This is a genomic window from Enterococcus sp. AZ167 (assembly GCF_051714025.1).
Taxonomy (GTDB): Bacteria; Bacillota; Bacilli; order Lactobacillales; family Enterococcaceae; genus Enterococcus_D; species Enterococcus_D casseliflavus.
In genome coordinates this window covers 2093428-2208770 of record NZ_JBIORB010000001.1, presented here as the reverse complement: position 1 = coordinate 2208770, position 115343 = coordinate 2093428, and the positions used below count along the sequence as shown (strand labels likewise).

At 41.8% G+C, this 115343-nt stretch carries 122 protein-coding genes and 3 pseudogenes (2 of these 125 only partly in view); 111 read left to right on the top strand and 14 right to left on the bottom strand.

The genetic code is table 11. From position 1 onward, the window contains the following. The 8 genes from IGJ05_RS10385 to IGJ05_RS10350 form a co-directional block, all read left to right on the top strand. Window positions 1–251, top strand: partial view of a tyrosine-protein phosphatase gene (locus IGJ05_RS10385; protein ID WP_015508766.1) — the 3' portion only. It extends 466 nt beyond the left edge of the window; the window shows 251 of its 717 coding nt (coding positions 467–717); its start codon lies off the left edge, out of view; its stop codon occupies window positions 249–251. Between the two features lie 189 nt (window positions 252–440). After that, window positions 441–809: a YxeA family protein gene (locus tag IGJ05_RS10380; RefSeq protein ID WP_017144459.1), complete on the top strand. Its 369-nt coding sequence runs from the start codon at window positions 441–443 to the stop codon at window positions 807–809. A gap of 294 nt (window positions 810–1103) precedes the next feature. Then, window positions 1104–2450, top strand: coding sequence for an amino acid permease (locus tag IGJ05_RS10375; RefSeq protein ID WP_266166249.1), 1347 nt, complete (start codon window positions 1104–1106; stop codon window positions 2448–2450). 107 nt (window positions 2451–2557) lie between these two features. Further along, on the top strand, window positions 2558–2986 hold the full coding sequence (locus tag IGJ05_RS10370; protein WP_016609078.1) for a DUF1761 domain-containing protein: 429 nt from the start codon (window positions 2558–2560) through the stop codon (window positions 2984–2986). 241 nt (window positions 2987–3227) lie between these two features. Next, window positions 3228–3728, top strand: coding sequence for a hypothetical protein (locus IGJ05_RS10365; RefSeq protein WP_266166248.1), 501 nt, complete (start codon window positions 3228–3230; stop codon window positions 3726–3728). A gap of 444 nt (window positions 3729–4172) precedes the next feature. Beyond that, window positions 4173–5489 carry a hypothetical protein gene (locus tag IGJ05_RS10360; RefSeq protein WP_266166247.1) on the top strand — a complete coding sequence of 439 codons (1317 nt, stop codon included), beginning with the start codon at window positions 4173–4175 and terminating at the stop codon, window positions 5487–5489. Window positions 5490–5534: 45 nt separating this feature from the next. Then, entirely contained in the window at window positions 5535–6920 is a 1386-nt protein-coding gene (locus IGJ05_RS10355; RefSeq protein ID WP_266166246.1) for a hypothetical protein, read from the top strand. A 4-nt stretch (window positions 6921–6924) separates the two neighbouring features. Beyond that, window positions 6925–7698 carry a hypothetical protein gene (locus IGJ05_RS10350; RefSeq protein ID WP_266166245.1) on the top strand — a complete coding sequence of 258 codons (774 nt, stop codon included), beginning with the start codon at window positions 6925–6927 and terminating at the stop codon, window positions 7696–7698. 100 nt (window positions 7699–7798) lie between these two features. Here IGJ05_RS10350 and IGJ05_RS10345 read toward each other — a convergent pair whose 3' ends face one another. Then, a complete protein-coding gene (locus IGJ05_RS10345; RefSeq protein WP_266166244.1) occupies window positions 7799–8725 on the bottom strand; it encodes a methyl-accepting chemotaxis protein in 927 nt (308 codons plus the stop codon). Between the two features lie 218 nt (window positions 8726–8943). Between IGJ05_RS10345 and IGJ05_RS10340 the strand changes: the two genes are divergently transcribed. From IGJ05_RS10340 to budA, 3 genes are all read left to right on the top strand, one after another. Beyond that, window positions 8944–9903: an alpha/beta hydrolase gene (locus tag IGJ05_RS10340; protein WP_266166243.1), complete on the top strand. Its 960-nt coding sequence runs from the start codon at window positions 8944–8946 to the stop codon at window positions 9901–9903. 254 nt (window positions 9904–10157) lie between these two features. Continuing rightward, a complete protein-coding gene (gene alsS / locus IGJ05_RS10335; protein ID WP_010748583.1) occupies window positions 10158–11810 on the top strand; it encodes an acetolactate synthase AlsS in 1653 nt (550 codons plus the stop codon). Window positions 11811–11828: 18 nt separating this feature from the next. Then, window positions 11829–12545, top strand: a complete 717-nt coding sequence (budA, locus tag IGJ05_RS10330; protein ID WP_266166242.1) for an acetolactate decarboxylase — start codon at window positions 11829–11831, stop codon at window positions 12543–12545. A gap of 127 nt (window positions 12546–12672) precedes the next feature. On the opposite strand, the pseudogene IGJ05_RS10325 reads toward budA, so the two are convergent. After that, a pseudogene (locus IGJ05_RS10325) lies at window positions 12673–14166 on the bottom strand (helix-turn-helix domain-containing protein). 558 nt (window positions 14167–14724) lie between these two features. Between IGJ05_RS10325 and IGJ05_RS10320 the strand changes: the two are divergent. The 3 genes from IGJ05_RS10320 (at window position 14725) to IGJ05_RS10310 (ending at window position 18909) form a co-directional block, all read left to right on the top strand. After that, entirely contained in the window at window positions 14725–16239 is a 1515-nt protein-coding gene (locus tag IGJ05_RS10320) for a peptidoglycan DD-metalloendopeptidase family protein (protein ID WP_438725182.1), read from the top strand. A gap of 496 nt (window positions 16240–16735) precedes the next feature. Further along, entirely contained in the window at window positions 16736–17137 is a 402-nt protein-coding gene (locus IGJ05_RS10315; protein WP_266166237.1) for a hypothetical protein, read from the top strand. Window positions 17138–17415: 278 nt separating this feature from the next. Beyond that, on the top strand, window positions 17416–18909 hold the full coding sequence (locus IGJ05_RS10310; protein ID WP_266166236.1) for a helix-turn-helix domain-containing protein: 1494 nt from the start codon (window positions 17416–17418) through the stop codon (window positions 18907–18909). 232 nt (window positions 18910–19141) lie between these two features. Here the strand turns inward: IGJ05_RS10310 and IGJ05_RS10305 are convergent, their stop codons facing one another. Beyond that, window positions 19142–19519, bottom strand: a complete 378-nt coding sequence (locus tag IGJ05_RS10305) for a DUF7006 family protein (protein ID WP_015508783.1) — start codon at window positions 19517–19519, stop codon at window positions 19142–19144. A 555-nt stretch (window positions 19520–20074) separates the two neighbouring features. Between IGJ05_RS10305 and IGJ05_RS10300 the strand changes: the two genes are divergently transcribed. From IGJ05_RS10300 to IGJ05_RS10200, 21 genes are all read left to right on the top strand, one after another. After that, window positions 20075–21562: a phytoene desaturase family protein gene (locus IGJ05_RS10300; protein ID WP_266166235.1), complete on the top strand. Its 1488-nt coding sequence runs from the start codon at window positions 20075–20077 to the stop codon at window positions 21560–21562. Between the two features lie 11 nt (window positions 21563–21573). Next, window positions 21574–22680 (top strand): glycosyltransferase, encoded by a 1107-nt coding sequence (locus IGJ05_RS10295; protein WP_317755745.1) that lies wholly within the window; start codon window positions 21574–21576, stop codon window positions 22678–22680. Window positions 22681–22692: 12 nt separating this feature from the next. After that, on the top strand, window positions 22693–23205 hold the full coding sequence (locus IGJ05_RS10290; RefSeq protein WP_266166233.1) for a glycosyl-4,4'-diaponeurosporenoate acyltransferase: 513 nt from the start codon (window positions 22693–22695) through the stop codon (window positions 23203–23205). Window positions 23206–23500: 295 nt separating this feature from the next. Further along, complete coding sequence (locus IGJ05_RS10285; protein ID WP_266166232.1) at window positions 23501–24565, top strand: bifunctional transcriptional activator/DNA repair enzyme AdaA; 1065 nt, start codon at window positions 23501–23503, stop codon at window positions 24563–24565. Between the two features lie 300 nt (window positions 24566–24865). Continuing rightward, a complete protein-coding gene (locus tag IGJ05_RS10280; protein ID WP_010748593.1) occupies window positions 24866–25294 on the top strand; it encodes a MarR family winged helix-turn-helix transcriptional regulator in 429 nt (142 codons plus the stop codon). Window positions 25295–25304: 10 nt separating this feature from the next. Further along, window positions 25305–26267: a ring-cleaving dioxygenase gene (locus IGJ05_RS10275; protein ID WP_266166230.1), complete on the top strand. Its 963-nt coding sequence runs from the start codon at window positions 25305–25307 to the stop codon at window positions 26265–26267. 13 nt (window positions 26268–26280) lie between these two features. Continuing rightward, window positions 26281–27174 (top strand): VOC family protein, encoded by an 894-nt coding sequence (locus IGJ05_RS10270; RefSeq protein ID WP_266166229.1) that lies wholly within the window; start codon window positions 26281–26283, stop codon window positions 27172–27174. A 15-nt stretch (window positions 27175–27189) separates the two neighbouring features. Then, window positions 27190–27798 carry a flavin reductase family protein gene (locus IGJ05_RS10265; RefSeq protein WP_266166228.1) on the top strand — a complete coding sequence of 203 codons (609 nt, stop codon included), beginning with the start codon at window positions 27190–27192 and terminating at the stop codon, window positions 27796–27798. A gap of 13 nt (window positions 27799–27811) precedes the next feature. Continuing rightward, a complete protein-coding gene (locus IGJ05_RS10260) occupies window positions 27812–28408 on the top strand; it encodes an alpha/beta hydrolase (RefSeq protein WP_266166227.1) in 597 nt (198 codons plus the stop codon). Between the two features lie 645 nt (window positions 28409–29053). Beyond that, window positions 29054–29485 carry a PTS sugar transporter subunit IIA gene (locus tag IGJ05_RS10255; protein ID WP_266166226.1) on the top strand — a complete coding sequence of 144 codons (432 nt, stop codon included), beginning with the start codon at window positions 29054–29056 and terminating at the stop codon, window positions 29483–29485. Window positions 29486–29487: 2 nt separating this feature from the next. Next, window positions 29488–29763 (top strand): preprotein translocase subunit YajC, encoded by a 276-nt coding sequence (yajC, locus tag IGJ05_RS10250; protein WP_266166225.1) that lies wholly within the window; start codon window positions 29488–29490, stop codon window positions 29761–29763. A 19-nt stretch (window positions 29764–29782) separates the two neighbouring features. Next, complete coding sequence (gene agaV, locus IGJ05_RS10245; RefSeq protein ID WP_005226769.1) at window positions 29783–30265, top strand: PTS N-acetylgalactosamine transporter subunit IIB; 483 nt, start codon at window positions 29783–29785, stop codon at window positions 30263–30265. Window positions 30266–30291: 26 nt separating this feature from the next. Continuing rightward, entirely contained in the window at window positions 30292–31098 is an 807-nt protein-coding gene (locus tag IGJ05_RS10240; RefSeq protein ID WP_005226770.1) for a PTS mannose/fructose/sorbose/N-acetylgalactosamine transporter subunit IIC, read from the top strand. Next, window positions 31088–32116: a PTS system mannose/fructose/sorbose family transporter subunit IID gene (locus IGJ05_RS10235; RefSeq protein WP_005226771.1), complete on the top strand. Its 1029-nt coding sequence runs from the start codon at window positions 31088–31090 to the stop codon at window positions 32114–32116. Before IGJ05_RS10240 ends, IGJ05_RS10235 begins: the two co-directional genes overlap by 11 nt. Window positions 32117–32330: 214 nt before the next feature. Further along, window positions 32331–33065, top strand: coding sequence for a GntR family transcriptional regulator (locus IGJ05_RS10230; RefSeq protein ID WP_005226773.1), 735 nt, complete (start codon window positions 32331–32333; stop codon window positions 33063–33065). 179 nt (window positions 33066–33244) lie between these two features. After that, the gene (locus tag IGJ05_RS10225) at window positions 33245–34414 is read left to right on the top strand and encodes an SIS domain-containing protein (protein ID WP_266166224.1); all 1170 of its coding nucleotides are present in this window, start codon (window positions 33245–33247) and stop codon (window positions 34412–34414) included. Window positions 34415–34599: 185 nt separating this feature from the next. Next, window positions 34600–35595 (top strand): tagatose-bisphosphate aldolase, encoded by a 996-nt coding sequence (gene lacD / locus IGJ05_RS10220; protein WP_306569445.1) that lies wholly within the window; start codon window positions 34600–34602, stop codon window positions 35593–35595. Window positions 35596–36013: 418 nt separating this feature from the next. After that, window positions 36014–37780: a DUF2264 domain-containing protein gene (locus tag IGJ05_RS10215; protein ID WP_266166221.1), complete on the top strand. Its 1767-nt coding sequence runs from the start codon at window positions 36014–36016 to the stop codon at window positions 37778–37780. Further along, window positions 37755–38582 (top strand): DUF7402 domain-containing protein, encoded by an 828-nt coding sequence (locus tag IGJ05_RS10210; protein WP_266166220.1) that lies wholly within the window; start codon window positions 37755–37757, stop codon window positions 38580–38582. Before IGJ05_RS10215 ends, IGJ05_RS10210 begins: the two co-directional genes overlap by 26 nt. Window positions 38583–38733: 151 nt before the next feature. Further along, entirely contained in the window at window positions 38734–39897 is a 1164-nt protein-coding gene (locus IGJ05_RS10205; RefSeq protein ID WP_266166219.1) for a glycoside hydrolase family 88 protein, read from the top strand. A 13-nt stretch (window positions 39898–39910) separates the two neighbouring features. After that, window positions 39911–41686 carry a glycoside hydrolase family 35 protein gene (locus tag IGJ05_RS10200; protein ID WP_266166218.1) on the top strand — a complete coding sequence of 592 codons (1776 nt, stop codon included), beginning with the start codon at window positions 39911–39913 and terminating at the stop codon, window positions 41684–41686. 24 nt (window positions 41687–41710) lie between these two features. Here IGJ05_RS10200 and IGJ05_RS10195 read toward each other — a convergent pair whose 3' ends face one another. Beyond that, window positions 41711–42418: a GntR family transcriptional regulator gene (locus IGJ05_RS10195; RefSeq protein WP_060791605.1), complete on the bottom strand. Its 708-nt coding sequence runs from the start codon at window positions 42416–42418 to the stop codon at window positions 41711–41713. 190 nt (window positions 42419–42608) lie between these two features. On the opposite strand from IGJ05_RS10195, the gene IGJ05_RS10190 reads away from it, so the two are divergent. The 5 genes and pseudogenes from IGJ05_RS10190 to IGJ05_RS10170 form a co-directional block, all read left to right on the top strand. Further along, on the top strand, window positions 42609–43571 hold the full coding sequence (locus IGJ05_RS10190) for a PTS mannose/fructose/sorbose transporter subunit IIAB (protein WP_266166217.1): 963 nt from the start codon (window positions 42609–42611) through the stop codon (window positions 43569–43571). A 140-nt stretch (window positions 43572–43711) separates the two neighbouring features. Then, on the top strand, window positions 43712–44500 hold the full coding sequence (locus tag IGJ05_RS10185) for a PTS mannose/fructose/sorbose/N-acetylgalactosamine transporter subunit IIC (RefSeq protein ID WP_266166216.1): 789 nt from the start codon (window positions 43712–43714) through the stop codon (window positions 44498–44500). Continuing rightward, the gene (locus tag IGJ05_RS10180; protein WP_266166215.1) at window positions 44484–45293 is read left to right on the top strand and encodes a PTS system mannose/fructose/sorbose family transporter subunit IID; all 810 of its coding nucleotides are present in this window, start codon (window positions 44484–44486) and stop codon (window positions 45291–45293) included. Before IGJ05_RS10185 ends, IGJ05_RS10180 begins: the two co-directional genes overlap by 17 nt. A gap of 353 nt (window positions 45294–45646) precedes the next feature. Next, window positions 45647–46252, top strand: a complete 606-nt coding sequence (locus IGJ05_RS10175) for a class I SAM-dependent methyltransferase (protein ID WP_266166214.1) — start codon at window positions 45647–45649, stop codon at window positions 46250–46252. 278 nt (window positions 46253–46530) lie between these two features. Beyond that, a pseudogene (locus IGJ05_RS10170) lies at window positions 46531–46656 on the top strand (helix-turn-helix domain-containing protein); the annotation flags it as partial. A gap of 65 nt (window positions 46657–46721) precedes the next feature. Here IGJ05_RS10170 and IGJ05_RS10165 read toward each other — a convergent pair. Continuing rightward, on the bottom strand, window positions 46722–47591 hold the full coding sequence (locus tag IGJ05_RS10165) for a bacteriophage abortive infection AbiH family protein (RefSeq protein WP_266166213.1): 870 nt from the start codon (window positions 47589–47591) through the stop codon (window positions 46722–46724). Window positions 47592–47837: 246 nt separating this feature from the next. Between IGJ05_RS10165 and IGJ05_RS10160 the strand changes: the two genes are divergently transcribed. The 22 genes and pseudogenes from IGJ05_RS10160 to IGJ05_RS10055 all read left to right on the top strand — a co-directional run bounded on the left by IGJ05_RS10160 (window position 47838) and on the right by IGJ05_RS10055 (window position 71504). After that, entirely contained in the window at window positions 47838–49199 is a 1362-nt protein-coding gene (locus tag IGJ05_RS10160) for an SIR2 family protein (RefSeq protein WP_266166212.1), read from the top strand. A 459-nt stretch (window positions 49200–49658) separates the two neighbouring features. Continuing rightward, window positions 49659–50849 carry an IS256-like element ISLgar5 family transposase gene (locus IGJ05_RS10155; protein ID WP_000997694.1) on the top strand — a complete coding sequence of 397 codons (1191 nt, stop codon included), beginning with the start codon at window positions 49659–49661 and terminating at the stop codon, window positions 50847–50849. Window positions 50850–50982: 133 nt separating this feature from the next. Continuing rightward, window positions 50983–53172 (top strand): ATP-dependent nuclease, encoded by a 2190-nt coding sequence (locus IGJ05_RS10150; protein ID WP_000470931.1) that lies wholly within the window; start codon window positions 50983–50985, stop codon window positions 53170–53172. Further along, window positions 53169–54962, top strand: a complete 1794-nt coding sequence (locus IGJ05_RS10145; protein WP_000181735.1) for an ATP-dependent helicase — start codon at window positions 53169–53171, stop codon at window positions 54960–54962. Before IGJ05_RS10150 ends, IGJ05_RS10145 begins: the two co-directional genes overlap by 4 nt. Window positions 54963–55161: 199 nt before the next feature. After that, window positions 55162–55476 carry a YdcP family protein gene (locus tag IGJ05_RS10140; RefSeq protein ID WP_000421279.1) on the top strand — a complete coding sequence of 105 codons (315 nt, stop codon included), beginning with the start codon at window positions 55162–55164 and terminating at the stop codon, window positions 55474–55476. Between the two features lie 20 nt (window positions 55477–55496). Next, window positions 55497–55874, top strand: coding sequence for a YdcP family protein (locus IGJ05_RS10135; RefSeq protein WP_001234191.1), 378 nt, complete (start codon window positions 55497–55499; stop codon window positions 55872–55874). Between the two features lie 9 nt (window positions 55875–55883). Next, entirely contained in the window at window positions 55884–56657 is a 774-nt protein-coding gene (locus IGJ05_RS10130; protein WP_000185761.1) for a hypothetical protein, read from the top strand. A gap of 21 nt (window positions 56658–56678) precedes the next feature. Beyond that, window positions 56679–58082 carry an FtsK/SpoIIIE domain-containing protein gene (locus IGJ05_RS10125; RefSeq protein ID WP_001130244.1) on the top strand — a complete coding sequence of 468 codons (1404 nt, stop codon included), beginning with the start codon at window positions 56679–56681 and terminating at the stop codon, window positions 58080–58082. Between the two features lie 181 nt (window positions 58083–58263). Then, the gene (gene mobT / locus IGJ05_RS10120; protein WP_000426689.1) at window positions 58264–59448 is read left to right on the top strand and encodes a MobT family relaxase; all 1185 of its coding nucleotides are present in this window, start codon (window positions 58264–58266) and stop codon (window positions 59446–59448) included. After that, window positions 59445–59735: a hypothetical protein gene (locus IGJ05_RS10115; protein ID WP_000055376.1), complete on the top strand. Its 291-nt coding sequence runs from the start codon at window positions 59445–59447 to the stop codon at window positions 59733–59735. The genes mobT and IGJ05_RS10115 overlap by 4 nt, the downstream gene beginning before the upstream one ends. Beyond that, on the top strand, window positions 59732–59953 hold the full coding sequence (locus IGJ05_RS10110; RefSeq protein WP_001009054.1) for a hypothetical protein: 222 nt from the start codon (window positions 59732–59734) through the stop codon (window positions 59951–59953). Before IGJ05_RS10115 ends, IGJ05_RS10110 begins: the two co-directional genes overlap by 4 nt. Before the next feature lie 59 nt (window positions 59954–60012). Then, window positions 60013–60774 carry an abortive infection family protein gene (locus IGJ05_RS10105; RefSeq protein ID WP_001565981.1) on the top strand — a complete coding sequence of 254 codons (762 nt, stop codon included), beginning with the start codon at window positions 60013–60015 and terminating at the stop codon, window positions 60772–60774. Window positions 60775–60834: 60 nt separating this feature from the next. After that, entirely contained in the window at window positions 60835–61335 is a 501-nt protein-coding gene (locus IGJ05_RS10100; RefSeq protein WP_000425404.1) for an antirestriction protein ArdA, read from the top strand. 55 nt (window positions 61336–61390) lie between these two features. Continuing rightward, window positions 61391–62029, top strand: coding sequence for a DUF6037 family protein (locus IGJ05_RS10095; protein WP_438725177.1), 639 nt, complete (start codon window positions 61391–61393; stop codon window positions 62027–62029). A 71-nt stretch (window positions 62030–62100) separates the two neighbouring features. Beyond that, complete coding sequence (locus IGJ05_RS10090; RefSeq protein WP_000723887.1) at window positions 62101–62496, top strand: conjugal transfer protein; 396 nt, start codon at window positions 62101–62103, stop codon at window positions 62494–62496. Beyond that, window positions 62480–64933, top strand: a complete 2454-nt coding sequence (locus tag IGJ05_RS10085; protein ID WP_000331165.1) for an ATP-binding protein — start codon at window positions 62480–62482, stop codon at window positions 64931–64933. Before IGJ05_RS10090 ends, IGJ05_RS10085 begins: the two co-directional genes overlap by 17 nt. Next, window positions 64930–66957 carry a CD3337/EF1877 family mobilome membrane protein gene (locus tag IGJ05_RS10080; RefSeq protein ID WP_000192393.1) on the top strand — a complete coding sequence of 676 codons (2028 nt, stop codon included), beginning with the start codon at window positions 64930–64932 and terminating at the stop codon, window positions 66955–66957. The genes IGJ05_RS10085 and IGJ05_RS10080 overlap by 4 nt, the downstream gene beginning before the upstream one ends. Next, entirely contained in the window at window positions 66954–67976 is a 1023-nt protein-coding gene (locus IGJ05_RS10075; RefSeq protein WP_000768373.1) for a bifunctional lytic transglycosylase/C40 family peptidase, read from the top strand. Before IGJ05_RS10080 ends, IGJ05_RS10075 begins: the two co-directional genes overlap by 4 nt. Before the next feature lie 16 nt (window positions 67977–67992). Continuing rightward, window positions 67993–68922: a conjugal transfer protein gene (locus IGJ05_RS10070; RefSeq protein ID WP_000584387.1), complete on the top strand. Its 930-nt coding sequence runs from the start codon at window positions 67993–67995 to the stop codon at window positions 68920–68922. 313 nt (window positions 68923–69235) lie between these two features. Then, window positions 69236–69283: pseudogene (locus IGJ05_RS10065) on the top strand (hypothetical protein); the annotation flags it as partial. Window positions 69284–69298: 15 nt separating this feature from the next. Then, on the top strand, window positions 69299–71218 hold the full coding sequence (gene tet(M) / locus IGJ05_RS10060; RefSeq protein WP_000691737.1) for a tetracycline resistance ribosomal protection protein Tet(M): 1920 nt from the start codon (window positions 69299–69301) through the stop codon (window positions 71216–71218). 100 nt (window positions 71219–71318) lie between these two features. Beyond that, the gene (locus IGJ05_RS10055) at window positions 71319–71504 is read left to right on the top strand and encodes a cysteine-rich KTR domain-containing protein (protein WP_413926387.1); all 186 of its coding nucleotides are present in this window, start codon (window positions 71319–71321) and stop codon (window positions 71502–71504) included. A gap of 57 nt (window positions 71505–71561) precedes the next feature. Here IGJ05_RS10055 and IGJ05_RS10050 read toward each other — a convergent pair whose 3' ends face one another. Next, window positions 71562–71915 carry a helix-turn-helix domain-containing protein gene (locus tag IGJ05_RS10050; RefSeq protein ID WP_001227350.1) on the bottom strand — a complete coding sequence of 118 codons (354 nt, stop codon included), beginning with the start codon at window positions 71913–71915 and terminating at the stop codon, window positions 71562–71564. 530 nt (window positions 71916–72445) lie between these two features. Between IGJ05_RS10050 and IGJ05_RS10045 the strand changes: the two genes are divergently transcribed. The 4 genes from IGJ05_RS10045 to IGJ05_RS10030 all read left to right on the top strand — a co-directional run bounded on the left by IGJ05_RS10045 (window position 72446) and on the right by IGJ05_RS10030 (window position 75013). Beyond that, window positions 72446–72868: an RNA polymerase sigma factor gene (locus tag IGJ05_RS10045; RefSeq protein WP_000804879.1), complete on the top strand. Its 423-nt coding sequence runs from the start codon at window positions 72446–72448 to the stop codon at window positions 72866–72868. After that, window positions 72865–73095: a helix-turn-helix domain-containing protein gene (locus IGJ05_RS10040; RefSeq protein ID WP_000845143.1), complete on the top strand. Its 231-nt coding sequence runs from the start codon at window positions 72865–72867 to the stop codon at window positions 73093–73095. The genes IGJ05_RS10045 and IGJ05_RS10040 overlap by 4 nt, the downstream gene beginning before the upstream one ends. Before the next feature lie 497 nt (window positions 73096–73592). Further along, window positions 73593–73793: a DUF3173 family protein gene (locus tag IGJ05_RS10035; protein ID WP_000633907.1), complete on the top strand. Its 201-nt coding sequence runs from the start codon at window positions 73593–73595 to the stop codon at window positions 73791–73793. A gap of 26 nt (window positions 73794–73819) precedes the next feature. After that, window positions 73820–75013 (top strand): site-specific integrase, encoded by a 1194-nt coding sequence (locus IGJ05_RS10030; protein WP_000237797.1) that lies wholly within the window; start codon window positions 73820–73822, stop codon window positions 75011–75013. 67 nt (window positions 75014–75080) lie between these two features. Here IGJ05_RS10030 and guaA read toward each other — a convergent pair whose 3' ends face one another. Continuing rightward, a complete protein-coding gene (guaA, locus tag IGJ05_RS10025) occupies window positions 75081–76646 on the bottom strand; it encodes a glutamine-hydrolyzing GMP synthase (protein WP_008376418.1) in 1566 nt (521 codons plus the stop codon). An 80-nt stretch (window positions 76647–76726) separates the two neighbouring features. After that, entirely contained in the window at window positions 76727–77650 is a 924-nt protein-coding gene (gene coaA / locus IGJ05_RS10020) for a type I pantothenate kinase (protein ID WP_005226828.1), read from the bottom strand. 336 nt (window positions 77651–77986) lie between these two features. Here coaA and IGJ05_RS10015 point away from each other — a divergent pair, with 336 nt between their 5' ends. The 13 genes from IGJ05_RS10015 to IGJ05_RS09955 all read left to right on the top strand — a co-directional run bounded on the left by IGJ05_RS10015 (window position 77987) and on the right by IGJ05_RS09955 (window position 91740). Then, window positions 77987–78592, top strand: a complete 606-nt coding sequence (locus IGJ05_RS10015; protein WP_167822275.1) for a class I SAM-dependent methyltransferase — start codon at window positions 77987–77989, stop codon at window positions 78590–78592. A 249-nt stretch (window positions 78593–78841) separates the two neighbouring features. Continuing rightward, window positions 78842–79861 (top strand): LacI family DNA-binding transcriptional regulator, encoded by a 1020-nt coding sequence (locus IGJ05_RS10010; protein ID WP_005226832.1) that lies wholly within the window; start codon window positions 78842–78844, stop codon window positions 79859–79861. A gap of 123 nt (window positions 79862–79984) precedes the next feature. After that, window positions 79985–81286 carry a pyrimidine-nucleoside phosphorylase gene (locus IGJ05_RS10005; protein ID WP_005226834.1) on the top strand — a complete coding sequence of 434 codons (1302 nt, stop codon included), beginning with the start codon at window positions 79985–79987 and terminating at the stop codon, window positions 81284–81286. Window positions 81287–81299: 13 nt separating this feature from the next. After that, on the top strand, window positions 81300–81962 hold the full coding sequence (gene deoC / locus IGJ05_RS10000) for a deoxyribose-phosphate aldolase (protein ID WP_266166209.1): 663 nt from the start codon (window positions 81300–81302) through the stop codon (window positions 81960–81962). Between the two features lie 46 nt (window positions 81963–82008). Further along, complete coding sequence (locus tag IGJ05_RS09995) at window positions 82009–82407, top strand: cytidine deaminase (RefSeq protein WP_005226837.1); 399 nt, start codon at window positions 82009–82011, stop codon at window positions 82405–82407. Window positions 82408–82470: 63 nt separating this feature from the next. Next, on the top strand, window positions 82471–83589 hold the full coding sequence (locus IGJ05_RS09990; RefSeq protein WP_015508805.1) for a BMP family lipoprotein: 1119 nt from the start codon (window positions 82471–82473) through the stop codon (window positions 83587–83589). A 206-nt stretch (window positions 83590–83795) separates the two neighbouring features. Continuing rightward, window positions 83796–85337 carry an ABC transporter ATP-binding protein gene (locus IGJ05_RS09985; protein ID WP_404851321.1) on the top strand — a complete coding sequence of 514 codons (1542 nt, stop codon included), beginning with the start codon at window positions 83796–83798 and terminating at the stop codon, window positions 85335–85337. Next, window positions 85330–86481 (top strand): ABC transporter permease, encoded by a 1152-nt coding sequence (locus tag IGJ05_RS09980; RefSeq protein WP_005226844.1) that lies wholly within the window; start codon window positions 85330–85332, stop codon window positions 86479–86481. The genes IGJ05_RS09985 and IGJ05_RS09980 overlap by 8 nt, the downstream gene beginning before the upstream one ends. Next, window positions 86481–87434: an ABC transporter permease gene (locus tag IGJ05_RS09975; RefSeq protein ID WP_005232556.1), complete on the top strand. Its 954-nt coding sequence runs from the start codon at window positions 86481–86483 to the stop codon at window positions 87432–87434. Before IGJ05_RS09980 ends, IGJ05_RS09975 begins: the two co-directional genes overlap by 1 nt. A gap of 194 nt (window positions 87435–87628) precedes the next feature. Continuing rightward, window positions 87629–88795 (top strand): phosphopentomutase, encoded by a 1167-nt coding sequence (gene deoB / locus IGJ05_RS09970; protein WP_266166207.1) that lies wholly within the window; start codon window positions 87629–87631, stop codon window positions 88793–88795. Window positions 88796–88805: 10 nt separating this feature from the next. After that, entirely contained in the window at window positions 88806–89624 is an 819-nt protein-coding gene (locus IGJ05_RS09965) for a purine-nucleoside phosphorylase (RefSeq protein ID WP_005226849.1), read from the top strand. A 25-nt stretch (window positions 89625–89649) separates the two neighbouring features. Then, window positions 89650–90354 (top strand): purine-nucleoside phosphorylase, encoded by a 705-nt coding sequence (gene deoD, locus IGJ05_RS09960; protein ID WP_005226852.1) that lies wholly within the window; start codon window positions 89650–89652, stop codon window positions 90352–90354. A 198-nt stretch (window positions 90355–90552) separates the two neighbouring features. Continuing rightward, window positions 90553–91740 (top strand): iron-containing alcohol dehydrogenase, encoded by a 1188-nt coding sequence (locus tag IGJ05_RS09955; protein WP_015508808.1) that lies wholly within the window; start codon window positions 90553–90555, stop codon window positions 91738–91740. A gap of 52 nt (window positions 91741–91792) precedes the next feature. Here the strand turns inward: IGJ05_RS09955 and IGJ05_RS09950 are convergent, their stop codons facing one another. From IGJ05_RS09950 to rpiA, 4 genes are all read right to left on the bottom strand, one after another. Continuing rightward, entirely contained in the window at window positions 91793–92440 is a 648-nt protein-coding gene (locus IGJ05_RS09950; protein WP_266166205.1) for an SGNH/GDSL hydrolase family protein, read from the bottom strand. A 101-nt stretch (window positions 92441–92541) separates the two neighbouring features. Then, window positions 92542–93228, bottom strand: coding sequence for a 2,3-diphosphoglycerate-dependent phosphoglycerate mutase (gene gpmA, locus IGJ05_RS09945; RefSeq protein WP_005226871.1), 687 nt, complete (start codon window positions 93226–93228; stop codon window positions 92542–92544). Window positions 93229–93422: 194 nt separating this feature from the next. Then, window positions 93423–94004: a recombinase family protein gene (locus IGJ05_RS09940; protein WP_005226873.1), complete on the bottom strand. Its 582-nt coding sequence runs from the start codon at window positions 94002–94004 to the stop codon at window positions 93423–93425. A 150-nt stretch (window positions 94005–94154) separates the two neighbouring features. Then, a complete protein-coding gene (gene rpiA / locus IGJ05_RS09935; RefSeq protein WP_266166203.1) occupies window positions 94155–94829 on the bottom strand; it encodes a ribose-5-phosphate isomerase RpiA in 675 nt (224 codons plus the stop codon). 304 nt (window positions 94830–95133) lie between these two features. Here rpiA and rpsL point away from each other — a divergent pair, with 304 nt between their 5' ends. From rpsL to tuf, 4 genes are all read left to right on the top strand, one after another. Next, complete coding sequence (gene rpsL, locus IGJ05_RS09930) at window positions 95134–95547, top strand: 30S ribosomal protein S12 (RefSeq protein WP_003127956.1); 414 nt, start codon at window positions 95134–95136, stop codon at window positions 95545–95547. Window positions 95548–95617: 70 nt separating this feature from the next. Then, window positions 95618–96088 (top strand): 30S ribosomal protein S7, encoded by a 471-nt coding sequence (rpsG, locus tag IGJ05_RS09925; RefSeq protein ID WP_003127957.1) that lies wholly within the window; start codon window positions 95618–95620, stop codon window positions 96086–96088. An 80-nt stretch (window positions 96089–96168) separates the two neighbouring features. Next, window positions 96169–98253, top strand: a complete 2085-nt coding sequence (fusA, locus tag IGJ05_RS09920; protein ID WP_005226900.1) for an elongation factor G — start codon at window positions 96169–96171, stop codon at window positions 98251–98253. Between the two features lie 148 nt (window positions 98254–98401). Further along, a complete protein-coding gene (gene tuf / locus IGJ05_RS09915) occupies window positions 98402–99589 on the top strand; it encodes an elongation factor Tu (protein WP_213356137.1) in 1188 nt (395 codons plus the stop codon). A gap of 128 nt (window positions 99590–99717) precedes the next feature. On the opposite strand, the gene IGJ05_RS09910 is transcribed toward tuf, so the two are convergent. Beyond that, window positions 99718–100443, bottom strand: a complete 726-nt coding sequence (locus tag IGJ05_RS09910) for a nitroreductase family protein (protein ID WP_266166201.1) — start codon at window positions 100441–100443, stop codon at window positions 99718–99720. Further along, window positions 100427–101872, bottom strand: coding sequence for a PLP-dependent aminotransferase family protein (locus IGJ05_RS09905; protein WP_266166200.1), 1446 nt, complete (start codon window positions 101870–101872; stop codon window positions 100427–100429). The genes IGJ05_RS09910 and IGJ05_RS09905 overlap by 17 nt, the downstream gene beginning before the upstream one ends. 107 nt (window positions 101873–101979) lie before the next feature. On the opposite strand from IGJ05_RS09905, the gene thiD reads away from it, so the two are divergent. The 28 genes from thiD to rpsK form a co-directional block, all read left to right on the top strand. Further along, a complete protein-coding gene (thiD, locus tag IGJ05_RS09900; protein ID WP_266166199.1) occupies window positions 101980–102810 on the top strand; it encodes a bifunctional hydroxymethylpyrimidine kinase/phosphomethylpyrimidine kinase in 831 nt (276 codons plus the stop codon). A gap of 341 nt (window positions 102811–103151) precedes the next feature. After that, the gene (gene rpsJ, locus IGJ05_RS09895; RefSeq protein WP_003127966.1) at window positions 103152–103460 is read left to right on the top strand and encodes a 30S ribosomal protein S10; all 309 of its coding nucleotides are present in this window, start codon (window positions 103152–103154) and stop codon (window positions 103458–103460) included. A gap of 22 nt (window positions 103461–103482) precedes the next feature. After that, the gene (gene rplC, locus IGJ05_RS09890; RefSeq protein WP_003127967.1) at window positions 103483–104112 is read left to right on the top strand and encodes a 50S ribosomal protein L3; all 630 of its coding nucleotides are present in this window, start codon (window positions 103483–103485) and stop codon (window positions 104110–104112) included. A 29-nt stretch (window positions 104113–104141) separates the two neighbouring features. Continuing rightward, window positions 104142–104765, top strand: a complete 624-nt coding sequence (gene rplD, locus IGJ05_RS09885) for a 50S ribosomal protein L4 (RefSeq protein WP_005226910.1) — start codon at window positions 104142–104144, stop codon at window positions 104763–104765. Beyond that, window positions 104765–105058, top strand: a complete 294-nt coding sequence (locus tag IGJ05_RS09880; RefSeq protein ID WP_005226911.1) for a 50S ribosomal protein L23 — start codon at window positions 104765–104767, stop codon at window positions 105056–105058. Before rplD ends, IGJ05_RS09880 begins: the two co-directional genes overlap by 1 nt. A 39-nt stretch (window positions 105059–105097) precedes the next feature. After that, window positions 105098–105931 carry a 50S ribosomal protein L2 gene (rplB, locus tag IGJ05_RS09875; protein WP_005226912.1) on the top strand — a complete coding sequence of 278 codons (834 nt, stop codon included), beginning with the start codon at window positions 105098–105100 and terminating at the stop codon, window positions 105929–105931. A 42-nt stretch (window positions 105932–105973) separates the two neighbouring features. After that, window positions 105974–106252 (top strand): 30S ribosomal protein S19, encoded by a 279-nt coding sequence (rpsS, locus tag IGJ05_RS09870; RefSeq protein ID WP_005226914.1) that lies wholly within the window; start codon window positions 105974–105976, stop codon window positions 106250–106252. A 23-nt stretch (window positions 106253–106275) separates the two neighbouring features. Next, the gene (gene rplV, locus IGJ05_RS09865) at window positions 106276–106623 is read left to right on the top strand and encodes a 50S ribosomal protein L22 (RefSeq protein ID WP_003127973.1); all 348 of its coding nucleotides are present in this window, start codon (window positions 106276–106278) and stop codon (window positions 106621–106623) included. A 13-nt stretch (window positions 106624–106636) separates the two neighbouring features. Continuing rightward, window positions 106637–107293: a 30S ribosomal protein S3 gene (gene rpsC / locus IGJ05_RS09860; RefSeq protein WP_005226916.1), complete on the top strand. Its 657-nt coding sequence runs from the start codon at window positions 106637–106639 to the stop codon at window positions 107291–107293. Between the two features lie 2 nt (window positions 107294–107295). Continuing rightward, window positions 107296–107730 (top strand): 50S ribosomal protein L16, encoded by a 435-nt coding sequence (rplP, locus tag IGJ05_RS09855; RefSeq protein WP_005226918.1) that lies wholly within the window; start codon window positions 107296–107298, stop codon window positions 107728–107730. Next, window positions 107720–107908, top strand: a complete 189-nt coding sequence (rpmC, locus tag IGJ05_RS09850) for a 50S ribosomal protein L29 (protein ID WP_002288664.1) — start codon at window positions 107720–107722, stop codon at window positions 107906–107908. The genes rplP and rpmC overlap by 11 nt, the downstream gene beginning before the upstream one ends. Before the next feature lie 24 nt (window positions 107909–107932). Next, complete coding sequence (gene rpsQ, locus IGJ05_RS09845) at window positions 107933–108199, top strand: 30S ribosomal protein S17 (protein ID WP_003128005.1); 267 nt, start codon at window positions 107933–107935, stop codon at window positions 108197–108199. Window positions 108200–108259: 60 nt separating this feature from the next. Beyond that, a complete protein-coding gene (gene rplN / locus IGJ05_RS09840; RefSeq protein WP_003128006.1) occupies window positions 108260–108628 on the top strand; it encodes a 50S ribosomal protein L14 in 369 nt (122 codons plus the stop codon). A gap of 35 nt (window positions 108629–108663) precedes the next feature. Then, complete coding sequence (gene rplX, locus IGJ05_RS09835) at window positions 108664–108975, top strand: 50S ribosomal protein L24 (protein ID WP_003128007.1); 312 nt, start codon at window positions 108664–108666, stop codon at window positions 108973–108975. Window positions 108976–109002: 27 nt separating this feature from the next. Further along, window positions 109003–109542, top strand: a complete 540-nt coding sequence (gene rplE, locus IGJ05_RS09830; protein ID WP_005227088.1) for a 50S ribosomal protein L5 — start codon at window positions 109003–109005, stop codon at window positions 109540–109542. Between the two features lie 18 nt (window positions 109543–109560). After that, entirely contained in the window at window positions 109561–109746 is a 186-nt protein-coding gene (locus tag IGJ05_RS09825; protein ID WP_003128010.1) for a type Z 30S ribosomal protein S14, read from the top strand. 32 nt (window positions 109747–109778) lie between these two features. Beyond that, window positions 109779–110177: a 30S ribosomal protein S8 gene (gene rpsH / locus IGJ05_RS09820; protein WP_005227093.1), complete on the top strand. Its 399-nt coding sequence runs from the start codon at window positions 109779–109781 to the stop codon at window positions 110175–110177. Window positions 110178–110208: 31 nt separating this feature from the next. After that, a complete protein-coding gene (gene rplF, locus IGJ05_RS09815; RefSeq protein ID WP_005227095.1) occupies window positions 110209–110745 on the top strand; it encodes a 50S ribosomal protein L6 in 537 nt (178 codons plus the stop codon). Between the two features lie 57 nt (window positions 110746–110802). Beyond that, the gene (gene rplR / locus IGJ05_RS09810) at window positions 110803–111159 is read left to right on the top strand and encodes a 50S ribosomal protein L18 (RefSeq protein ID WP_005227097.1); all 357 of its coding nucleotides are present in this window, start codon (window positions 110803–110805) and stop codon (window positions 111157–111159) included. A 20-nt stretch (window positions 111160–111179) separates the two neighbouring features. Continuing rightward, window positions 111180–111680 carry a 30S ribosomal protein S5 gene (gene rpsE / locus IGJ05_RS09805; protein ID WP_003128014.1) on the top strand — a complete coding sequence of 167 codons (501 nt, stop codon included), beginning with the start codon at window positions 111180–111182 and terminating at the stop codon, window positions 111678–111680. Between the two features lie 13 nt (window positions 111681–111693). After that, complete coding sequence (gene rpmD, locus IGJ05_RS09800) at window positions 111694–111873, top strand: 50S ribosomal protein L30 (RefSeq protein ID WP_003128015.1); 180 nt, start codon at window positions 111694–111696, stop codon at window positions 111871–111873. Window positions 111874–111913: 40 nt separating this feature from the next. Continuing rightward, window positions 111914–112354, top strand: a complete 441-nt coding sequence (gene rplO / locus IGJ05_RS09795; protein WP_003128016.1) for a 50S ribosomal protein L15 — start codon at window positions 111914–111916, stop codon at window positions 112352–112354. After that, window positions 112354–113649 carry a preprotein translocase subunit SecY gene (secY, locus tag IGJ05_RS09790; protein WP_087626778.1) on the top strand — a complete coding sequence of 432 codons (1296 nt, stop codon included), beginning with the start codon at window positions 112354–112356 and terminating at the stop codon, window positions 113647–113649. The genes rplO and secY overlap by 1 nt, the downstream gene beginning before the upstream one ends. Window positions 113650–113709: 60 nt before the next feature. After that, a complete protein-coding gene (locus IGJ05_RS09785; RefSeq protein WP_005227100.1) occupies window positions 113710–114354 on the top strand; it encodes an adenylate kinase in 645 nt (214 codons plus the stop codon). Window positions 114355–114542: 188 nt separating this feature from the next. Further along, window positions 114543–114761 carry a translation initiation factor IF-1 gene (infA, locus tag IGJ05_RS09780; protein WP_002288695.1) on the top strand — a complete coding sequence of 73 codons (219 nt, stop codon included), beginning with the start codon at window positions 114543–114545 and terminating at the stop codon, window positions 114759–114761. Window positions 114762–114793: 32 nt separating this feature from the next. Next, window positions 114794–114910 carry a 50S ribosomal protein L36 gene (rpmJ, locus tag IGJ05_RS09775; protein WP_002288710.1) on the top strand — a complete coding sequence of 39 codons (117 nt, stop codon included), beginning with the start codon at window positions 114794–114796 and terminating at the stop codon, window positions 114908–114910. A 17-nt stretch (window positions 114911–114927) separates the two neighbouring features. Further along, complete coding sequence (gene rpsM / locus IGJ05_RS09770; protein WP_005227102.1) at window positions 114928–115293, top strand: 30S ribosomal protein S13; 366 nt, start codon at window positions 114928–114930, stop codon at window positions 115291–115293. A 27-nt stretch (window positions 115294–115320) separates the two neighbouring features. Continuing rightward, window positions 115321–115343 carry the 5' portion of a 30S ribosomal protein S11 gene (gene rpsK / locus IGJ05_RS09765; protein WP_005227104.1) on the top strand. The gene runs 367 nt beyond the window's last position, so the window shows 23 of its 390 coding nt (coding positions 1–23); its start codon is at window positions 115321–115323; the stop codon falls past the right edge of the window.

Genomic DNA, 115343 nt, shown 5'->3' with positions numbered 1-115343 from the left:
CAAAAGCCGATATCATTGCCAACTATCAAACGACGCACACCTATTTAGCTGCTAACCCGCTGGTAGCTCAGCAAGTCCAAACGATCACGAATGAGATGTGGCTGTCAGCACCTGAGTACCTGTTGCCCGTCTTAACGCATCTGGAAGAAACCTATACCGATGCGTATCATTATTTGCGGACGATTGGTGTCGCGCAAGAGACCCTCGTTCATTTGCAAAGCAAGCTGATCGATGTGGCAGTGACGGTTTAAGGGTCACGAACAAACGGAACATCTAAGTGAGGGACTACTGCTTCTTTTGAAAAAGTGGTCCCTTTTTGTCTTAGTCACAATGACCGACAGAAAAATACGCCTTAAGTTTGATTATATTTATCGCTTGTTTTTTTATACTGAAGGTAGATAGAAAAAACGGAGGACAATCACTTGAAGAAAGCAATTAGTATGATCCTGCTCGTGTTAACGATCGGGACCGTCACATTGGTTACATGGTCTTATTTTACGAAAGATGATTCCAGCGAACTGGTTCAGCTGGTGGATCGTTTCAATCCGTTCGTACCGGAGAAAAAGGTCTATATCAAAACATCCGACGAGTATGGCGTGTTGCAAGAACACGATTCCTACGAATATACACAAGAAGGGGTCAATGAAGATGGGCAAAAGATAAAAATCACTTTTTGGGCACCACAAAAGCTAAAAGAAAATGCCTACCTAGAGCTTGATGCAAAGGGCAAACATGTGGAGTCGTATCAAGAGGTGACCGAACAAGATCTCCCTGACGCCGTCAAAGACGAGTTGGTTACGACTCATTGATCATCATGCCTGCTTGAAAAAAGGACAGGAAGTCATTTCCCGCAAGTTGGGAGATGGCTTTTTTCGTGCATTCACTTAGAGAAAAGCTCGCCAAGATTTGATTTAGGTGAAAAAGATTAGAGGATGATAGAATTTTCAGAAAAAATAGATAATTTTTTCAATTCTTAGTTGCAATAGCAGAAGCGTCTGGTATTCTCTATGAGGTAGTTAAAAAAAATTATTCATATAATTAAAAATAGTAACAGTGAGAGAATCACCTTTTATGGAGGATCAACGGTTTTCAAGGAGGAACCTATGACAGAAAAAAATCAATTAAAAAAGCAGATGAAAACCAGACATATCACTATGTTGGCACTAGGTGGCGCCATCGGTGCTGGCCTATTCAAAGGCAGCGGTGAAGCGATCCAGTTAGCGGGGCCTGCGGTCTTGCTGGCGTTTATTTTTTGCGGGCTGATCTTATTTGTCGTCATGACAGGACTGGGACAGTTGGTCTTATCTGACCAAAAACAACATGGCCTTTCGGGCTTAGTCCAGCCATATCTTGGCGTGCATCCAGCCGATTTCATCGACTGGATCTACTGGTCGATGTGGATGATCAACATCATCGCCGAAGCAGTTGCTGCCGCAAGCTTTTTGCAGTTGTGGTTTCCCAATATTCCAGCTTGGATCTTTGTGTTGATTTTGGCACTACTCACGACCATCATCAATTTGTTTTCGGTTCGCTTGTTTGCGGAAACGGAATATTGGCTTTCCTGGGCCAAGATCAGTGTGGTGATCGCGTTGATCTTGGTGGGTCTCTATCTGGTTGCCACGCAAGTCTTTGATTTGGGCTTTTTCCCGACGATGAGACAAATGACAGACTATGGTGGTTTTGCCCCTCATGGTCTCAAAGGATTTATCAATTCGTTATTGGTCGTAATCTATTCGTACGGCGGTTCTGAATTAGTAGCCATTACGATCAGTGAAGCGGAAAATCCCAAAAAAGCGATCCCGCAAGCAATCAAAGGAGTGATGACTCGGATTGCCGCTTTTTACATCATTCCCTTGTTTCTTTTACTGATCATTTATCCGTGGAATCAATTAGCCGATCCAAATGTCAGTCCTTTTGTGATGGTGTTTCAAAAAATCCATGTCCCATTTGCCTCCGACATCGTCAATTTAGTGATTATTTTGGCTTTGTTTTCGTCAATCAATTCTGGAGTCTATGCTTCTTCAAGAACGTTGTTTTTCCGATTAAGCAACAATGGCCAGAAAAAAAGCCGCTTTACGATGCTGAATAAAAACAGCGTGCCCCAACGAGCGATCATGTTTTGCAGCGGTACTTTATATCTTGGGGTCGTTCTTTCTTACTTTTTAGGCGACAAACTCTTCAATTATCTAGCAGGCTCCCTGTCTTATACTGTACTGCTGATCTGGTTGCTGATCAGTGCGGCGGCGTTTGTTTTGGTACGCAAGCAGAAGAAAATGGGCTATACGATTTTCTTGAGTGGGGCGATCCTTGCACTGATTTTGCTGTTTGTCGGTATTTTGATCACTAACCCATTGGCGGTCACTGGCTTCACCGCATTATTGTATACGATCATTTTTCTTAGTTTTTATTGGAACCATCGAAAAATTGAGAAAACCAGTGAAAAAAGTTGAAGAAACGTCCCTTAAGACATAAACTGATGGGGAAGGAACCCCGCGTTCGGTTGTTTCTTCGGTTCTCAGGAATGTGACGATAAAATAAAGTGTAGGAGAAAACGAAAATGGTTAATTTTTGGACATTGATTTTCGGCACCCTCAGCTGGGTCGTGGTGGAAAGTCTGCTTTACAATCCGATGCATAAGTGGGGCAAGTTTTGGGCGAAAGAATCAGGAATGGCAGAGAAGATGGCTGATCAGCAGATGACGACCGGTGACATGCTCTTTACCTTTGGCGGCACGATCGTTGGTGGAATCCTCTTATCAGCAGCGACCTATCAAGTCGTTTATTGGTTTGCAAAATTCGATCATGATGGTTGGCTGATGACCTCCTTGCAAGTCGCTTGTTTATTGTGGCTAGGGGTTTATGGGGTCGCCACCTTCGTGATGGCTGTTTACTCAGGACAGTCCCGCAAATTAGTCGGGCTGCATCTTGTGAATGGGTTTCTAGGAGTGATCGTTTTAGGACTTGTTGTCGGATTGATTGGACAGTAGGCAACGATCATACCCCAGCGAGAGCGTTCAAAGGTCTCAACGAATCAATCCTAAAGAAAGCCGATCTTGTTTCAACAAGGTTGGTTTTTTTTGTGTGCAAAATTATCCTTACTATAAAAAAAGGCTATAAAAGCAAATAATTTGTGCTATACTAAAAGCACTTTAATCTGTAGAAAACCAAATCCGCGGATTGCGGAAAAATCATCAAAGAAGCAAAATTAGGGGCAACGAGGAGGAAAAAATGAAAACGAAAAGCATGTTAGGTAGAGGAATATTTGCTGCCGTTTGTTTAGCGACACTATTTTTTTTGACAAGCTGCAGCAGCTCAAGCGTTGACTCTGCAGCTGCGAATCAAGTATTGACCAATAGCAACAGTCATCAACAATATGCTTTGTATCTATTTGAAGATGGAAGGATCACTGTCAATAAAACGCTGACTTTTTTTACCAATCCGAATCAGGAACCTGCGGACTTGGTAGAAGAACAAGAGACACAATTAGCACAGATCAACGAAACACTACAAGCAGAGTTTCCCAAAAGCAAAGCACTGACTGCGGCAGACATCGGTCCTATGCACACCTTTGAAGTGACAAATGCCCAAGTGATCATTGATCAAGAGAAAAGGGAAGTGCGCATGACTGGCGATGATTTTGAGAAAGTATTCAAAATGGCGGACAACAATGACAAGCGTCTGATCGATGACGAACAAAACGAGTACGAATTTTCGTATGAGGAAAACTAGCAAGTGACAAAAAACGGCTGCCTCCGACGAGACAACCGCTTCAGACTGTAGACAAACCTTAGACAAAAATGAGGTTTGTCTTTTTTTCGTTGCAAAATTTAGTGGCTATTACGGAAAATATTTTACGCAACTAGCAAATCATCAGATATTTTTATCAATAATAAATAGATTTAAGGTATTTTTTATTATAAAATGATATAGAAAAGAGTTGTTTTTCGTTTGCGGTTGTTTTTTGGTTAAACAGCTCTTGGTACAAATACACTTGTTTGCTTCATCACTGGAAAAAATGTTTCGAACAAACGGATGAGAGCGAGCAACTACCTGCAAACAAGCAGCTTTCCTTCGCTGCTTCCCCCAACTAACACCATAAAAAAGATATTCCCCCTCACTTGCAACCAAGCCACTTCATTGATAAGAAAATCAGTATGTGCAAAAGGAGAAGCAATGAAAATCACACAAATCCAATGTCCCAGCTGCTTGGGTCAGTTAACCGTTGACTGGGAGACAGGAAAAGCAGTCTGCCAGTATTGCTTAACGAAGTCAGTCTTACATTCGCCGCCAAAACAAACGCAAGAAGCTTCGAATGAACAGGTTCCCGTAGTTTTTCAAGAAGTCAAAGAAGGGTTTTATTCGTTTACCTTTAATGAAGACGAGGTAGCAAATGCCTTGAAAAAATGGCTGATCCAACAGGAATCAGTTCCTGAGGACATTGTCGTTCATCTTGAAGTCAGCGAGATAAAACGATATTTTATTCCGATTTATGAATTTCAGGTGACCTATACGATGCACTGGGAGGGGGCCTTTGGCTACGATACCCATTCCATTGCTTGGGACGGCTCGCATACGACCACGTGGGAAAAGAAGCGAGGCGACCATCCAGATGAGACGGTCATACTCTATCAATGCGGCAGTTCGGAGGTGATCGAGCAAGAAATTCCTCAGAGCTTCGAGGTCAATAATGAAATGAAAAGAAAACCGCACTTTAGTACCGATCAAAAGGAATTTCAACAGCTAATCTCAGCACATGCTATTCATGCTTTTCCCTTTGATATTGAGCAAGAGCAGGCGCTCTTTGGTTCTGAAAAACAAGCGGAACTGAGAGCCCAAGCGAATGCCGTGATCCAGAAGAAAGAATCTGCCGATCATCTAAAAGAGCTACACCTAGATCTTTCCCTGATCAGCTGTGCTACAGAAAAGCTCTACTTTCCCCTGTATATGGGCACCTTCAAGTACCAAGAGCGATCCTTTGAATTTGCGATCGACGGCAAAGATCCTGACCGAATGAAGCTGCCGATTATCCCACAATGCCAAGAAACCTTACAAACGGTTGCGAATTTTTCAAAAGCTCGCAAGGTTTTTGGCTGGTCCTCTGTACTCTTTTTTACGTTAGGTGTGCTCCTGCTGTTCCTTGCACTATTCATTTCTGAATGGATCACTCTAGGAAGAGTGTTCAGAGCTGTCATAGGGGGGATTGTCATGAGTTCCCTGCCAACTGCCGTCTATTGGGTAGTATCGGGGATAGTGTTGCACTTTCTAAAAGAACAGTATCTCAAAACAGTCCAAAAATTTAGAGATGAGCTTAAAAGAGAATTATTAGGTAAGAAGACGGCCGGGGCAGCTTTGTTAGCAAACTATGAGAAGCGTGGGAAGCACCTTGCAAGAATCAGGAAATTTTATGAATGGCTCGATACGCTCGCTTATGTGGTCGTGATCGCTACCCTTATTTGGAATATTATTTGGAACATTCGTCGGTTTTTTTGATAAGCCATCTTGTTGAAAAAAATGATTCATAAAAAAGGAGAAAAAATGAAAATCACACAAATCCAATGCCCCAGTTGCTTAGGGCGTCTAGAAGTTGATTGGGACTCAGGAAAAGCAGTCTGTCAGTATTGCTTGAATGAGCTGTTGATCAAACCGGAACAAAAAAAACAGGAACAAACAAACCAAGCCGTCTCGCTGAAAGAGTTGCCACGCATTCAAGGGACCGTCAAAGAAGGATTTTATCCGTTTGCCTATGATGAAAAGGCATGTGAAGCTGCGTTGAAAAATAAACTAGCCTGGCAAGAGACCATCTCGGAAAGTATCTTTTTTGAACTAGAGATGGTTCATCTAAAACGTGTATTCATCCCGATATATTATTTTCAAATTGCTTATGATGCGCAAGTGAGAGGGAGCTATGTCCACGAGGAACAGCAGAGGGAGAGTGGGCGCATTACTGCCGACATTTCTTTACATAACAGCGGGAACACAACGGTTTTCAATGAATATTTTCCTACGGATACCCAAAAAGAAGCGGATTACAGTATCAATGGCAAGCTGCCGTTGCATCTTCAAAAAGGTGCCGCCTATTGCACGGATATGCAGCAGTTTTCGGCACTTAGCCAAGACGTTCAGGTGCTGCCCTTTGATATTTCCAGAGAAGCAGCACTTGCTGATACCCATCTATTGGAAGTCTTTGAAGCAAAAGCGAAAGACCATTTGGTGGGAGCTGAGGTTGCCAATGAGGTTCAACTGACTCTTTTTCCGAAACAATGTGATACGGAAAAACTGTATTTTCCTTATTACATTGGTGAATTCAAGTACGGAAACCAAACCTATTCTTTCGTGGCTGATGGCACCGATGCTGAACGTCTTTTTCCAACCCAGCTTCCTGAATGTGAACAGCTCGTGCAAGTGAAAAAAAGTTTTTCCAAAACCAGCAGGATCCTTGGAAATTCTTTCTGTATATTTTTATTGTTAGGTATGCTTTCAGGAACGTTCTTGAATCTTTTTTTTGGTGGATTTTTAATGCCTGCCGTTGTCTTTAGTCTGACTGTTTCAGCGATCATCTTGCTGATTGCTTGTGTCGTGACTTGGTATTTCTTGCTCGTACCAGAGGTCAAGTTTTTCTCAGAGTACGGCAAATTCAAAGCAGAACTTTCTCAGGCATTGAGTCAATCGGATGCATCAGCAACTGCAGTGAAGAAAGCTTTTGAAACGCGTAGGAAGAAACTCGTCCGACAGACAGTATTTTACAGCAGTCTGGAAAACATGGCGTATGAATTTGCCTTGATCCTTTTTTTAACATTCCTTATTTGGTATTTCGGTTTTTATGGCTTATCGCTTCTAGTGCTGCTGGCGTTTTTCAGCTGGAATACGATCCGTATCTTTACTACGGATAGCTCCGATACCTGTATCGAAACGAAAAGATGATTCAATGGATATTATTCCGATTCAATGCCCCCACTGCTTAGGAGAACTAGAAGTCAATTGGGACGCTGGCACGGCGATTTGTCTGTATTGTCGTGGGAAAATGGTGATCAAACGGTCATTCGATCCTACCAAAAGCCCGCATGCCAATCCTATGACAGCAAAACAGCTTTCGTTGACGCACCTTGCTGTGTTGCTGAAAAAAATCAGTCAGTCAGCTGCTGCCAACCAAACGATGGATCCTCTTCCCCTGGGAAACTCCTCAGCGGCAGGGGGTTCAAGTGATCACAAGCAGTCAAAGCAATCGGCAATGAATCAGAAGTCTTTGATTCAGCAGGCGCCACGCGATCCAGTCAAGGAGCGGCAAACTCGTTTGAATGCTTTTTTGCAAGAGCAAGATTTTTTGTTCTATTTTTCTGGAGAAAGACAAGTGCTGCCACGGCAATGGCAAAGACAAGTCCTTACCAGTTTTCAAGTGCCTGAAACGGAGACGCCTCTGGCACTGCTAACGGCACAGATGACTGGCAAGAAAGCGAATGCGGGGCTGCTTTTTGGTATCGAGCGAGTGTATTTGTGCACGTATGAAAAGAAAGAAAAACGAATAGCCAGTTTTTCCTGGAGTATTTGGAAAACTCTTTCCTTTTCGTTCCAACATAAAATCTTTGGCAGTTTTTTGGTGGTTCAACAGGAATATCGTGTTCCTCTTCAAGCATTGGGCCTTGCGACCCAATCATTTTTGCAAGAATTACAGCAGTTGTTGCAAGAGGTGGAGGCTGGCTAGTGCTGAGTATCGATGAAATCAAATAGGGAATCAATTTATTGGTCAAAAAAACAAAGAGAGCGTCGCAAACAGCGGCGCTCTTTTTTTATTCATTTGGTTTCTAGGTTTCCAACTCAGCGTCGTTGGTTTCTGATAAATACTCGGCTTCATCGTTTAAAAGACTGGCCGTCGTTCGCAGCGTGTCGTAAGAATGCAAAACGGCAGCGAGGCTTTTTTGCGAATCACTGATTTTCATGGTCGTCGAATCGGCACTATCTAACAAGACTAAGGCTTGTTGGTTGATGGCTTGCATGGTTGCGGCAATGGTTTGGGTCAACTGCTTGGTCTGTTCAGCTAATTTTTGCATTTCATCCGCAACTACCCGAAAGCCAGCTGCCTGTTCGCCGATCCGTGCCGTTTCGATGGAAGCATTGAAGGACAGCAGTTTGGTTTGTTGCGCAATGCGGTCGATGTCATGCAGCACTGCTGTCACCTGTTGGCTGTCCATTTCTAAGGCATGGGTCGTTGCTTGATTTTGATCAGACAGCTGTTTGACTTGCGCCAAGTTCTCTGACAAATGATCGACTTGCCGGTGTCCGTTGGCAGAAAGTCGTGTCAGGGAAGCCGCACTTTCTTGCACTTTTTTGATAGTGACCGCTAAGGCTTGTTCTCTTTGGGTAATGTCAAAAGCGATTTTGACGACGTTGACGACTTCTTGCTGCTCATCGAGGACAGGGAAGTAGATCCCTTCTAAAATCAGTTTGTCTCCTTGTTTGTTTTTCCGAATGATTTTGTCTTGAAACCGTTGCTTTGAGTAAAGCAGTTGATTCCAGAAAGCTTGGTAATCCGTACTGGCAGCATAATGGTCAAAACAAAAGGTCCGATGCGGCAAGCCAATGATTTCTTCTTGGCTATAACCTAGGATATCCGTCATGTTGGTATTGGCGAAAACAACTTCTTTTTGCGGATCAAAGACTATGACAGCGAGTTCTTGAAAAATAGCAGCGAGCAGACGGTTATTTTGTGTTTCATCTAATGTGAATTTCATACGTACTTACCTACGCCTTTCAGTTTTTTGGGAAGTTTACACAGCGAGTGTCTTACAGTTATCGGTGATGAAGGCAAGGCAGTTAAGAGTGCAAAAACCACCTTTTTTGTCGAACAAAATGCCTGGAAGCAGAAGGAAGCAAGATTCTTTGCATCAGAATGACTTGGTGGTACCCTTAAGGTCAACACGAACGATTTCAAACAAAAGAAGAGAATCGTATGACAGATAGAATTTTGTTGGAAAAAGCAGCCGTTGAATTTAGTGAGGCAAATGCACCGCACCCACGGATCTATGAATTACCGCCAGAAGAAGGGCGCGCACTATTGGAACAAGTCCAAGAGTCACCCGTCAATAAATTGGCGGTTGAGATAGAAGATCAGACCGTAGATACAGGCGAATGGGGGGCCATCAATGTTCGTTTTGTTCGTCCTGAAGGAAATCATGCGATTCTCCCTGTCATTTATTATCTCCATGGCGCGGGCTGGGTCTTCGGCAGTGCCGCGACTCATGATAAATTGATCCGTGAATTGGCGGTACGAACCAACTCGATCGTCATTTTTCCTGAATATAGTCGTTCACCAGAAGCAAAATACCCAACGGCGATCGAACAAAATTATGCGGTCTTGCAGCAATTACCAGGATTTGTCGATGTCAAAGGCTTAGACCTTAGCCGTTTGACCGTGGCTGGCGATTCCGTAGGTGGGAACATGGCGACCGTTATGACCTTGTTGACGAAAGCCCGTGGCGGCATTCCGATCGCACAGCAATTATTGTTTTATCCTGTGACAGATGCCCGCTTTGATACGCCTTCGTATGAAGCATTCGGCGAAAATTATTTTCTGACCAAAGAAGGGATGCAATGGTTCTGGGATCAATACACGACGGATGAAACACAGCGGGATCAAATGACCGCTTCTCCACTACGCGCGACCAAAGAGGAGTTAGCCGATCTGCCGCCAGCGTTGATCATTACAGGCGAAGCAGATGTCTTGCGGGATGAAGGGGAAGCCTATGCGCAGCATTTACGAGCAGCTGGCGTGGAAGTCACCCAAGCACGGATGCAAGGGATCATCCATGATTTTGTGATGGTCAATGCGATGGATCAGACCCAAGCCGCACGAGCGGCCATGACACTGGCTGTCGGTTGGCTGACGGAAAAAAATGTCCCCGCAGAATAAGAAACCGACGAAAGCAGCTTCTTTTTATGCGGTGTTCTGATACAGAAAAGGATGTATGGAGTGGAGCGATCCACTCCTTTTTTTGTCGGAAAAATTGAAAGACGTACACCTGCAGTCTGAAGCAGATGCAAACGCTCTCTAAAAAAACTCGCTTTTATAATACAGATTTTAATAAGTGTTTTTCGTTGATAAATAAATAAAAAGTGCTATTATATGTATTGTGATTAATACAGTTTTTGAAAAGAGGTAATACAGTGAGTGCAAAAGGATCAGAAATCATTGTTGAAAGTTTAGAGAATCATCGGGTGCCTTATATCTTTGGGATTCCCGGTGCAAAAATCGATGGCGTGTTTGACGTGTTGAGTGATCGGGGACCAGAGTTGATCTTGGCACGACATGAACAAAACGCGGCCTTTATGGCACAAGCAATCGGTCGCCTGACAGGAGAGCCAGGAGTCGTCATTGCAACAAGTGGACCAGGAGCCAGTAATTTAGCGACTGGGTTGGTCACGGCAACTGCCGAAGGTGATCCCGTCTTGGCACTAGCAGGCCAAGTGAAGCGTTCTGACCTTTCAAAATTGACCCACCAAAGCATGAATAATGCGGCGTTGTTTGCGCCGATCACGAAATTCAGCAGTGAAGTCCAAGATCCTGAAACCCTTTCTGAAAGTATTGCCAACGCCTTTCGCATCGCAAAAACAGCGAAAAAAGGGGCGAGCTTTTTATCCATTCCTCAAGATGTGACAGACGGAACCGTTCAAGGGGCAGCGATCAAACCTCTATCTTCGCCTAAATTAGGCAGTGCCGATGCAGAAGATATCCAGGCACTCGTCGATCGGATCAAAGAAGCCAAACTGCCTGTCTTACTCTTAGGGATGCGGGCTTCAGGCGTGAAAGAAACACAAGCGATTCGTCAGTTAGTTGCAAAAACTGGGTTGCCTGTCGTAGAGACCTTCCAAGGTGCTGGGATCATTTCTCGTGAATTAGAAGAGCATTTCTTTGGCCGCGTCGGCTTATTCCGCAATCAGCCTGGTGATATGCTGTTGAAACGCAGCGACTTAGTGATCGCTGTGGGGTACGACCCGATCGAATACGAAGCCCGCAACTGGAATGCGGAAAAAGATGCCCGCGTGATCGTTATCGATGAAGTACCGATGGAGATCGATCCATTTATGCAGCCAGAAGTTGAACTGATGGGCAGTATCGCGAAAATTATTGAACAACTATCAAAAGCCATCGATCAGTATCACTTGAGCGAAGACGCCCAAAACTATTTAACGACGCTGCAAACCAAACTCAATGAAAAACCAGCGGATGTCGAAGGCAGCAACAATACCTTGCATCCTTTGGAAATCATCGATGCTTTGCAACAAGAAGTGACCGACGACATGACGGTAACGGTGGATGTCGGCAGCCACTACATTTGGATGGCCCGTCATTTCCGTAGTTATGAGCCACGGCATCTGCTCTTTAGTAATGGCATGCAGACCTTAGGGGTCGCTTTGCCATGGGCGATCGCTGCAGCGCTCGTGCGACCAAATACTCAAGTGATCTCTGTATCTGGCGATGGCGGCTTCTTGTTTTCTGCCCAAGAGTTAGAAACAGCCGTCCGTTTGAAACAAAACATCATTCACTTGATTTGGAATGACGGTACCTACAATATGGTGAAATTCCAAGAAGAAATGAAATATGATCGTGCTTCTGGGGTTGATTTTGGACCCGTTGATTTCGTGAAATATGCCGAAGCATTTGGTGCCAAAGGCCTACGGGCAACCACTAAACAAGAATTGATGGCAGCCATCGAAGAAGGTTTTGCAACGGATGGTCCAGTGATCATTGATATCCCTGTGGATTATTCAGATAATGCCGATCTTGGCAAAACGATCCTACCTGATCAATTTTATTAAGACCAAAGGAGCAGCAAGATGAAAGTGAAAAACAAAAGTTATTTATATCAGCATGGCACCCTAGGTGGGTTGATGCAGGATTTAATGGATGGCACGGAGCAAATCGGCAAAATGCTTGAATATGGCAATTTTGGGATCGGTACGCTGGCTGGTTCCAATGGTGAAGTGATTATTTTAGATGGTGAAATCTACCATGTAGACGAATCGGGCAAGGTGCAAGTGCTCCAAGGAAATGAAGGAACCCCCTATGCGGCAGTTGTTGATTTTTCTGCAGCGAAGCACCTGCAGGTCAGCCAAGAAATGACCGATGAAGAAGTGAAAAACCACGTCCTGACAGAAGTCAGCCCGAATTTGTTTTCCGCTGTCAAAATCCATGGGGTATTTAACAAGATGCACGTCCGCGTTGCCCCAAAGCAAGAAAAACCATATCCAAAATTCATTGAGATCATCCAGCATCAGCCAGAATTTCAGGCAGAAAATATCAGCGGAACGATCGTCGGATTCTTTACCCCGCTGTTGTTCCACGGTGCTGCGGCTGCTGGTTTCCACCTGCATTTTATTAGTGATGATCGGACATTTGCTGGCCATGTCTTAGACTTTGAAGTGGCAGCTGGTGAAGTCGAATTGATGGAACTAGCCGAATTTCGTCAGCATTTTCCTATCGACAACCAAGACTACTTGCAGCGGGAGATCGATGTCGCAAAAATCGCCAAAGATATTGAAGCTGCCGAATAAGCAGCAGGCAGCAAAAATAATTGATCGCCAGTAGAGTGGTCTTGCATCGAATGGAACGCAAAAAAGCAGTGAAGCCAACGCTTCGCTGCTTTTTTTGTGCTTCTTTCTATTCGGATGGTTGGTATCGTCATGTATTATCAAGTACAACTAATCGCAAAATCCTTGGATTGATCCGATTCAAGAGATGATTCCAATCGGCAGCATCAGGTATCGATTTTAATAAGACGCTTTCGACCTCCAGCAAATACTCCGTCGCATATTCAGGGTAGTTGGTGATCAGCAAGTTGATATTTTTTTCCTTTAAGTACTCATGGGAAAGTTCGTTTGAATCAGGGTAGTACATTTCATGATAAAACCCTAGATATTTTCGGATAATGCTTTCGGCATGCTCGCAAACATATTCATTGCCTTCAAAAATAACGGCAATGATTCGCGGCTTGCCCCAATTCTCTTCAATAATTGCTTCCATATGGAACGTGAGGCTTGTACAAAAATCATCCAAATGATCGAGAGAATAGAGATTTTTTACAAGCGGGTGGGAAAGGAGAAACTGGCGATTTTTCGCAAATTCTGCGGCAAACTTTTCTTGGACAAAGTCATTGAGGTCGTCAATATTGATATTCATCGTTGGCGATAACAATTCACGGAGTTTGACAACGATGAAAAAAGATTCTAGCCAAAGCAAGTCTTTTTGTTCATCCAAACTATGCCCGCGACTTTGTGCGTAAAAATCTGCAGTGATCTGTTTGATCTCTGGCTATTGGTTGTAATTGCGGCAAAACGCTTCGCTGGCTGCGAGGTCGGTGTTGATTTTGCGGCGACAAATGATACACGTCAAAAGGTAGACGGCTTCTTCTTGAGGGAATTCATAATGAAAATAACGCCGAATGATTGTTTTTAGCGCCTCATAATCAAACAGCAGATCATTTTTTTTGATCAGCTCCTTGAGTTGAGGGGAGGGGGCAGCAAGTAAACCACGTTTGCTGCGCTCCACGCTAATATAAAGGATATAAGCAAAATAAGAAAACGAAGAGCTCTGTAAGGCCTTCGTTTCCAAAAGATCAGTGATTTCCATCACCGCATCTTGGACATGAATCGAAGGGAATAGCGTGTGGACATTAATGTCAGACTCGTAGTAAAAAAGACAGAAAAATTTCCGAATATCGATCTCCGAACCTGCCAAAGAGACGGGGTCCGTTTTGATTTTTAAACCGAAAGGGGATAAAAAAGGCTGTATTTTTCGGAAATAGCTGATCAGTGCTTGTTCAGAAATATTAAGCGTTAAGCTCCAATCAAGGAGTGACTGCTGCTCATTATAAAAAGTACTTTCTAAAATTTGGAAAATCGGTTCATCTTTTACCAACTCTTGCTTTTGCTTTCGATACCTCTCCTGATCGATTACTTCAAAAAGGTACCCGATTTTTGCTGTATGGATCGCAATCGTCCCGTTAAAGTGCTCTCGCAGGCTAGCGATGTCAGTAATCAACGTACGGGTACTGCTTTCGGTCACTTCAGCAAGTTCTCCCAATGTACGGGTGGGACTTTTCTCAAATTCATTTAACAATTGCAGCCAGCGAATCAACGTGCGGTTTCGCATGAATTTTAATTGAAATGTTTTCATGTCAGCCTCCAACAAAATAAGTTTAAATAATTATAGCATAATCATTTGCACAGAGAATGAAACCCTCAGCTGATCGGAGTTTTTGGTCATAGTCCCTTGAAGACTCTGACTGCCAGCAGAAAACTTCTAAGAATATCAATTCTTCAGAGTAATTATAGCAAGGACCTGAGAAACCAATTGCCAAAAATCATACATAAACTTGAGAAAAATGAAGCACGAATAGAAAGGCTCCCAACGCTCGATGGAAGGTCAAAGGAGCAAGAAGAGACAATTGAAACACTGTTTTTTTCTGATGACGCCAGAGGATCTTAGGCAACAGAAAAAAACTGCTGAAGCCGAGGATCGACAATGCGTTGGATGCAAAACGTGATCTTTTACCAGTAGACCCATTCTCCAAAAGCTCGTTCTCTTTCGCTAGGGCGGGAGTCATTTGCTTGAGTCGAAAAAACGAAGCGTAGTATAATAAAAGAGAATTGATATTTATTTACTAATTGGATGGCAAGATGTTTTTTCAATAGAGGTTGTTAAGAGGAAAAAGGAAGAGAAAGGATTTCGCCTATGAAGCATTCGCAAAAAGGGGAAGCGCTTCTTTTGGTTTGCGGACAACTTTTAGCTGGTGTGCCAGTTTCAGCTGCGGTTGTTGCATCGGAAAGTACGACCGTTACCCAAACATCAGAAACAGCTGCACAAGCAAGTGACAGCAGCACAGCAGGGACGATTGAAGAAACCGCTCCAGCAGTGGAAGGACAAGTGCCCGATTCTGAGCAAGGATCGGTACCTGTAGAAAGTGTACCAGAAGGATCTGAGACAGCGCCGGAGGGAACAGAGCAAACCGAAGAACCAACCCCAGTTCCCCAACCGACACCAGAGCCAGCACCGACGCCAGAGCCAGAACCAGAGCTACCGAGTAAGCCAGAGCCTTCTCAGCCAGAAGAACCAACGCCAGCACCGAAACCAGAAAAACCAACACAGCCTGAAGCGCCCAAACCTGAGACGCAGCCAGAGAAGCCCCAACCGTCAAAACCAGTAGAAACAAAACCGACACCAGAAGCAAACAGTGAAGCAAGTCAAGAAACACCGGCGGCTGTGTCACCGGTCATGCCACCAAGTACCCAAGCACCAAGCGCGCCAAGTCAATCCGATCCGACACCGCAGCAAGGCAGCGAAACGACCTTGACGGTCACACCAGTAAAAGAAGTGTGGGATTTTGTCCAAGAGATTGGTGAAGATGCCCGAGAAATCGGCTTGAAAAATGATTTGTACGCTTCTGTCATGATTGCACAGGCTATTTTAGAGTCAGGTGGTGGGCAAAGCAGACTGAGTCAGGCGCCGTACTTCAATCTCTTTGGTATCAAAGGAACCTATCAAGGACAGGGTGTCGCTTTTCGGACACAAGAAGATGATGGTTCGGGAAATCACTATACGATCACGGCAACGTTCCGCCAATATACTGGCTACAAAGAGTCATTGATGGACTATGCTCGCTTGTTGAAAGAGGTGGGCGGGCAGCAGTCTGATTTTTATAAAGGCGTATGGAAATCAGAAGCGGCTTCTTATCAAGAGGCTGTCCGTTATTTGACTGGTCGGTATGCCACAGATACGACGTATGATCAAAAACTGACAGCTTTGATCGAAGCCTATGCGTTGACCCGTTATGATCAGAAAAAATCTGATGTGACCGCAAGTGAGACGTATCTTTTTCCTGTTGAAAAAGCCGTTGTCACTTCTACTTTTGGCCCACGTTGGGGAAGCTTTCATCGGGGCGTTGACTTTGCCGCAGCGTTTGGGACCCCAATCCTGGCGAGTCAATCTGGAACGGTCATTCGTTCAGAGGTTCATCCTTCTTGGGGGAATTATGTAGCGATTCTCCATGAGGACGGGATGACGACACTCTATGCCCACAATCAACAGAACCTTGTGAAGGTTGGTCAACAAGTGAAACAAGGAGAAACGATTGCCCTCATGGGTAGTACGGGCAATAGCACAGGCGCACACTTGCACTTTGAAGTCAGTGCATCGCCTAGCTTGAGCCAAGCGCAATTGGTCGATCCAATCGCTTTTTTAACAAAATAAGAACAGACAAAAAAGAGAGTATCAGAGATGCTTTCTTTTTTTTGTTTTTTTCTAGTCATTTTTTCGAGAGCAACGATTTTAATTTTTTTTTCATGAAAACCGAAAAAATGTTTAAAAAAATCGTGCATAGATTCTTTATAATTTTCACATAACCGTAACCGTTGCTAATCCATAAACTGGCGTGAGCAGATCGGTCAGCAAGCAGCACAAATGGTCGATTCGCATGCTCTTGATGACGAGCGGAGAAGCAAAAGCGTTACAGTTGTTACCCCTACGAATAAAAACTTGCTAACGAACTAGGGGAGCAAATAATCAGGAAGCGCATCAATTATAAGTCTAATCCTTTTTTCTATCAGTATTGATCGTTGAAAAGAACTAACAAGAAATGATTAACCATAAAAAAGTAGAAGAGATAAATGAGCTGCTCTTTTTTCTGACAAACGAAAAGAACGTCGTAAACAGTGATGCATAAAATAGAAAAAGAGGGGAACATTTTATGAGAATAAATAAAACGGATTTTGAGACAGTGATGGCTAATAGTGAATTTTTAGACTATTACTGTCAATTATTTGAACGAAATGATGAACGATCCGTCACGGATACGCAATTAGAAAAATTGCACTATTTGATTCAAAAACAGGTGGCAGCAACGATTCAAAAGACTGCAAGCTATTCTTTTTTTACTCAAACATACAAGCTGCCGCAAACACTCGCAAAGGATTACCAACTGCTAGCGGAGTGTACCGAACGGCTTTCAAAAATAGAAATGGATCAGTTGATACCCAAACAATTTATTGAACAGGACTTTAACGTGCAGGTGAAAACAAGTCAAGAATCTCAATATGAGCAGCTTTTAAACATCATGTCAGACACATTTAGACAAATAAAGAAAACATAGTCGATTTTTCACGCAGCAGCTTTTTCAAGCATGAAGCAAAATGCGTATCCGCCCTAGGTGGTCTCTGAGGAAAGCAAAAGCGAAATCCTTGCACTATTTCCAATAGCCGATAAAATAATTGTTATACAACAGTAGTCTGGAATCCACGCTTTTTTTCATCAAGCTATGAAAAAACCGATTTTTTATGTAGGATGAAAACCGATATAATGAGACTGCTTAGGCGCCTTTCATGCGTAATTTAGCCGCAAAAAAGAAATTTTTTAGTAAGGAGCTTATGTTTGAAAAATTTTCAATTGAGTTTTGTCACAAGCAAATCGACCGTCCGATGGCTGCAGATTCTAAGTGAATTTGAAAAAAATGAAGTTTGCAGTGCCAGTCAATTGGCTGAAGTAACAACTAGTACCACCAGGACGATTGGCAAAGACATCAGTCAGATCAACGAGTATTTCTGTGGGCTGATCCTGATCACTTCCACCAATCAAGGCTATTCGTTTGAACTATTTGATTATTCACAGTATGAAAAGAAAAAAGCCTCGCTTTTAGCGAATGAACCGCTCTTTATTTTATTGGAAAATATTTTTATTGGAGAGTTAAAGACGATCGATGAGTGGGCGGACTGCTTGTTTTTATCCAAGAGTACCTTATCGAAGTACTTGCAGCGCATTCAGGAACAACTGGCACGTTTTGATCTCCAGCTAGCATTAGATCCTGTGAATATCGTTGGGGAAGAAGCAGATATCCGCAATTTCTTCTGTACCTTTTTTTATGAAACGGACAGCACCCCCCACACTGTATTTCCGCCAGCTGCGGTCCAGCAGGCAGTAACGGAAATCGGCAGGATGTTTGACAAAAATAGTTACCACACCGTTTCATTTTCACAATACACGTATCTGCTCTATATTTCGCTTGAGCGATTTATGCAAGGTAAGACTGTGCAAATCAACGCCGAATTGTACCACGCCTTGCGACACAGTATTCAGCTGATGCATTTTCAACGAATCAATGAGGTCATTGAAAAGTACTTTCAATGTCGATTGACGAACGATGAACTTATCTTCTTATTTGTTAGTATTATCACAAAGAAAAAACTGCAAAATGTGATCGTCGAACAAAAGTTTTGTCTTTCTTATAATCATTGGACAGAGATCCGCACGTTGACCAACGATTTTTATCAGATGTTGAAGGTATCGTCGAAAAAGCCCAAAGAGGATCAGATTCTGATTGAATCCTTTTTTACCTCTGCTAAATTGAAGGAGTGCTTATCCACGTCTGCCAATCGCAATATCTATGATGTGAATGCGTTTATTAAGAAAACCTTTCCTAAGGAGTTTGCTGCTTACCGAGAGTTTTTAGAAAATAGTCGCGAGTACCACAACCTATATTCTGAGGAGTATCTGACGGATTTTTGTGCAAACTTAGTGATTTATATCGAGTCTGTTCGAGAACGTCATTGGTTTCCCCGAAAAAATATCGCCTTTATCTTCGAAGGAAATAACAATATCGTTCAGTACATTGAAGGCTGGTCTAACCGCTATTTTAGCCGATCCCATCAAGTCTTTTATCCTGACTCAGGGGAAGTCAATGCTCAGTATTTAGAACAAAACACCATCGATTTGCTAGTGACGAACTATGCCGAGCATGCGACCGAATTTCGAGATATCGTAGAATGCATCGTCTTCAAAACGATTCCTTCTTCTTCTGACTGGAATCGACTGCTTGAACGGATCAATCCTAACGTCACCCGCCAATTTGCCTTAAAAGACCTCTTCTAGTTTCCCATTATGTTTTGACCTAAAGAGCTGCTAGAAAGGGCCTTTTACATGAAAAGAAAGCATTTTTCCTTCACTGCTTAAATAGTGAAAAGGAAAGATGCTTTCTTTTTTAATGGCTTGACTCTCCGCAGCTGTGCAGGAGTGTGGGGAGGGGAAGTGGGGAGTGCATCAGGTACGGATGCAAGCCTTTGGAACCAGCGGTTTTCAATTCAATCGATTGATGTGGGCGAACTCATTGGGCTTCACTTAAGTAAATCAAACTCCAAGGCGCCTTTTGGTTTAGCTGAAGACCGGTCAATTCCCGATAGAAACAGGTTTTGTCTTTGACCGTCAGCTGAATGATCTCTTCTTCCGCATACTCGTTTAAAGAAGAAATTTTTAAAACATAAAGTTCTTTTAGTATTTGCAGCTGTGCGTCGATATCTAGTAGCAACGACATTTTTTCGAAAAAAGTACCTTCTTCTTGTTCATAGATCGCCAAAAATCGTTGGCGCAAAGAGAGATAAAAATTAAAGATTTTCGGATGAGTATAAGAACAGGGCGAGTGGATAAATTCTTCGTCAAAAAAGTTTAAATATTCTTCGGCTGATTGGATCGTTTTTAAGTTCATATCAATACTCCTTATAAGTGTTAGGAAAAAGCGACAATACGTGTCATTATCAAAAACAGTCACTGTTAAGCAATGTCTTACTGAGAAGGTCCGTTTGTTTTTTTAAAATGATTGGGGGAAGGACTTTCGCTACATTCAATGTACAGGATATTCCAAATTGGCTCAAACGCGTTTTTTCGTAACCATACGAAGATTTGTTTTTCGCTGGTATTAACGTCAAAAATGTTCAAATATTCTGATAATTGTTGTTATAAAAAGAATATTTCCGAATTGGGCGAAATTGCTGGGTTTCCATTTTTTGCCAGCGAGTTGTTTTTTCATTTGCTGAAATCATGGTCGCAGACAAAGCAGCATCAATTGACCGATAGGCTCATCCCCGTCATTTTTTCAAAGGTGTGATACTATAGAATTATCTAGAAAAACGATCCTTTGATTCAAGTGGTCAATGCCAAAACAGTGCCAAGACACGCAGTTGCAGTGAGACGCAACCATCTGTTTTGACGAGAAGGTTTGGCTAAATAGGGACGTTCATTAAAGCAAACGAGGAGCAATTCAATGAAAGAGAAAAAAACAGTTGTAGTGATCGGCGGCGGACTTGGTGGTCTATCAGCGGCGGTCTCATTAGCCCAAAATGGCTTTGATGTATCATTATATGAAAAAAATCACCACTTAGGCGGCAAGTTGAACCGACTGGAAACAAACGGCTTCGGCTTTGACTTAGGTCCTTCGATTTTGACGATGCCGCAGATTTTCGAAAAGTTATTTACTGGCAGCAATCGCGATATGGCGGATTATGTTGCGATTCGCCGATTGCCATTGGAATGGCGCTCCTTTTTTCCTGACGGCACCAAAATCGATCTCTATGGCGATCTTGCACGTATGGCAAAGGAAAACCCGCACTTGTCGGAAAAAGACATGGCAGAGTACCAAGACTTTTTGGACTATGCGCAAAAGATTTATGCTATCACAGAAAAAGGCTATTTTGAGAAAGGCTTAGATACCACGAAAGAAATCTTGAAGTATCATGGCGTGATCAAAGCGCTGAAAGGCTTTGATTATTTCTCTTCGATGCATGATGCCATTCAAAAACGTGTCAGCAATCCGCAGCTGCAAGACATGCTGAGCTATTTTATCAAGTATGTCGGCTCATCTCCTTATGACGCTCCAGCCGTCTTGAACATGATGATTTATATGCAGCATGCCCAAGGTGTCTGGTACGTGCCAGGCGGGATGCACCGTTTAGCCGAAGGCATCGTTCGCTTAGCAAAAGAGATCGGTGTGACCTTCCACACGGGACACAAAGTGGAAAAATTGATCGTTGAACAGGAACAGATCCGTGCCGCTCGTTTGGATGATGGTACGCTGATCGAAGCCGACTATTTTGTTTCCAACATGGAAGTGATCCCGGCCTATGAAGAGCTGTTAGAAGAAGCGCCGACCTTTACTCAAAAACTGGAAGAAAAATTTGAACCAGCAAGTTCTGGTTTTGTCTTGCACTTAGGGGTCAAAACCTCCTATCCGCAATTGGCGCATCACAACTTTTTCTTTTCAAATGCCTCAAAAGAAAACTTTGATCAAAATTTCCATCGGCATCAGCTGCCAGAAGATCCAACAATCTATTTGGTCAATGCCAACAAAACCGATCCTTCGCAAACAGTGGCAGGGCATGAGAACATCAAAATCTTGCCTCATATCCCTTATTTGCAGGATAAACCCTTTACGGAAGCGGAATACGATGCCTTTCGTGAACGGATCTTGATCAAGCTGGAAAACATGGGCTTAACGGATCTACGTAAGCACATCGTGTATGAAGACCGCTGGACACCCGAAGACATCCAAAAGAATTATTTGTCACATCGTGGCGCCATCTACGGCACGGTCTCTAACCGCAAGAAAAATCATGGCTTTAAACACCCGAAACACAGCGAACGCTACGACAATCTATACTTCGTTGGCGGTACGGTCAATCCAGGGGCCGGCATGCCGATGGTGACCCTCAGTGGCCAGCAAGTCAGTGAGATGATCACCAAAAGAGAACACTAAGACAAGAAAGGATGATGACTGTGTACCTGCTGCTCGCTGGTATTTGCGCTGTTTGGTTGGCAGGCTGGCTGATTTTTTTCCGCCTGCCGACGATACCCATCCGCAAGGAGACAGCCGCATCCAAAGACATGACGGAGAGGGGAGAACTGTCGATCATCATCCCCGCCCGCAATGAAGCAGAAAATTTGCCGCAATTGTTGGCGTCCTTGCAGCAGCAAACCCTTCATCCTGTGGAGATTTTGGTGGTTGATGACGGATCGGAAGACGAGACGATCGCCTGTGCCAAGGGCTTCGGTGCGACGGTCTTGCAAACCACTGCTGATTCTGCTGGGAAAGCGGCGGCTTGTTGGTTAGGCGCCTCACAAGCGGTGGGCAAGTATCTATTATTTTTGGATGCCGATACCTTCTTTCTAGCAGAAGATGGCTTAGAGCGTCTTTTCGCTGCGTATGAGGAGCGATCGGGACAAGGACTGCTCTCGGTGCAGCCCTATCATCAAACGAAGCGCCTGTATGAACAACTGTCTGTCGTCTTTAATGTCATCTTACCTGTCGGGTTGAACCGTTTCTCTATCGTAGGCGAAAAACTCTCAGCTGGCGGCGCCTTTGGTCCGTGTATTTTGTGCAGCAAAACAGCGTACCTTCAAGCCAATGGACATCAGGACATGCCACAAGGAATCTTAGATGATCTAGCATTAGCGAGACGCTTTAAGAAAAAACGCTTGCCGATCGCCTTGTATGGTGGAAAAGACTTGGTGGCCTTTCGGATGTATCCAGCTGGTGTTCGTCAACTTGTTCAAGGCTGGACGAAGGACTTTGCCACTGCTTCGCAATCCACTCACCCTTTGATTATGGCGGGCGTCATCTTGTGGATCAGCGGCGGCATTGGGGTACTGGCGGCACCATTTCTGATGGAACCGCTTTGGCTAGGACTGCTTTTTTATGCTGCTTATTTTGGACAAACTCTGTGCTTTGCCCGCCGTGTCGGCAACTTCAACCGAATCCTGCTGCTTTTTTTCCCATGGTACTTTCTTTTTTTCCTAGGCTTATTTGGTTGGTCGTGGATCCAAACCCATTTGTTGAAATCCGTGACCTGGAAAGGACGCAAAATCAATTTATAGGAGGCGATGCACATGCCGCTGATCACCTTATCTCCACTGCTCTTGCTCATTACAGACAGCTTGGCTTGGCTGCTGTTTCATCTAGGCATCTCCTTTGGCTTGCGCAATGTCAGCGATGCTTTTTTTGAACGTCATGCCAACTGGTTCCGTTCTTTTGCCTTTGAAAAAGGCGGTAGGATCTGGTCGGAGGTGTTTCGTATTCGTCAGTGGAAAGACAAATTGCCCGACGGCACTGTGATTGCCAAAAAAGGCTTTGACAAATCCCGCTTGGCTCAACAGCAAAAGGACTATCTGGAAAAATTCGTCATTGAGACACGCCGAGCAGAGCTGACCCATTGGCTGCTGATGGTTCCAGCACCGTTCTTTTTCCTCTGGAATCCTGCGTGGGCGGGCTGGGTGATGATCGTCTATGCGTTATTGGCTAATTGCCCATTCATCATGATCCAACGCTACAATCGCCCCCGTTTGGAGCGAGTCTTGCGGAAAAAAAGTGCCCTGCAAGTCAAGCAGAAGGCGACGGTCTAGGTTCCTGTAGGTGCCGCTTTAAGATTCGCCGAAAAATAGGCAAACTGGAAATCAAAAGGATCGGAGGGCAACTGCCTTCGATCCTTTTTAAAAAATTGGTGTTAATTTTTATGGGATGTGCCAAGACCGTTTTTTGTACACTAAGGTCATTCAGAGGAAAGGGTGATCGTATGTCATCAGAAGGATGTGGGCAAATTTTCGAACTGCCATTGCAGACTGCTGCATTGGTTGATTGTGTGTTTGGACAGGCACGAAGTATTTTTGTAAGTGTAGAAAAGAGGGAGGGATGCGCAAGATGATTGAAGATAGCCGACAACGGGACCACTATTACGACATGCTGATTGAAAAAAATTCCCAATATGAAGGGATTTTTTACGTTGGGGTAAAAACCACCGGCGTCTTTTGCCGTCCCACCTGCCCAGCGAAAAAACCGCTCAAAAAAAATTGCGAGTTTTTTCAGACGGCACAAGAAGCGCTGCTGGCGGCGTATCGTCCCTGCAAACGATGTCGCCCGCTCAGCTCGCCTAGCCACTTATCCCCTGACGTGAAAAGCCTGGTGGAAGCCGTGGAGAGTAACCCAGAGAAAAAGTGGACCGACAAAGATTTTGAAGCACTAGCGATCCATCCCAATACCGCACGTCGACAATTCAAAAAATATTTTGGCATGACCTTTATCGAATACTCCCGTGCACGCCGCTTAGGATTAGCGTTTAAGCAGATTCGTGAAGGAGAATCGCTGATCCAAGCGCAATTAGAAGCCGGTTTCGATTCTGGCAACGGCTTTCGAGATGCGTTTTCTCGGATTATGGGGGAGTTGCCTTCCAACAGCCGCGAAAAAACGATTCTTTCTTCTGCTTGGCTTGAGACCAAGCTGGGGTCGATGTTGGCGATCAGCGACCAGCAACAGCTTTACTTGTTAGAATTCGTGGATCGCAGAGGGCTAGAAACGGAGATTGCTGTTTTGAGAAGCCGTTTGAATGCAGTAATCATTCCCCAGCAAACAGCAATCATTCAGCAACTCAAGCAAGAACTGACGGAATATTTTGAAGGGAATCGAACTGCCTTCACGGTACCCATCGCATTGATCGGCTCTGATTTTCAAAAAGCCGTCTGGCAGCAGCTGTTGGCGATGAAGATCGGAGAAACATACTCTTACAAACAATTGGCACAGCGAATCGGCAATGAAAAAGCTACCCGAGCTGTTGCCAATGCCAACGGAAAAAATCAATTGGCGTTGATCGTTCCATGCCACCGTGTCATCAATAGCGATGGCAGTATCGGCGGCTATGGTGGCGGGATCGAACGCAAAAAGTGGCTGCTGGCTTTGGAAAAGCAGGTGCAGCCGACCACAATGATCTAAAAAGGACAAGTATGCGTCGGAATCAGCGCTTCATTGATCGGTACATGGAATGGATCGAATCCTTTTCATTGAAATATATATTTAGCGGAACTTATGGAACCTTTCATAAGTTCCGCTTTTTTTCTTAGATTTGGCGGGTTCATAGAGAAAAGGCGAGGACCGTCGTTAGTGTCTAAGTGTTCTTTATCTCTACAAAAATAAGCATTGAATGATTTTCTTAAATAACCAAAGCATATCCTTTTACAACTTACAAAAAGTAAGTTATGATTATCTCGAATTCGAAATAAAGAGGTGAGGAAAATGGCGCATCAAGAAGAAGCGCTCAAAGCATACATCGGTTTGCTGCGTACGGCGAGTCGTTTGGAACAAGTGGCAAAAAAGGATGTCCGTTGTTATGGCTTAAATATCACAGAGTTTTCCGTACTGGAGTTGCTTTACCATAAAGGCACCCATACGACGCAAGCCATCAAGGAAAAAATCTTGATCGCCAGTAGCTCCACAACCTACGTGGTCGATCAATTAGTCAAAAAAGGCTGCGTGCAACGGGAACCTAGCCAAGAAGATCAACGGGTAACATACGTCAGTATTACGGAAGCAGGCAGGGCATTGATGGAGAAAATTTTTCCCAGTCATGCACAAAAGATTGCGGCGAGTTTTTCCGAACTCAGCAGTGAAGAATTGCAACAATTAAAAACAATTTTACGAAAAATAACTTACGATCAGAAATGAGGAAAAGAAAATGAGAAAACAAGACCAATTATTAGGGGTACACCATGTGACGGCTATGACAAGTGATGTGGAACGGAATTACCATTTCTTTACAGATGTGTTAGGGATGCGTTTAGTGAAAAAAACCGTCAATCAAGATGACATCTATACGTACCATACTTACTTTGCGGATGATTTAGGGACACCGGGAACGACCATGACGTTCTTTGATTTTCCCAATACCGCTCGTGGTAGCAAAGGAACCAATTCGATCACCCGCACCAGTTTTCGAGTACCCAGTGATGCAGCCCTTGATTATTATGTCGCACGCTTTGATGAATTTGAGGTAAAACACGAGGCAATCACCACCGAATTTGGGAAAAAAGTGTTGCGCTTTTGGGATTTTGATACGCAAGCCTATCAACTGATCTCTGATGAACACAATACTGGCGTGAAAGCTGGTATCCCTTGGAAAAAAGGACCCGTTCCTACTGAGTTTGCGATTTATGGCTTAGGTCCTGTTGAAATATCTGTTTCTTATTTGGCAGATTTCAAAGGGCTGCTGGAATCCGTCTTTGATTTCAAAACCATTGATCAAGTAGACAATCGCTATTTGCTAGAAGTCGGTGAAGGCGGCAATGGCGCCCAAATCGTTTTAGTGGAAGACACCACGAGCCCAAAAGCACAACAAGGGGACGGCGAAGTGCATCATGTGGCTTTTCGCTTAGCCCATCACGATTCGTTAGCAGTCTGGCAGGAAGTCTTTGATAACTTGGGATTGGCCAACTCTGGCTATGTCGATCGTTACTATTTTGAATCGTTGTATGTGCGCATCGGCCATATTCTTTTTGAACTAGCGACAGATGAACCAGGGTTTATGGGGGATGAGCCATATGAAACATTGGGTGAATCCTTATCATTGGCACCATTTTTAGAAAATCGCCGTGAATACATCGAAGGAGTCATCAAACCCTTCAATACAAAACGCGCCTAAGGAGGCACATAGTATGCAACCCATTCAACAGATCCACCATATTTCAGCCATCGTAGGCGATCCCCAAACGAACGTTGCCTTTTACCGTGACGTGTTGGGGTTGCGCCTCGTCAAACAAACCGTCAATTTTGATGATCCCTACACGTATCATCTTTATTACAGCAATCAAGCGTTAGAAAATGGGACCATCATCACTTTCTTCCCTTGGGCAAATGCCCATCCTGGACGAGTAGGAAGCGGACAAGTCGGCACGATCGCCTTTCGTATTCCTAAAGGCAGCAGTGCCTATTGGCAAGAACATTTGGCGAAACATCAAGTAACTGTCCAAGAAAGTACATTGTTTGACCGGCCAACTTTAGAACTTCATGATCAGCATGACCTGTCTTTGGCGTTAGTCGAAGCCGAAGAATCGGCGGAAACACCAGCGATTGTAGGCTTTCATGGGGCAGTCTTGCTTTCGGCACAACCAGAAGCGACCATTCAAACGTTGGCAGATGATCTAGGGCTAAACATTTTTAACAAAACAGAGAAAAGCACCCATCTTCATACCGTAGGCACCCGCGCTCATGAGATCGTCGTGCCCCATGAAGCAATGCCAGCAGGGCGCTGGGGTGTCGGCACCGTCCATCACATCGCGTGGTCTGTGCCAACGGAAGCAGTGCAAAAAGAGTGGCAAGAGTACTTGTACGATCAAAGATACGGAGTCACTGAAATCAAAGACCGCAACTATTTCAAAGCCGTCTATTTCCAAGAGCGGGGCAACATCGTCTTTGAGATCGCAACAGAAACCCCAGGCTTTTTAGTTGATGAACCATTAGAAACGCTGGGACAGCAGTTGATGCTGCCAGCCCAATTTGAAAGCCGCCGTGCAGAGATCGAGGATCGCTTGCCAGACTTATCGGTTTAGAAAAGGAGACGCTGTATGCACTATTTAGATCCCAAGGATTTGACCCAACGAGAAAATTATAAGCTACTGATTGGCTCCATCATTCCACGGCCAGTGGCAGTGGTCAGTACGCAATCAGCCGATGGTATCGTCAACATCGCCCCATTCAGTTTTTTTAACATCGTCAGCTCAGAACCTGTGATCCTCTCGTTGGCTATCCAGCGCAAAGAGGGGGAACTGAAAGACACCGCCCGCAATCTGTTGGCGACGAAAGAATCCGTCGTGCATATTTTAGATCAAACAAATGTCCAAGAGGCCAATAAAACCGCGGCATTATTGCCCGCAGATCAAAGCGAGTTGACGGTTTCTGGGTTTACCACAACGACATCGAAAACGATTGCCGTTCCTGGCTTGAACGAAGCCAGTGTCCGCTTAGAAACGATTCTGCATCAGCACGTACCCATCAAAAAAGACCAGCAGACCACTGCCGATCTCTTATTGTTGGAAGTCGTCGGCTACCAGATTGCAGAGGATGTCTATCAAGACGGCAAGATCGATCCCCGTGCCTTACAAGCAGTCAGCCGGCTAGCGGGAAATTCTTACGCAACGATTGGGGAGATTTTCGATATCAAACGACCAAGTTAAAGGAGGAACTTCGATGAAAGCAATCTACCAACAAGGAGCAGCCGACGCACCAGTTTTGGTGCTGCTCCACGGCACTGGTGGCGACGAACAGTCGTTGCTGGAAGTAGGCAAAGCCCTTGATCCCCAAGCATCACTATTAGGTATTCGCGGGAACGTTTTAGAAAACGGCATGCCTCGTTACTTCAAACGTCTAGCTGAAGGGGTGTATGATGAAACCGACTTAGCACTTCGCGGCGACGAATTAGCCGATTTCATTCGGCAAGCCGCCAAAGAACACCACTTTTCGTTAGCGCAAGTGGTACTGGTGGGTTATTCCAATGGCGCCAACATTGTCATTCGCTTATTACTAAATGATAGTGACCACTTTAAAAAAGCGATCCTCTACCACGCCATGTATCCAGTCGAGAATTTACCGACGAATTCCTTGCCTGATACTCATGTGTTTCTGAGTTTTGGCAGAAACGACCCAATCGTTTCCCTAGCCGACAGTACTTACGTCCAAGAGATCTTCACCTCCCGGGGCGCAGCCCTTTCAACCGTTTGGACCCCAAGTCATCAGTTAACATATGAAGAAGTTGAACACTCGCGCACGTGGTTGAACGAACAATAAAGCAGTGCCTCTTTCCTAATCAAACAGCGATCCTGCTGGTTGGTTAGGCTTTTTTGTTTCACGTGAAAACAGTGAATTTAGAGTAAATCGGCTCCACTAAGATACGCTTTACAAGAGTTCTGTTAGTATGGGGGGATCATATTCTCAAAGTTTCAGGGTTGTAAGGTAGCATGTTACTTCTATCCTGTTTAAGTTAATAACATGAATTATTCTTTAAAAAAATGGCAATACAATTTAATAAAACGCATAATGGAAAATGAGTTTGGCGATGATCAAAACCAGTTAGGGATTATACCTAACTGGTTTTTTTATTAAGGTAGCAAATTTGCTGATAGTTCCTTTATTTAACAACGTTGATTGTTGTATCGGTGAATAGTGAGTGACTTGTGGTTCTTTAGATACCAGAAATCGAAAACGAATATGTTTATTTATTTAAAATAACGTTATGAACATTCTGTTGATGGATTTCAATACTTTTTTCAGTTAGTTTTTTGTTTGATAATCATTGTTTTGGCGCTTTTTTTCGTATTTAAAGATAACAAAGACATTTTTATATAAAAACAAAAATTTTGTTGACAGACAAAATGAAAGCGTTTATATTGGATATGTGGTTACTACCAGTTGAGAATAAGGGGAGGACATAAGATGCTTGGTTTGGTTTTAACAGGTCATGGAGGATTTGCGCAAGGGATGGAAAATGCGCTTGCGATGATTGCAGGGCCGCAAGAACAGTTTCTAGCAGTGCCGTTTTTAGAGGAAAATCCGTTAGCTGGCTTTGAAAAAGAGTTGCAAGGAGCAATCGATCAATTAAAGGAAACCTGTGATGGGGTCGTGATTTGTGCAGACCTTGTGGGCGGAACCCCTTTTAATGTTGCGATGACCGCTGCCAATGAGGACCCGCAAGTCGAGGTCATCGGCGGTAGCAATCTGCTGATGCTAGTGGAAGGTTCGTTGACTAGATATACAGCAGCTGATCCAGAGTGTTTTTGCCAAGAACTGGCAGAGATTGGCAAGAGCGGTATTTTTCACGGAAAGATCAAAGGCCATGAGGAAATCAATGAGGAAGAAGGAATTTAAACATGTGGGAAATGATCTTAGCAGCCTCAATCGTGGTGCTTGTTTTTCTCTTTCTCTTTTTGGCGGTCTCATCTTTCTTGAATGGGAAACATCTGAAAAAGCAAAAAGGCTATTTCGCTAAATTGCAGCAGTCCTTGAAAAAGGGGCAGAAAATCAAATTATACGGCGGCATTATTGGGGAGATTCAAGCACTTGGGAAAGAGACAGTGGATCTAAGGGTGAAATCGGGAACGGTGATCGAAGTAGAACGTAGTGCGGTTGCAGAAATCATGCAGTAAATAGAAGGAGGACATATTTATGGGAGAACCAAATATTTTATTGACGCGAATCGACAATCGGTTGATTCATGGGCAAGTTGCCACACAATGGAACGGTACGTTGGGGGCAAATCTAATTTTAGTGGCAAATGATAAGGTCGCCAAAGACAAAGTCAGACAAGGGTTGATGGATATGGCGGCGCCAGCTGGCGTCCAAACGAGGTATTTCTCGCTTCAAAAAACCATCGAGATCATTCATAAAGCATCACCAAAACAAAAAATTTTCATGGTGGTTGAAAATCCGCAAGATGCGTTGAAATTAGCTGAAGGTGGGGTGCCGATCAAGAAACTGAACATTGGGAATATGCATATGTCAGAAGGGAAAAGACAGGTTGCTACGACAGTTGCCGTCGATGAAGCAGATGTCGATGCCTTTAAAAAACTGAAGGAAATGGGGGTGCAATTAGTGATCCAGCGGGTTCCAACGACACCTGTTGAAGATGAAAAGAAATTGTTTCAGTAATGCAGAGGTAAGGAAGGAGAAAGAAAATGGATTACACGATTTTTCAAATCATTTTAGTCTTCATAGTCACATTCATTGCCGCGATCGATCAATTTAGTTTTTTAGAATCATTGTACCAACCCATTGTTACTGGGATGGTTATCGGACTTATTCTTGGAGATCTTCAAACCGGCTTGATCGTTGGCGGAACGTATCAGTTAATGACGATCGGCAATATGCCGGTGGGCGGCGCGCAACCGCCAAATGCGGTGATTGGCGGAATTATGGCAGCAATCTTAGCAATCACGCTGCAACTAGAACCAACAGTAGCGGTTGCTACGGCGATTCCGTTTTCTTTGCTGGGGCAATATGGGGTGACGATTATCTTCTCACTAATGTCGCCAGTGATGTCAAAAGCTGACAGCTACGCCCATGATGCCAATACGAAGGGTATTGATCGAATCAATTATTTAGCGATGGCGGGTCTTGGAACGATCTTCGGCTTGATCGTGGTCTTATTCTTTATCGGCGGTGCTGCCTTCGGGAATCAGGCGGTCGCAGCGATCCCTCAATGGTTGATGGGTGGGCTCGGCGCAGCTGGGGGCATGATGCGGTATGTCGGTTTTGCTATTTTACTAAAAGTGATGGTTTCCAAAGAAATGTGGGGCTTCTTCTTTATGGGGTTTGGTTTAGCCACGATCGTGATGGCGGCACCTTCCTTGCAAGGACCCGCCTTGATCATTCTAGCCTTTATCGGCTTCGCATTAGCCTTTTGGGATTATCAAATCCAGTCCAAATTTAAAGTAGCAGCAGCCAATACCTATGATTTCGGAGGCGATGAAGATGGCATATAATATTCCCGATTCTTATAGCGAACAAGCGCCCGCAGAACAACTGGATAAAAAGACCTTGAACAATATGGTCTGGCGTTCCTTATTTCTACAAGCCTCTTTCAACTATGAGCGAATGCAAGCAGGAGGCTGGTTATTCAGTATTTTACCGGGATTGAAAAAGATCCATAAAAATGAAAAGGACTTGGCTGCTTCAATGAGCCATAACTTAGAGTTTTTCAATACTCATCCATTCTTGGTGAACTTTGTGATGGGGATCATTTTATCGATGGAACAAAACAAAGCCGATATTCCCATGATTCGGGCAGTGCGAGTCGCCGCGATGGGACCGTTAGGCGGGATCGGTGATGCGTTGTTCTGGTTTACCTTGGTACCAATCACGGCGGGTATCACAGCCAATATGGCGATCAGCGGCAATATCGCTGCACCGTTTATATTCTTACTGGTATTCAATGCGGCCCAATTTGGTTTGCGGTACTTCTTGATGCACTGGTCCTATCGTTTAGGGACAGATGCAATTGGCATCTTAACGGAAAATGCCAAAGAGTTTACCCGAGCAGCGAGTATTTTAGGGATTTTTGTTGTCGGTTCCTTGACCTGCGTGTATGGAGCGACGTCTTTGGATATTCAGATCCCTAACGGCACTACCAATGAAGTGACGCAAGCGACGACGATCGTGGATGATCAAGCAGCCATTGCCGCTTACGAAGACATGCTGTATACCACGGATGAGAATGGTCAATTGACCGACACATTGCAAGAAAATGCTGCGGTCAATGAACTGGCTAACGGCAAATATGAATTGACGTTTAACAAAGTCAACGAAGTGCCTGTGACGATCGATATTCAAAAAATCCTCGATGGGATCTTGCCGCAAGTGATTCCATTGACCATCACATTGATGCTGTATTTCTTCTTATCAAAACGCGGCTGGACGCCGTTGAAATGTATCGCTTTGCTGCTAGTGATCGGCTTGATCGGTTCTGGCTTTGGTCTGTATCCATCCATTTGGCCGCAATAAGCAAGCTAGCAGAAGAAACGGCGCAACACGTAGGAGGAGTTTTGCTAAGCAAGCAACAGCTGACTTTTCAGCTTAGCTCGTGCTGGCAATTGGTTCATTTTCCTGCGTGAAAAGACACAAATTCAGGAAACAGAGCCCCTGTAGACGATTGTTTGACACGCCTATCGGGAAATAGTACACTCGTTATGTGGTAGTAACCAGTTTGGAGGGGCTTATGAATATCAATAAAAATCGACAACCATTATACGATCAATTGTTAAATTTACTGATTGAAAAAATCGAAAATGAAATGGAAGCAGACACAATGCTTCCCTCAGAAAGAGAGCTGTCAAAGCGCTACGGATTAAGTCGGACCACCGTTCGCTTGGCTCTACAGGAGTTAGAAAAATTAGGCTATATTTATCGCCAACATGGCAAAGGCACCTTTGTCTCGGATATCCGCAAGCAGGCAACCAATTTATCAGGTTCGTATAGTTTTACCGAACAGATGAAAGCACTAGGGAAACAACCAGAAACTAGAGTATTGGCATTCAAAAAAATGGAAGCGACAAAATATTTTGCCACTCAGTTGCAAGTTTCCATCGGCGAGCCGATCTACAAGTTAAAACGATTGCGTCTTGCTGATGGGCAACCGATGATGATCGAGCGTTCTTATCTGCCGGTCAAACGCTTCATGCATTTAACGAGTGAGATGATCGAGCAAAAACCATTGTACGATATATTTCATGAAGACTTTCATCAAGTGATCCGCCTCGCGGACGAAGAATTTTTTGCCAGCATTGCCAGTGCGAAAGATGCGGCATTGCTGAAAATCCACGAAGGTGCGCCAGTGTTGAACCTGGTACGTAGCACGTTCAATATTGAAAATGAAGTGATCGAATACACCTTGAGTGTTGCTCGAGCAGACCAATTTAGATACAAAGTCCGCCACTTGCGTAACGACGAGTAGCGCATTTCCTAGACAGTCTGAAATGATCCACTCGAGCAAAGAAAAGGCGTGTATTCAAAACCAGTGAGGTCGGGGAAGTTTGCCCTTTGGGTGATCGCTAAGCATTCATCCAAGACAAGCGCTCCTCGCACCGTCACTGGGAATACATACTGGAAAAACAGTAGCTAGGAGGAAGAAAGATGTTTCAACTGTCAACAAAGGAATTAGCAGAATTAGGTGCGGAGATTACAACAAGAGAAATCAAACAACAGCCAGAACTTTGGCAAGAAACCTTGACGATCTATCAAGAAAAGCAAGAGGCGATCGCGGCTTTCTTACGTACCATCAAGCAAAAGACGGACAAACGCATTCGGGTGGTCTTCACGGGAGCGGGGACGTCGCAATATGTCGGAGATACGATCGTTCCTTACTTGAATAAGACCGGCGCAACTGCGGATTATCTTTTTGAAAGTATTGCTACGACGGATATCGTCGCTGCTCCAGAACAAGTTTTATTTGCGGATGAACCAACACTGCTCGTTTCTTTTGCTAGAAGCGGCAATTCACCAGAAAGTTTAGCAGCGGTCAAAATCGTCGATCAATTCGTTGCCGACAGTTATCATTTGACGATCACTTGTGCAGCCGACGGATCTTTGGCACAACAAGCTGCCGCTGGTGAAACGAGCTATCTGTTATTGATGCCTGAGAGGTCAAATGATGCTGGCTTTGCAATGACGGGAAGTTTTTCTTGCATGGCTCTTTCCGCACTGCTGATTTTTGACCAGACGCCTCTGACAGAAAAGGGGCATTATGTTGAAACCCTTAGCCGATTGGGGCAAGAAGTGATCGACAGAGAAACAGAACTCCAAGTACTGACGGACCGTTCCTTTAAGCGGATCGTTTACCTTGGGTCAGGCACGTTGTCGGGGTTGACCAGGGAAGCACAGCTAAAAGTATTGGAACTGACTGCGGGAAAAATCGCCACCGTGTTCGATTCTTCGATGGGCTTCCGTCATGGACCGAAATCATTCGTAGATGATCAAACCCTCGTCTTTGTCTTTGTCAGCAATACGTCCTACACGCGGCAGTATGATCTTGATATGTTGGAAGAATTAAAGAGTGATGGCATCGCCGCCGCAGTGACTGCTATCGGACAGCCGACAGCTGTGAATTTCTCAGGAACAAACTTTTTCTTTCCAGATGACACTTCATTGCCAGACGGTTATCTTGCCTTAGCAGACATTGTCTTTGCACAAACGATCGCACTGCTGGCATCGATCAAAGTCGGGAATACACCCGACACACCTTCGCCAACGCGTACCGTCAATCGGGTGGTCAAAGGCGTGACGATTCATCCGTATAACAACTAACGATGACTGAGGAAGCCCACCACGAGCACGTATCTTTTCGTGTACGAAGTCGATACGTGCGGTGGTCAATCAGTCGAACGGCTTCATCAATAGACATTTTTATACGTGCTGACAACCGTTTCGCCAACGCTGAAAAAAGTGAAAGCGGTTGATTCTTTGACATGGACAAAAAAGGAGGAATTTTAATGAAAGCAACCGTAACGAAAGCCAAAAAAGCAGCGATGGATCGCCTGTCAACGAAAGAAGGAGTGATCGCAGCTTTAGCGATCGACCAACGAGGTGCCTTGAAAAAAATGATGGCAGCACTTGGCGTGGAGGCTGACGCAGAGAAAATCAGCCAGTTTAAAACGCTAGTCTCACAAGAATTGACCCCTTACGCGTCTTCTATTTTATTAGATCCAGAATATGGGTTGGCAGCTGCGCAAAGCCGTGATCCGGAGGCGGGGCTTTTGCTGGCGTATGAAAAAACCGGCTATGATGCGACTACGCCGGGACGTTTGCCTGATTTATTAGGGGAATGGTCGGTTGAGCGATTAAAAGCAGCTGGCGCAGATGCTATCAAATTTTTGCTTTACTATGATGTAGATGAAGATGCCCAGATCAATCAGTTGAAACATGTCTTTGTGGAACGACTCGGCAGTGAATGCCAAGCGGCTGATCTGCCCTTCTTTTTAGAAGTCCTTTCCTATGATGCTAAGCTGCCTGAAGTCGACTCAAAAGCATATGCGCAACGCAAACCAGAAAAAGTCATTGGATTGATGAAGGAATTTTCAAAACCGCAGTACAAAGTCGATGTGTTAAAAGTGGAAGTACCAGTCAACATGAATTATGTGGCAGGTTTTGCCAAGGGAGAAGCCGTGCATACCAAGGAAGAAGCTGCCGCGTATTTCAAAGCGCAAAGCGACGCGACGCATCTGCCGTTTATTTTTCTCAGTGCAGGCGTATCAGCCAGCTTATTCCAAGAAACACTGGTTTTTGCCAAAGAAGCTGGCTCCACCTTCAATGGCGTCTTGTGCGGCCGGGCAACGTGGAAAGATGGTGTTGAACCCTTTGTAAAACAAGGGACAGAAGCAGCCCAAGAATGGCTAGCAAGTACTGGAAAACAGCACATCGAAGACTTGAATGAAGTGATCCAAAAGACCGCCACTTCTTGGTGGGACAAAGTCGCAGTCAAGGAATAGTTTTTTCACTGTTTGACAAGAGAAATGGCCAATAATCAGACATCTTAAGGGCTTTTGAGAAGAAGTGGCAGGCTTCTGACTTAAGGCTTTAGGGTGTCTTTTTCTAGTGAAAAATGGTTGATAGTATAACGGACGCTGACCTCATCTAGACAAAAAAGGGTTAACGAAAAAATTATGAAAAAAAGTCAGAGCACTATGGATGATTTATCATAATTTTTTCATATAGACTAAGTTAACTTTGCTAGTTAAAAGAAAAAGAAGGGAAGAAAATCAATCCTAAAAGATTTGTTAACAGATTAAGTAAAAAATCCCTCGAAATCTTTTCTCATTTTTCAGCAGTATTGCCAGTAGAAGATCGCTTGATAAAAAAGCCGTTGCTTGCTATTCTGTTCTGTAAATTGACAGAAGGAGATGGCGTATGAAGCAAATGGCAATCAAAGAGAATCCATTTTTGACGCGTCTGGATTATCAGCGGGCATTGGAAGACATGATCGCTCCTTTGCGAGAAGCGATCTTGGCAGATGACTATCCAGGATTGAATCTAGGTAGCAGTGGGGCCGTGTATGACCGAACACGGGCTGAGATGGAAGCGCTTGTGCGTCCTTTGTGGGGGCTGGCGCCTTATTGGAGGGTTTGCCCAGATGATCCGTTACGAGCAGCTTATGTGGAAAAAGTGATAGCAGGGACAGATCCTGAACACGCGTTTTACTGGGGAAGGATCACGGATTATGATCAATACATCGTGGAAGCAGCCGCATTGTCATTGACCCTATTGTTGCAAAAGGACGCTTTTTGGACAGCGTTGCCGCAGAAGAACCAGCGAAAGCTAGTGGCTTGGCTTTCCCAAGCACTTGAGTGCAAGATTCCTAAGAACAACTGGACATTCTTCAAAGTGTTGATACGCGTTGCCTTGTTTCACTGTGGGGAACCGTTGACAAAAGAAGCATTGTCCCAAGAGTTGGCATTGATCGATTCCATGTACATGGGCGATGGTTGGTATGTAGATGGGAAAACCACGCAACGAGACTACTACATTCCTTTTGCGTTTCATTATTATGGCTTGATTTACGCTACATTTATGCAAGACGAAGACCTAGAATGGGCGCAGCGTTTTAAAGAACGAGCCACGCTATTTGCGCAAGACTTCGTCTATTATTTTGATGAAGACGGTGAAGCCTTGCCCTATGGCCGCAGCCTGACTTATCGGTTTGCGCAAGGGGCGTTTTTCTCGGCACTGGTTTTCGCAGACGTCGAAGCGATCCCATGGGGACAGGTGCGAGGACTACTGGCGAAGCACTTGCGCAATTGGATGGCACAGGAGATTTTCACTTTCGATGGTCGCTTGTCCATCGGCTACCACTATGAAAATCATGTGATGGCAGAAGGGTATAATGCCCCAGGCTCGCCTTATTGGGGGCTGAAAACCTTTTTGCTTTTAGCGGTCGCAGAAACGCATCCTTTTTGGCGGGCTGAACCTGAGCCAATCAAAAGAGAGCCGCAAAAACGGATTGAAAAAGGCAATATGTTGCTGGTGCACAATGAAAAAAGCCATCATCTGTTGGGGTATCCTGCAGGCTTGATGCTTGAACAGCAAGCCCATGCTCAAGCAAAATACAGCAAATTCGTCTATTCGAGCAAACTTGGTTTCAGTGTGCCGAAAGCTGGCGTCACGTATGCCGAAGGCGCCTTCGATAGCACATTAGCTATTGCTCGAGATGGCAGCTATTTTCGCACGAAGAGCGCAGTCAGGGATTATCGAGTGACGGAAAAAGGCGTCTTTTACCAATGGGCGCCCTTTGAGGAGGTAGTGATTGAAACTGAGATTTATCCCTTTGGTCAGTGGCATGTGCGCGTGCACGAGTTGACGACGACGATTTCGTTGGACCTTCGTGAGGGCGGGTTTAGTGTACCGCTGACTGGACGGTTGCCTCAGGCCCAAACAGGACCGACCTGGAGTCGAGTCAGTGAAGGAGGCTTTTGTTCTCAAATCATCAACATCGAAGGCTATCAACAAGCCAGTATTGTTCAGCCAGAAGCCAATACCTCCGTCTTTTTTCCAAGAACTAGTTTTCCATACTTAGCACAACATATTCCGCCCGGGAAGCACCGTTTGATTTGTTTAGTCGGTGGTATCGTAGAAAAAGAAAGGAGCGATCCAAATGATTACGCTAGCAATAAAAAATAAGCAGGACCAGATGATCGTCGGTCGCATCGACCATGAAAAAGAACCCGCGCCGTTTCAAGTTTCTGGTGATGATTTGGCCGTATTAGCCATTAAAAACTATCCCTATGAGGAAGGAGATAAGATCGTCGTTGAGGTGACAGGGGAAAATCCGTATTATGTCCTTCAGCTTGATGAAACCTTAACACCGTCACTGATCTATCTTTCCCAATCCACTTGGGAATATCAGATCCCTTGGACGGAATCTCATCGAAAGTCCTCGGTGGAAACGGCCTTTGCCTCGCAGCGCCATCACCTGATGGTGCGTAAAGCCCATGCGTTTGAGATCACGAATTATCAAAATTTATCTTTCAATGCCCATGATCAAAAGTCAGCGACAGGGGCGTATCCTCATGCTTCAGCGAATGTGGAGACGCGAGATGATTCCGTCTTTTTTGCCAAGAATGCAATCGATGGAAAATATGGCAACCGATCCCACGGTTCGTATCCGTTTGCTTCTTGGGGCATCAATCAGCAAGCCGATGCTGCATTGACCATTGAGTTTGGTCGTCCCGTCTTGATCGATCGGGTTCGCTTCCTGTTACGGGCAGATTATCCCCATGATAGCTATTGGACCAAAGGGACCTTGGTCTTTGCTGATGGAGAAGAGCTGGTGGTGGAAACGACAAATACGGCGTCTTTTCAAGAAGTTCGTTTTCCGAAAAAAGAAACGACTAAGCTGACCTATAAAGAGCTGCAAAAAGCAGAGGATGATTCCCCGTTTCCAGCTCTTACACAAATCGAAGTATTTGGTTGGAACTGTTAAAAAAAAAGAGGACAAGAGCATGACAGGTCTGCATTTGTGGGCAGCTGTCATGCTCTTTTTTTAGGAATCAATGAAGGAAGGTCGCTTTTTTTGTTCGTTTACGTTATAATGATTTCAGTTAATATGTTAACAAGTTAAGGAGAGGGTAAACATGCGTCTGCAAGAGAACAAACAACGCTTGATCCTGTTAGGAGAAAAAGTGACCGATGTGTGGCTAGCGGATAAAATCACCGCGTGCATCCAACAGATCGAAAAAAATAGCCGGCGCTTTGGCACACAGTTTCCTTCAGCCTGTGCCACCAATGGCAAATACCGGCTGAAAGGCAACGATGATTGGACCAATGGCTTTTGGACGGGGATGTTGTGGCTCGCCTATGAGTGGACCAAAGAGAAGAACTTTTTGACTCGAGCAATGGAGAATATCGACAGTTTTCAAACGCGCTTAGACGATCATTTTGTATTGGATCATCATGATATCGGATTTTTATATAGCTTATCCGCCGGTGCTGGCTACAAGATCACTGGCGATGAACACTGCAAGCAAGAAGTCATTCAAGCAGCAGATGTTTTGTTGGCACGGTTTCAAGAAAAGGGGGAATTTATTCAAGCTTGGGGCACTTATGGCGACCCACAAGAATACCGCTTGATTATTGATTCGCTACTGAACTTGCCGCTTTTATTTGCAGCAACCCAATTGTCGGGAGAGCCTCGTTACGCAGAGGCCGCGAGTAAGCATTATCAGACAGTGCGAAAGACTGTCATCAAAAATGACGCCACCACCTTTCATACGTACTATTTCGATCCTGAAACGGGGCAGCCAAGTCACGGTGCGACGCATCAAGGAAATAGCGACCAATCGATTTGGGCACGAGGGCAAAGCTGGGCGATTTTAGGGCTTCCTTTAAATGAAAGCTACTTGCATAGCCAGCCTTTTCCAGAAAATTATCCGCAGATCGTGGAGGTGTTCTTAGCACATTTACCCGCAGATCTCGTGCCGTATTGGGACTTTGATTTTAACGACCAACATCCTGCTGAAAAAGACAGCTCAGCTTTAGCGATCGCGGCTTGTGGCTTGTTGGAAGCAGAGAAAATGGGTGCGTATCCTGATGCCAAAAAAATCGCTAAAGGGATGCTTTACCAATTAGGCGAGCAGTATGCAGCGAGCCAAGTGCCAGAAAATGAAGGCTTATTGCTGCATGGTGTGTATGCTCATGCGGAAGGCAAAGGCATCGATGAACCCAATCTTTGGGGTGATTATTTCTATTTAGAAGGATTGATCCGATTGGCATTGCCTAATTGGCGAAGATACTGGTGAAGGGGAAGACGACATGCGAACGTTTGAGATAAAAGAAGATTTTTTGTTAGATGGAAAACCAATCAAATTGATCAGCGGAGCGATCCATTATTTCCGCATGACACCGGCGCAATGGGCAGATAGCCTCTACAATCTAAAAGCACTGGGAGCCAACACAGTTGAGACCTACATTCCTTGGAATCTCCACGAACCTCGTGAAGGAGTCTACGACTTTGAAGGAATGAAAGACATTTGTGCTTTTGTAAAGCAAGCCCAAGCGCTAGACTTGATGGTCATTTTACGCCCGTCCGTCTACATCTGTGCTGAATGGGAATTTGGCGGGCTGCCAGCTTGGCTGTTAAACGAACCGATGCGGTTGCGCTCAACCGACCCACGCTTCATGGCAAAGGTGCGTAACTATTTCCAGGTCTTGCTGCCAAAGCTTGTGCCGTTGCAGATCACCCATGGGGGACCAGTGATCATGATGCAGGTGGAAAATGAGTACGGCTCTTATGGAATGGAAAAAGCGTATTTGCGCCAGACCAAGGAGTTGATGGAAGAATACGGCATCGATGTACCCTTGTTTACCTCAGATGGGGCATGGGAAGAAGTCTTAGACGCTGGGACATTGATTGAAGACGACGTCTTTGTCACAGGCAATTTCGGCAGTCGTTCCAAGGAAAATGCGGCTGTGATGAAAGAGTTTATGGCAAAACATGGCAAAAACTGGCCCATCATGTGCATGGAATATTGGGATGGCTGGTTCAACCGCTGGGGCGAGCCGATCATCAAGCGAGACGGTCAAGACTTAGCCAATGAAGTCAAAGAGATGTTAGCAGTCGGCTCCTTGAATCTTTACATGTTCCATGGAGGCACGAACTTTGGCTTTTACAACGGCTGTTCCGCTCGGGGATCGCTGGATCTACCACAAGTGTCCAGCTATGATTACGATGCTTTACTGACAGAAGCAGGAGAACCTACCGACAAATACTATCAGGTACAAAAAGCCATAAAAGAAGCCTGTCCCGAAGTGTGGCAAGCCAACCCACGGACCAAGCAATTAGCGGCATTAGGAACCTTTCCCATCGAAAACAGTGTCTCGTTATTGGCCATCAAAGACCAGCTGATGGCACCGCAAGAAAGCATGTATCCACTAACAATGGAAGCTGCCAGTACAGGCTACGGCTATTTGCTCTATTCGGTTCAGTTAAACAACTATCATCGAGAAAACAAATTAAAAGTGGTAGAAGCTAGCGATCGGCTGCATATTTTTACCGACGGCCAATTACAAGCGATCCAATACCAAGAGACGCTAGGCGAGGAGCTGCTGATCCAAGGGGCACCAGATAAAGAAACCATCGAGCTAGATGTCTTAGTAGAAAACTTAGGGCGCGTGAACTACGGGTTTAAATTGAATGGGCCTACACAAGCCAAAGGCATCCGTGGAGGTATCATGCAAGACATTCATTTTCATCAAGGCTATCGTCATTACCCATTGACGCTTTCCGCAGAGCAGCTACAAGCCATCGATTATCAAGCAGGAAAAAATCCGACACACCCCTCCTTTTATCAAACGACCTTCACGCTGACAGAGGTAGGAGATACGTTCATCGATTGCCGTGGGTATGGCAAAGGCGTCGTTATCGTCAACGGCATCAATCTTGGTCGCTATTGGCAACGTGGCCCCGTGCATTCCTTATACTGTCCGAAAGAATTTTTGAAAAAAGGCAGCAACAAAGTCGTGGTATTTGAAACCGATGGCGTGGAGATCAAGGAACTCGTTTTCTGTGATCAACCTGTCGTGGAATAAAAAAATAGAAGTAGAGACCCAAATTTACGCGGGCTCTACTTCTATTTTTGTTTTGAAATATTTCCAATGCTTGTAGCTGACGATGTATTCAGCGACACTTCCATCTGCTAAATAGGAGTGCTTGACTTGTTTGACCGCAGGCTCTCGGAAGCTCAGTTGCAATAAGTTCAACAATTCAGCGTCATCAGGAAAGACGATTTCGTTGGTTTCAACAGAAGCCAATGAGAAAAGGTCGATCGCAAAGTCTTTTCGGACCCGCTCATAAACACTGGCATATCGGTTGAGGTTTTTGGCGATCGGTTCTTTCATCAGCTTCTTCGGCAGATGAGTGATGTGAACCAAGAAAGGAACATCGCCAAAATAGCGGACCCGTTTGATTCGGTAGTAGGAAGCACTGGCAGCCAAGCCTAATTCTTTCAAAATCTCGGGGTCATTTCCTTCTTCCACCGCAAGAACCTTGACCTTTTCTTGGTCCAGTGAATGCAGCTCAATGTCGGAAAACTTCACACTCTGAGATACTTTTGCTTTTGAAACAAAGGTCCCTTTGCCTTGGATGCGATACAGATAGCCAGCACTCGTCAATTCATTCAATGCTTTGACTGCCGTGATCGAACTAACAGAATACATTCGCTTGATATCCGCCTCTGAATAAAACTTATCACCGGGAATGAATTTATGGTCTTTGATTTCTTGTAAAAGATCTTGCTTGATCTGCTCATACTTTGGCAACACAGTGGTTTCCCTCCATTCCATATGAATACATCAAGCATAACATGTTAAATCCTTTCCTGCCACTTAATTATTGTAGAAAATTCGTTGTTTTCCAGTCTGTACAGGCCTAAAAAATAAAATTCAATATGTTAAGATATTAGGTTTGCGTATGGCTTGCCATGTGGTATAGTATGCTTACAAGGAACATAACATGTTAAGTTGGGCGACCTACGGAGTAGGAGGGAAATTAGTGGAAAACATTGTATTGATCAGTCATGGCGGCATGGCAGAAGGGGTCAAAAGCAGTCTGGAGATGATCGTAGGCCAGCAAGCAAACGTTCACACCGTTTCATTACGACCAGATAGTGACAATCTGCAGTTTGAAAAAGAATTGAACGAGAAAATGAAAGCCCTTAACGGTTCGACATTGATTATTGCGGATCTATTAGGAGGAACCCCGTGCAACGTTGCAGTCAAGAATTATTTAGAGGATGACGAAGTGGCGATTTTCGCTGGAATGACATTGTCCGTAGTGATCGAGGCAGTCGTCAATCAACGAGCGACGATCAACGAGCTGCTTTGCTTAGCCAAAGAAAACATCGTTGATGTCAAAGCAGGGATGAACCAGGCAGAACAAGAAATTTTAGAAGAAAAGCAAGAGGAATTAGGGGATTACAGTGCGTATGCTGGGCAAGAAAATATCGTCAATAGTCGGATCGATGAGCGCTTGATCCACGGACAAGTCGCCGGTATCTGGTCCACCAGTTTAAACACGCAACGGATCATCGTGGCCAATGATGAAGCCGCCGCAGACCCATTACAAAAATCTTCTTTACGAATGGCAGCGCCAACTTCGATGCGACTTTCCGTCCTTCCAGTGGCAACTGCAGCCAAAAATATTCGCGCTGGTCGTTATGGCAAGCAACGGTTGTTTTTACTTTTCAAAAATCCCCAAGATGTTTTGCGTTATATTGAAGCAGATGGACCGATCAAAGCGATCAACGTCGGCAACATGAGCTACAAAGAAGGCGCACGGGAAGTGACCAAAAGCATTCAAGTGCTGCCAGAAGAAGAGCCGATCTTTGAAGCGATCGCCGCAAAAGGAATCACCGTCACGGCACAGCTTGTACCCAATGAACCATCGATCGACTTTATGAAGAAATTACGAGGATAAATCAGGCAGCGCTTCGATCGAGGAGAATATGTAGCGAAGGATTTGTCAAAAAACGAGTGTTTTTCACGATTTATCTGAGGCGACACAACGATCGATAACCAGCCAGTTAAGACTCGTTCATACAATTAGGAGGAAAATTCATGCATTTAGCAGCGTATCAAATCATTCTTATTACTGTTTATGCTTTTATTGCTATTAATGATTCACTTATTTCCAATACGTTGACCCAACCAGCGATCGCCGGAATGATTTCTGGAATGATCATGGGGGACTTGAAGACCGGTTTGATGGTCGGCGGTACCTTGCAGTTGATGCGTTTAGGGATCGCCGCATTTGGTGGTGCATCCGTCCCAGATTATTTTACCGGCGCAGTACTGGGGACAGCGTTTGCCGTGATCTCAGGAAACGGCGCGGAATACGGCATCGGCTTAGCAGTTCCAGTGTCCTTACTGATGCTGCAACTGGACGTCGTGGCTCGTTTTTGTAACGTATTTCTACTACACCGGATCGATAGAGCCATCGACAACATGCAAGTCAAACGAATCCCACGGTTAGTTTTATCGGGTTCTTTCTTATGGGGATTGTCACGGGCGATTCCGATTTTATTGATGCTTTTAGCTGGAGATGCAGTCGTTACGACGATTACCGATAACACGCCAGAATGGCTGATGACTGGACTAAAAACCGCTGGTGGCGTCTTGCCAGTCGTCGGGGTAGCGATCTTATTGCGCTACTTGCCAACAAAGCACTACATTCCTTATTTGTTATTAGGCTTCTTTTTAGCTGCGTATCTGCAAGTGCCAATGCTCGGAGTTTCCATCATTGGGCTCGTAGCAGCAATGTTAGTCTTTAAACGAGATAGCGAAAAAGGCACCGTTGCAACGGTAGCTGCTGGAGATTTTGAAGGAGGATATGATGGCGATGAGTGATCAAAAACTGACAAAAAAAGAGTTGAATACCATTAGCTGGCGCTATATTTTGGCAAGCCAATTAAACTGGAACTATGAGCGAATGATGAGTTCAGGCTACCTTTACGGTATCCTGCCCGTCTTGAAAAAATTCTATGGCCACGATGAAGCTCAGCTACAAGATATGCTGCGGACCCACAATCAATTTTTCAATACCAATGCGATCTTTGGGAACTTGATCATGGGGATCGATGTCGCGATTGAAGAACAAGACGGACACAAAGCCAAAGAAACGATCATCGCCTTGAAAACGGCCTTGATGGGTTCCTTAGCAGGTGTCGGTGACTCCTTGTTCCACGTGATTTGGGGAACGATCTTTGGCTCTGTTGCCGGCACATTGGCGCAAAATGGTTCCGTCGTTGGCTGTGTCATCTGGATCATCGCCAACATCGCGTTACTTTTCGGTCGGGCAGCGTTGCTTCCCCTAGGTTACAAACAAGGGATCAAATTAGTGACGACCTTGAAAGACAAATTATCGGCCTTCACCAATGCCGCAACCGTTTTAGGGGTCACAGTGATTGGAGCCTTGATTCCCTCTGTGGTCAAAGCAACTGTTCCCTTTGTCTATAAAAAAGATGGCGTCGAATTAGTGATCCAAGACACGTTGGATGCCATCTTGCCATCCCTTGTACCTATCTTGCTCGTCTTGCTGACCTACTGGATGTTAGGCCAAAAGAAACTAAATTCCACTCGAGTGATTTGGATCATCTTGATTTTGTCGATCGTTTTGAGTGCGTTTGGTATTTTGGGTTAGGATTAGCAGTAATAACTGATAGATAAGAATATGTAAATAGAAAAAGAGTGTGGAATATTTTTCCGCACTCTTTTTTATAAAATAATTTTCTTATTTATAATCATAAATAATTTGATTTTAACGAAAAACCGTTATATTTAATCCTATAAATCAAATATTTTAATTATTTTTATTATATAATGATTTAAAAGCTGCTTTTTGTTTGGGCAGTGGACTAGAAAAATGAGGATCTTTGGCTTGATAATTAATTGACCAATTCACAAGGGTCTTACGGTGATTATGGTGATAATCTACTATTAGTGATAAAGCTGCCACCAAGCAATTCATAAAACAGCTAAAGGAGTGGGTAGGATTTGCTTGCAGTCAGATATGATGAACTATCATTAGAGTTTGAAACAAATGAAAGCGTATTTTTCCCAAAAGGGTTAGATGCAGGAACGAAAGCAATGTTAAAAGAAGCAGTTATCAATGAGCAGGATAGAATTTTGGATCTGGGATGCGGTTATGGATTTGTAGGAATTTATCTGGCAAAAAGGTATCCTGAAGCAGCAGTTACAATGACAGACATTTCAGCAAATGCCATCGGCTTGACTACAAAAAATGCGCAACGAAATGAAGTAGCACCAGAGATCGTCTTAAGTGAAGGCTTTAAAGAAATCAGCGACAAAACGTTTGATGTTATTCTGTCTAATCCTCCGTACCATGTAGATTTTTCTGTGCCAAAGGAATTTATCGAGCAAGCCTATCGTCAACTGGCACTCAACGGAAAGCTATACATGGTGACCAAACGCCGAAAATGGTATGAGAACAAGATTCGCTCCGTTTTCGGTTACGTGAAAGTCACAGAAGTTGAGGGCTATTACGTATTTTACGCAGAAAAACGGGCGAAAAAGCCGTTAGTAAAAAAGAAAGAAAAAAAGATGTCAAAGAAGCTGCAACGGAAATATGGGAAGAGATAAAGGTGCCTTCTGCTGAAGGGCACCTAATATCGGGTATTTCACTAAAGTGTTAAATCCTCTCGTTTATTTTCTCCCATACAGCTGAATCAGCGTAATAACAATACTAGCTACGATCGTAATGATAATAATATTTTGGATGCCACTATTGGCAATAATGATTGAAGCCAGGCTACCACCAACAGATCTACCAAATTGATTGGCAGAACTATTCAGGCTGATTATCACATTTGATTTGTTCTGAGTTGCTTGAGTAATACCGGTATTTAACTGCAGCTCGAGAAGGAAATATCACGAATGCCGCTAATTTTTTACATGTGACCCAAATGATGAGTTCAAGACAATTGAAAAATTTAGAAGAGTTGGAGAAAAAAACTATCGGTACAAAAAAGAGGATTGATAATTGAGAGCGCCGATAAAATCGGTTGGAGTTGAATCTTAATTCATCATTATAAATATCTTTTCCGAAACATTAGAGAGTATCCCAACTTATATACTCTATCTTTTTTATACCTAATTGACTAGCAGCTTCAGCAAAATAATCAATATCATTAGTATTGTAGTAGGTAATATGCCAAAATACATTTTCGCTCGTTAGCTCAAAAATTTTTTGGAAATATGGTCTGTCTATTCCATTCATTGAGTGTCCTAATACATAAATATCTGTAACTTCTTCTAAGTTTTGCCTTTCAAAGAAGTTGTGATTTCTATTAATAATACTAAAATTTTTTTTTGCAGTTCTCTTAAAATATTTTTTCACATATTTTTCATTCACTAAGTTAACGCCAAAATCGTTTCCTTGCACGTTATATTCTTCATCATGACCCATAATCAATTTTTTCGGGGGTGAGCCGTGTATATGGAGAACATTGGGTATATCGTAAAGCGTTTCCAAAGTTGACGTGTAATTGAAAGATAGAAATTTATCTGTTTTACAAATAAGCTTGTCTATCTTCTCTATTTTTTCCATACTTTTAAGATTATGGCTAACTTCTTTTATCCACGAAGACAGATAGATGCTCGTTTTCATGCCAAATTCTAACATTGCTTCAATTTCTTTATTGGGACCTCCAGTATAATCATCTGGTGAGTTCCAATCCCTGTGTTCCTCAACAAGCTCTAAAGGTTCTAGGCTACCTATTATATTTTCCAATTCTGCCCAGTTATAATCTTCATTTGTTACATCTATCGTAAAATAAGTGACAGAATAATTTCTTATAACTTTGATTAGACCATCATACACTTCTCTATAGTTTTGTTTTAAAAATAAAACAAATTGACTATAATTCGTAGGGAGACCATGATGTAGATCAAAACCATTTCCAATTATAAATAGCTTCACTAATTACACACCTTCTCATCATCTTTTTCATTAAATGGATTAGATATAATATTTTATCCAATCTTTCGAAGAATACAGATAGACTATTTTTTATAAAAACGTATATGCTGTTATATTACCATGAGGATAATACACATTGTTACATTTTTCTATATAAAAAGGAAATAGAAAATTTACAGGCATAATTCTTTTTCTATGATATATTGTTTAAAAAGAGAAATTTTCAAACTCAAGGAGCTATTAATTATGAAAAAAGTAATAGGTGCAGTTAATTGTGAATGTTTTATGTGCAAAAATAATAATAGTTTTGATATGCCCAATGAAATTATTGAATCAGTTAAAAAGAAAGAATTAGTGTTATTTTGTGGAGCAGGGATAAGTACAGAATCAAAAGCGGTTTTACCTACATCTTTTTACATGGATACATTGACTTTCTTAAATAGCGAACATAACTTAAATTTAGATACAGATATTGCTTTCTCAGAATTGATGAGTAAATTTTGTAGTATCGTTCCTAATGGTAGGAAACAGTTAATAAGAAAAATAAATGAACGCTTTGATAGGGTTCAGTCATTTCCAGAACTATATAATTCTGCTACCAGATTTCATAAAGAGGTTTCGAAAATTCCTCAGATCAAAACTATTATAACTACTAATTGGGATGATTACTTTGAAAAAGAATGTTTAGCCACTTCTATTGTAGATAATAAGGATGTAGCATTATGGAATACTTTTGACCGAAGAGTATTTAAGGTTCATGGATCAATAAATAATATTGGATCGATTGTGGCTACAACTAATGACTATGATAAATGCTATGAAAGATTATCAAGTGAGCCAATAGGCGATCGTTTAAAGACTCTACTAGGAAGTAATTGTGTAGTTTTTATAGGTTTTTCTTTTGGTGATGAAGACTTAAATAAAATTATTGATATACTTTCTGAAAGATTGGATGATTTTGCTAATCAGTTTTATTTAGTGACAGTTGACAAATCATGGGAAAAGAATAGAGACTCTCGCATTATTCCAATAATAACTGATGGACAGTTTTTTATTCATTCATTACGAAATATCCTCATAGAAGAAGGAAGCCTTGTAGCAAATGACATCTATGATTTTGCAAGATACGCAAGTCAAGTTGCTTCAGATTTTCATACAGATTGGCTTAATGAAATTGATAATTTTAAAGAAAAACTTGCTTCTTTTCCAGAGATAATACTATCGATAGCGTATCAAGATGGAATGATACATGCGTATCAAAGATGTTATGCAAATAGAAAAAAAGGTGATTACTTGATTCCAGGTTATTTAAGTAAAATAGTAGCTTCATATCACAGTTTAGTAGGTCAACATGAAAAGAATAAAAATTATTTGCAAATGTATTACGATTTAGGTTATCAGGATGGATTGATTAATTTAGAAATATTTTTGGAAACAAATAATCACTTGATGCCACCTTTGTTTATATATGAAAGTGAAAATTTTGCTACAGAAAAAGAATTATTGGATTTTATAGTAGCTAATAGAAACTCTGAAATGTACCAGTTTTTGAAAGAGATAAGAGTACCTAATGATACAATTCCTCATTTTTATCCTTGGTATTGTTAAGGTTGGCTGCAAAATGGTAGCACTAACAAAAAAATAACCGTGAATCCTTTGAATATCAAGGGATTCACGGTTTTTTTATTATTCCCACTCTGTTTTCAACGTAAAGTGTATAAAACAGAATGCGATACTATCAAGGGAGTTAAAACAATATACAGAACAGTAAAACACTATAAATAAAAATAAAAGTGCAATAAAAGTGCAATTTTTGCACCTAATCATACTCTGTTTATATATGAAAACTAGATTCTGAATCCAATATTTGGTTAACGAGAGGCGTTCGAATTTGAACGTCTTTTATATATTACTTTCAAATAAATATGAGGTAGAATACTATCTATTTTCTTTTTAACCCAATTGTTATAATGGAGAGTGTAAAATATTTTGTGTAAATAGAAAAAAGGAAGTCCCTTCTGTAGAATAGAGTTACCACAACACATTCACAGAAGAGAGGACTTCCCTATGAACGATTTTACTACAGAAATTCTAAAGACTCTAGCGAACAAAGGCGATTTGAATGAATTATTCCGTGTCCATTTGGAGAAAGCAGTCAATACGCTTCTCAAAACGGAGTTAACGGCTTTCCTAGATTACGAAAAGTATGATCGCATTGGTTTTAACACGGGTAATTCTCGTAACGGCTCCTATGACCGTACGGTCAAGACCGAGTATGGGGAACTTCATCTCCAGATTCCGCGCGACCGCAATGGTGAGTTCAAGCAACAGACTGTTCCTGCTTATAGACGGACGAATGACACGTTAGAGGAGACCGTCATTCACCTCTTCCGAAAAGGTATTACCATGTCGGAAATCGCAGACTTGATTGAGAAAATGTATGGGCATTACTACACGCCCCAAACCATGTCCAATATAACAAAATCATTTACAGAAGAGGTAACGGCGTTTAATGGGCGGGAGCTTCATGACCGTTATGCTGCTATTTATATGGACGCAACGTATATTCCGTTAAAGCGGAAAACCGTCGCCAAGGAAGCTATTCATATCGCAGTTGGCATTCGCCCGGACGGATCAAAGGAAGTATTGAGCTATGCGATTGCACCGACTGAATCCATCACGATTTGGGAGGAAATTTTATTGGACCTTCAAGAGCGCGGTTTGAAAAATGTCCTCCTGTTCATCACGGATGGCTTAAAGGGGATGGTAGGAGCGATTAGTCGGTTCTATCCCAAAGCTCGTTTTCAACATTGTTGTGTACACGTTTCCCGTAATATCAGTCATAAAGTGCGTGTCGATGATCGTAAGGAAGTCTGTGATGATTTTAAAATGGTGTATCAAGCCTCATCTAAAGAGGTGGCGTTGGAAGCACGTGGTACTTTTGCGGAAAAATGGAAAACCAGCTATCCAAAAGTGGTTGAATCGATTCTTTCGAACGATCACTTGCTCACTTTCTATGATTTCCCCTTGGCCATACGCAAGAGTATTTATTCTACGAACTTGATTGAATCCTTTAATAAACAAATCAAGAAATACAGCCACCGCAAGGAACAGTTCCAAAATGAAGAGTCGATGGAACGTTTCTTAGTCTCGTCTTTTGATACTTACAACCAAAAATTCCTAGGTCGCAGTCATAAAGGTTTCCAACAGGCCGAAGGCGAGCTCGAACAAATGCTAAGCCAACTGATTGAGAATTAGAAACAATCTGCAGTAGGGAAGAATCATTTACACAAAATTATTGACGCTCCCTTATAATGAGAACTTTTACTAACATAATTTATGATAAACTTACTATATAATCATATTAATTAAATAGTTAGGAGATCTGCTTATGTTTATATCTACTCTTCAAATTCGAAATTTTAGAAATTATGAATCCGAAATCTTTCGATTCGATAATGAGACAAATACTATTATAGGTGAGAATGATTCAGGGAAAACCAATGCTCTTACTGCATTGAGAATCTTATTAGATGATAGTTATTACTATAGTAGTAAAACACTAAAAGAATCAGATTTTTTTCATGGAATTCAAAATGGGTGGCAAGGGCATTGGATTATTATCTCTGCGACATTTGAAGGAATCAGCGAAGAAGAATTTGACAATGAGATTTGTGCTTCCATTTCTTTAAATTCTGAAAGTCAAACAATCTTAGAAGAATTGATTTCAAATGCAGATAAAGGTGTAGGTAGTATTTCTCTATTTATTAGACCTAACAAAGCTATTAGAAAGCAATTATTTGATATTTCCACTGAATTAGACTCTCATCAATTTAACGAATTTAGAAATTCTATTCGTCTATCCGACTATGAATTTTACTACACATCTAAATCAAATCTAAATTTCTGTATCAATGAAAATTATGATAAATTGGTAGGAAGACTCAATGACAATATAGCTAGTAATCCTGAAGAAGACGATGAAGCTCTGTTGGGCTCAAGAATTGACATGTCAGATATTTTCAAGCATATTTCGGTTGTTTATGTTGACGCTCTTCGAGATGTTCTTAGAGAAATGAAAAACAATCGAAACCCAGTCAAAAGAATCATGGAAACAATTGAATCAAAAATATCATCAGATAATGTTGAGTCATTAAAAACAATTATACAGCAATTAAATGAGACTATTACCAGTGTTCCTGAAATTAGGAAAATTGGCGAAAATATTAATCGGCAACTAAATAGCATAATTGGTTCAGTGTATTCTCCTAATCTTCTTCTTTCCTCAACTATGTCAGATGATATGGGTTCTTTAGCAAAATTTCTTTCAATGAAGCCAGAACAAAATATCGACTTAGACTTACTAGGGTTAGGACATCTAAATATGATTTATTTAGCTTTGAAAATAGTCGAATTTGAAGCGTGTCGTTCAAGAGAACTACTTAATATTATGTTGATTGAAGAACCAGAAGCTCATATTCATCATCATATTCAAAAAACTCTGTTCGAAGGATTAAATCTTCAAAAAAACTATACTCAGATTCTCATGACCACACATTCTGTACATTTAGCTGAAGTGTCTGAAATATCTCGGATGAATGTATTAAAATCGTTTAATGGCAAATCTATCGTTATGAATCCAGCAAATAATCTGAACTCATTTGCTAAAGAAAAGTTAAAAAAGAACAATCTAAATCTAATAAACGCAGTAGAGAGATATTTAGATGTTAAAAGAAATGGATTGCTTTTTTCTAAAGGTGTTATCTTAGTTGAAGGAGATGCTGAAGAAATACTTATTCCTCAAATAGTAAAAAAATTATTTGGTATAAACTTAGACGAACTTGGAATAGGTTTGATTAATGTTGGTAGTACTTCGTTTGAATATATCGCTAGCTTGTTTGACGATGATAGAATACAGAGAAAGTGTGCTATTGTAACTGATTTAGATGAACAGGCAATCCCATCAGAACATCGATTGTATAAAAGCACTGCACAAGAGAAAGGTCAAGCAAGAAAAGAAAAATTATCCTCCCTTTTTAATGAAAACAATTGGGTTAATTGTTTTTATGCTAATACAACATTTGAAATTGAGTTTTTAGATGTGAATAAAGAAAATATTCTAACTTATGTCAGTCCAATTATAGATGACGCATTCAAAGATAAAAAAACAATAACTGCTTATAAAGAAGAAATACAAAGTGAACAATATTTAGAAAGAAATTTAGCGATGTTAAAACTAGCCAATCATGTTGGTAAGGGGTGGTTTGCAATTGAGTTAGGTGAAAAAATTGACTTTTTAATCAAAATTCCTAAGTATATTCTTAATGCTATTGCTTTTGCATGTCAGGAAATAGTAGATCTCTCAATTTATAAAAAAATTCTACTCCATACAATCGACTTGTACGAGGAAACTACAGAATTGTCAGCTTTATCAGCTAGTTTAAAAACAAGTGATACAGCTGATTTGAATATAGCAATAATTTCTTTATTAGAGTACTTTGGTAAAGATGAGGATGTTGTGTATCTAATCAATCAGATAGAAAATTACACAAAAATACTTTATGCTGAGGTTTCAAAATGACAAATATCTTCGAAAAAATCGTAAATGATTTAAATTTAGAACAAAAAGATGTTGTGGAAAGTGAAGATAACCTTTATGTAAATGCATGTCCTGGGAGTGGGAAAACAAGGGTACTTACAAGGAAAATTGCTTACCAAGCAATTAAACACGATGGATCACTAAAAAGAATAATTGCTATCACATACACTAATAGAGCTGCTGAAGAAATTAAGGAACGCCTAAGTTTACTTAGTATAGATGATGATATTAATATTTGGGTGGGGACAATACATCAGTTTTGTCTTGAATTTATTATTTATCCTTTTAAAATGAATCTCTCAAGAGTATCAAAAGGATTTACAATTATTGATGATTATACTCAAAGAGCTTACGTCAGCCAAATTAATAATATGCTGAATTTAAATCTCAAAACGTATGAACTGAACAAAATTGATTTGTCACTTTCTCATGATTTTAAAATTAATGAAGTTCAGTATACTCAAGTTTCTGAAATGTATCACACTATGTTGGAAAAAAATAAAGAAATTGATTTTGATATGATTTTACTAGTAGCGTATAAAATTTTAACTGTAAACAGTAACGTTGCACGTAATATTGCTAGTAATATAAGGGCGATTTATGTGGATGAATTTCAAGATACTAGAGAATTACAATACAATGTAATAGCTAAATTACTTCAAAACAACCCTCAAATTCAGTCAATGTTTGTTGGAGATATTGACCAAGCAATTTATGGATCATTAGATGGTATAGCTAAATCAGTTGAAGAACTAGAAATGCTAACTAGTCACACTTTTCAATCAAAGACGCTACATGGCTGTTACAGGTCTAATCAGAGATTAGTAGACTTCTACTCTAATTTTCAGAGTTGTCCTTACGAGATTGAAAGCAGAGGGAATAATAAAAACGACCGTGGTTTTATAAGTTATGATTGCAAAGTTACTAAGGAGGATTTACCCAACATAATAAAAAATATAATAAAGGAAAAGATTGAAAGCGGCATTCATGAAAAAGATATTTGTGTACTTGCTCCTCAACACTATCCTCTGTTTTCACTGGGTGAGTATTTAAAGAAAGAATTACCGTATTGCAATTTTGATGCTATAAATATATCACCAATTAAGGTAAATAATCATAGTTTATTTTTCAAGTTAGCAATTTTGTACTTTACTGAATCAGGTGAAAAGGTTCGAAGAAGAAAGCTAATTGCAAACGATATTTTAATTATATTAAAAAATGAATTTGGAATAGAAGTTAAAGATTATTTTATTGACTTAGATTTATTACAGCTAATAAACAGTGTGAAAAGAATGTATAGTGGAGACGACAACGGTGTTGATTTATACAAATTTGTTACCAAACATATATTTGTTAATCTTAATATTGACGAGAAAAATTACCCGTCTATTTTTAAGCACTATCTATTTTTTATTAACGAAGTAGAAGATCGGATAAAAAATAATTCATTATCTAGTAGTGTATCTAGTTTTAAGAAGATGTTTAAATCTCGAGATGGTATCACACTTACTACAGCACATAAAGTTAAAGGAAATGAGTATGATACTGTTATCGCTATTAATCTTCTAAACGGGAAAATTCCTCATTGGAATGAAATTTTTAATGTTTCTGATAAAGGAATTAGTTCAGCGAGAAAACTACTATACGTAATTTGTTCAAGAGCAAAAAATAATTTATTTCTTTTCTCAGAGGTGGGTTATTTTACGAGTAAAGGAGACTTGCTTTATCCCACTCAATTATTAGATAAAATAGAATTTGATTATAATATTTAAAATACCTAGGTAGTCGTTGTTTTAAATATAGTAGGAATCGGACGCTCAGTACGGAGCGTCTATTTTTTTACCCAATTTTGAAAGGAAGTGAACTTATGAAAATAAAAAATCAAGAATCAAAAGGTCGCTCTCCCCCCTTTAAAACCATCACACAAATAAGATTCATTCAAACATAAAAACAGAAAGGATAGGTAAAAATATGGAACTTAAATATGTCATTCCCAATATGGAAAAAACATTTGGACAATTAGAATATGCTGGTGAAGGGAACATTGAACAACGTCGAATAAATGGCAGACCAACCATTCTCTCTCGTAGTTACAATTTATACTCAACGATTCAACGAGCAGATGATATTGTTGTCATTCTTCCCTCCGAAGCTGGCGAGAAACATTTTGAATCCGACGAAAAAGTCAAACTCATCAACCCACATATTACCGCAGAAGGTTATAAAATTGGCAATCGAGGATTTACCAATTACATTATGCACGCAGACGATATGGTGAAAGCATAAGAAAGGAAAGGTGAAAAAATATGAGATTAGCAGAAGGTATTGTGATTGAAAAAGACCAGACATTTGGCACATTGAAATTTTCCGCCTTGCGTCGTGAGGTTCGTATCCAGAATGAAGATGGTACGGTTTCCGAAGAAATTAAAGAACGTACCTATGACTTAAAATCAAAAGGACAAGGACGCATGATACAAGTCAGTATCCCCGCTTCTGTTCCTTTGAAAGAATTTGACTACAACGCAGAAGTGGAATTAATCAATCCTGTGGCAGATACCGTAGCGACGGCTACTTTTCGAGGGGCAGACGTTGATTGGTACGTGAAAGCAGACGATCTTGTATTAAAAGGACAGACAAAACCTCATCAGAAATATAAAAAAGAAGCGTCCGAAAGTGAAAAATAGGTGTTGCTTATGACAAACACACCATTGATTTTGAAAGAAATTCCGAAGGATGAAGCCATTTCTTTTATTCGGCAATACCATTATTCAAAGATACTCCCTAGATTGTGTAAATACTTTCTAGGGATTTTTTCAGAAGAAAAATTATTAGGCGTTGTGGAATTAGGCTGGGGTACGCAACCCCTACAAACCATACGCAAACTCTTTCCCGACAGTTCCCTTCAAACCACAGATTATTTAGAAATTGGAAAGATGTGTTTTCTTCCAGAAATGAATCAAACCAATTATTTTGGCAGTCAAGCTCTTTCAGCTCTAATTAAGTGGTTGAAAGAACATACGGACTGTCATTTTTTATATACACTGGCAGATGGAATTGAGGGAAAATGTGGCTATGTCTATCAAGCGTCCAACTTCTTTTACTGCGGGTATTTCAAGACAAGTGTCTATCGTGATAAGCAGTCATGGGAAAAGATACACCCTCGAAGTGCTCGCCTTTTATTAGAGGAAAATGCTCGCTTTGAACAGGTAGAGAAAAAGCATTGGCTTTCCCAGGCATTTTGCGAATACAAAGGGATTGAGAAAATCAATGGACGCATGTTTCGCTATCTCTATCCGTTGACAAAAGAAGCGAAAAAACTGTTAGGACACACTCTCTATCGACGTCATTATTATCCGAAAGAAAAAAATTTACGCTTTGAAAAGCGAATCGCTTATCAGAAATATGAAGCCATTTCTCAACCAACTTTTGATAAACAGGCTCGTATCTACAATACACAATTATTTTGATAGGTGGAAAGGAGGATTTTTATGCCATTGCTTCATGACAGAGGAGAGCGAATCAAAGCCAACGATAAGCACTTGGTCTATCATTTTGTACTAATTTCATTGCTGGTAGTTTTTCTAGTCGTCCTACTCCCTTTTCATTGGAGAGCGTTACAATCGGTGAACTGGCAAGCAGTTCAGTTAGATACATTTTTCTATCAACTTCATACGCCATACTTTTGGAGCAGTATTCTCACTGCTCTTTTTGTATGCGGACTTATCAGCTGGCTTTATTATCACTATCGTATAGATTCTATAAAACAGTTAGAGCACCGTCAAAAGTTAGCTCGTATGATTTTAGAAAATCATTGGTATGAAGCCGAAGAAACTCAATCAGAGGGATTCTTTAAAGATTTACCCAGCAAGAAAACCAAACAACGAATCCGCCATTTTCCTAAAATATATTATCGAATGAAAGATGGACTAATCCATATTCATGTAGAAATCACCTTAGGGAAATATCAAGATCAGCTTTTGCACCTAGAAAACAAACTAGAAACAGGATTGTATTGTGAATTAGTGGAAAAAACGTTGAAAGATTCTTATGTAGAGTATGTCCTACTTTATGATACTATTGGCAATCGAATTGGCATTGAAGACGTGGTAGCTCAAGATGGACGTGTCAAATTGATGGAATCGGTCTATTGGGAGTTCGATTCTCTCCCTCACATGTTAATTGCTGGGGGCACTGGTAGTGGAAAATCCTATTTTATTCTCACATTGATTGAATCTCTCCTGCATACAAATGCAAAGCTTTATATTCTTGACCCTAAAAATGCTGATTTGGCAGACTTAGGGGCGGTCATGAATAATGTCTATTACCGTAAAGAAGATATGTTGGCATGTATCAATCAATTTTACGAAGATATGATTGATCGCAGTGAAACCATGAAACAACACCCTAACTATAAAACAGGAGAAAATTATGCTTATCTTGGTTTGTCTGCCAATTTTCTTATTTTTGATGAATATGTGGCAATGATGGATATGCTAGGTCGTGAAAGTACCACCGTTATTCATAAACTCAAACAAATTGTAATGTTAGGACGACAAGCAGGCTTCTTTTTAATTCTTGCCTGTCAACGTCCAGACGCAAAATATTTTAGTGATGGGATTCGGGACAACTTTAACTTCCGTGTGGCTTTGGGTCGTATGTCTGAAATGGGCTTTGGTATGATGTTCGGAAGCGATACACAAAAACAATTTTTCTTAAAACCCATCAAGGGAAGAGGTTACGTGGATACAGGAAAAAGTGTGATTAGTGAGTTTTATACACCCCTTGTACCAAAAAGGTACGATTTCTTAGGAGAAATAGGAAAAGTCATTCAAAAAAAGCAATCTGAGCCTGTACCGCACGAAGTGAAAGGTACAGGTTCAGACTTGCTTTGATTGGTGTGGCGTTAGCCACGCCAATCCTTTAGCCCCCTCTATCTAACAGGGGGGCACAAATACAACTGAAAACAGGCAATTCTCATCAACCAATGTTGATGGTACAAAGGATTGCGGAAAATATGAAAGGTGTAAACTCAAGGGTCATAGTTTACATCTTTTTTAGATTGGAGGTTTGCGAATGGAAAACGAAAAAATTTGGATTAAGGAATTGAAAGAAAAGCGACTGGCTTATGGCGTTTCTCAAAATAAACTGGCGGTTGCTTCTCATATTACCAGACCTTACCTATCGGATATTGAAACAGGCAAGGCAGTCCCTACTCAACAGGTGAAAGAAGATTTACTGAACGCTTTGGAACGCTTCAATCCCGATAACCCATTGGAGATGTTATTCGACTATGTACGGATTCGATTCCCTACCAATGATGTGGCTCAAATTATCGGTGAGGTTTTACGTTTGAATATGGATTATATGCTACACGAAGACTTTGGCTATTATTCTTATCCCGAACACTATCGTTTCGGTGATATTGTTGTCCTAGTCTCTCATGATGTAAGTAAAGGTGTTTTATTAGAACTGAAAGGAAAAGGCTGTCGGCAATTTGAAAACTTTCTATTGGCTCAACATCGGAGCTGGTATGATTTCTTTCAAGATTGCATGGAACATAAAGGTATTTTCAAACGCTTGGATTTAGCTATCAACGATAAAACAGGGATTTTGAATATTCCAGATTTGGCAAAGAAATGTAAACAGGAAGAATGCATTTCCGTCTTTCGAAGCTTTAAAAATTATCGCAGTGGTGAATTGGTTCACCGTGATGAAAAACCATACATGGGAAACACACTTTATATTGGCTCATTAAAAAGTGAAGTCTATTTCTGTATATATGAGAAAGATTATGAGCAATACGTGAAAAATGATGTTCCCTTAGAAGACGCAGAAGTAAAGAATCGGTTTGAAATTCGGTTAAAAAATGACCGAGCCACCCAAGCCATGAAAGATTTATTGGCACATCAACAGGCGGAAAAAACAGCCTTTGAAATTATCAATCGCTATATCCGCTTTGCAGATAAAGACGACACTAAACGTCGGAGTGATTGGAAAACTAATGAACGTTGGGAATGGTTTATCGGTAAAAATCGTGGAGCATTACGCCTAACCACACAGCCAGAGCCTTATTCTTTTGAACGAACATTGAACTGGTTACATCATCAAGTCGCCCCTACATTAAAAATCGCAAGCATTTTAGATGTTCTCAACGGTACAACCATTATCTCCACCATGATTCAGGAAGCCAAACTGACAGAAAAACATGAGAAATTAATTGAACAACAACATCTAGCCATGGAGGATTTGATTACATGAGCCTTTTAACAAAAGAATTAAAGAAGTTAGGGTTTCAGTGTGGCATTGAGTTTCAAGCGTATATACAAAATACAGGGAAATATACGTCTCTCATTATTGAGGGAAAACGGCAAGCTGGTGATACCATCTATACCTATGATTTTTACAAGGTGAGATTTTATAATAATTATACCAATCGAGTAACCGTCTATGGAGAGCATTTAACCCCTTTTCAATTATTAAGGCGTGTAAAAAGCTATATCTATTATCGAGAAAAATATCTTAAGGAAAGGAGGACAATCACATGAATTTTGGGCAGAATTTGTACAACTGGTTCTTGGATAATGCACAGTCATTGGTATTGTTAGCGATTGTTGTCATTGGACTGTTTTTAGGTTTTAAACGAGAATTTTCAAAACTCATTGGCTTCTTGATTATTGCTCTAATCGCCGTCGGACTTGTGTTCAATGCAGCTGGCGTGAAAGATGTGTTATTAAACTTATTTAACCGAATCATTGGTGCTTAACAGATATTTTTCATGATAAAATAGGAAGTATATATTTTGTTATGAAAGGATTTATGAATATGTTTACAAATGATCAATTTAAATCTCTTTTAATTAAAACATTAGAAAGAAAGAGCTCTTCAAATTATTATGAAGGAGGTAACGAGATTGTTTCTAAAATGAAAATATCAGAGGTAACTTTAGATGAGACTGACGATTTTACTTATTATAAAGGATATAAAAAGGGCTGGAATACGCTTTGCACATATCTTAAAATAAGAGTTCCTTTTGATGATTTAGACTTTTTTGAAAGTCATAAAGATTTGATTACCCAGACAGCAAGCTCCATATATGATAAACAAGGTGATAATGTATTAGTGGATACTATTTTAGTACCACTTCCAGAGAATTACGAAGTAATTAACTTTAGTCAGTTGAAAATTAGTGATGTGGTTTCACAAGCTATTGAAGACGCTGAGTCTTTTATGAGTAATGGTGAATATCAACGTGCCTTTGACAGAGTTCACACTGCTTTTCATGGATATTTAATTGAAATACTAAAAAAATATGAAATTACAGTTCCTAGAGACGAAAATCTATCTAAATTATATAGTAGGATACAACAATTAATTGAAAAAGAAATTCAACCTACTGAACTTGCTGATATAGTGAAGACAACGATAAGGTCATCAAATGGAATGATTAGCTCTCTTAATGAAGCAAGAAATAGGCATTCACTTGCACACCCTAATACAAATATTATTGGAAAGAGAGAAGCAAAACTAATAATAGGTATTTCAAGTACAGTTACAGATTATATTAGCGGATACCTTGATAAGTAGCGTCATTAACTGATTGCTACTTTTTTTATGACTATTTTTATAAAAAGGATGTGATAAGAATTGGAAATGAAAGTCTATGTGGCAAATTTAGGACGGTATAATGAAGGTGAATTAGTCGGAGCATGGTTTACTCCACCAATTGATGAGGAAGAAATGGCAGAAAGAATCGGTTTAAATGAGGACTACGAAGAATATGCAATACATGATTTTGAGCTTCCTTTTGATGTGGACGAATACACGCCGATTAGTGAAATCAACCGTCTATGTGAAGCCATTCAAGAAATCGAAGGTACACCTATTTATAATGAACTCAAAGAAATTCAAGGCATGTGGTTTAGTAGCTTGGAAGAATTACTGGAAAACAAAGAGGATATTCATTGTTATAGTGATTGTGATTCGATGGAAGATGTCGCCCGTTATTACGTGGAAGAAACAGGACAGCTTGGTGAAGTCCCTTCCAATTTACAAAATTATATTGACTACCAATCTTTGGGACGTGATATGGAAATAGAGGGTAATTACCTAGTTACCTCTCATGGGGTATTTGAATATTGTCAGTAAGTTTAACAATCCGTATTATAATTAAATTAATAAATAGCACGGAGAGGTATAAATTATGGTAAATGTATTTGAAAATCTTAAACTATTAAAACTAGAAATGAAAGATAAAGGCTGGGTGATAGATTCCTTTTACTTTCGTTACAAACAGCAAAATTATATTGTACTTGTTAAGCTATTTGAAAAAGAGGAAAAAGTTCCAGAATATGCTCTGTTAAAACTAGAATTTTTAAAGGAAAACGATTTTTCAGATATGCTAGCTGTCTATGCTAATTCGGTAAAATTATATACAGACACGAAAACAATAAGAGAATATTTTGGTATCGAATACAGTAGTAACTTGGGAGATGTTTTATTTCAATTTAGCCAAACTCTTGCTCGATTTATTCCGACAGAAGTTAGTGAGAAGAAAAATGAAGACCAAAAAGAAGCCATGTGTTTCTCATTAAGTCAAAGTGATTCAGAAGATCCCAGAAAAAAATATTGTTTTTCAGTTAGAAGAAATCCTTTAAAGGGAAATGGTGAGCTGGGAAAACGAAGTCCTTTTAATGACAATAAAACGAGATTGTATAGACCCAGCTTATATGAACGATTAGGGTCAGATACCAATTTAAGTTTCAGATATTCAATGAATCCAGATGATGAAGAAACTGATGAAGGTATTATTGCAAAATGGACAAAAAATAAAATTGAATAGTTAAAGCATTGAAAGAGCAATCACCTATTTTGATTGTTCTTTTTCTATTTTTACGGAAAGGACGTGAAGACATGAAAAAAATAAGAAGTTACACCAGTATTTGGTCAGTAGAAAAAGTGATTTATGCGATTAATGATTTACAACTCCCTTTCCCAATTACCTTTACGCAAATGACATGGTTTATCGTTTCTTTGTTTGTCGTCATACTCTTTGGCAGTTTACCACCACTTTCTCTGATTGACGGAGCACTACTCAAATACTTAGGGATTCCCATTGTTCTCACTGGGTTCATGTGCCAAAAGACCTTTGACGGAAAGAAACCCTATGGATTTCTAAAGTCTATCATTACCTATGCTCTACGCCCTAAAGTAACCTACGCTGGCAAACAAATACGATTAAAAAAAGAAACAATGAATGAATCGATTACGATTGTAAGGAGTGAACAACTAGATGGCATATCCGATTAAATATATGGAAGATAATCTCGTATTTAATCATGATGGCGAAGTATTCGCTTATTATGAATTAATTCCCTATAATTACAGTTTTTTAAGTTCCGATGAAAAAATTCAAGTTCATGATAATTTCTGTCAATTGATTGCCCAAAATCGTGATGGCAAGATTCATGCTCTGCAACTAGCAACCGAATCAAGTATTCGAGCCACACAGGAACAATCGAAAAAAGAAATCACTGGACGATTAAAAGAGATAGCTTACGAAAAAATAGATGAACAGACCGAAGCGTTAATTTCTATGATTGGTGACAATCAAGTAGACTATCGCTTTTTTATTGGTTTTAAACTCTACCTCAATGAACAGGAAGTATCCGTAAAAAATGTTGGGAAAGAAATTCAAAAAGCATTTGCGGAATTCTTTCATGGTGTGAATCACAAATTAATGGGCGATTTTGTTTCTATGCCTATGGCGGAAATCGAACGCTTTTCTAAGATGGAACAGTTGTTAGAAAGTAAATTATCCAGACGCTTTCAGATTCGTAAATTGGAGAAAGATGATTTTGGTTATATTATTGAACATCTTTACGGGCAAACAGGTGTCCCTTTTGATGACTACGACTACCATTTACCGAAACGATACGAAGATAAAAAAGTGTTGGTAAAGAAATACGATATTCTCAAACCCACTCGCTGTTTAATCGAAGAAAATCAACGCTATTTACGGATTGAACAGGAAGATACCACTACTTATGTGGCGTATTTTACAATTAATAGTATTGTTGGTGAATTGGATTTCCCTAATAGTGAAATTTTTTATTACCAGCAACAGCAGTTTACTTTCCCCGTTGATACCAGTATGAATGTTGAAATTGTCGCCAATAAAAAAGCCTTATCTACCGTTCGCAATAAAAAGAAAGAACTGAAAGATTTAGATAGCCACGCATGGGAAAGCGACAACGAAACCAGTACTAATGTGGTGGACGCTTTAGAATCTGTCGATGAATTAGAAAGTAATTTAGACCAAACCAAAGAATCTATGTACAAACTAAGCTATGTGGTACGGGTATCAGCAAAGAATTTGGACGAGCTGAAACAACGTTGTGATGAAGTAAAAGATTTTTATGATGATCTGTCTATCAAATTAGTACGACCTTTTGGCGATATGCTAGGCTTGCATAATGAATTTATTCCCTCAAGCAAGCGATATATCAATGACTATATTCAATATGTCACGTCGGATTTTTTGGCTGGTCTTGGTTTCGGTGCTACACAAATGATTGGTGAAAATTCTGGTATTTACGTCGGTTACAATCTCGATACAGGCAGAAATATTTATCTCCAACCTAGCCTTGCAAGTCAAGGAATTAAAGGCTCTGTAACAAATGCATTAGCGTCCGCTTTTATTGGTTCATTAGGTGGCGGAAAATCATTCTCTAACAATATGCTGGTCTATTATTCAGTACTCTTTGGCGGACAGGCAACCATTGTTGACCCAAAAGCTGAACGTGGTGAATGGAAAGAAACCTTACCTGATATTGCCCATGAAATCAATATTGTTAATCTCACGAGTGAGAACGACAATAAAGGGTTACTTGACCCTTATGTGATTTTAAAACTCCCGAAAGATTCAGAAAGCCTTGCCATTGATATTCTCACGTTCTTAACAGGTATTTCCAGCCGAGATAGCGAGAAGTTTCCTGTCCTGCGTAAAGCTATTCGGAGTGTAACTCAAAGCAAACAACGAGGGTTGTTATTGGTGATTGATGAATTGCGAAAAGAAGATACGCCCATCAGCAATAGTATTGCTGACCATATCGAAAGCTTTGTCGATTATGATTTTGCCCATCTGTTATTCAGTGATGGCAGTGTCACCCAATCCATTAGCTTGGAAAAACAACTCAATATTATTCAAGTGGCAGATTTGGTCTTACCCGATTCCAATAGCTCTTTTGAAGAATACACTACCATGGAATTATTAAGTGTGGCAATGCTGATTGTCATTAGTACCTTTGCTTTAGACTTTATCCACTCTGACCGTTCCATTTTTAAAATTGTTGACCTTGATGAGGCTTGGAGTTTTTTACAAGTGGCACAAGGAAAAGCTCTATCTATGCGATTGGTTCGAGCAGGACGTGCCATGAATGCAGGGGTCTATTTCGTTACTCAAAACGCGGACGATTTACTAGATGAAAAGATGAAGAATAATATTGGCTTGAAATTTGCCTTTCGTTCCACTGACCTAGTGGAAATCAAAAAGACCTTAGAATTTTTTGGTGTGGACAAGGAAGATGAAAACAATCAGAAACGCTTACGTGAATTAGAAAATGGACAATGTTTAGTTTCAGACATCTATGGTCGTGTAGGGGTTATGCAGTTTCACCCGATTTTTGAAGAGTTGCTTCATGCCTTTGATACCAGACCGCCTGTGCGAAATGAGGTGGAAGAATGACACAAAAACAAAAGAAATTTCTTCACTATAGTTGGATAACGCTCCTTTGTGTGGGCGTTATTTTACTTTTATTAGGCACGCTGGGCAATGCAGTACAAGCGACAGGCTTAGTTGATGAAACCATTGATACAAGCAATGAATACTCCAAGTATGGTTTGAATCAATATCAGCTTGATTATTATGTGGACAATAGCTGGGGCTGGCTTCCATGGAATTGGAGTGATGGCATAGGACAATCGGTGATGTATGGATTGTATGCCATTACTAATTTTATTTGGACAATTTCTCTTTATCTATCGAACGCCACAGGTTATTTGGTGAAAGAAGCCTATGCCTTAGATTTCATTAGTCAAACATCCCAAGCAATTGGCGAAAACATGCAGACGATTGCAGGCATTACACCGAATGGCTTTTCCAGTTCAGGGTTTTATGTCGGTTTCCTCCTTCTTTTTATTCTCATTGTTGGAATCTATGTTGCCTATACAGGATTGGTTAAGCGAGAAACGACGAAAGTGATACGAGCTGTTTTAAACTTTGTCGTGGTGTTTATTCTATCGGCTTCCTTTATTGCGTATGCACCCGATTATATTGCGAAAATCAATGATTTTTCCAAAGATGTCAGTACCGCCAGTCTGAATATTGGGACAAAAATTGTTCTTCCTAACACGGATAGTCAAGGGAAAGACAGTGTGGACATGATACGTGACAGCTTATTCTCTGTTCAAGTAAAGCAACCATGGCTATTGCTTCAATATGGCTCCACTGATGTAGAAGCGTTAGGGGAAGAACGTGTGGAAAGTTTATTGTCTACCAGTCCAGATACAAACAATGGTGAAGATAGAGAAAATGTAGTGATTGAAGAAATTGAAGATCATGACAATACCTATTTAACCCTACCGAAGACGATTTCCAGATTAGGAACAGTCTTCTTTTTGTTTGTATTCAATATTGGTATCTCGATTTTTGTTTTCCTTCTAACAGGAATCATGATTTTTTCGCAAGTGCTATTTATTATTTTCGCTATGTTTTTGCCAATCAGTTTCCTATTAAGTATGTTGCCGAGTTTTGATGGCATGGGCAGGCATGCCATTACCAAGTTATTTAATGTGATTATGACAAGGGCTGGTATTACCTTGATTATTACCGTTGCCTTTAGTATTTCCACTATGCTTTATTCGCTGTCAGCAAGTTCTCCCTTTTTCATGATTATGTTTTTACAAATTGTGACCTTTGCAGGGATTTATTTTAAACTGGGCGATTTAATGAGCCTATTCACTTTACAAAGCAACGACTCTCAAAACATGGGCAGACAAGTGTTTCGCAGACCTCGTCAAATGATGAATCGACAAACCAGAAGATTTCAACGCAGTATGAGTAAGATTTTTCGTGGAAAAGCAGGGTCAACGAAGCAAAAGACAATGACAACAAAGCAGAATCAAACCAATAAAGCTAACCATACTCGTCAAAATGAACGGACTACACCAAAGAAAGAAACAGCACTTTCCAATGTGAAAAAGCAACAAGGCGGTATCGGGCAACGATTAGGTGAAAAGACAGCCCATGTATTGGACACGAAAAATCGTCTAGTCAATAAAAGAAAGCAGGCAAAACAACAGATACAGGCGACACCAACCCATGTCAAATATGCCCTTCATCAAGGAAAAGAGAATGTCACTCATAATGTAACAGACTTTAAACAATCTATGGCAGATACCAAAGCTCAACGCAAACAACAGCGTATGAACCAGCAGGAGCAAAAACGAAAGAACATTGCTCAAAAGCGTTTGGAGCTGGATAAAGCAAAAGAAAAAAGACGAAAAGAAAACCCATCATCTCCTGTTCAGAATAACCAGCAGCATGTTCGCAAGCGTCAGCAAACCGTCACGCCTGTTTTGTCACAAAACACTAAACGTGAAAATCATCAGCGACCATTGAAAAAAGAGCAAAAACAAAAGACACCACCGAAGCAATTCAATCAGAGGAAGCTAAATAAAAGAACGGATAAGCGAGGACAACAAACATGAAGCTAAAAATAACAGTGATTTGTAGTGTGGTCTTCTCTCTCTTCTTTTTTCTCTTATTATTCCTAGTCATTTTCTTTGCAGATGATACGGACAGTGGCGAAAACAACAAGGATTCTTCTATTCCACAAGGCGGTGTGACCGTTTCACCAGAAGTGTTGGCACACCGTCCGTTGATTGAAAAATATGGTAAGGAATATGGGATTGAAGACTATGTTTCTTATATCTTAGCCATTATGCAAGTGGAATCGGGCGGTACAGCAGAAGATGTTATGCAAAGTTCCGAATCTTTGGGTTTACCGCCCAACAGTTTGAGTACCGAAGAGTCCATCAAACAAGGGGTTAAATATTTCAGTGAATTATTAACCAGTGCAGAACAACAAGGAGTGGATATAGATTCTGTTATCCAATCTTATAATTATGGCGGTGGCTTTTTAAATTATGTGAGGAGTCATGGGAAAAAATATACCTATGAATTAGCCGAACAGTTTTCTAAAGAGAAGTCGGGTGGTCAAAAAGCAGACTATCCCAATCCTATAGCCATACCTGTGAATGGTGGTTGGCGATATAACTATGGAAATCAGTTTTATGTTCAGTTGGTTTCACAATACCTAACCGACACTTCCCCAACAGAATTTGATGATGAAACCGTGCAAGTCATTATGGACGAAGCCTTGAAATACGAAGGGTTTCCCTATGTCTTTGGAGGGGCGTCGCCTACCACCTCTTTTGATTGTAGTGGCTTAATACAATGGGTGTATGACAAAGCTGGCATTTCTCTCCCTCGTGTCGCCCAAGATCAGTATGACGCTACGCAAGAAATCTCTATGGAAGAAGCCCAAGCAGGCGACCTTATCTTCTTTCATTCAACCTATAATGCAGGCACATATGTGACTCATGTGGCGATATATTTAGAGGGAAATCGCTTTTATCATGCAGGCGACCCAATCGGTTATGGCGACTTAAGCAGTCGTTATTGGCAAGACCATCTGATTGGGGCTAGACGTGTTATTCATAACTAAGAAAGGAATGAATCAAATGATTATAAAAATCGAGCGAAAAGAAAAGAAGGAGAAACCAAAGAAATCTAAAAAACCGAGCAAGCAAAGAAAAGTTCCGATGATTAAAGTTGGCACGCATAAGAAATTAACCTTTGTTTTATGGGTTTTATTGATTGGTAGTGTCGGATTTGGAATCTATAAAAATTTTACTGCCATTGACACTCATACTGTCCGTGAAACAGAAATCATTAAACAGCAGATTGTCGATACCAACCAAGTAGAAAGTTTTGTGAAATCCTTTGCGAAAGACTACTTTTCGTGGCAACAATCCCAAGAAGCCATTGATAAACGAAATGAAAAATTGACCCATTATTTGACGGAAGAATTGCAGGTATTAAATGAAGAAATGATTCGTAAGGATATTCCTACTAGTTCTAGTGTGAACGATATACAGGTGTGGCAGGTTTCTCAAGTGAATGAGAACACCTTTGAGGTACTGTTTTCTGTTGAACAAGTTATTACCGAAGACAAAGACAAGGAAACTATATCGTCTAGCTTTCATGTGGTTGTCCATATAGATGAATCAGATAATATGGTTATTATCAAAAATCCGACAATGAGTAAGAAACCTCAAAAATCGGACTACCAACCCAAACAGCTAGAAAGTGACCATACAGTAGATACAGAAACGATGGACGAAATCACTAGCTTTTTAGAAACGTTCTTCCAGCTCTATCCTACCGCCACAGAAAAAGAATTGACTTACTATGTAAGTAATCATGTGTTACCTATGATTAACAAGGAATATGTTTTCGAGGAATTGGTGAATCCTATCTTTACCAGAAAAGATAACCAAGTAATCGTGAATGTCGCTGTGAAATATTTAGATCAAGAAACAAAGGCAACCCAAATCTCGCAATTTGAGTTGATATTAGAAAAACAAGATAATTGGAAGATTGTAAAATAACAAATATTGGTACATGATTACAGATACTTTGTAATCATGTACTCTTTTTGATAAAAAATTGGAGATTCCTTTACAAATATGCTCTTACGTGCTATTATTTAAGTGACTATTTAAAAGGAGTTAATAAATATGCGGCAAGGTATTCTTAAATAAACTGTCAATTTGATAGCGGGAACAAATAATTAGATGTCCTTTTTTAGGAGGGCTTAGTTTTTTGTACCCAGTTTAAGAATACCTTTATCATGTGATTCTAAAGTATCCAGAGAATATCTGTATGCTTTGTATACCTATGGTTATGCATAAAAATCCCAGTGATAAAAGTATTTATCACTGGGATTTTTATGCCCTTTTGGGTTTTTGAATGGAGGAAAATCACATGAAAATTATTAATATTGGAGTTTTAGCTCATGTTGATGCAGGAAAAACTACCTTAACAGAAAGCTTATTATATAACAGTGGAGCGATTACAGAATTAGGAAGCGTGGACAAAGGTACAACGAGGACGGATAATACGCTTTTAGAACGTCAGAGAGGAATTACAATTCAGACAGGAATAACCTCTTTTCAGTGGGAAAATACGAAGGTGAACATCATAGACACGCCAGGACATATGGATTTCTTAGCAGAAGTATATCGTTCATTATCAGTTTTAGATGGGGCAATTCTACTGATTTCTGCAAAAGATGGCGTACAAGCACAAACTCGTATATTATTTCATGCACTTAGGAAAATGGGGATTCCCACAATCTTTTTTATCAATAAGATTGACCAAAATGGAATTGATTTATCAACGGTTTATCAGGATATTAAAGAGAAACTTTCTGCCGAAATTGTAATCAAACAGAAGGTAGAACTGTATCCTAATATGTGTGTGACGAACTTTACCGAATCTGAACAATGGGATACGGTAATAGAGGGAAACGATGACCTTTTAGAGAAATATATGTCCGGTAAATCATTAGAAGCATTGGAACTCGAACAAGAGGAAAGCATAAGATTTCAGAATTGTTCTCTGTTCCCTCTTTATCATGGAAGTGCAAAAAGTAATATAGGGATTGATAACCTTATAGAAGTTATTACTAATAAATTTTATTCATCAACACATCGAGGTCCGTCTGAACTTTGCGGAAATGTTTTCAAAATTGAATATACAAAAAAAAGACAACGTCTTGCATATATACGCCTTTATAGTGGAGTACTACATTTACGAGATTCGGTTAGAGTATCAGAAAAAGAAAAAATAAAAGTTACAGAAATGTATACTTCAATAAATGGTGAATTATGTAAGATTGATAGAGCTTATTCTGGAGAAATTGTTATTTTGCAAAATGAGTTTTTGAAGTTAAATAGTGTTCTTGGAGATACAAAACTATTGCCACAGAGAAAAAAGATTGAAAATCCGCACCCTCTACTACAAACAACTGTTGAACCGAGTAAACCTGAACAGAGAGAAATGTTGCTTGATGCCCTTTTGGAAATCTCAGATAGTGATCCGCTTCTACGATATTACGTGGATTCTACGACACATGAAATTATACTTTCTTTCTTAGGGAAAGTACAAATGGAAGTGATTAGTGCACTGTTGCAAGAAAAGTATCATGTGGAGATAGAACTAAAAGAGCCTACAGTCATTTATATGGAGAGACCGTTAAAAAATGCAGAATATACCATTCACATCGAAGTGCCGCCAAATCCTTTCTGGGCTTCCATTGGTTTATCTGTATCACCGCTTCCGTTGGGAAGTGGAATGCAGTATGAGAGCTCGGTTTCTCTTGGATACTTAAATCAATCATTTCAAAATGCAGTTATGGAAGGGATACGCTATGGTTGCGAACAAGGATTATATGGTTGGAATGTGACGGATTGTAAAATCTGTTTTAAGTACGGTTTATACTATAGCCCTGTTAGTACTCCAGCAGATTTTCGGATGCTTACTCCTATTGTACTGGAGCAAGCCTTTAGAAAAGCTGGAACAGAATTGTTAGAGCCATATCTTAGTTTTAAAGTTTATGCACCACAGGAATATCTTTCACGGGCATATAACGATGCTCCCAAATATTGTGCAAATATCGTAAATACTCAACTGAAAAATAATGAGGTCATTATTATTGGAGAAATTCCTGCTCGATGTATTCAAGATTATCGCAATGATTTAACTTTTTTTACAAATGGGCTTAGTGTTTGTTTAGCAGAGCTAAAAGGATATCAGGTTACCACTGGCGAACCTGTTTGCCAGACCCGTCGTCTAAATAGTCGGATAGATAAAGTAAGATATATGTTCAATAAAATAACTTAGTGCGTTTTATGTTGTTATATAAATATGGTTTCTTATTAAATAAGATGAAATATTCTTTAATATAGATTTGAATTAAAGTGGAAAGGAGGAGATTGTTATTATAAACTACAAGTGGATATTGTGTCCTATTTGTGGAAATAAAACAAGACTACGAATACGAGTGGATACTATACTTAAAAATTTCCCTTTATACTGCCCCAAATGTAAGAACGAAACTTTAATTAATGTTCAAAAAATGAATATAATAACAATCAAAGAGCCAGACGCCAAGACGCAGAGCCGATAATTTGAGAAATGAAACTCTCATCTTATCGGCTCTTTTTGTTTATCTGAATTTTACTGACTAGCCTTCAATATTTCTTGCTTCATTGATACCTTTTGCTAGTGCTTCCATTAAGGATAGTTCTTTGTCTGTAAAGCTATCCATGTATTTTTCTACCTGTAACCTTCGAGTGCTTTTAATCAAATTATCTGTAGGTAAGAAAAATTCATCAATAGATACATGGAGTAATGATACAAGATCATACAGCACTTGTGTACTTGGGTGTTGTCCTTTGTTTTCTATATTTGTTAAATAACGTGGGTCAATTTCAATCATTGTTCCCACTTGTTCACGAGTGAGACCCCGTTTCATTCGAGCCTCTTTAATCGCTAAACCAACGGCTCTAAAATCGTATTTATCTTCTTTTTTACGCATACTAAATCACCTCTATACATTTTACTGTTCCTATATAACCATAAACAGGTATAGAAAAACATGTTATATAGTTTATGAGTTCCTATAGAACACTGTGGAATTTATTAATGCGATGAATCCAATTTCAAATAGAAAGGTCGCTGATTTTATTTACCTATACAACTTTATAAAATTTAGTCATACTCCTAGAAAGTAGATAAAATTGGCGACTTAATGGAGGGAAAAGTCGCCATGAGAAAGATAATCTGTCATCTAGTTCTCTTAATTAAGTTCTTATCAAAAAAACTTATCCACCTGTACTGGATAGATATGACCATCAATGTGGTTTTGCAGATTACATAGATAGAAAAATCAAAGCATATGAACAGAGAAAACAATCTGTTTATGTGCTTTTTTGGTCACTTAATAAATATCTTTTAGGATTTCTCTTCATTTATGCAACAAATCCCCCTTTCGTGTCGGGGTTTAGTATGAAGGGAGATAAAGAAGCACATGCCACTCCCTTTCACGACAGAAAGGGGGTGAAAAGCATGAAACCATCTTCTTTTCAAGAAACCATAGAAAATCAGTTTGACTATATCTGCAAACAAGTTATTGAAGATGAACGAAAAGATTACTTCAAACATCTAGACAGACTATCAGCAAAAGAAGTCTCGTTTTCTGATATAGATAACTACCTTGTCAACTCTTTTTCTACTGTTGATACGTACGTCACTGATTTCCAACTATTTAAATTATTTGGATTAAGAATCAATGTTGAAAGTGATTTATTAAGTGAAGCCCTGCGTCATCTTTCAGAGAAAAAACGGAACATTATTTTACTTCATTACTTTATGGATATGAGTGATGTGGAGATTGCGGAGTTACTAAATTTGAATCGTTCGACTGTTTATCGTCATCGAATAAGTGGACTAGCCATGATTAAAGAATTCATGAAGGAGTGTAAAGAATGAAAACAGCTTATCCAAGGGTTCCCTTCCCCCTCATTGTAAAGGCGACAGATGGCGACGTGGAAGCAATTAATCAGATTGTTAAACATTATCGAGGGTATACCTCAAAACGTTCATTACGTCGCATGACAGACGAATATGGAAATTCTCATATGGTTATTGATGAAACCCTACGTGGCAGAATGGAAACGAAACTCATCTCTAAGATTTTATCGTTCGAAATTAAATAGTCCCATTTTTTCGTGGAAGCGTGTCGAATCGTATCCACGCTTCCCGATTTGGGAGGTTTGTTATTCCATCAAAGCATATTGTGTGTTCAGTAGGTTTTGATAGGCTAACAAGCCAAACGTTCTTTGACAACCAAATAAAGGCAATCGAATACGTTTCGGTAAGAAAAGAGCTGATGAACTAACACGCCATGACCTACAAAATTAGTGAGCGATTCATGTTAGTAATTCGAAAGTAATCTTTAGCAGGATTGCTGCCATGACTTTCTTATCGTGATAATGATACTCCCGTATAGCCATAGTCCGAGCGTTAGAAGCGTCACAGGCAATGGGTACGGCTACATGAGAACCATGCAGAAGTGAAATTCCTGTGAGCTTTGCTAGAGCTGTTCGATTGCTAAGATATTCTTCTCTTGTCAGTGTATTATTATAAAACTATTTGATATAATTATAGGTGAATATTGGAGTTTTCCTAGCCTATAATTGGGAAAGGAGTAATAATGATAACGGTCACAAAAAAGGATTTAGTTGAGCTAGGATATGGAACTTCTTTTTCAGCAGACATCATAAAAAAAGCAAAAGAATTGATGATTACAAAAGGGCATATCTACTATCAATCTCGAAAGCTAGATAGAGTCCCTCGTGAAGCTGTTGAAGAAATTCTAGGAATTCGGTTTTCAAATGAAAACAGGTCTGAGTAGTTTTTGCACAGTAAGGAGTAAAAACTATGGTTAAAGACCCAATAAAAAAAGCAAAGAATGGAACCTATTATTTTCGTGCAAATCTAGGTTATGATTCTAAAGGGAAAAAAATTCAAAAATATCGTAGTGGATTCACTACTAAAAAAGAAGCAAGAGAAGAATATTCGAAACTGCTATTGATGAAACCAGAAGAATTAAGTGAGAATAAGGATAAAATGACGTTTAAACATTATATCTTTGAAATTTTCCTTCCATGGTATAAGACACAGGTAAAGCTCAGAACATATGAAAATCGCTTACCAACTATTAAGAAGCATTTCTCTTATTTTGATAAAATGGCTGTTTCCGATATTGAGCCTATTGATGTGCAAAATTGGCAACTAAAATTATCAAAGAAGTGTAAGTCTTCTTATGTAAGAGCTGTTCAAGGACTATTTTCAGTTGCTATGGATCGAGCAATTGTCCTTGGGATAACCACCACAAATCCATCTAAGATTATTGGCAATGTGAAAAAGCAAAAGTCTAAAATTGAATTTTGGACAAAAGAAGAATTTGAAAAAGTAATCTCTCTAATTTACAAAGAAGATTACTATCAACACTTTTTATTTATCTCTCTGTGGTTTTTATTTATGACTGGAATGCGAATTGGTGAAGCTACTGCCATTCAATGGGAAGATATTGATTTTGACTCAGGAGTACTAACCATCAACAAAACACTCTATTACAAGAATCAATCGAATTATAGATTTGTTGAACCAAAAACAAAGGCGAGCGTTCGTCATATTGTATTAGATAAATGCACATTAACTTATTTATCCGAATGGAAGGAAGTACAACAAAATCTAATTCAGACAGACTTTGTAATGAGCTATAACGGTATTCCTACCCAAAAACATACACTATCATATGCTATTGAACGCTATGCTAAGCTGGCTGGTATCCATCGAATCAGAATCCATGGGTTACGGCATTCTCATGCTTCCTTGTTAATCAGTATGGGAGAAAATCCACTTATCATTAAAGATCGTCTAGGACACGAAGATATTGAGACGACTTTAGGAACGTATGGACATCTTTATCCTAACAGTAATTTCGAGGTAGCTAACAAATTAAATGGAGCCATTTCCTTTAAAGAAGCAAAACAAAATTATGATACTTCACCAAAGAATCAATTTACTGTAGACTACTTGCGAAACAAAGAAATGAAAAAAGTGCAATAAAAGTGCAGTAAAAAGATAAGAAGAGCCAGAAACCCTTGGTATAAGAGGATTTCTAGCTCTCCTACAACTATTCCCACTCCACAGTAGCAGGTGGTTTGCTCGTAATATCGTACACGATCCGATTGACGTGTGCGACTTCGTTGACGATGCGGACGCTGATTTTTTGTAGGACTTCCCATGGGATGCGGGCAAAGTCAGCGGTCATGCCATCGATCGAAGTGACTGCACGGATGCCGACGGTATAATCGTAGGTCCGGCCATCACCCATGACACCGACAGAGCGGATGCCTGGTAAGACGGTGAAGTATTGCCAAATGTCGCGGTCTAAGCCGGCATTTGCGATTTCTTCCCGCAAGATTGCGTCCGAGTCGCGGACGATCGTTAGTTTTTCTTCTGTTAATTCGCCAAGGACACGAATGCCTAGACCTGGTCCAGGGAATGGTTGGCGCCATACGATGCTGTCTGGCATGCCAAGTTGAGTCCCTAATTCACGGACTTCGTCTTTGAACAAGGTGTTCAATGGTTCGATCAATTTGAATTGCATGTCTTCAGGTAAACCACCCACATTGTGGTGTGATTTGATGGTTTGAGCAGTTTCGGTTCCTGATTCGATGACGTCGGTATAAAGGGTTCCTTGGGCAAGGAAAGAAACGCCTTCTTCGCCAGCTAGTTTGGTTGCTTCATCATCGAAGACGTACACGAATTCATTTCCGATGATCTTGCGTTTTTCTTCAGGATCAGAAACCCCCGCAAGTTTTGATAGGAAACGTTCTTTGGCATCAACTTTGATGATGTTCAAGCCGAATTTGCCGCCTAGGCTTTCCATTACTTGCTCGGCTTCGCCTTTACGCAAGAGGCCGTGGTCAACAAAAATACAAGTCAGCTGATCGCCGATCGCTTTTTGTAAAAGAACACCAACGACAGAAGAATCGACCCCGCCTGAAAGACCAAGCAAGACTTTTTTGTCGCCCACTTGTTCGCGGATTTTTGCGATTTCCATATCGATGAAGTTGTCCATTGTCCAATCACCTGTACATTGACAAACGTCAATGGCAAAGTGACGCAATAAGTCGTTGCCGTATTCTGAATGGCGAACTTCTGCGTGGAATTGGATACCGTACATTTTGCGCTCGGCATCTTGGATAGAAGCGATCGGGCAATCTTTGCTCGTTGCCACGACATCAAAGCCTGCAGGTGCTTGAGTGACCAAGTCTCCGTGGCTCATCCACACGGTTTGGGTTGCGGGCGTGTTTTGGAAAAGGGCCGCTGCATCAGAAGTGACTTCCAATTCTGCTTTGCCGTATTCACGGTTTTTGGCAGGTTCAACTTTTCCGCCTAATTTATAAGTAATCAACTGCATGCCGTAACAGATCCCTAAAACTGGGATGCCTAACTCAAAAATTTTCTCGTCGATGCCGAAAGAGTTCTCGTCGTAGACGCTGTTTGGTCCGCCAGATAAGATGATCCCTTTTGGGTTCATCGCTTTTACTTCTTCAGCGGTAATGCGGTGGCTCAATAATTCTGAGAAAACACCGAACTCACGAATACGGCGTGTAATCAGCTGGTTGTACTGACTACCGTAATCAAGTACGATAATTTTTTCGACGTTTGGCAAAGTGTCAACGTTTGTCACAATAAATTACCTCAATTCTTTTAGTTTTTATTGAAAAAAGGCTGGGCCTTTTCAACAGCATAATCATAAAAATGAAGCGGTCAATACTTGCGCAAGAACACTTCATCGATCAAATGGTGCTTTGTTTTATGAAGAATTATATCGGCTCTGCTGCGTGTAGGCAAGATATACTCGTGTAAATTCTTTAAATTCACATTTTTCCATACTTCTTTTGCCATTTTAATCGCTTCCTTGCGATCCCCGATCGCATATTGGTAATAATAATTGCTGGGATCTTGAAACGCCGTGTCTAGTAATGATTCAAATCGTTCCAAATACCATTTTTCGATCAGTGCTGGTTGGGCATCCACGAAAATTGAAAAATCAAAAAAGTCACTGATATAGATTTGTTGGTTGGCAGGCAGTTGTAGGGTATTGATGCCTTCCACGATCAAGATATCTGGTTGACTGATCGTTTCATACGTATCAGGAATAATATTGTAGACTTCATGGGAGTAGACGGGGATCTGAATGTCTGGTTCTCCTGATTTGACCGCATTCAAAAAGTTGATCAAGGCTTCCATGTCATAACTTTCTGGAAATCCTTTGCGATTCAAGCTGCCGCGTTCTTCCAAGACTTCGTTCGGGTACAAAAAGCCGTCAGTGGTGATCAGTTGGACGGTTCTACGGGGAAACAAACGGGCCAACAAATTTTGGACGAGCCGTGCGGTGGTGCTTTTGCCGACGGCGACACTTCCAGCGATGCCGATGATAAAAGGCGGCATTTTGACGTAGCGGTGTAAAAAGAGTCCCTTGCTGAGGGTCAATGATTCAAACTCTTTCATATAAAGATGGATCAGATGGCACAAAGGCACGTAAACATCTTCCACATCTTGGACCGAGATCCGGTCGTTCAAACTTTTGATATTATCCAATTCTTCTTGAGTGAAAGGCATCATGCCGTTCGTATAAAACCCTTGCCATTGCTCACGAGGAATTTGATAAAAATTCATGGTTTCTTGCATAGTAGGCTCCTTTTTTGCGGCATCATCGGTTTCTGTTAGAAGCGACGGGCCACTGTTCGAAAGTATTTTACCATAGAAACTTGCGGAACTTGGAAAAAAGACATGATTTCCTTTGCAGAAACAACAAAAAACTGTTTTTTCGTTGTTTTTTTTGCTGGGCGTTTACTTCTGGCTGTTTTTCGGTATGATTAGAAAGAAGCAGCAGGCAAATCTTGCTGGGCTTTTTTACTAGTGTTTTCACTACGTACACTCGTTCGAATAGAAGAAACAAGGAAAAACTAGTAGAAACCAGTAGAAAAAACAAGCGAAGAGGAAATAGAAGAAAGGAGCATAACCATGAGTAATCATTACTATACAGAAAATCCTGATACGGCCCATGATTTTGAGCAGTGGTCGTTTGAATTAAGAGGAAAGAAGTTTCATTTTGTGACAGATAGCGGGGTGTTTTCCCGTGACACGGTGGACTATGGCTCGCGGGTGCTGATCGATGCGTTTGAGTGGGGGGAGCTGCCAGAAGGAAGTCTGCTGGACGTTGGGTGCGGCTATGGACCTGTTGGCTTAGCGTTGGCTTATGCGAGTCAACGACCTGTAGAGATGATCGATATCAATCAGCGGGCAGTGGATTTGGCAAAAGGCAATGCCCAGCGTAACGGCATTGAACAGGTAGATATCCATCAATCCAATATCTATGCCCAATTAAATCAACCTGCTTATGCGGCGATCCTCAGCAATCCGCCGATTCGGGCAGGAAAAGAAGTCGTTCATGAGATTTTGACGGGGGCGTTTCCTTTGCTTAAAGTAGGCGGGACTTTAACGATCGTGATCCAAAAGAAACAAGGGGCGCCGAGTGCTCAAAAGAAAATGCAAGAGACCTTTGGCAATGCCGAAATCATCAAAAAAGACAAAGGCTATTACATCATTCAAAGCGTAAAAGAAGCGTAGCTGCTCTTTGATTCTCAACAGATCAAAGGCATCGCCAAGACAAGCACTGGTTAGCGGCAACTGGGCAGTTAGTTTCTCAAAAAGCCTGTTGTCATCAGCCTTTGGAGCAATCGCAGCTCCGCTAAAAGAGCTGTCTGTATCATCGGGCCATTTTTGATCAACGAAAAAGAAAGTCGCACACTTGTTGAAAGTGTGCTATTTTTTTTGAGAAAAATTTGCTACACTTTAGGCAAGAGAGGAGAGAAGCAGATGAAATTGACGATTAAACAGATTGCTGAAATGGCTGGCGTCTCTGTCACGACCGTGTCGCAGATCCTAAACAATAAAGGCAGCCGTTTTAGTGAAGAAACCCGAAAGCGGGTCTTAGATATCGTAAATAAATATCACTATAAGCCGGATTTTTTTGCTTCGAATCTTATCAACCGCCATTCAAAAACGATCGGAATGATCGTGCCTGATGTGACGGATTTCTTTTTCTCTAAAGTCATTGAAGGGGCGGAAAGCTATTTCAATCCACTAGGTTACATGCTAGTGTTATGCAATTCGCGCCACAGCCAAGAAAAAGAGGTTCAATATTTGAATGAACTGTCTCATCGTTCGGTAGATGGCATCTTATTAGCGACGCCGCATTTGCTGCCAGAGGATTATTCCTTGAAGAGCGGGTTCTTTGATGACCGACCAATTATTTTAGTCGATCGTGGGATCAATCAGCGGGACAATGGTCGTTTGATCGTGAAAGAATACGAAGGCGCCTACCAAGCCGTCAGCTATTTGATCAAAAATGGTCACCGCAACATTGCGATGCTCAAAGAAATCACCGGCTACTATCAATTAGAGGAACGGTTCAATGGCTATCGCCATGCCTTAAAGGATCATCAGATCCCTTTTAAAGGCCGATATGTAGAAAATGCTGAATTAACGGTTACCGGCGGGTACGAAGCAACGAAGGAATTATTGAAGTATAAAGAGATCACAGCGTTCTTCTGTGGCAACGATGCCATGGCGATCGGCTGTTATCAAGCGATTTATGAGGCGGGCAAAAAAGTACCAGAAGACTACTCGGTGATCGGCTTTGATGCCTTGAAATTATCGGAATACATCACACCACCGCTTACCACGGTCATGCAGCCGACTTTTGAGATCGGGTTTACCGCAGCGAAGTTTTTAGTGGACGCCATTGAGTTTCCGACACGGCGAATTCCAAATAAAATTTTTGATACAAAATTAATTATTCGTGAGAGCGTGAAGACATTGACAAGCGAGAAATAATGCGGTATATTTCTTCTTGTAAGTGTTTTCATAGTTTTGCGATATTTAGTAAACTGTTTTACTAAAGTGGTTTACCCTACGAAAAATTATTGTATAATGTTAAAGGAAGCGAGGGTCATTTCGATGCGAATGGTGGATTTAATTGAAAAGAAACGTGACGGCAAGTCATTGACGAAGGAAGAAATTGACTACATTGTAACTGCGTATACTGAAGGAAGTATTCCAGATTATCAAATGAGTGCCTTGTTGATGGCTATTTTTTATGTAGATATGACAGATGAAGAGATCACGAACTTAACGCTAGCAATGGCAAATTCTGGTGAAGTGATCGACCTATCCTCAATTGAAGGAATCAAAGTCGATAAGCATTCGACGGGCGGTGTTGGTGATACGACCACATTGATCTTAGCGCCATTAGTGGCTAGTGTTGGCGTACCAGTTGCGAAAATGTCTGGGCGCGGCTTAGGCTATACTGGTGGGACCTTAGACAAGCTTGAAGCGATCCCTGGATTTAAAATCGAGCTTTCTGAAGCCGACTTTATCCGATTAGTCAACGAAAGCAAAGTGGCCGTGATCGGTCAATCAGGAGATTTAGCTCCTGCAGACAAAAAACTGTATGCCTTACGAGATGTGACGGCAACGGTTAGTTCGATCCCATTGATCGCCAGCTCGATCATGAGTAAAAAAATCGCGGCAGGTGCCGATGCGATCGTGTTAGATGTAACCACAGGCGATGGCGCCTTTATGAAAAACTTGGAGGATGCCAAACGCTTAGCCCAAACGATGGTCCGCATCGGAAAATTGGCAAATCGCCAAACGATGGCAGTCATTTCTGATATGTCACAGCCTTTAGGGGAAGCGATCGGCAACAGTTTGGAAGTGGTGGAAGCCATTGAGACACTGCAAGGAAAAGGACCGAAAGACTTGGAAGAAATGTGCTATGCACTGGGCAGCCAAATGGTCGTTTTAGCGAAAAAAGCTGATTCATTGGAAGAAGCACGCCAACTGTTGGAAGAAGCCCTGCATTCAGGCAAAGCGTTAGAAAAATTCAGACAGATGATCACAGACCAAGGCGGAGACGCTACAGTGATCGATGACCCGAGCAAGATTTTGACAGCGAAATATGAAGTGGAAGTCCCAGCGAAAACGAGCGGCGTGGTGACGAAATTAGTTGCCAATGAGCTAGGGATCGCGGCGATGATGTTAGGGGCAGGTCGTAAGACCAAAGACGAAGACATCGACCATGCAGTGGGCATCAAATTGCATAAGAAAGTTGGCGAATCCGTAAGCAAAGGGGAATCGCTATTGACGATCTATAGCAATACCGAAGCAATCGAGGATGTCAAAGCATTGATCGACCAAAATATTGAAATTGGGGAAGATGGCGCAGAACCGCCATTGATCCATGACATTATTACAGAATAAGGAGCGAATAAAAATGGAATTGAATCGCATGATCGACCACACGATTTTGAAAGCAGACGCAACGGAGGAAGATGTTTTACGAATCATCGAAGAGGCAAAAACCTATCACTTCTATTCTGTCTGCATCAATCCAACGTGGGTTTCATTAGCAGCAGAAAAATTACAAGGTGAACCAACGGCTGTTTGTACCGTGATCGGCTTTCCTTTAGGGGCAAACACATCTGAGGTCAAAGCTTATGAAACAACAGATGCGATCGAAAACGGCGCAGATGAAGTCGATATGGTGATCAACGTAGGTGCCTTGAAGTCAAAACAATACAAAAAAGTTCAAGCAGACATCGAAGCAGTCGTTGAAGCGGCCAAAGACAAAGCGCTTGTCAAAGTAATCATTGAAACAGCGTTATTAGACAACGAAGAAATCGTCAAAGCCTGTGAATTAGCCAAAGCAGCCGGTGCAGATTTCGTGAAAACCTCAACTGGCTTTTCAACTGGTGGGGCAGTCGTTGAAGATGTTCGCTTGATGCGTGAAACAGTAGGACCAGAAATGGGTGTCAAAGCTTCCGGTGGTATCCACAACGAAGCAGAAGCTGCAGCTATGGTCGAAGCGGGCGCAAACCGCTTAGGAACAAGCGCAAGTGTTGCTATCGTGACTGGCTCAACAGGTGCTGGCTACTAGGCCTAGCATCAAGTAGCAAAAAATAAAAATAAGAGCGGGGAAGACAATGACAATAGCGAAAAAAGAGTGGATCGACACCGCCGTTTCCGCCTTAGATAAAGCGTATGTGCCGTACTCTAAGTTTCCGGTCGGTGCTTGTCTCGTTGCCAAAAATGGTACGATATATCAAGGGATCAACATTGAAAATGCCTCATATGGCTTAACAAATTGCGCAGAACGAACCGCTTTTTTCAAAGCCGTTTCTGAAGGCGAAAAAGAGTTTCAACATTTGGTTGTGGCGGGTCATACGCCAGAACCGATCTCTCCTTGCGGTGCTTGCCGCCAGGTCATGGTGGAATTTTGTGCGCCAGATATGCCGGTGACCTTAGTCGGCGATGATGGTGTCATCAAAGAAACCACGGTAGAAGGCCTATTGCCTTATTACTTCACGAACAAAGATTTATAAACCATGTTCATTCAGTCGATGCGGCTGTTGAAAAAAACTATATTTTTAGGGGGCTTTACAGCAATGAAAAAAGCAAAATTATTTAGTTTAGGTATTGTTGCAGTAGCTGGGTTGACTTTACTTGGTGCTTGTGGCGGAGGAAATTCAGGTTCAACTGATTCAACTGGCGGCGGTTCTGCAGACGGTACGACTGATGCAGCGCATAGTGTCGCAATCGTTACCGATATCGGTGGGGTGGATGACCGTTCATTCAACCAATCCGCGTGGGAAGGCTTAGAAGCATGGGGTGAGGAACACGGGATCGCTCGCGGTGCTGGTGGTTATGACTACGTGCAATCAAATGAAGCTTCAGAATACACAACCAACGTAAATGGTGCCGTTCAAAATGGTTTCAAAACAGTTTTCGGTGTAGGTTACTTATTGAAAGATTCAATCGCAGCAGCAGCTGACCAAAACCCTGATACACAATTCGGGATCATCGATGATGTGATCGAAGGCAAAGACAACGTTGTTTCAGCAACGTTTAAAGATAACGAAGCAGCTTACTTAGCTGGTTTTGCCGCAGCGTATACAACCAAAACAAACAAAGTCGGCTTCATCGGTGGTGAAGAAGGCGTCGTTATCGACCGTTTCGAAGCTGGTTTCATGAAGGGCGTTCAAGACGCAGCTGAAAAATTAGGCAAAGAAATCACGGTTGATCCTCAATATGCAGCATCATTTGGTGATCCTGCTAAAGGGAAAGCATTGGCAGCTTCAATGTACCAAAGTGGCGTTGACGTAATCTTCCACGCATCTGGTGGTACTGGTGCAGGTGTCTTCCAAGAAGCAAAAGCAATCAATGAACAATTGAACGAAGCAGACCTAGAAGACAAAAAAGTTTGGGTCATCGGTGTAGATAGCGATCAACAAGACGAAGGAAAATACACAACTGCTGATGGCAAAGAAGATAACTTCACATTGGCTTCAACATTGAAAGGTGTTGGCGCAGCGGTACAAGATATCTCAACTCGTGCGTTAGAAGACAACTTCCCTGGCGGCGAACACATTGTTTACGGCTTGAAAGATGGCGGTGTAGACATTACTGAAGGGTTCCTTTCAGATGATGCCAAAGCAGCGATCGAAACAGCGAAACAAGACGTGATCGACGGCAAAGTAGAAGTACCAGAAACACCTGAAAAATAAAGTTGTTCTTTTCGGTTATCTTGCCCTAGTTTAGGGCAAGATGATCGTCATTGGATTACTATGTTGATGAAAGCTACGGGTTTTCATGAGGATAGTAATCATCCTAAGCAATAGCAATTATTTTTTTGACATGACGAATGGTTTGTATAAGCGAATTAGAAAGTAAGGATGTGAGTAATTTGGCTGAGGAAAAATATGTTGTAGAAATGCGTCATATCACCAAAGAGTTTGGAACGTTCAAAGCCAATGACGATGTCAACTTGCAAGTAAGGCCAGGAGAAATCCACGCATTGCTTGGTGAAAATGGAGCGGGCAAGTCGACCTTGATGAATATGCTGTCAGGATTATTGGAACCAACATCTGGTGAAATCTGGATGAATGGTGAAAAAGTGAATATCACGAGTCCGACCGCAGCAAACAAATTGGGGATCGGGATGGTGCATCAGCATTTCATGCTGGTAGACGCCTTTACTGTAACAGAAAATATCATTTTGGGGAGCGAACCCCATCATCTCGGTGTGTTAGATCGCAAGAAAGCCCGCAAAGAAATCAAAAAAGTTTCTGAACAATATGGTTTATCGGTTGATCCAGATGCCTATGTGCGTGACATCTCTGTTGGGATGGAACAACGGGTAGAGATCTTGAAGACTCTTTACCGCGGCGCAGATGTACTGATTTTTGATGAACCAACGGCAGTTTTGACACCGCAAGAAATCGAAGAGCTGATCGAAATCATGCGCGGATTGGTGCGTGAAGGCAAATCGATCATCTTGATCACCCACAAACTGGATGAGATCAAAGCGGTGGCAGACCGTTGTACAGTTATCCGTCGGGGACAAGGGATCGGCACTGTCAATGTCAAAGACGTCAGCTCGCAACAGTTGGCCGATATGATGGTTGGTCGTTCTGTGTCCTTCAAGACACCGAAGAAAGAAGCGTCACCAAAAGAAGTCGTGCTTTCTGTTGAAAACTTAGTCGTAAAAGAAAACCGTGGCTTAGAAGCAGTCAAAAACTTAAGCTTAGAAGTACGTGCAGGTGAAGTATTGGGGATTGCTGGGATCGATGGCAATGGGCAATCAGAGCTGTTACAAGCCATCACTGGTTTACGGAAAGTCGAAAACGGCAAGGTCTTGCTGAATGGTGATGACATAACCAACTTCAAGCCTCGGAAAGTCACCGAAGCCGGCGTTGGTCATGTGCCAGAAGACCGCCACAAATACGGACTTGTCTTGGATATGATGTTATCAGAAAACATCGCCTTGCAAACCTACTACAAAAAACCTTTGAGTAATGCAGGTGTCTTGGATTACGGAGAGATCAACGAGTTTGCTCGTGATTTGATTCAAGAATTTGACGTACGAACAGTCAACGAGATCGTACCAGCACGGGCATTGTCCGGCGGGAATCAACAAAAAGCGATCATCGCACGAGAAATCAGCCGCGATCCTGATCTATTGATCGTTGCCAATCCGACCCGTGGGTTGGATGTTGGAGCGATCGAATTTATCCACAAACGCTTGATTGAGCAGCGGGATAAGTTCAAAGCGGTATTGTTAGTCAGCTTTGAATTAGATGAAATTTTGAATGTATCAGACCGCATTGCTGTTATTCATGCTGGTGAGATCGTTGGGGTCGTTGATCCGAAAGAAACATCAGAGAAAGAGCTTGGCTTGTTGATGGCAGGGTACTCCTTGGAGGAAGCAAGACGAGAGCTGCAAATGGAGGAAGTAGGTGGTTCGGTTGAATAACCGCAAAGAAAAGATCCGCAATATATTAGTGCCGATCATCGCTGTCTTGTTGGGATTCGTCCTTGGCGGGATCATCATGGCGGCCTTCGGCTACAGCCCAATCACAGGGTATACACAAATGTTTCGGACCGTTTTTATCAACGGACAAACTGGTGGGTTAAATGCCCGCAACATTGGTGAGATTTTTGTTACAGCAGGACCATTGATCTTTACTGCTCTGGGGTTTGCCGTTGCAAACTCAGCGGGATTCTTCAATATCGGTCTTTCTGGTCAAGCGCTAGCAGGTTGGGTTGCCAGTATCTGGGTCGCACTAGCGATGCCAGATGCGCCTCGGTTGGTGGTCTTGCCATTAGCCGTGATCGTAGGGGCTTTATGCGGGGCGATCGCAGCTGCGATTCCTGGTTTCCTACGGGCATTCTTTGGAACAAGTGAAGTCATCGTGACGATCATGATGAACTATATCTTGCTTTATACGGGGAACCATTTAGTCAATAATGTGATGAGCGAATCCATGATCACGACAAAAGGGGTCACAAAAATGGTGGGGGAAAATGCCTCCATGCAGACGCCGTTTCTAGCAAGCATCACGAGCAACTCTCGCTTGAACTTAGGGATCTTCTTAGCCTTGATCTTCTTAGTTTTGGTTTGGTTCTTGATGAAAAAAACCACTCTTGGTTATGAAATCCGCGCGGTGGGATTGAACCCAAGCGCTTCTGAATATGCGGGGATGAGCAGCAAACGGACGATCATTATCTCCATGATCATCTCTGGAACGCTTGCTGGATTAGGTGGAGTCGTTCAAGGACTAGGAACGTTTGAAAACTTCTTCGTTCAAGGGTCATCATTGAGCATCGGGTTTGACGGTATGGCTGTATCCTTGTTAGGAAGCGGCTCATCGATCGGAATCTTGCTTTCAGCCCTCTTGTTCAGTATTTTGAAATTAGGTGGACAAGGCATGCAGTTTGCAGGTATTCCATCTGAATTAGTCGATGTCAATATCGCAATTATTATTTTCTTCGTAGCGATCAGCTTTGTGATTCGTTTCTTGTTGGCAAAAATCTTTGACGGCAAAAAAGAAGCGCTGGTCGTACAGGAGATTGAAGCCCAACCAAACGATCAAGATCAGGAAGGAGGAACCATCTAATGGATATTAGTTTAATTTCTTCGATCGTCACTCAAACATTGATTTATGCGTCTCCTCTGATTTTGACGGCGCTAGGTGGCGTGTTCTCAGAGCGCAGCGGGATCGTTAACGTGGGTCTTGAAGGAATCATGGTTATGGGTGCTTTTAGCTCGATTGTTTTCAATATTGAATTTGCGTCACAATTTGGTGCGTGGACACCGTGGTTAGGGATGCTCGTCGGCGGACTTGTCGGTGTGGTTTTCTCCTTGCTGCATGCGGTGGCAACCATCAACTTCCGTGCCGACCATATCATCAGTGGTACGGTGATGAACTTGATGGCACCAGCTTTGGCCGTGTTCTTAGTCAAAGCGATCTACAACAAAGGGCAAACGGATAACATCCAACGGACATTGGGGTATTTCAATTTCCCGATTCTTAAAGATATTCCTATCATTGGCCCGATTTTCTTTAATCAAACATTCTTACCGGCGTACTTCGCTATTTTGATCTCAGTGATCGCGTGGTTCGTGATTTTCAAAACACGCTTTGGGTTGCGTCTTCGTTCTGTCGGTGAGCATCCACAAGCAGCGGATACCTTAGGGATCAATGTTTACGTGATGCGTTACTCAGGTGTCTTGATCTCTGGTTTCCTTGGCGGGATGGGCGGTGCCTTGTTTGCTCAATCGATCGCGGGTCGCTTTGCCGTGACAACGATCGCCGGTCAAGGGTTTATCTCGATGGCTGCGATGATCTTTGGTAAATGGAATCCACTTGGTGCGATGGGAGCTGCGATTTTCTTCGGTTTTGCGCAAAACATCAGTATCGTAGGTGGCCAACTGCCAATCATCTCTTCCATTCCAGCGGTTTACTTACAAGCTGCGCCTTATGCCTTGACGATCATCGTGCTCGTTCTTTTCCTTGGAAAAGCCGCTGGTCCGAAAGCTAACGGGAAGAACTACATTAAATCTAAATAATTTTTTCAGTATGAAAGGGTGGGGCTATGGGACATGAATGTGTTGCTGTGTCCTGCCCTTTTTCTATCCTCTGGGTGAAAGGAACGCATCCGGAAATTTCCAAAGCAACCCAGCGCAATTTTTGCTTAAGTTTAGTATGATAGAGGTAGTAGATCCGCTTGTAAAAGCATAAAATAAAGAAAGTAGGGAATAGAATGTTTAAACGTGTACACTTGATCGTGATGGATTCAGTCGGAATTGGTGAAGCACCTGATGCGGCAGCTTTTGGTGATGTCGGTTCAGATACGTTAGGCCATATTGCAAAAGAAGCAGGCTTGACGATCCCTCACTTGGAACAATTAGGCCTAGGGACGATTCGTCCTTTAGAAGGCGTGAAGGCGGTAGCTGACCATGATGGGTATGCAACCAAATTGGAAGAAGTTTCCGTTGGGAAAGATACGATGACGGGGCACTGGGAGATCATGGGCTTGAATATCCAAAAACCTTTCCGCGTATTTCCCGATGGGTTTCCCGATGAATTGTTGCAACAGATCGAAGCGTTCTCTGGACGTAAAATCGTCTGCAATGCGCCGTACTCAGGGACAGCAGTCATTGATGACTTCGGCGAACATCAAATGAAGACAGGCGATCTGATCGTTTACACCTCGGCTGACCCAGTGTTGCAGATCGCTGCGCATGAGGAAATCATTCCACTAGAAGAATTGTATCGTATTTGCCAGTACGTTCGGGATATCACGAAAGATGAGCCATATATGATCGGCCGCATCATCGCGCGTCCGTATGTCGGTGAGCCTGGAAACTTTACTCGTACGAGCAATCGTCATGACTACGCACTGGATCCATTTGGCCATACAGTATTAGATTCCTTGAAAGAAGCTGGAAAAGACGTGATCGCCGTTGGGAAGATCAATGATATCTTCAACGGACAAGGAATCACCGATTCTGTACGGACGAAGAGCAATATGGACGGTGTGGATCAATTACTGAAGGTGATGAAACAAGACTTTACGGGTCTAAGCTTTACGAACTTGGTCGACTTCGATGCGCTTTATGGTCACCGTCGCGATGTCCTAGGGTATGCCCATGCCATTGAAGATTTTGATTTGCGTATTCCAGAACTTTTAGAAGCAATGGGAGACGAGGATCTGTTGTTGATCACAGCTGACCACGGCAATGACCCAACCTTTACGGGAACGGATCACACGAGAGAATATGTGCCATTATTAGCGTACAGCAAGAAATTCCAAGGCCAAGGCAAATTGCCACAAGGCTACTATGCGGATATTTCTGCAACGATCGCTGAAAACTTTGGTGTTTCAGCTACAGAAAACGGAACAAGCTTTTTACAACATTTAAACTAGAGGTGATGAAATGACAACGTTACATGAGAAATTACAAGAAACAACGGCATTTATCCAAGAAAGCGGCGTCGGTGAAGTGGAATTTGGGTTGATTTTAGGATCTGGCTTAGGTGAATTAGCCGATGAGATCGAAAACCCAATCGTGTTGCCTTACAACGATATCCCGCATTTTCCTGTTTCGACAGTGGTCGGTCATGCAGGACAATTGGTCTATGGAACATTAGCTGGGAAAAAAGTCTTAGCGATGCAAGGACGATTCCATTATTATGAAGGCCATTCGATGCAGACGGTCACTTACCCCGTCCGTGTGATGGCGGCATTGAAAGCTCACTCTTTAGTCGTGACCAATGCCTGTGGCGGCGTAAACGAAAGCTTCCAGCCGGGAGACTTGATGTTGATCACCGATCAAATCAACTTTATGGGAGACAACCCACTGATTGGTGAAAACGAAGAAGAAATGGGTCCACGTTTCCCAGATATGAGCCAAGCCTACCATTTGCCTTATCGGGAAGCGGCACAAAAAGTTGGTGCATCAAAAGGATTGCACTTAAAAGAAGGCGTCTATATGGGCTTCTCAGGTCCTACGTATGAAACGCCAGCAGAGATCCGCTTTGCTCGGACGATCGGCGCCGATGCTGTCGGTATGTCGACTGTCCCGGAAGTGATCGTTGCTGTTCACAGTGGCTTGAAAGTCTTAGGTGTTTCTTGTATCACAAACTTGGCTGCTGGTATGCAAGCGAGCTTGAATCATGAAGAAGTCGTGGAAACGACGGAACGGGTCAAGGCAGAATTTAAAGCGTTGATCAAAGAAACGTTAGCAGTACTATAAAAAGCAGACCAAAGGAGAAAAACGAATGAGCGTTCATATCGAAGCAAAAGCAGGCGAGATCGCAGACAAAATCTTGTTACCAGGTGATCCACTGCGGGCAAAATATATTGCTGAAACATTTTTAGAAGACCCGATCTGTTACAACAACGTTCGGGGGATGTTGGGCTATACAGGCGTTTATAAGGGCGAGCGGGTCTCTGTCCAAGGAACTGGCATGGGCATGCCTTCAGCGAGTATCTATGCCCATGAATTGATCAACTCTTACGGCGTGAAGAAATTGATTCGGGTCGGTACGTGTGGTGCCATCTCAAAAGATGTCCACGTGCGTGATCTTGTGATTGCCCAAGCGGCAGCAACAAGTTCATCGATGGTGGCAAAAAACTTCCAAAGTTTCCATTTCCCACCAATCGCTGACTTTGCACTGTTGCGTAAAGCCTATGATACAGCGATTGAATCAGGATTTACGACTCACGTCGGTAACATCTTATCTGAAGATACCTTCTACAAAGATGACATGACGGAAACGTTACAGTTGGCAGACCTTGGGGTGATGGGTGTTGAGATGGAAGCCGCAGCCTTATACTATTTAGGGGCGAAATTCCACGTTCAAACCTTAGCGATCTGTACCGTCAGCGACCACATCATCACTGGAGAAGAAACAACGCCAGAAGAAAGACAAACGACATTTAACGATATGATCAAAGTTGGCTTAGAAACAGCGATCGCGTAAAAAAGATACCGCAGGATCGGTGCATGAACGATGCGAAGGCTGCTTGCTTTTGATAGAGCAAGCAGCCAAATCGTATTGGTTTGCATGCAACCGAGAATGTGTTATCTTTTTTTGTTGGCAAAAAGCCACGAAGAAGCGTTGCACTTTTGCCAGAAAATGGTTTAATGAAAAGAAAAGGTGTAAAAAGGAGACGAGACAATGAATAATTTTACGTTTCATGTAACGACGGACATTCGTTTTGGGAAAGACCGTCTGAACGAGCTGCCAGAAGTACTGAATACATTTGGAAAAAACGTCTTGCTAGTCTATGGTGGCGGCAGTATCAAGAAAAACGGTTTGTACGATGCAGTCATGGCGCAATTGACTGCCAACGGCAATCAAGTCACTGAATTGACTGGTGTCGATCCAAATCCACGAATCGAAACCGTTCGTCAAGGAGCCGCTCTTTGTCGTTCAGAAACGATCGACGTCATTTTAGCTGTTGGCGGCGGTTCTGTAATTGATTGCAGCAAAGTGATCGCCGGGGCGGCTTGCAGTGAGCAAGAGCCTTGGGACTTAGTCCTTTCCAGAAGCTATCAAGGACCAGCGATTCCATTAGTAACGATCTTGACCCTTGCGGCTACCGGCAGTGAAATGAATCGCGGCGCGGTGATCTCTAATCTAGAAACGAAACAAAAACTTGGTGTTCACGGACCCGAATTTTTACCGAAAGTATCCTTTTTAGATCCAACAACGACCTTTAGTGTCAGTCGCTATCAAACGGCTGCCGGTTCAGCGGATATCATGAGCCATCTGATTGAAAATTATTTCAGTAAAACAGAAGGAACAGATGTCCAAGACGGTGTAGCAGAAGGATTGCTAAAAGCAGTCATTAAAAATCTGCCCATCGCATTAAATGACCCCACAGACTATGATGCACGGGCGAATTTGATGTGGGCGAGCACCTTAGCCTTAAATGGTTTGACTGGAAGCGGCAAGGGTGGTGCTTGGTCTTGTCATGCGATGGAGCATGAGTTGAGTGCGTTTTATGACATTACCCATGGCATCGGCTTAGCGATTTTGACCCCACGCTGGATGCTTCATGTATTGAATGAAGAAACGGCGCCGAAATTTGCGCGGTTTGCTAGAGAAGTCTTTGGTGTCCAAGAAGCAGTGCCAGAATTAGCTGCCCGAATGGGGATTCAAAAACTGTATGACTTTTTTGCTTCTTGCGATATTCCGATGACTTTGCCAGAAGTAGGGATCGCCGATGACACCCATTTTGCTGAAATGGCGGCTCAAGCAGTTCAATTCAGCTCTATTGCAACAAATGCGTATGTACCGCTGCAAGAAGAAGACGTGATTGCAATCTACCAAGATTCCTTGACTCCTTCAACCTATCTTTAATCATAAAAAAGACCGTTCCTGCGACTTGGTTGTCGCGGAGCGGTCTGTTTATTTATCCTTCAGAAGAAAAAGCCAAACGGGCCATTAGCTGATCTGCAATCAAGGCGTGTCCTGCAGGAGTGGGGTGCACCCCGTCATCGCCTGTCAGTGCCTGCGGGGAGCTAGCAACGGCTGCTTCGGCAAACAAGCCATCCAGCGGCAGCAACTGACAATGAAAGGCGGCAGCTAAGTGACGAACGATTTGGATTTTCGGATCAAGATCGATCCGCCAAGTTTGGCGATCCTCAGGATATGGCAAAACAAAAGGTTCCAGCAAGAAAATGCGCGTGATCCCCTGTTGGGTCACTTGTTCCAGAATTTGACGGTAGGTTGCCTCAAAGGACGTTGCCGCAGCTTCTGAACCAAAATCGGGACCACCGGCATTGTGCCACGTGTCGTTGATCCCAATCATAAAGACCAAGACGTCAGGTGCTAATTGAAGGCAATCTTCTTGGAGACGGGCTAAGACGTCGGCAGCTTTGTTGCCGCCGATCCCCCGATTATAAAAGGTAAATCCTGCAGTGGGGAATGTTTCTGCCAGCTGATCGGCAACGAGACGGGCAAACCCATGTCCTAAATCGTGGGGATCTTGGCGATCACGATCGCAATCTGTGATGCTGTCACCTAAAAATAAAACGGTATCATTTTTGACTAGTTTCATAGTAAGCTCCTTTCGAGTACGCCCTCAATTATAAAAGAGGGGGGAGGAAATGCCAATAAAAAAACTGCCCTTTTTTTAAAAAGGGCAGCGATAAGCGAGGCTTATAAGTAGTATTTTTTCGCAACAGTCAAATCATCGTTCAATTCATAAACAAGTGGTTGACCAGTTGGGATCTCAAGATCCATGATATCTTCGTCAGAAATACCTTCGATATGTTTTGCTAATGCACGTAGAGAGTTTCCGTGAGCCGCAACTAAGACAGTTTTGTCGTCTTTTAATGCTGGGGCGATTTCATCTTGCCAGAAAGGCAATGCACGTTCTAAAGTAACTTTTAAGTTTTCTCCACCAGGTACGTCGCGAGGGTCAAGCATTGCATAACGACGGTCGTTTGCAGCAGAACCTTCATCTGAAGCTTCCATCAATGGAGGTAAAACATCGTAAGAACGACGCCAGATGTGTACTTGTTCGTCACCGTATTTTTCAGCAGTTTCTTTTTTATTTAAACCTTGTAATTTACCGTAATGACGTTCGTTTAAGCGCCATGATTTGATCGTTGGTACCCAAAGTTGATCAGAATATTCTAAAATGTAATTACAAGTTTTGATGGCACGAGTTAAAACAGATGTGTAAGCAACGTCAAATTCGATGCCTGCTTCTTTGATTTTACGTCCGCCTTCGATTGCTTCTTCGACACCTTCTGGCGCTAGATCAACATCAGCCCAACCGGTAAACTGGTTTAATTTGTTCCATTCGCTTAGTCCATGACGAGAAAATACTAATTTTGGCATGTAAAACTCTCCTTTAGATATTCGATATTTTTCTGAAATTTTCAATTCCGTATTTATTGTACACTCTTTCTCAAAGAATTTCCATGGTTTTGGAGGAAAAGCTGGGGGAAAACGCCATTCTTAAGGAAAAACAAAAGGGGATCATTAAAAAGAGGACCGCTTTTGTTTCATGCTGTTCTAGGGGGAGTCGACAACTATGAACGTAACTTGTTCCATTCTTCTTCGGATAATTTTATGTATTTATAGCATGTACCTACAGAAACACCGCATTTTTCAGAAATATATTGAATCGTTTCTTTTTTCTCGTAGTACAATTGACGGATTTTTTTGATCGTTTTCGGATCGATTTTTGGACGACCGCCAATTTTGCCTTTTTTGCGGGCTTTATTTAAGCCGACCAGCGTGCGCTCTTTGATGAGTGAGCGTTCCATGATCGCAAGTCCTTCCATTAAATTGAAGTAAACCTGTCCCATCGGACCGCGGGTATCGATTTGTTCTGCCAGTGAAACCAGATGAAGCTCTCGCTGTTTTAATAGATCAGTGAGATCGGTCAGCTGTCTGGTGGTTTTCCCTAAACGATGCAGTTCCGTAACGACTAAGGTGTCGCCGGGCTGCATTTGTGCCACCACTGACTCCAATGAATGATTTTCTTCACTTTCTTCCACGCTAAATGTCTCATGGAAAAATTCATGACACCCAAATTCTTCGAGCTTGTTTAATTGTTCACTTGTTGAGTTGTCGGTGATCGTTGAACGAGCATAGCCTATGATTTTCATAAACCCTCCTACCTTTCCCTTTTTATTGAATGTATCATAATTATTTCTTAAATGATAGGGTAATTTGCACAAAAAATAATAAAAATTAAGTCGATTGAAGAAAAATAACGAAAAAAAGAGAAGCATTATTGCTCCTCTTTTTTGTTTCCTTTATCTGACGTGCTTGGTACTCGGGCCTTCAGGCAATCCGACAATGATCGTATGGACCATATCCAAAAACAGACCGTGTTCAACCACGCCCACTGTAGCATCTAATTCCTGTGCCAACTCAGTAGGAGCGGTGATCGTTTCTAGATTAAGATCGATGATGTAATTGCTACAATCGGTTTTTAACGGTTCGCCTTCTTCATTCAGACGCAGTTTTGGATGGTAGTTTTTCTTCTCGAACAGACGCAACAGCTGTTGGCTGCCGTAAGGGATCACTTCCACTGGCAACGGGAAGGCACCAAGTGTTTCGACCATTTTCGATTCATCAACGATCCACAAGACTTTTTTGGAGTTAGACGCCACAATTTTTTCGAATAAAAGGGCTGCACCGCCGCCTTTGATGCCATGATAATCCTGGCTGATCTCATCTGCACCGTCGATCGTTAGATCCACAGCGTCCACTTCATCGATGGTGCGAATCGGGATACCTAATCCTTCTGCTTGTTTTTTCGATGCCCAAGAAGTTGGGACACCCGTGATCGATAGACCTTCTTCTTTTACACGTCGACCCAGTTCTTCAATCATGTAGTAGGCTGTTGAGCCAGTGCCCAAGCCAACGACCATGCCATCTTTTACATAACTAGCCGCTTCAATGCCGACCATTTCTTTTAGGTTCATTTTCTTCCCGCCTTTTTTAAATAAATGCTTTGTCTCTATTATATAGGAAGAAGCGCAAAATTTGCGGATTTTTTCGTAACAGATTTCTTTTGAAAAAAGCTTAGGAGGATACTTGACAGGTAAGAATAAGCATGATATTCTATCAAAGGTGCTTTATCTACAGGTCTCTCGTTGGAGACGTGCTGACTGTCTATCAAAGCATAGTTGATATGAATGCAGAGAATGCATTATTTTTTATCGCAAAAAAAGAACCACCTGGATGTGTGGGACTATAAAGCGAATCAAGGAAGGAGGACAACTAGGGATGCCTACAATTAATCAATTAGTACGTAAACCTCGTAAATCCAAGGTTGAAAAATCAAATTCACCAGCATTGAACAAAGGATATAACAGTTTCAAGAAAGCTCAAACGAATGTTAACTCACCTCAAAAGCGTGGGGTAGCTACTCGTGTGGGAACTATGACACCGAAAAAACCGAACTCAGCTCTACGTAAATATGCGCGTGTTCGTTTGTCAAACTTGATTGAAGTGACAGCTTATATTCCAGGTATCGGACACAACTTACAAGAACACAGCGTGGTCTTGTTACGTGGTGGACGTGTAAAAGACTTACCAGGGGTACGTTACCATATCGTTCGTGGTGCATTGGATACTGCCGGTGTTAACGATCGTAAACAATCTCGTTCTAAATATGGTACAAAACGTCCTAAAGCTTAATCTTTAAGACAAACAGATCAAATGAATCTTATTTAAATCAGAACTGATATCTCGGAAGGAGGAGTTACGGATGCCTCGTAAAGGTCCTGTTGCAAAACGTGATGTTTTACCAGATCCTATTTATAACTCAAAATTAGTAACTCGTTTGATCAACCGTGTAATGGTTGATGGTAAACGCGGTGTTGCTGCAAATATTATCTACAATGCTTTTGGCATTATCAAAGAATCTACAGGAAATGATCCATTGGAAGTTTTCGAACAAGCAATGAAAAACATTATGCCTGTATTGGAAGTTAAAGCTCGCCGTGTCGGTGGTTCTAACTACCAAGTACCAGTAGAAGTACGTCCTGAACGTCGTACAACTCTAGGTCTTCGTTGGGTGGTAAACTACGCTCGTTTGCGTGGCGAACACACAATGGAAGAACGTCTTGCAAAAGAAATCATGGATGCAGCGAACAACACTGGTGCTTCTGTGAAAAAACGCGAAGACACACACAAAATGGCGGAAGCCAACCGCGCATTTGCTCACTATCGTTGGTAAGATCCTCACTGCTTTTTATTGGAAGGTACTGAGACAACCTTAGCTTAAGTTAAGTAAGAATGAGAGGGGAACAACCTAGAATGGCAAGAGAATTTTCGCTAGAAAAAACTCGTAATATCGGGATCATGGCCCACGTTGACGCTGGTAAAACAACGACAACTGAACGTATCCTTTATTACACAGGTAAAATCCATAAAATTGGTGAAACACATGAAGGTGCTTCTCAAATGGACTGGATGGAACAAGAACAAGAACGTGGGATCACAATCACTTCTGCTGCGACAACTGCGCAATGGAAAGAAAACCGCGTAAATATCATCGACACACCAGGACACGTGGACTTCACAATCGAAGTGCAACGTTCATTGCGTGTACTTGATGGTGCTGTAACTGTGTTGGACTCACAATCAGGTGTAGAACCTCAAACAGAAACAGTTTGGCGTCAAGCGACAGACTACCGCGTACCACGTGTTGTATTCTGTAACAAAATGGACAAAATTGGTGCAGACTTCTTATACTCTGTATCAACTTTACATGATCGTTTACAAGCAAATGCTCACCCAATCCAATTACCAATTGGTGCGGAAGATGACTTTACTGGTATTATCGACTTAGTAAAAATGAAAGCTGAAATCTACACAAATGACTTAGGAACTGAAATCCAAGAGACTGAAATTCCTGAAGAATATGTAGAATTAGCTGAAGAATGGCGCGAAAAATTAATCGAAGCTGTTGCTGATACTGATGAAGAACTAATGATGAAATTCTTGGAAGGTGAAGAAATCACAGAAGAAGAATTGAAAGCTGGTATTCGTCAAGCAACATTGACTGTTGACTTTTTCCCTGTTCTTTGCGGATCTGCCTTTAAAAACAAAGGGGTTCAATTGATGTTGGATGCAGTCATCGACTACTTGCCTTCACCACTTGATGTTCCTGCGATTAAAGGGATCAATCCTAAAACAGACGAAGAAACTGATCGTCCGGCTGACGATGAAGCACCATTTGCTTCATTAGCATTTAAAGTAATGACTGACCCATTCGTAGGTCGTTTGACATTCTTCCGTGTGTATTCAGGTATCTTGAACTCTGGATCATACGTATTGAATGCTTCAAAAGGCAAGCGCGAACGTATCGGTCGTATCCTACAAATGCACGCCAACACTCGTGCTGAAATCCAAACAGTATACTCAGGCGATATCGCCGCTGCTGTTGGTTTGAAAGACACAACAACTGGGGATACACTATGTGATGAAAAATCACCAGTAATCCTTGAATCAATCGAATTCCCAGAACCAGTTATCGAAGTCGCTGTTGAGCCTAAATCAAAAGCTGACCAAGATAAAATGGGGGTTGCTTTACAAAAACTTGCTGAAGAAGATCCATCATTCCGTGTGGAAACAAACGCTGAAACAGGCGAAACTGTTATCGCTGGTATGGGAGAACTTCACTTGGACGTCTTAGTTGACCGTATGCGTCGCGAATTTAAAGTTGAAGCAAACGTAGGTGCGCCTCAAGTTTCTTATCGTGAAACATTCCGTGCAGCAACACAAGCGGAAGGTAAATTTGTACGTCAGTCTGGTGGTAAAGGTCAATACGGTCACGTATGGGTCGAATTTACACCAAACGAAGAAGGTAAAGGCTTCGAATTCGAAAACGCGATTGTCGGTGGTGTGGTTCCTCGTGAATACATCCCAGCAGTTGAAAAAGGACTTGAAGACTCAATGGCGAACGGTGTCTTAGCCGGTTACCCATTAGTAGACATCAAAGCAAAACTTTATGATGGTTCATACCATGATGTCGATTCAAGTGAAACTGCCTTCCGTGTTGCAGCTTCTATGGCTTTACGTGCTGCAGCGAAGAAAGCAAACCCAGTAATTCTTGAACCAATGATGAAAGTAGTTATCACTGTACCAGAAGATTACTTAGGTGATGTTATGGGTCACGTAACTGCTCGTCGTGGACGCGTAGAAGGAATGGAAGCACACGGTAACTCACAAATCGTGAACGCAATCGTGCCATTAGCTGAAATGTTCGGTTACGCAACAACACTTCGTTCATCAACACAAGGTCGCGGTACGTTCATGATGACATTTGATCACTATGAAGATGTACCTAAATCTGTTCAAGAAGAAATCATCAAGAAAAACGGCGGCAAAGCTGAATAATTGATGGAAGTATAGGAAATTAAGTAAAAAGCTATATTTTTTTCTGAGTTTCGTGTACAATATTATCGATGATAAGGGATGGGGAGCTGCGGCTCCCTACCTATCAAATATAAAAAATAAACTGCATTTTTAGGAGGAACATTTTAAAATGGCAAAAGAAAAATTTGACCGTTCTAAACCCCACGTAAACATTGGTACGATCGGACACGTTGACCATGGTAAAACTACACTTACAGCTGCTATCACAACTGTATTATCTAAAAAAGGTTTGGCTCAAGCTTCAGCTTACGACCAAATCGATGGCGCTCCAGAAGAACGCGAACGCGGAATCACTATCTCAACTGCTCACGTTGAGTACGAAACTGAAGCACGTCACTATGCTCACGTTGACTGCCCAGGACACGCGGACTACGTTAAAAACATGATCACTGGTGCTGCTCAAATGGACGGCGCGATCTTAGTAGTATCTGCTGCTGATGGTCCTATGCCTCAAACACGTGAACACATCTTGTTATCACGTAACGTTGGTGTACCATACATCGTTGTTTTCTTAAACAAAATGGATATGGTTGATGACGAAGAATTACTAGAATTAGTTGAAATGGAAGTTCGTGACTTATTGTCAGAATATGACTTCCCAGGCGACGATGTTCCTGTAATCGCTGGTTCTGCTTTGAAAGCTCTTGAAGGCGATGCTTCATACGAAGAAAAAATCATGGAATTAATGGCTGCAGTTGACGAATACGTTCCAACTCCAGAACGTGACACTGACAAACCATTCATGATGCCAGTCGAAGACGTATTCTCAATCACTGGACGTGGTACTGTTGCTACAGGCCGTGTTGAACGTGGACAAGTTCGCGTTGGTGACGAAGTTGAAATCGTTGGTATTGCTGAAGAAACTGCTAAAACAACTGTAACTGGTGTTGAAATGTTCCGTAAATTGTTAGACTATGCTGAAGCAGGGGATAACATTGGTGCATTGCTACGTGGTGTTGCTCGTGAAGACATCCAACGTGGACAAGTATTGGCTAAAGCTGGTACAATCACACCTCATACAAAATTTAAAGCTGAAGTTTACGTTTTAACAAAAGAAGAAGGTGGACGTCACACACCATTCTTCACTAACTACCGTCCTCAGTTCTACTTCCGTACAACTGACGTAACTGGTGTTGTTGAATTACCAGAAGGAACTGAAATGGTTATGCCTGGTGATAACGTAACAATCGACGTTGAATTGATCCACCCAATCGCTATCGAAGACGGAACTCGTTTCTCAATTCGTGAAGGCGGACGTACTGTTGGTTCAGGCGTTGTAACTGCAATCCAAGCTTAATTTGATTGATCGAAGAGCAAAAGCGTACGCGCTTTTGCTCTTTTTTTGACTCTTGTAGAAAAAAAGCCGCTCTCTCTAGCGTGGATGAATCCGTTACGGTTCATCGAAGCTAAAGAGAGCGGCGCCTTTTATTTTATTAGATTTTGCTTCTTCAAGAAGGTGTCAAATCCTTGGTCAGGACGATTGCTGTAAAAGCCAGCGAATTTTTCTGACCATGGTTTGGTCTCGCGGGCTTCTCCAAAAGCAGTCATCGTTTGATCGTACGCTTCGATCGCCTCATAAGAATAGTCCTGATAATGGTTGTAATGAATGACCGCTTCTTCTGGCAAGCGAGGTTTGACCTTCATTTCTACGATTGGTTTACCGATGCTCAAACCAGCCACAGGATAGACATATTCTGGTAAGTGCAACAATTCAGCGATTTTGGCGCTGTCTTTGCGGACACTGCCGGAAATGACGGTGCCTAAGCCCAGTGATTCAGCAGCGATCGCACCAGATTGCAAAGCGATGCTGGCATCAGTTGTGGCGATCAATAATGGCTGATAGCCCTCATCGATTGGATAGGGAGTCTGTTTTTCGTCAGCAACTTTTTTGGCTCGATTTAAATCAGCTAAAAATAGCAGAAAGAGTGAACTTGCTGCGATATGAGGATTGCCAGGATTCCATTCGACCATTTGTTGGCGGATCTGCGGGTCGTCGATCACTAAGATCGAATAGGCTTGCCCGTTCATCCAGCTAGGTGCTTGACGAGCCGCAGTCAAAATCGCGGTTACTTGCTCTTGGCTCAAGCGGTAGTCAGGGTCAAATTGTCGGTAAGTGCGGTGATTGTGCAAAAGCTCAATGGTTTCGTTCATAGGTTTGCTCCTTTAACTGTTGGGTGATTTTTGTGAATCGTTCTTGAAATAGCGGTAAATCATCTTTGGCTAAGCGGGTATAGTTCAAACGCAAGCCATTCGTATCGTTACTGAAAAGAAACGCAGGTGCTACTAAGCAATCGTTCGCCAAAAAGAGTGACCAATCTTTGCGAGTCAATGTGCGGTGACGCCAAGTCAACCACAGGTAAAGACCACCTTTCGTCGGCTGCCATTGCCAATCCTCCTGAAATGCCTGCAAGAGTTGGAGTAAGTCTTGCTGACGCTGGGCCATTTCTGCAAGCAGTGTCCGCTGTTGCTGGTGGTAATCAAAGGAGCGTAAGGCGATGTTGGCAAGGACTTGCGGGAAGATCGTGGTATCGATCGCCATCCGTTTTTTCGCTTGGGCAAATTGATCGGCTAACGCTTCTGGCACCAAAAGCCAGCCGATTTTGATGGATGATCCTAGTAATTTTGAAAGCGAGCCTAAATAAATGACGGTTTCGGGAGCCATGGATTTTAGCTTGGGCGGTACTTTATCAAAAGCCAACTCGCTAAAAACATCATCCTCAATGATCGGTACTTGGTAGGTCTGGCAAAGGCGGATGATCGCTTGGCGCCGATGGTCAGTCATAGTATGACCCGTTGGATTTTGGAAGGTGGGATTCAGATAGACGAATTTGATCTTCTTTTCCTTCAACACTTTTTCCAATGCCGCAGGCCGCATTCCTTCGCTATCTTGCTTGATCCCGATCAGCTGGACATTCATCGTGGAAAACAAGGGGAGAGAGAACAAGAAAGAAGGGTCCTCTGTCGCGATACAATCCCCCGCATGCAATAAGACTTGCATTAGCAAGGTGATTCCTTGTGTCGATCCAGCAGTGATCACTAGTTTTTGTCCGTTGGTGGGCAAATTGAAGGAATCAGCAAGGTGCTGCAATAAGATTTCTTGCAAAGGTTCATAACCCGTCGGTAATACTTTGGTGCTTTCCTTGCGAATCTCTTCCCAGGTAAAGGCAGGAAACGTGAAATCGGGGATCAGATCGGCAGGTAGATCACCTGTGTACAGATCCAGCACATCCTTCTCGGTGCGCAAATGCTGAATCTGTTGAACGTAAGGGTCTTGCTGCAGATAAGGGCTGCTTAAAGACGAACGCAAATAAGAAAGTGGCGTTTGGCGGTTCCCCCAACGACCTTCCAATACACGAGAGCCGCTGCCTTGTTTTCGTTCGATCCATCCTAAGCTTTTCAATTCATCTAACGCTTTGACGACGGTGGAACGATTGACGCCAAAAGTCTGAGCAAGGCTGCGCTCTGGTGGCAAACGATCCCCAGGTCCATAGATTCCCGATTGGATCTCTTCGATAAAATGAGTCACGATCTGCTGGTAAATCGGTTGTTTCTTCTGTTTGTCGATACTTGATGAAGCCATCCTGCACCACCTTTTTCAATTGGATGGTTTAAAAATAAGCCAAATGGCTCTTTTCGTCAAGGGGAAGATTGACTATACTTAGCAAAAAGCACAAGGAGATGAGGAAGATGGAAAAAGTCCTATCAATTGCTGGGTCAGATTCAACCGGAGGTGCCGGTATCGAAGCAGATTTAAAAACATTTCAGGAATATGGTGTCTTTGGTTTTGCCACGATCGCTTCGATCGTCACGATGGACCCACAAGCAGGTTGGAGCCATGAAGTAACGGCGATGGAAACAGCGCTTGTCGAAAAACAAACGATCTCTGCTTTTGCAGGTGATCCGATGGATGCTCTAAAAACGGGTATGTTAGGCAATGAAGACAATATTGTCCAAGCTGCGCAGATGATCCAACAGCAGCAAGTCAAAAATGTGGTGATCGATCCTGTCATTGCTTGCAAAGGGACTGCAGAAATCTTACAGCCAAAAAGCGTCGATGCCATCATCACGCATTTGTTGCCGTTAGCAGATGTTGTCACCCCTAATTTAGTAGAAGCGGGGATTCTTTCAGGTTTGGGTGATTTGACGAGTGTGGAGGCCATGAAGCAAGCTGCTGAAAAAATCCATGAATTAGGTGCTAAATACGTCGTGATCAAAGGGGGGCATCGCTTGCCAGGAGCAAAAGCCGTTGACCTCGTTTACGATGGGCAATCCTTCCTCTTGTTAGAAAGTGACAAAATCGCTACCGATTTCAATCACGGGGCAGGCTGCACCTTTTCAGCTGCGATCGCTGCGGGTCTTGCAAAAGGCAAACCCGTCGTGGAAAGCGTTCGGTTAGCGAAAGCCTTTGTCACAGCGGCAATCAAAGAAGGAGTGGTCATCAATCCATATGTGGGTCATGTGTGGCATGGTGCCTATACCCACGCCCAAGACCGTATGGAGGAAAAAGCGCAGCAATAGCAGGTTTTCTTCTATAATAAATAGGAAATGAAGAAGTGCTTAAAAGAAGCGGTCAACGCTTCTTTTTTTGTGTTACGAAACCAAAAGAAAATTTTCTGAAAGAAATGCAAAAGAATCCCGGTTTTTCCATAAAAAAAGCTTGCAATCAATGTTTATCCGTAATATAATCATAAAGGTGCTGTTTACGTAAATACGTAAGTCACACTGGCAGCAAAGAAATTTTCTGCCGGCTACGAAACGAGAGGTTGCGACACGCCCGGACGCTTTGCCATGGACGAGCGTGACGGAAAATTTTCGTGGAGCTATGTCTACTTTTCAAAATAGGCGAAGGAGGGAAAACAATGGCAAAACAAAAAATTCGTATCCGTTTAAAAGCGTATGAACATCGTATTTTAGATCAATCAGCGGATAAAATCGTAGAAACTGCAAAGAGAACTGGAGCTGGCGTATCTGGTCCAATTCCATTACCAACTGAACGCAGCTTGTACACGATCATCCGTGCGACGCACAAATACAAAGATTCACGCGAACAATTCGAAATGCGTACACACAAACGTCTAATCGACATTGTGAATCCAACACCAAAAACTGTTGATGCTTTAATGAAGCTAGACTTGCCAAGCGGTGTTAATATCGAAATCAAACTATAATAATTAAGATGGAGGTGTAATCATGACCAAAGGAATCTTAGGGAAAAAAGTGGGAATGACTCAAATCTTCACTGAATCTGGCGAATTGATTCCAGTAACTGTAGTAGAAGCTACACCAAACGTAGTGCTACAAGTGAAAACAATCGAAAATGACGGCTACGAAGCAATTCAAGTCGGCTACCAAGATATGCGTGAAGTTTTGTCTAACAAACCTGCGAAAGGTCATGTTGCAAAAGCAAACACGGCTCCTAAGCGCTTCATTCGCGAATTCAAGAATGTAGAGCTAGAGGGCTTAGAAGTAGGATCAGAAATCAAAGTTGATATTTTTGAAGCAGGAGACATCATCGATGTAACCGGCACTTCGAAAGGTAAAGGATTCCAAGGCGTTATCAAACGTCACGGACAAAGCCGCGGACCAATGGCTCACGGTTCTCGTTACCACCGTCGTCCTGGATCAATGGGTCCAGTTGCACCTAACCGTGTATTCAAAAACAAACGTCTTGCTGGACGTATGGGCGGAAATCGCATCACGATCCAAAACTTGGAAATCGTACGCGTAGACGCAGAACGCAACGTTATCTTGATCAAAGGTAATGTACCTGGCGCGAAAAAATCATTGATTACAATCAAATCAGCTGTGAAAGCTAAATAAGTAGATAGGAAGAAAGGAGGAACTAAGGAATGCCGAATGTAGCATTATTCAAACAAGATGGAAGCCAAAATGGCGAAATTACATTGAACGAAGAAATCTTCGGAATCGAACCAAATGAATCAGTTGTCTATGATGCAATCATCATGCAACGCGCTTCATTAAGACAAGGAACACACGCTGTGAAAAACCGCAGTGCCGTTCGTGGCGGTGGCCGTAAACCATGGCGCCAAAAAGGAACTGGACGTGCCCGTCAAGGTTCAATCCGTTCACCACAATGGCGTGGAGGTGGCGTAGTCTTCGGACCAACACCACGTTCATACAGCTACAAACTTCCTAAAAAAGTTCGTCGCTTAGCAATGAAATCTGTATTGTCAGAAAAAGTTGCTTCAAATAACTTGGTAGCAGTAGAAGGATTAAGCTTTGATGCTCCAAAAACAAAAGAATTCAAACAAGTTTTAGCTAACTTGACAATTGACTCTAAAGTATTGGTAGTTTTAGAATCTGAAAACGACTTTGCCGCTTTATCTGCGCGCAACTTGCCAAAAGTTTCTGTAGTTACTGCTGATAACATTAGTGTTTTAGACATCGTTTCTAACGACAAAATGTTAGTGACACAAACTGCTCTTACTCAGATCGAGGAGGTGCTTGCATAATGAACTTACTAGACGTTATTAAACGCCCAGTGATCACTGAAAAATCAATGCTTGCCATGGATGACAAGAAATACACTTTTGAAGTGGACACAAAAGCTAACAAAACTTTAGTAAAACAAGCTGTAGAAGCTGCCTTTGACGGAGTGAAAGTGGCAAACGTGAACATCATCAACGTTCGTCCGAAATTCAAACGCATGGGTAAATATGCAGGATATACAAAAAAACGTCGCAAAGCTGTTGTGACTTTAACTGAAGATTCTAAAGAAATCCAAATTTTCGAAGCTGCTGAATAAGCAACTCACGCATAAACTTTACATGGGAGGGAAAAAGACGTGGCGATTAAAAAGTACAAACCTACCACGAACGGCCGTCGTAATATGACAAGTTCTGATTTCGCTGAAATCACAACTTCAACACCAGAAAAAACATTGTTAGCTCCTTTGAAAAACAATGCTGGTCGTAACAACAACGGACGTATCACGGTTCGTCATCAAGGTGGCGGTCACAAACGTCAATACCGTTTGATCGATTTCAAACGTAACAAAGACAACGTCGTTGCTACGGTTAAAACGATTGAATATGATCCAAACCGTTCTGCTAACATTGCGTTAGTACATTACGAGGATGGAGTAAAAGCATACATCTTAGCACCTAAAGGATTAGAAGTTGGCATGACTGTCGTTTCTGGTCCAGATGCAGATATTAAAGTAGGGAATGCATTACCACTAGAAAACATTCCAGTCGGTACTGTTATCCACAACATCGAAATGAAACCTGGTAAAGGTGGACAATTGATTCGTTCAGCTGGAACAAGTGCTCAAGTACTTGGTAAAGAAGGCAAATACGTATTGATCCGCTTGAACTCTGGTGAAGTACGGATGATCTTAGCATCATGTCGTGCAACAATCGGTTCTGTTGGTAATGAACAACACGAATTGATCAACATCGGTAAAGCCGGTCGTTCTCGTTGGATGCGCAAACGCCCAACTGTACGTGGTAGCGTAATGAACCCTAATGATCACCCACACGGTGGTGGTGAAGGTAAAGCACCAATCGGACGTAAAGCACCAGTTTCTCCTTGGGGACAACCTGCACTTGGTTACAAAACACGTAACAAAAAAGCAAAATCAGACAAACTTATCGTTCGTCGTCGTAAAACTAAGTAATATACTTGACCGTGTGTCGCACATTTTGAGAGGAGGTACACCATGGGTCGTAGTTTGAAAAAAGGACCTTTTGTCGATGACCATTTGATGAAAAAGGTCGAAGCACAAGAAGGCGCTGAAAAGAAAAAAGTGATCAAAACTTGGTCACGTCGTTCTACAATTTTCCCTAATTTTATCGGATTTACAATTGCTGTGTATGATGGACGGAAACATGTACCAGTTTACATCCAAGAAGACATGGTAGGACACAAATTAGGTGAATTTGCACCAACAAGAACTTATCGCGGACATGCTGCCGATGATAAGAAAACAAGACGCTAATTTTGAGGGGAGGATATCCAAAAATGGCAGAACAAATCACATCAGCGAAAGCAACTGCTAAAACAGTCCGCGTTTCTCCTCGTAAATCTCGTCTAGTTATTGACTTAATCAGAGGGAAAAGCGTTGCTGAAGCAATCGCGATCTTAAAGTTCACACCAAATAAAGCAGCTGGAATCATCGAGAAAGTCTTGATGTCAGCTATTGCCAATGCAGAAAATAATTTTGACTTAGATGTTGAAAACTTGATTGTTTCTGAAGCATTCGTAAACGAAGGACCAACGATGAAACGTTTCCGTCCACGTGCGAAAGGTTCAGCTTCACCGATCAACAAACGTACAAGTCATATTACTGTAGTCGTATCAGAAAAATAAGGAGGGACAATCAGTGGGTCAAAAAGTACATCCAATTGGAATGCGTGTAGGCATCATCCGTGACTGGGATGCTAAATGGTATGCTGAAAAAGAGTATGCTGAATTTCTACATGAAGATTTGAAAATCCGTAAATTTATCGCATCTAAACTTGCTGATGCCGCTGTGTCTACAGTTGAGATCGAGCGTGCAGCAAACCGCGTGAATATTTCAATCCACACAGCTAAACCAGGTATGGTTATCGGTAAAGGCGGATCTGAAGTCGAAAACCTAAGAAAAGAATTAAATAGCCTAACTGGCAAACGAGTTCACATCAACATCGTTGAAATCAAAAAACCAGATTTAGATGCTAAATTAGTAGGCGAAGGAATCGCACGTCAATTAGAAAACCGTGTTGCTTTCCGTCGTGCTCAAAAACAAGCGATCCAACGCACAATGCGTTCTGGCGCTAAAGGAATCAAAACACAAGTTTCTGGCCGTCTAAATGGTGCGGATATCGCTCGTTCAGAAGGTTACTCAGAAGGAACCGTTCCACTTCATACATTACGTGCGGACATCGATTACGCATGGGAAGAAGCAGATACAACATACGGAAAACTAGGAGTTAAAGTGTGGATTTATCGTGGAGAAGTTCTTCCAACTAAAAAGAACACTGAGAAAGGAGGGAAATAAACATGTTAGTACCTAAACGTGTAAAACACCGTCGTGAGTTCCGCGGAAAAATGCGTGGCGAAGCGAAAGGCGGAAAAGAAGTAGCATTCGGTGAATACGGCTTACAAGCTGTTGAATCACACTGGATCACAAACCGTCAAATCGAAGCTGCCCGTATCGCAATGACTCGTTATATGAAACGTGGCGGGAAAGTATGGATCAAAATTTTCCCTCACAAATCTTATACTGCCAAAGCTATCGGGGTACGTATGGGTTCTGGTAAAGGGGCTCCTGAAGGATGGGTATCACCAGTTAAACGTGGTAAAATCATGTTTGAAATTGCCGGTGTACCTGAAGAAGTTGCGCGCGAAGCGCTACGTCTTGCTTCTCACAAATTACCAGTGAAAACGAAGATCGTAAAACGTGAGGAAATGGGTGGTGAATCGAATGAAGGTTAAAGAAATCAGAGAATTAACCACTGCCGAAATGCTAGATCAAGAAAAACAATTGAAAGAAGAATTGTTCAATCTTAGATTCCAATTAGCAACAGGTCAATTAGAAAACACTGCACGTATCAAAGAAGTACGTAAATCGATTGCACGCATTAAAACAGTATTGCGTGAACAAGCTAAGTAATAGTGGAAGGAGGCCATTTAGCGTATGACTGAAGAAAGAAATCAACGCAAAGTTTACCAAGGTCGCGTGGTATCAGACAAAATGGATAAAACTATCACTGTTGTCGTTGAAACAAAGAAAAACCACCCTATCTACGGCAAACGTCTGAACTATTCTAAGAAATACAAAGCACACGATGAAAACAACGAAGCAAAAGTTGGCGATATCGTGAAAATTATGGAAACTCGTCCATTATCAGCTACGAAACGTTTCCGTCTAGTAGAGATTGTTGAAAAGGCAGTGATTATCTAATCACACGAGATTTTCCTATATAGATTGTGAATTGCAAAATCTGAAAGGAGGATACACATCGTGATCCAAGCAGAAAGCCGATTAAGAGTGGCGGACAACTCAGGTGCCCGTGAAATTCTAACGATCAAAGTCCTTGGCGGATCTGGTCGTAAAACTGCCAATATTGGTGACGTGATTGTTGCTACGGTTAAACAAGCAACGCCAGGTGGGGTTGTCAAAAAAGGTGACGTCGTTAAAGCCGTTATCGTTCGTACTAAATCAGGAGCTCGTCGTACAGACGGTTCATACATCAAATTCGATGAAAATGCTGCGGTTATTATCCGTGACGATAAGAGCCCTCGTGGAACTCGTATCTTTGGCCCAGTTGCCCGCGAATTGCGTGAAGGCAACTTTATGAAGATAGTTTCCCTAGCACCAGAAGTATTGTAATAGTGATTCTTATCTAAAGGAGGTGCGAAACAAACATGTTTGTTAAAAAAGGCGATAAAGTTAAAGTTATCACTGGTAAAGACAAAAACAAAGAAGGCGTTGTGCTAGCAGCGTTTCCTAAAAAAGACAAAGTCGTTGTTGAAGGTGTCAATGTTGTCAAAAAACACCAAAAACCTTCTCAAACTGCTCCTCAAGGCGGAATCGTTGAAATGGAAGCACCAATTCATGTTTCTAACGTGATGGTGGTTGATCCATCGAACGGTGAAGCTACGCGTGTCGGTTATAAAGAAGTTGACGGCAAAAAAGTCCGCGTTTCTAAGAAAACCGGAGAAGTTCTTGATAAATAATCTGATGAAGGAAGGAGGGGCTAACAGATGAACCGCCTTAAAGAAAAATATTCAAAAGAAGTTGTCCCATCATTAATGGACAAATTTAACTACAGCTCAATCATGGAAGCACCAAAAGTTGATAAAATCGTTATCAACATGGGTGTCGGTGACGCTGTTTCTAATGCTAAAAACTTAGACAAAGCTGTTGAAGAATTACAATTGATCTCAGGTCAAAAACCATTGATCACAAAAGCGAAAAAATCTATCGCAGGATTCCGTTTACGTGAAGGAATGCCAATCGGTGCGAAAGTAACACTACGCGGCGAAAGAATGTATGAATTCTTAGATAAACTAGTAAGTGTGTCATTGCCACGTGTCCGTGACTTCCACGGTGTGAGCAAAAAAGCGTTCGACGGACGCGGAAACTACACTTTAGGTATCAAAGAACAATTGATTTTCCCTGAAGTAGATTATGATTTGATCGACAAAGTACGTGGTATGGATATCGTGATTGTAACAACAGCAAACACAGATGAAGAATCTCGTGAATTGTTGACACAATTAGGCATGCCATTCCAAAAATAAAAAAAGGAGGCGAACTACGTGGCTAAAAAATCAATGATTGCTAAAAACAAACGCCCTGCTAAATTCTCAACGCAAGAATACACTCGTTGTGAACGTTGCGGACGTCCACATTCAGTTTATCGTAAATTTCATCTTTGCCGTATTTGCTTCCGCGAACTTGCCTATAAAGGACAAATTCCCGGCGTGAAGAAAGCTAGCTGGTAAACTATACTCGCATAAAGGAGGTAAATTATCCCATGGTCATGACAGATCCAATTGCAGATTTTCTAACGCGCGTGCGTAACGCAAACATGGTTAAACACGAAAGCCTAGAAGTACCTGCTTCAAAAATCAAACGTGATATCGCTGAAATCTTGAAACGTGAAGGTTTCGTCCGCGATGTTGAATACATTGAAGATGACAAACAAGGCGTGATCCGCGTATTTCTTAAATACGGTAAAAACGGTGAACGTGTTATCACAAACTTAAAACGTATCTCTAAACCAGGCTTGCGTGCTTATGTCAAAGCTGACGAAGTACCAAAAGTATTGAATGGTCTAGGAATCGCGATTATCTCAACTTCTGACGGTGTAATCACTGACAAAGAAGCTAGAGCAAAAAATGTTGGCGGCGAAGTAGTCGCTTATGTATGGTAATTTAAAATATTCCACAAGGAGGTGCCTCTAAGTGAGTCGTATCGGTAATAAGATCGTCGTTCTTCCTGCTGGTGTTGAAATCAAGCAAAACGGAAACGACATTACAGTTAAAGGACCTAAAGGTGAATTAACACGTACTTTCTCTTCTGATATCACAATGAATATCGAAGGAAACGAAGTAACATTCACTCGTCCAAATGATAGTAAAGAAATGAAAACTATCCACGGAACTACCCGTGCAAACTTCAACAACATGGTTGTTGGTGTTTCTGAAGGTTTCCAAAAAGCGTTAGAATTAATCGGGGTTGGGTACCGTGCTCAATTACAAGGAAAAAAACTTGTGTTGAACGTTGGCTACTCTCATCCAGTTGAAATCGAAGCGCCAGCTGGAATCGAAATCGAAGTTCCTTCAAACACTTCTGTGATCGTTAAAGGATCAGATAAAGAAGTCGTTGGCGAATTGGCTGCCAATATCCGTGGCGTTCGTCCTCCAGAACCTTACAAAGGCAAAGGAATTCGTTATGTTGGCGAATTTGTACGCCGTAAAGAAGGTAAAACTGGTAAATAGTCGTAATTCTTTACGACTAGCAGCTTAGGCTAGCAAAATTAAAAGAGGTGACAAATTGTGATTACAAAACCAGATAAAAACAAGACACGTCAGAAAAGACATCGTCGTGTACGTAACAAAATCTCTGGTACTGCTGAGTGCCCACGCTTAAACGTGTTCCGTTCGAACAAAAACATCTACGCACAAGTAATTGATGACGTAGCGGGTGTGACGCTAGCAAGTGCCTCTGCCTTAGACAAAGAAGTTTCAGGTGCAACAAAAACTGAACAAGCACAAGCTGTCGGTAAATTAGTCGCAGAACGTGCAGCAGCAAAAGGTATTAAAGTAGTAGTCTTTGACCGTGGTGGATACCTTTACCATGGCCGTGTAGCAGCTTTAGCTGAAGCAGCTCGCGAAAATGGACTGGAATTTTAAGAGAAGGAGGAACACCATTCATGGTTTATATTGATCCAAAACATTTGGAATTAGAAGACCGCGTTGTTGCGATCAACCGTGTAACTAAAGTTGTTAAAGGTGGACGTCGTCTACGTTTTGCTGCATTAGTTGTTGTCGGTGACAAAAACGGACACGTAGGTTTCGGTACTGGTAAAGCACAAGAAGTACCAGAAGCAATCCGTAAAGCAATCGAAGACGCGAAGAAAAACTTGGTGGAAGTACCAATGGTTGGTTCTACAATCCCTCACGAAGTTATCGGTGTATTCGGCGGCGGACGCATCCTTATGAAACCTGCTGTAGAAGGTTCTGGGGTAGCTGCTGGTGGACCAGTTCGTGCCGTATTGGAATTAGCTGGGGTAGCTGATATCACATCTAAATCTTTAGGTTCTAACACACCAATCAACGTTGTTCGCGCAACAGTTGAAGGTTTAAAACAATTAAAACGCGCTGAAGAAGTGGCAGCACTTCGCGGCAAATCAGTAGAAGAATTAATCGGTTAAGGAGGACACTATAATGGCTGAATTGAAAATTACTTTAAAACGCAGTATTATCGGACGTCCCCAAAACCAACGTGATACTGTAAAAGCGTTAGGTCTTACAAAGTTGAATTCAACAGTTGTAAAACCTGCTAATGATGCAATCAAAGGCATGGTTAACACTGTTTCTCACTTAGTGGACGTTGAAGAGGTCTAAGGATCAGCAGATCTAGTTTGATTAAGGAGGTGCCAAACCTATGAAACTTCATGAATTAAAACCATCAGAAGGCTCACGCCAAGTACGTAACCGTGTCGGTCGAGGAACTTCATCTGGTAACGGTAAAACAGCTGGACGTGGACAAAAAGGTCAAAAAGCTCGTTCAGGCGGCGGAGTACGTCTAGGATTCGAAGGTGGACAAACACCATTGTTCCGTCGTTTACCAAAACGTGGCTTTACAAATGTGAACCGCAAAGAATATGCAGTCATCAATCTTGATGTCTTGAACCGCTTTGAAGACGGTGCTGAAGTAACACCTGTTGCTTTACACGAAGCTGGAATCGTCAAAGACGAAAAAGCTGGAATCAAAGTATTAGCTAACGGAGAATTAACGAAGAAATTGACTGTGAAAGCAGCTAAATTCTCAAAAGCAGCTGAAGAAGCAATCGTTGCTGCTGGTGGATCAATCGAGGTGATCTAATGATCAGACTATTGAAGGATGCCTTTAAGGTTAAGGATATTAGATCCAGAATATTGTTCACCGTCTTAATCTTGTTTGTCTTTCGTCTGGGAACACATATTACTGTGCCAGGCGTAGACGCAAGTCGCCTAAATACCATCGCAGATCTACCATTTTTAAACATGTTAAACTTGGTAAGTGGTGGCGCCATGCAACAATTTTCGATTTTCTCGATGGGGGTTTCGCCTTACATCACTGCCTCAATTGTTATTCAGTTGTTGCAGATGGATATCGTCCCTAAATTTGTTGAATGGTCGAAACAAGGTGAAGTGGGTCGTAAGAAACTAAATCAGGCAACACGTTACTTGACGTTGGTATTGGGCTTTGTCCAATCCATGACATTAACGGCTGGATTTAACTATTACACTCAACTCGGGTTTGTAAACAATCCTAATATGGCAACCTATATCGTGATCGGTCTGATTTTAACAGCCGGAACGATGTTAGTCACTTGGTTAGGAGAGCAGATCACCGAGCGTGGTATCGGAAACGGTGTGTCAATGATCATCTTTGCAGGGATCATTTCACGCTTACCAGCAAGCATCAAAGAATTGATTGAAGATTACTTCATTAACGTGGATCAATCGGATATCTGGCTAAATGCTATCTTTATGGCGCTGCTTGTGATCGCTGTGTTGATCGTCATTACTTTAGTAACGTATGTTCAACAAGCAGAACGCAAGATTCCGATCCAATATACAAAACGGGTAGCAGGAGCGCCTACCAGCAGTTACCTTCCTTTGAAAGTAAATGCTGCCGGGGTTATCCCAGTTATCTTTGCCAGTTCTTTTATTACAACACCAAATGCGATCATTCAAGCATTAGGTAGTTCATATAAAGGAGAAACTTGGTACGACGTGGTGCAAACGATCTTTAGTTACAACACTGTACCGGGTGCGATCATCTATACTGTCTTGATCGTTGCGTTTACTTTCTTCTACGCATTTGTTCAAGTGAACCCTGAGAAATTAGCGGAAAACTTGCAAAAACAAGGAAGTTACATTCCGAGTGTGCGTCCTGGTAAAGGAACCGAAGAATATGTATCACGTTTGTTGATGCGATTAAGCACGGTTGGATCGATCTTTTTAGGATTGGTTGCTTTACTTCCAATCATCGCTCAGATGGCTTGGAATCTACCGCAATCGATCGGTCTAGGTGGAACGAGTCTATTGATCATTATCGGTGTGGCACTTGATACTGCCAAGCAGTTAGAAGGGCTTATGCTGAAACGGAAATATACTGGTTTCATCAATTAAAGTTATTGAAGTGTTGAGGATTTCCTCAACACTATTCAAAAACTTACAGGAGGAATTAGAATGAACTTCATTTTAATGGGATTACCTGGTGCTGGAAAAGGTACTCAGGCAGAACGTATCGTTGCTGAATACGGTCTTCCTCATATTTCAACAGGCGATATGTTTCGGGCTGCGATGGCGAACGAAACAGAACTAGGCCTTAAAGCAAAATCATACATGGATCAAGGCGCATTAGTTCCTGATGAGGTTACAAATGGGATCGTTAAAGAACGTTTAGCTGAACCTGATACCGAGAAAGGTTTCTTATTAGATGGTTTTCCTCGTACATTGGATCAAGCAAAAGCGTTAGATGAGATGCTAGCTGACCTTAACAAAAAACTTGATGCCGTTATTGATATTCATGTTCCTGAAGAAGTTCTTGTAGAACGTTTAGCCGGCCGCTTCATGTGCCGCAATTGTGGGGCAACTTATCATAAATTGTTCAATCCTCCAAAAGAGGAAGGAACATGTGATCGTTGTGGAAGTCATGACTTCTACCAACGTGAAGATGATAAGCCTGAGACGGTCAAAAATCGTCTAGCTGTCAATATCAAAAGCAGTGAACCAATTTTGACTTATTACAAAGACAAAGGGTTATTGCAATCGATTGATGGGGATCGCGACATCGACGCTGTATTCGAAGATGTTCAAAAGATCATTGACTAATCATAGATTGCCCGAGTCCAACTTGCAGCTTAAAACTTTCTCTTGAAATCTTTGACAGGATATGATAGAATATGTCAGTCCGACTTCTACTTTTTATTAAGTAGGAGCATAGTTTGAGAATATCAGGTGGGAACCGAGTTTCCGCCATTTTATCGTGTGAAAATCACAAGTACAAGGAGGTACTGTGCGTGGCAAAAGAAGATATGATTGAAGTCGAAGGTACAGTCGTCGAAACTTTGCCGAATGCAATGTTTAAAGTAGAATTGGAAAACGGACACCAAGTTCTAGCGACCGTTTCTGGTAAGATCCGGATGCACTACATTCGTATTTTACCTGGAGACAAAGTGACGGTGGAATTATCCCCGTATGATCTGAACCGTGGCCGCATTACTTATCGCTTTAAATAATTGTACTCCGTAAAACCACAGGAGGTATTATCATGAAAGTAAGACCATCAGTAAAACCAATGTGCGAACATTGTAAAGTAATTCGTCGTAAAGGACGCGTTATGGTGATTTGCCCAGCAAATCCAAAACATAAACAACGTCAAGGATAATCGGAGGTGTAACAAATATGGCTCGTATTGCAGGAGTAGATATTCCTCGTGATAAACGTGTGGTCGTTTCACTTACTTATATCTATGGTATTGGTAACACGACTGCAAAACAAATTTTAGCTGACGCTGGCGTGTCTGAAGAAGTTCGCGTTCGTGATTTAACGAATGAACAAACAGATGCTATCCGTGCGGAAGTTGATAAATTAAAAGTTGAAGGTGACCTTCGTCGTGAAGTGAACTTAAACATCAAACGATTGATGGAAATCGGTTCTTACCGTGGAATCCGTCATCGCCGTGGATTGCCAGTTCGTGGACAAAACACGAAAAACAATGCACGTACTCGTAAAGGCCCGTCTAAAACAGTCGCAGGCAAGAAAAAATAATTCCTAAGTGAAGGAGGTTAAAACTTCATGGCAGCAAAAAAAGTGAGTCG

What these genes read in the sequence shown, in the direction of transcription:
- rpsQ (WP_003128005.1), top strand. Translation starts at nt 107,933, where the DNA reads ATGACTGAAGAAAGAAATCAACGCAAAGTTTACCAAGGTCGCGTGGTA.
- IGJ05_RS10360 (WP_266166247.1), top strand. Translation starts at nt 4,173, where the DNA reads ATGAAAATCACACAAATCCAATGTCCCAGCTGCTTGGGTCAGTTAACC.
- IGJ05_RS10010 (WP_005226832.1), top strand. Translation starts at nt 78,842, where the DNA reads ATGAAATTGACGATTAAACAGATTGCTGAAATGGCTGGCGTCTCTGTC.
- IGJ05_RS10125 (WP_001130244.1), top strand. Translation starts at nt 56,679, where the DNA reads ATGCCATTGCTTCATGACAGAGGAGAGCGAATCAAAGCCAACGATAAG.
- IGJ05_RS10205 (WP_266166219.1), top strand. Translation starts at nt 38,734, where the DNA reads ATGCGTCTGCAAGAGAACAAACAACGCTTGATCCTGTTAGGAGAAAAA.
- rpsL (WP_003127956.1), top strand. Translation starts at nt 95,134, where the DNA reads ATGCCTACAATTAATCAATTAGTACGTAAACCTCGTAAATCCAAGGTT.
- rplP (WP_005226918.1), top strand. Translation starts at nt 107,296, where the DNA reads ATGTTAGTACCTAAACGTGTAAAACACCGTCGTGAGTTCCGCGGAAAA.
- rpsH (WP_005227093.1), top strand. Translation starts at nt 109,779, where the DNA reads ATGGTCATGACAGATCCAATTGCAGATTTTCTAACGCGCGTGCGTAAC.
- IGJ05_RS10270 (WP_266166229.1), top strand. Translation starts at nt 26,281, where the DNA reads ATGCAACCCATTCAACAGATCCACCATATTTCAGCCATCGTAGGCGAT.
- IGJ05_RS10350 (WP_266166245.1), top strand. Translation starts at nt 6,925, where the DNA reads ATGGATATTATTCCGATTCAATGCCCCCACTGCTTAGGAGAACTAGAA.
- IGJ05_RS10080 (WP_000192393.1), top strand. Translation starts at nt 64,930, where the DNA reads ATGACACAAAAACAAAAGAAATTTCTTCACTATAGTTGGATAACGCTC.
- IGJ05_RS10255 (WP_266166226.1), top strand. Translation starts at nt 29,054, where the DNA reads ATGCTTGGTTTGGTTTTAACAGGTCATGGAGGATTTGCGCAAGGGATG.
- IGJ05_RS10215 (WP_266166221.1), top strand. Translation starts at nt 36,014, where the DNA reads ATGAAGCAAATGGCAATCAAAGAGAATCCATTTTTGACGCGTCTGGAT.
- IGJ05_RS10105 (WP_001565981.1), top strand. Translation starts at nt 60,013, where the DNA reads ATGTTTACAAATGATCAATTTAAATCTCTTTTAATTAAAACATTAGAA.
- IGJ05_RS10110 (WP_001009054.1), top strand. Translation starts at nt 59,732, where the DNA reads ATGAATTTTGGGCAGAATTTGTACAACTGGTTCTTGGATAATGCACAG.
- IGJ05_RS10190 (WP_266166217.1), top strand. Translation starts at nt 42,609, where the DNA reads ATGTTAAGTTGGGCGACCTACGGAGTAGGAGGGAAATTAGTGGAAAAC.
- mobT (WP_000426689.1), top strand. Translation starts at nt 58,264, where the DNA reads ATGGAAAACGAAAAAATTTGGATTAAGGAATTGAAAGAAAAGCGACTG.
- thiD (WP_266166199.1), top strand. Translation starts at nt 101,980, where the DNA reads ATGGAAAAAGTCCTATCAATTGCTGGGTCAGATTCAACCGGAGGTGCC.
- deoC (WP_266166209.1), top strand. Translation starts at nt 81,300, where the DNA reads ATGGAATTGAATCGCATGATCGACCACACGATTTTGAAAGCAGACGCA.
- IGJ05_RS10115 (WP_000055376.1), top strand. Translation starts at nt 59,445, where the DNA reads ATGAGCCTTTTAACAAAAGAATTAAAGAAGTTAGGGTTTCAGTGTGGC.
- rpsJ (WP_003127966.1), top strand. Translation starts at nt 103,152, where the DNA reads ATGGCAAAACAAAAAATTCGTATCCGTTTAAAAGCGTATGAACATCGT.
- IGJ05_RS10050 (WP_001227350.1), bottom strand. Translation starts at nt 71,915, where the DNA reads ATGCGTAAAAAAGAAGATAAATACGATTTTAGAGCCGTTGGTTTAGCG.
- rplE (WP_005227088.1), top strand. Translation starts at nt 109,003, where the DNA reads ATGAACCGCCTTAAAGAAAAATATTCAAAAGAAGTTGTCCCATCATTA.
- IGJ05_RS10150 (WP_000470931.1), top strand. Translation starts at nt 50,983, where the DNA reads ATGTTTATATCTACTCTTCAAATTCGAAATTTTAGAAATTATGAATCC.
- deoB (WP_266166207.1), top strand. Translation starts at nt 87,629, where the DNA reads ATGTTTAAACGTGTACACTTGATCGTGATGGATTCAGTCGGAATTGGT.
- tuf (WP_213356137.1), top strand. Translation starts at nt 98,402, where the DNA reads ATGGCAAAAGAAAAATTTGACCGTTCTAAACCCCACGTAAACATTGGT.
- IGJ05_RS09785 (WP_005227100.1), top strand. Translation starts at nt 113,710, where the DNA reads ATGAACTTCATTTTAATGGGATTACCTGGTGCTGGAAAAGGTACTCAG.
- IGJ05_RS10315 (WP_266166237.1), top strand. Translation starts at nt 16,736, where the DNA reads ATGAGAATAAATAAAACGGATTTTGAGACAGTGATGGCTAATAGTGAA.
- rplD (WP_005226910.1), top strand. Translation starts at nt 104,142, where the DNA reads ATGCCGAATGTAGCATTATTCAAACAAGATGGAAGCCAAAATGGCGAA.
- IGJ05_RS10260 (WP_266166227.1), top strand. Translation starts at nt 27,812, where the DNA reads ATGAAAGCAATCTACCAACAAGGAGCAGCCGACGCACCAGTTTTGGTG.
- IGJ05_RS10140 (WP_000421279.1), top strand. Translation starts at nt 55,162, where the DNA reads ATGGAACTTAAATATGTCATTCCCAATATGGAAAAAACATTTGGACAA.
- IGJ05_RS09910 (WP_266166201.1), bottom strand. Translation starts at nt 100,443, where the DNA reads ATGAACGAAACCATTGAGCTTTTGCACAATCACCGCACTTACCGACAA.
- IGJ05_RS10045 (WP_000804879.1), top strand. Translation starts at nt 72,446, where the DNA reads ATGAAACCATCTTCTTTTCAAGAAACCATAGAAAATCAGTTTGACTAT.
- rplC (WP_003127967.1), top strand. Translation starts at nt 103,483, where the DNA reads ATGACCAAAGGAATCTTAGGGAAAAAAGTGGGAATGACTCAAATCTTC.
- IGJ05_RS10210 (WP_266166220.1), top strand. Translation starts at nt 37,755, where the DNA reads ATGATTACGCTAGCAATAAAAAATAAGCAGGACCAGATGATCGTCGGT.
- rpsG (WP_003127957.1), top strand. Translation starts at nt 95,618, where the DNA reads ATGCCTCGTAAAGGTCCTGTTGCAAAACGTGATGTTTTACCAGATCCT.
- IGJ05_RS10365 (WP_266166248.1), top strand. Translation starts at nt 3,228, where the DNA reads ATGAAAACGAAAAGCATGTTAGGTAGAGGAATATTTGCTGCCGTTTGT.
- IGJ05_RS10355 (WP_266166246.1), top strand. Translation starts at nt 5,535, where the DNA reads ATGAAAATCACACAAATCCAATGCCCCAGTTGCTTAGGGCGTCTAGAA.
- IGJ05_RS10380 (WP_017144459.1), top strand. Translation starts at nt 441, where the DNA reads ATGATCCTGCTCGTGTTAACGATCGGGACCGTCACATTGGTTACATGG.
- IGJ05_RS10345 (WP_266166244.1), bottom strand. Translation starts at nt 8,725, where the DNA reads ATGAAATTCACATTAGATGAAACACAAAATAACCGTCTGCTCGCTGCT.
- yajC (WP_266166225.1), top strand. Translation starts at nt 29,488, where the DNA reads ATGTGGGAAATGATCTTAGCAGCCTCAATCGTGGTGCTTGTTTTTCTC.
- IGJ05_RS10200 (WP_266166218.1), top strand. Translation starts at nt 39,911, where the DNA reads ATGCGAACGTTTGAGATAAAAGAAGATTTTTTGTTAGATGGAAAACCA.
- rplX (WP_003128007.1), top strand. Translation starts at nt 108,664, where the DNA reads ATGTTTGTTAAAAAAGGCGATAAAGTTAAAGTTATCACTGGTAAAGAC.
- IGJ05_RS10155 (WP_000997694.1), top strand. Translation starts at nt 49,659, where the DNA reads ATGAACGATTTTACTACAGAAATTCTAAAGACTCTAGCGAACAAAGGC.
- secY (WP_087626778.1), top strand. Translation starts at nt 112,354, where the DNA reads ATGATCAGACTATTGAAGGATGCCTTTAAGGTTAAGGATATTAGATCC.
- IGJ05_RS09965 (WP_005226849.1), top strand. Translation starts at nt 88,806, where the DNA reads ATGACAACGTTACATGAGAAATTACAAGAAACAACGGCATTTATCCAA.
- IGJ05_RS10235 (WP_005226771.1), top strand. Translation starts at nt 31,088, where the DNA reads ATGGCATATAATATTCCCGATTCTTATAGCGAACAAGCGCCCGCAGAA.
- IGJ05_RS10130 (WP_000185761.1), top strand. Translation starts at nt 55,884, where the DNA reads ATGACAAACACACCATTGATTTTGAAAGAAATTCCGAAGGATGAAGCC.
- budA (WP_266166242.1), top strand. Translation starts at nt 11,829, where the DNA reads ATGAAAGTGAAAAACAAAAGTTATTTATATCAGCATGGCACCCTAGGT.
- IGJ05_RS10340 (WP_266166243.1), top strand. Translation starts at nt 8,944, where the DNA reads ATGACAGATAGAATTTTGTTGGAAAAAGCAGCCGTTGAATTTAGTGAG.
- rpiA (WP_266166203.1), bottom strand. Translation starts at nt 94,829, where the DNA reads ATGAACCTAAAAGAAATGGTCGGCATTGAAGCGGCTAGTTATGTAAAA.
- IGJ05_RS09990 (WP_015508805.1), top strand. Translation starts at nt 82,471, where the DNA reads ATGAAAAAAGCAAAATTATTTAGTTTAGGTATTGTTGCAGTAGCTGGG.
- IGJ05_RS10285 (WP_266166232.1), top strand. Translation starts at nt 23,501, where the DNA reads ATGATTGAAGATAGCCGACAACGGGACCACTATTACGACATGCTGATT.
- IGJ05_RS10230 (WP_005226773.1), top strand. Translation starts at nt 32,331, where the DNA reads ATGAATATCAATAAAAATCGACAACCATTATACGATCAATTGTTAAAT.
- IGJ05_RS10030 (WP_000237797.1), top strand. Translation starts at nt 73,820, where the DNA reads ATGGTTAAAGACCCAATAAAAAAAGCAAAGAATGGAACCTATTATTTT.
- IGJ05_RS09975 (WP_005232556.1), top strand. Translation starts at nt 86,481, where the DNA reads ATGGATATTAGTTTAATTTCTTCGATCGTCACTCAAACATTGATTTAT.
- deoD (WP_005226852.1), top strand. Translation starts at nt 89,650, where the DNA reads ATGAGCGTTCATATCGAAGCAAAAGCAGGCGAGATCGCAGACAAAATC.
- rpsE (WP_003128014.1), top strand. Translation starts at nt 111,180, where the DNA reads ATGGTTTATATTGATCCAAAACATTTGGAATTAGAAGACCGCGTTGTT.
- IGJ05_RS10090 (WP_000723887.1), top strand. Translation starts at nt 62,101, where the DNA reads ATGAAAAAAATAAGAAGTTACACCAGTATTTGGTCAGTAGAAAAAGTG.
- IGJ05_RS10370 (WP_016609078.1), top strand. Translation starts at nt 2,558, where the DNA reads ATGGTTAATTTTTGGACATTGATTTTCGGCACCCTCAGCTGGGTCGTG.
- IGJ05_RS10040 (WP_000845143.1), top strand. Translation starts at nt 72,865, where the DNA reads ATGAAAACAGCTTATCCAAGGGTTCCCTTCCCCCTCATTGTAAAGGCG.
- IGJ05_RS09940 (WP_005226873.1), bottom strand. Translation starts at nt 94,004, where the DNA reads ATGAAAATCATAGGCTATGCTCGTTCAACGATCACCGACAACTCAACA.
- IGJ05_RS09955 (WP_015508808.1), top strand. Translation starts at nt 90,553, where the DNA reads ATGAATAATTTTACGTTTCATGTAACGACGGACATTCGTTTTGGGAAA.
- IGJ05_RS10295 (WP_317755745.1), top strand. Translation starts at nt 21,574, where the DNA reads ATGATGACTGTGTACCTGCTGCTCGCTGGTATTTGCGCTGTTTGGTTG.
- IGJ05_RS09995 (WP_005226837.1), top strand. Translation starts at nt 82,009, where the DNA reads ATGACAATAGCGAAAAAAGAGTGGATCGACACCGCCGTTTCCGCCTTA.
- IGJ05_RS10135 (WP_001234191.1), top strand. Translation starts at nt 55,497, where the DNA reads ATGAGATTAGCAGAAGGTATTGTGATTGAAAAAGACCAGACATTTGGC.
- IGJ05_RS10160 (WP_266166212.1), top strand. Translation starts at nt 47,838, where the DNA reads ATGAAAAAAGTAATAGGTGCAGTTAATTGTGAATGTTTTATGTGCAAA.
- IGJ05_RS09950 (WP_266166205.1), bottom strand. Translation starts at nt 92,440, where the DNA reads ATGAAACTAGTCAAAAATGATACCGTTTTATTTTTAGGTGACAGCATC.
- IGJ05_RS10075 (WP_000768373.1), top strand. Translation starts at nt 66,954, where the DNA reads ATGAAGCTAAAAATAACAGTGATTTGTAGTGTGGTCTTCTCTCTCTTC.
- gpmA (WP_005226871.1), bottom strand. Translation starts at nt 93,228, where the DNA reads ATGCCAAAATTAGTATTTTCTCGTCATGGACTAAGCGAATGGAACAAA.
- IGJ05_RS10240 (WP_005226770.1), top strand. Translation starts at nt 30,292, where the DNA reads ATGGATTACACGATTTTTCAAATCATTTTAGTCTTCATAGTCACATTC.
- IGJ05_RS10305 (WP_015508783.1), bottom strand. Translation starts at nt 19,519, where the DNA reads ATGAACTTAAAAACGATCCAATCAGCCGAAGAATATTTAAACTTTTTT.
- IGJ05_RS10280 (WP_010748593.1), top strand. Translation starts at nt 24,866, where the DNA reads ATGGCGCATCAAGAAGAAGCGCTCAAAGCATACATCGGTTTGCTGCGT.
- IGJ05_RS10085 (WP_000331165.1), top strand. Translation starts at nt 62,480, where the DNA reads ATGGCATATCCGATTAAATATATGGAAGATAATCTCGTATTTAATCAT.
- IGJ05_RS10290 (WP_266166233.1), top strand. Translation starts at nt 22,693, where the DNA reads ATGCCGCTGATCACCTTATCTCCACTGCTCTTGCTCATTACAGACAGC.
- IGJ05_RS10015 (WP_167822275.1), top strand. Translation starts at nt 77,987, where the DNA reads ATGAGTAATCATTACTATACAGAAAATCCTGATACGGCCCATGATTTT.
- IGJ05_RS10070 (WP_000584387.1), top strand. Translation starts at nt 67,993, where the DNA reads ATGATTATAAAAATCGAGCGAAAAGAAAAGAAGGAGAAACCAAAGAAA.
- rplO (WP_003128016.1), top strand. Translation starts at nt 111,914, where the DNA reads ATGAAACTTCATGAATTAAAACCATCAGAAGGCTCACGCCAAGTACGT.
- rpmJ (WP_002288710.1), top strand. Translation starts at nt 114,794, where the DNA reads ATGAAAGTAAGACCATCAGTAAAACCAATGTGCGAACATTGTAAAGTA.
- IGJ05_RS10095 (WP_438725177.1), top strand. Translation starts at nt 61,391, where the DNA reads ATGGTAAATGTATTTGAAAATCTTAAACTATTAAAACTAGAAATGAAA.
- IGJ05_RS10375 (WP_266166249.1), top strand. Translation starts at nt 1,104, where the DNA reads ATGACAGAAAAAAATCAATTAAAAAAGCAGATGAAAACCAGACATATC.
- IGJ05_RS10300 (WP_266166235.1), top strand. Translation starts at nt 20,075, where the DNA reads ATGAAAGAGAAAAAAACAGTTGTAGTGATCGGCGGCGGACTTGGTGGT.
- IGJ05_RS10275 (WP_266166230.1), top strand. Translation starts at nt 25,305, where the DNA reads ATGAGAAAACAAGACCAATTATTAGGGGTACACCATGTGACGGCTATG.
- fusA (WP_005226900.1), top strand. Translation starts at nt 96,169, where the DNA reads ATGGCAAGAGAATTTTCGCTAGAAAAAACTCGTAATATCGGGATCATG.
- IGJ05_RS10320 (WP_438725182.1), top strand. Translation starts at nt 14,725, where the DNA reads ATGAAGCATTCGCAAAAAGGGGAAGCGCTTCTTTTGGTTTGCGGACAA.
- IGJ05_RS09905 (WP_266166200.1), bottom strand. Translation starts at nt 101,872, where the DNA reads ATGGCTTCATCAAGTATCGACAAACAGAAGAAACAACCGATTTACCAG.
- lacD (WP_306569445.1), top strand. Translation starts at nt 34,600, where the DNA reads ATGAAAGCAACCGTAACGAAAGCCAAAAAAGCAGCGATGGATCGCCTG.
- coaA (WP_005226828.1), bottom strand. Translation starts at nt 77,650, where the DNA reads ATGCAAGAAACCATGAATTTTTATCAAATTCCTCGTGAGCAATGGCAA.
- IGJ05_RS10145 (WP_000181735.1), top strand. Translation starts at nt 53,169, where the DNA reads ATGACAAATATCTTCGAAAAAATCGTAAATGATTTAAATTTAGAACAA.
- rpmD (WP_003128015.1), top strand. Translation starts at nt 111,694, where the DNA reads ATGGCTGAATTGAAAATTACTTTAAAACGCAGTATTATCGGACGTCCC.
- IGJ05_RS10035 (WP_000633907.1), top strand. Translation starts at nt 73,593, where the DNA reads ATGATAACGGTCACAAAAAAGGATTTAGTTGAGCTAGGATATGGAACT.
- IGJ05_RS09985 (WP_404851321.1), top strand. Translation starts at nt 83,796, where the DNA reads ATGCGTCATATCACCAAAGAGTTTGGAACGTTCAAAGCCAATGACGAT.
- rplV (WP_003127973.1), top strand. Translation starts at nt 106,276, where the DNA reads ATGGCAGAACAAATCACATCAGCGAAAGCAACTGCTAAAACAGTCCGC.
- IGJ05_RS10225 (WP_266166224.1), top strand. Translation starts at nt 33,245, where the DNA reads ATGTTTCAACTGTCAACAAAGGAATTAGCAGAATTAGGTGCGGAGATT.
- IGJ05_RS10005 (WP_005226834.1), top strand. Translation starts at nt 79,985, where the DNA reads ATGCGAATGGTGGATTTAATTGAAAAGAAACGTGACGGCAAGTCATTG.
- IGJ05_RS10265 (WP_266166228.1), top strand. Translation starts at nt 27,190, where the DNA reads ATGCACTATTTAGATCCCAAGGATTTGACCCAACGAGAAAATTATAAG.
- IGJ05_RS10185 (WP_266166216.1), top strand. Translation starts at nt 43,712, where the DNA reads ATGCATTTAGCAGCGTATCAAATCATTCTTATTACTGTTTATGCTTTT.
- agaV (WP_005226769.1), top strand. Translation starts at nt 29,783, where the DNA reads ATGGGAGAACCAAATATTTTATTGACGCGAATCGACAATCGGTTGATT.
- IGJ05_RS10180 (WP_266166215.1), top strand. Translation starts at nt 44,484, where the DNA reads ATGATGGCGATGAGTGATCAAAAACTGACAAAAAAAGAGTTGAATACC.
- IGJ05_RS09880 (WP_005226911.1), top strand. Translation starts at nt 104,765, where the DNA reads ATGAACTTACTAGACGTTATTAAACGCCCAGTGATCACTGAAAAATCA.
- rpsM (WP_005227102.1), top strand. Translation starts at nt 114,928, where the DNA reads ATGGCTCGTATTGCAGGAGTAGATATTCCTCGTGATAAACGTGTGGTC.
- rpmC (WP_002288664.1), top strand. Translation starts at nt 107,720, where the DNA reads ATGAAGGTTAAAGAAATCAGAGAATTAACCACTGCCGAAATGCTAGAT.
- rpsS (WP_005226914.1), top strand. Translation starts at nt 105,974, where the DNA reads ATGGGTCGTAGTTTGAAAAAAGGACCTTTTGTCGATGACCATTTGATG.